The sequence below is a fragment of the Bifidobacterium pseudolongum subsp. globosum genome, from assembly GCF_004155535.1.
Taxonomy (GTDB): domain Bacteria; phylum Actinomycetota; class Actinomycetes; order Actinomycetales; family Bifidobacteriaceae; genus Bifidobacterium; species Bifidobacterium pseudolongum_C.
Map to the genome: position 1 here is coordinate 1 of NZ_RYUH01000015.1, position 115,343 is coordinate 115,343.

General features: G+C 63.0%; 75 protein-coding genes, 2 tRNA genes and 2 pseudogenes (1 of these 79 running past the window's edge). 24 read left to right on the forward strand and 55 right to left on the reverse strand.

Features of this window, described 5'->3' with window-relative positions; genetic code table 11:
- Positions 1-340 precede the first annotated feature (340 nt).
- Positions 341-1,450, reverse strand: coding sequence for an acyltransferase family protein (locus tag PG2093B_RS08045; protein WP_129898053.1), 1,110 nt, complete (start codon positions 1,448-1,450; stop codon positions 341-343).
- Positions 1,451-1,539: 89 nt separating this feature from the next.
- Positions 1,540-2,724, reverse strand: coding sequence for a UDP-galactopyranose mutase (gene glf, locus PG2093B_RS08050; RefSeq protein ID WP_129898054.1), 1,185 nt, complete (start codon positions 2,722-2,724; stop codon positions 1,540-1,542).
- Positions 2,725-2,890: 166 nt separating this feature from the next.
- Here glf and PG2093B_RS08055 point away from each other — a divergent pair, with 166 nt between their 5' ends.
- Positions 2,891-4,501 (forward strand): sialate O-acetylesterase, encoded by a 1,611-nt coding sequence (locus PG2093B_RS08055; RefSeq protein WP_242502889.1) that lies wholly within the window; start codon positions 2,891-2,893, stop codon positions 4,499-4,501.
- Positions 4,502-4,639: 138 nt separating this feature from the next.
- Positions 4,640-5,614 (forward strand): glycosyltransferase, encoded by a 975-nt coding sequence (locus PG2093B_RS08060; protein ID WP_129898119.1) that lies wholly within the window; start codon positions 4,640-4,642, stop codon positions 5,612-5,614.
- Here PG2093B_RS08060 and PG2093B_RS08065 read toward each other — a convergent pair.
- Positions 5,611-6,663: a glycosyltransferase gene (locus PG2093B_RS08065; protein WP_129898055.1), complete on the reverse strand. Its 1,053-nt coding sequence runs from the start codon at positions 6,661-6,663 to the stop codon at positions 5,611-5,613. The genes PG2093B_RS08060 and PG2093B_RS08065 overlap by 4 nt on opposite strands.
- A gap of 489 nt (positions 6,664-7,152) precedes the next feature.
- On the opposite strand from PG2093B_RS08065, the gene PG2093B_RS08070 reads away from it, so the two are divergent.
- Together PG2093B_RS08070 and PG2093B_RS08075 are read left to right on the forward strand one after the other, a co-directional pair.
- Complete coding sequence (locus tag PG2093B_RS08070; protein WP_242502890.1) at positions 7,153-9,354, forward strand: LTA synthase family protein; 2,202 nt, start codon at positions 7,153-7,155, stop codon at positions 9,352-9,354.
- 24 nt (positions 9,355-9,378) lie between these two features.
- Positions 9,379-11,424 (forward strand): glycosyltransferase, encoded by a 2,046-nt coding sequence (locus PG2093B_RS08075; protein ID WP_129898056.1) that lies wholly within the window; start codon positions 9,379-9,381, stop codon positions 11,422-11,424.
- Between the two features lie 38 nt (positions 11,425-11,462).
- Here the strand turns inward: PG2093B_RS08075 and PG2093B_RS08080 are convergent, their stop codons facing one another.
- Positions 11,463-13,004: a glycoside hydrolase family 25 protein gene (locus tag PG2093B_RS08080; RefSeq protein WP_129898057.1), complete on the reverse strand. Its 1,542-nt coding sequence runs from the start codon at positions 13,002-13,004 to the stop codon at positions 11,463-11,465.
- Positions 13,005-13,140: 136 nt separating this feature from the next.
- The gene (locus PG2093B_RS08085) at positions 13,141-15,231 is read right to left on the reverse strand and encodes an InlB B-repeat-containing protein (RefSeq protein ID WP_129898058.1); all 2,091 of its coding nucleotides are present in this window, start codon (positions 15,229-15,231) and stop codon (positions 13,141-13,143) included.
- Positions 15,232-15,595: 364 nt separating this feature from the next.
- Between PG2093B_RS08085 and PG2093B_RS08090 the strand changes: the two genes are divergently transcribed.
- Positions 15,596-17,899, forward strand: coding sequence for a glycosyltransferase (locus tag PG2093B_RS08090; protein WP_242502891.1), 2,304 nt, complete (start codon positions 15,596-15,598; stop codon positions 17,897-17,899).
- Positions 17,900-18,044: 145 nt separating this feature from the next.
- Entirely contained in the window at positions 18,045-19,073 is a 1,029-nt protein-coding gene (locus tag PG2093B_RS08095) for a glycosyltransferase family 2 protein (RefSeq protein ID WP_129851881.1), read from the forward strand.
- Between the two features lie 89 nt (positions 19,074-19,162).
- Here PG2093B_RS08095 and PG2093B_RS08100 read toward each other — a convergent pair whose 3' ends face one another.
- The 8 genes from PG2093B_RS08100 to PG2093B_RS08135 all read right to left on the reverse strand — a co-directional run bounded on the left by PG2093B_RS08100 (position 19,163) and on the right by PG2093B_RS08135 (position 32,237).
- Positions 19,163-22,321, reverse strand: a complete 3,159-nt coding sequence (locus PG2093B_RS08100; protein WP_165369753.1) for a hypothetical protein — start codon at positions 22,319-22,321, stop codon at positions 19,163-19,165.
- A 329-nt stretch (positions 22,322-22,650) separates the two neighbouring features.
- Positions 22,651-22,738 (reverse strand) — tRNA-Ser (locus PG2093B_RS08105).
- Positions 22,739-22,822: 84 nt separating this feature from the next.
- Entirely contained in the window at positions 22,823-24,718 is a 1,896-nt protein-coding gene (locus PG2093B_RS08110; protein WP_129898060.1) for a glycosyltransferase, read from the reverse strand.
- A 105-nt stretch (positions 24,719-24,823) separates the two neighbouring features.
- Positions 24,824-26,155 (reverse strand): polysaccharide pyruvyl transferase family protein, encoded by a 1,332-nt coding sequence (locus PG2093B_RS08115; RefSeq protein WP_242502892.1) that lies wholly within the window; start codon positions 26,153-26,155, stop codon positions 24,824-24,826.
- Positions 26,156-26,246: 91 nt separating this feature from the next.
- Positions 26,247-27,638 carry an ABC transporter ATP-binding protein gene (locus tag PG2093B_RS08120; protein ID WP_129898061.1) on the reverse strand — a complete coding sequence of 464 codons (1,392 nt, stop codon included), beginning with the start codon at positions 27,636-27,638 and terminating at the stop codon, positions 26,247-26,249.
- The gene (locus PG2093B_RS08125) at positions 27,638-28,474 is read right to left on the reverse strand and encodes an ABC transporter permease (protein ID WP_277985278.1); all 837 of its coding nucleotides are present in this window, start codon (positions 28,472-28,474) and stop codon (positions 27,638-27,640) included. The genes PG2093B_RS08120 and PG2093B_RS08125 overlap by 1 nt, the downstream gene beginning before the upstream one ends.
- A 55-nt stretch (positions 28,475-28,529) precedes the next feature.
- The gene (locus PG2093B_RS08130; RefSeq protein ID WP_129898062.1) at positions 28,530-30,404 is read right to left on the reverse strand and encodes a glycosyltransferase; all 1,875 of its coding nucleotides are present in this window, start codon (positions 30,402-30,404) and stop codon (positions 28,530-28,532) included.
- Between the two features lie 198 nt (positions 30,405-30,602).
- A complete protein-coding gene (locus tag PG2093B_RS08135; RefSeq protein ID WP_129898063.1) occupies positions 30,603-32,237 on the reverse strand; it encodes a hypothetical protein in 1,635 nt (544 codons plus the stop codon).
- Positions 32,238-32,512: 275 nt separating this feature from the next.
- On the opposite strand from PG2093B_RS08135, the gene PG2093B_RS08140 reads away from it, so the two are divergent.
- Entirely contained in the window at positions 32,513-33,859 is a 1,347-nt protein-coding gene (locus PG2093B_RS08140) for an ABC transporter permease (RefSeq protein WP_129898064.1), read from the forward strand.
- Positions 33,859-34,788 (forward strand): ATP-binding cassette domain-containing protein, encoded by a 930-nt coding sequence (locus PG2093B_RS08145; RefSeq protein ID WP_129898065.1) that lies wholly within the window; start codon positions 33,859-33,861, stop codon positions 34,786-34,788. The genes PG2093B_RS08140 and PG2093B_RS08145 overlap by 1 nt, the downstream gene beginning before the upstream one ends.
- A gap of 27 nt (positions 34,789-34,815) precedes the next feature.
- Here PG2093B_RS08145 and PG2093B_RS08150 read toward each other — a convergent pair whose 3' ends face one another.
- From PG2093B_RS08150 to PG2093B_RS08170, 5 genes are all read right to left on the reverse strand, one after another.
- Positions 34,816-35,559: an HD domain-containing protein gene (locus PG2093B_RS08150; protein ID WP_101429979.1), complete on the reverse strand. Its 744-nt coding sequence runs from the start codon at positions 35,557-35,559 to the stop codon at positions 34,816-34,818.
- A gap of 56 nt (positions 35,560-35,615) precedes the next feature.
- Complete coding sequence (locus tag PG2093B_RS08155; protein WP_129898066.1) at positions 35,616-36,485, reverse strand: class II glutamine amidotransferase; 870 nt, start codon at positions 36,483-36,485, stop codon at positions 35,616-35,618.
- A gap of 112 nt (positions 36,486-36,597) precedes the next feature.
- Positions 36,598-38,784: a KUP/HAK/KT family potassium transporter gene (locus PG2093B_RS08160; protein ID WP_129898067.1), complete on the reverse strand. Its 2,187-nt coding sequence runs from the start codon at positions 38,782-38,784 to the stop codon at positions 36,598-36,600.
- Between the two features lie 212 nt (positions 38,785-38,996).
- Complete coding sequence (locus tag PG2093B_RS08165) at positions 38,997-39,953, reverse strand: TatD family hydrolase (protein WP_129898068.1); 957 nt, start codon at positions 39,951-39,953, stop codon at positions 38,997-38,999.
- Positions 39,954-39,974: 21 nt separating this feature from the next.
- Positions 39,975-42,284, reverse strand: a complete 2,310-nt coding sequence (locus tag PG2093B_RS08170; RefSeq protein ID WP_431520225.1) for a glycoside hydrolase family 36 protein — start codon at positions 42,282-42,284, stop codon at positions 39,975-39,977.
- A 308-nt stretch (positions 42,285-42,592) separates the two neighbouring features.
- Here PG2093B_RS08170 and PG2093B_RS08175 point away from each other — a divergent pair, with 308 nt between their 5' ends.
- Both PG2093B_RS08175 and PG2093B_RS08180 read left to right on the forward strand, forming a co-directional pair.
- The gene (locus tag PG2093B_RS08175) at positions 42,593-44,434 is read left to right on the forward strand and encodes an ABC transporter ATP-binding protein (protein ID WP_129898070.1); all 1,842 of its coding nucleotides are present in this window, start codon (positions 42,593-42,595) and stop codon (positions 44,432-44,434) included.
- Between the two features lie 12 nt (positions 44,435-44,446).
- Positions 44,447-46,243 carry an ABC transporter ATP-binding protein gene (locus tag PG2093B_RS08180; protein ID WP_129898071.1) on the forward strand — a complete coding sequence of 599 codons (1,797 nt, stop codon included), beginning with the start codon at positions 44,447-44,449 and terminating at the stop codon, positions 46,241-46,243.
- A gap of 271 nt (positions 46,244-46,514) precedes the next feature.
- Here the strand turns inward: PG2093B_RS08180 and metG are convergent, their stop codons facing one another.
- The gene (metG, locus tag PG2093B_RS08185; RefSeq protein ID WP_129898072.1) at positions 46,515-48,383 is read right to left on the reverse strand and encodes a methionine--tRNA ligase; all 1,869 of its coding nucleotides are present in this window, start codon (positions 48,381-48,383) and stop codon (positions 46,515-46,517) included.
- Between the two features lie 168 nt (positions 48,384-48,551).
- On the opposite strand from metG, the gene PG2093B_RS08190 reads away from it, so the two are divergent.
- Positions 48,552-49,205 carry a hypothetical protein gene (locus PG2093B_RS08190; protein WP_129898073.1) on the forward strand — a complete coding sequence of 218 codons (654 nt, stop codon included), beginning with the start codon at positions 48,552-48,554 and terminating at the stop codon, positions 49,203-49,205.
- A 34-nt stretch (positions 49,206-49,239) separates the two neighbouring features.
- Positions 49,240-49,560, forward strand: a complete 321-nt coding sequence (locus PG2093B_RS08195; protein WP_242502893.1) for a hypothetical protein — start codon at positions 49,240-49,242, stop codon at positions 49,558-49,560.
- Positions 49,561-49,562: 2 nt separating this feature from the next.
- Here PG2093B_RS08195 and rsmI read toward each other — a convergent pair whose 3' ends face one another.
- On the reverse strand, positions 49,563-50,489 hold the full coding sequence (gene rsmI / locus PG2093B_RS08200; RefSeq protein WP_129898074.1) for a 16S rRNA (cytidine(1402)-2'-O)-methyltransferase: 927 nt from the start codon (positions 50,487-50,489) through the stop codon (positions 49,563-49,565).
- A 108-nt stretch (positions 50,490-50,597) separates the two neighbouring features.
- On the opposite strand from rsmI, the gene PG2093B_RS08205 reads away from it, so the two are divergent.
- The 3 genes from PG2093B_RS08205 (at position 50,598) to PG2093B_RS08215 (ending at position 54,002) form a co-directional block, all read left to right on the forward strand.
- Positions 50,598-52,199, forward strand: coding sequence for a dolichyl-phosphate-mannose--protein mannosyltransferase (locus tag PG2093B_RS08205; RefSeq protein WP_129898075.1), 1,602 nt, complete (start codon positions 50,598-50,600; stop codon positions 52,197-52,199).
- 95 nt (positions 52,200-52,294) lie between these two features.
- A complete protein-coding gene (locus PG2093B_RS08210; protein WP_129898076.1) occupies positions 52,295-53,116 on the forward strand; it encodes an alpha/beta hydrolase in 822 nt (273 codons plus the stop codon).
- A gap of 79 nt (positions 53,117-53,195) precedes the next feature.
- On the forward strand, positions 53,196-54,002 hold the full coding sequence (locus PG2093B_RS08215; RefSeq protein WP_129898077.1) for a TetR/AcrR family transcriptional regulator: 807 nt from the start codon (positions 53,196-53,198) through the stop codon (positions 54,000-54,002).
- On the opposite strand, the gene PG2093B_RS08220 is transcribed toward PG2093B_RS08215, so the two are convergent.
- From PG2093B_RS08220 to PG2093B_RS08255, 8 genes are all read right to left on the reverse strand, one after another.
- A complete protein-coding gene (locus tag PG2093B_RS08220) occupies positions 53,999-54,901 on the reverse strand; it encodes an ROK family protein (protein ID WP_129898078.1) in 903 nt (300 codons plus the stop codon). The genes PG2093B_RS08215 and PG2093B_RS08220 overlap by 4 nt on opposite strands.
- A 111-nt stretch (positions 54,902-55,012) precedes the next feature.
- Entirely contained in the window at positions 55,013-56,992 is a 1,980-nt protein-coding gene (locus tag PG2093B_RS08225) for a beta-galactosidase (protein WP_129898079.1), read from the reverse strand.
- Between the two features lie 26 nt (positions 56,993-57,018).
- A complete protein-coding gene (gene yicI, locus PG2093B_RS08230; protein ID WP_129898080.1) occupies positions 57,019-59,049 on the reverse strand; it encodes an alpha-xylosidase in 2,031 nt (676 codons plus the stop codon).
- Positions 59,050-59,096: 47 nt separating this feature from the next.
- The gene (locus tag PG2093B_RS08235) at positions 59,097-61,226 is read right to left on the reverse strand and encodes a beta-glucosidase (protein ID WP_129898081.1); all 2,130 of its coding nucleotides are present in this window, start codon (positions 61,224-61,226) and stop codon (positions 59,097-59,099) included.
- 48 nt (positions 61,227-61,274) lie between these two features.
- Positions 61,275-62,744 carry an alpha-L-fucosidase gene (locus PG2093B_RS08240; RefSeq protein WP_129898082.1) on the reverse strand — a complete coding sequence of 490 codons (1,470 nt, stop codon included), beginning with the start codon at positions 62,742-62,744 and terminating at the stop codon, positions 61,275-61,277.
- Positions 62,745-62,863: 119 nt separating this feature from the next.
- Positions 62,864-64,636 carry an extracellular solute-binding protein gene (locus PG2093B_RS08245; RefSeq protein WP_129898083.1) on the reverse strand — a complete coding sequence of 591 codons (1,773 nt, stop codon included), beginning with the start codon at positions 64,634-64,636 and terminating at the stop codon, positions 62,864-62,866.
- Positions 64,637-64,727: 91 nt separating this feature from the next.
- Entirely contained in the window at positions 64,728-65,648 is a 921-nt protein-coding gene (locus tag PG2093B_RS08250; protein WP_240864728.1) for a carbohydrate ABC transporter permease, read from the reverse strand.
- Between the two features lie 38 nt (positions 65,649-65,686).
- On the reverse strand, positions 65,687-66,760 hold the full coding sequence (locus tag PG2093B_RS08255) for an ABC transporter permease (RefSeq protein WP_242502894.1): 1,074 nt from the start codon (positions 66,758-66,760) through the stop codon (positions 65,687-65,689).
- Positions 66,761-67,095: 335 nt separating this feature from the next.
- Between PG2093B_RS08255 and PG2093B_RS08260 the strand changes: the two genes are divergently transcribed.
- The 3 genes from PG2093B_RS08260 to PG2093B_RS08270 all read left to right on the forward strand — a co-directional run bounded on the left by PG2093B_RS08260 (position 67,096) and on the right by PG2093B_RS08270 (position 69,157).
- A complete protein-coding gene (locus PG2093B_RS08260) occupies positions 67,096-67,749 on the forward strand; it encodes a YesL family protein (RefSeq protein WP_165369754.1) in 654 nt (217 codons plus the stop codon).
- A gap of 76 nt (positions 67,750-67,825) precedes the next feature.
- Entirely contained in the window at positions 67,826-68,551 is a 726-nt protein-coding gene (locus tag PG2093B_RS08265; protein ID WP_129898085.1) for a DedA family protein, read from the forward strand.
- A gap of 54 nt (positions 68,552-68,605) precedes the next feature.
- Entirely contained in the window at positions 68,606-69,157 is a 552-nt protein-coding gene (locus tag PG2093B_RS08270; RefSeq protein ID WP_129898086.1) for a GtrA family protein, read from the forward strand.
- 124 nt (positions 69,158-69,281) lie between these two features.
- On the opposite strand, the gene yicI (PG2093B_RS08275) is transcribed toward PG2093B_RS08270, so the two are convergent.
- The 5 genes from yicI (PG2093B_RS08275) to PG2093B_RS08295 form a co-directional block, all read right to left on the reverse strand.
- Complete coding sequence (gene yicI / locus PG2093B_RS08275; protein ID WP_129898087.1) at positions 69,282-71,624, reverse strand: alpha-xylosidase; 2,343 nt, start codon at positions 71,622-71,624, stop codon at positions 69,282-69,284.
- A 146-nt stretch (positions 71,625-71,770) separates the two neighbouring features.
- Positions 71,771-72,697: a carbohydrate ABC transporter permease gene (locus PG2093B_RS08280; RefSeq protein WP_129898088.1), complete on the reverse strand. Its 927-nt coding sequence runs from the start codon at positions 72,695-72,697 to the stop codon at positions 71,771-71,773.
- Between the two features lie 3 nt (positions 72,698-72,700).
- Positions 72,701-73,666, reverse strand: a complete 966-nt coding sequence (locus PG2093B_RS08285) for a carbohydrate ABC transporter permease (RefSeq protein WP_129898089.1) — start codon at positions 73,664-73,666, stop codon at positions 72,701-72,703.
- A gap of 102 nt (positions 73,667-73,768) precedes the next feature.
- The gene (locus PG2093B_RS08290; RefSeq protein WP_207215012.1) at positions 73,769-75,079 is read right to left on the reverse strand and encodes an ABC transporter substrate-binding protein; all 1,311 of its coding nucleotides are present in this window, start codon (positions 75,077-75,079) and stop codon (positions 73,769-73,771) included.
- 163 nt (positions 75,080-75,242) lie between these two features.
- Positions 75,243-76,262, reverse strand: coding sequence for a LacI family DNA-binding transcriptional regulator (locus PG2093B_RS08295; RefSeq protein WP_129898091.1), 1,020 nt, complete (start codon positions 76,260-76,262; stop codon positions 75,243-75,245).
- A gap of 305 nt (positions 76,263-76,567) precedes the next feature.
- Here PG2093B_RS08295 and PG2093B_RS08300 point away from each other — a divergent pair.
- The 3 genes and pseudogenes from PG2093B_RS08300 to PG2093B_RS08310 all read left to right on the forward strand — a co-directional run.
- Positions 76,568-76,640: transfer RNA gene (locus tag PG2093B_RS08300), tRNA-Ala, on the forward strand.
- A 792-nt stretch (positions 76,641-77,432) separates the two neighbouring features.
- Positions 77,433-78,062 (forward strand): flavodoxin, encoded by a 630-nt coding sequence (locus PG2093B_RS08305; protein WP_129898092.1) that lies wholly within the window; start codon positions 77,433-77,435, stop codon positions 78,060-78,062.
- 46 nt (positions 78,063-78,108) lie between these two features.
- A pseudogene (locus PG2093B_RS08310) lies at positions 78,109-78,639 on the forward strand (glucosamine-6-phosphate deaminase); the annotation flags it as partial.
- A gap of 435 nt (positions 78,640-79,074) precedes the next feature.
- Here the strand turns inward: PG2093B_RS08310 and PG2093B_RS08315 are convergent.
- The 19 genes and pseudogenes from PG2093B_RS08315 to PG2093B_RS08405 all read right to left on the reverse strand — a co-directional run.
- Positions 79,075-79,359, reverse strand: a pseudogene (locus PG2093B_RS08315) (glycoside hydrolase family 3 C-terminal domain-containing protein); the annotation flags it as partial.
- On the reverse strand, positions 79,326-79,883 hold the full coding sequence (locus PG2093B_RS08320) for a carbohydrate ABC transporter permease (RefSeq protein WP_129898093.1): 558 nt from the start codon (positions 79,881-79,883) through the stop codon (positions 79,326-79,328). The gene PG2093B_RS08320 and the pseudogene PG2093B_RS08315, both read right to left, overlap by 34 nt.
- Positions 79,880-80,989: an ABC transporter substrate-binding protein gene (locus PG2093B_RS08325; RefSeq protein ID WP_242502895.1), complete on the reverse strand. Its 1,110-nt coding sequence runs from the start codon at positions 80,987-80,989 to the stop codon at positions 79,880-79,882. Before PG2093B_RS08325 ends, PG2093B_RS08320 begins: the two co-directional genes overlap by 4 nt.
- A gap of 463 nt (positions 80,990-81,452) precedes the next feature.
- Positions 81,453-82,175: an HAD family hydrolase gene (locus PG2093B_RS08330; protein ID WP_129898095.1), complete on the reverse strand. Its 723-nt coding sequence runs from the start codon at positions 82,173-82,175 to the stop codon at positions 81,453-81,455.
- Between the two features lie 75 nt (positions 82,176-82,250).
- The gene (locus PG2093B_RS08335; protein ID WP_165369755.1) at positions 82,251-85,196 is read right to left on the reverse strand and encodes a Spy0128 family protein; all 2,946 of its coding nucleotides are present in this window, start codon (positions 85,194-85,196) and stop codon (positions 82,251-82,253) included.
- Entirely contained in the window at positions 85,193-90,751 is a 5,559-nt protein-coding gene (locus PG2093B_RS08340) for a Cna B-type domain-containing protein (RefSeq protein WP_165369756.1), read from the reverse strand. The genes PG2093B_RS08335 and PG2093B_RS08340 overlap by 4 nt, the downstream gene beginning before the upstream one ends.
- Positions 90,752-90,824: 73 nt before the next feature.
- The gene (locus PG2093B_RS08345; RefSeq protein WP_165369757.1) at positions 90,825-91,763 is read right to left on the reverse strand and encodes a class C sortase; all 939 of its coding nucleotides are present in this window, start codon (positions 91,761-91,763) and stop codon (positions 90,825-90,827) included.
- Between the two features lie 94 nt (positions 91,764-91,857).
- A complete protein-coding gene (locus PG2093B_RS08350) occupies positions 91,858-93,471 on the reverse strand; it encodes an isopeptide-forming domain-containing fimbrial protein (protein ID WP_165369758.1) in 1,614 nt (537 codons plus the stop codon).
- A gap of 457 nt (positions 93,472-93,928) precedes the next feature.
- Complete coding sequence (locus tag PG2093B_RS08355) at positions 93,929-94,492, reverse strand: heat shock protein transcriptional repressor HspR (protein ID WP_242502896.1); 564 nt, start codon at positions 94,490-94,492, stop codon at positions 93,929-93,931.
- Between the two features lie 5 nt (positions 94,493-94,497).
- The gene (locus PG2093B_RS08360) at positions 94,498-95,535 is read right to left on the reverse strand and encodes a DnaJ C-terminal domain-containing protein (RefSeq protein ID WP_129898100.1); all 1,038 of its coding nucleotides are present in this window, start codon (positions 95,533-95,535) and stop codon (positions 94,498-94,500) included.
- A gap of 130 nt (positions 95,536-95,665) precedes the next feature.
- Positions 95,666-96,325 (reverse strand): nucleotide exchange factor GrpE, encoded by a 660-nt coding sequence (gene grpE, locus PG2093B_RS08365; protein WP_129898101.1) that lies wholly within the window; start codon positions 96,323-96,325, stop codon positions 95,666-95,668.
- Complete coding sequence (gene dnaK / locus PG2093B_RS08370) at positions 96,325-98,187, reverse strand: molecular chaperone DnaK (protein WP_129898102.1); 1,863 nt, start codon at positions 98,185-98,187, stop codon at positions 96,325-96,327. The genes grpE and dnaK overlap by 1 nt, the downstream gene beginning before the upstream one ends.
- A gap of 404 nt (positions 98,188-98,591) precedes the next feature.
- Entirely contained in the window at positions 98,592-99,632 is a 1,041-nt protein-coding gene (locus PG2093B_RS08375) for a LacI family DNA-binding transcriptional regulator (protein WP_129898103.1), read from the reverse strand.
- 61 nt (positions 99,633-99,693) lie between these two features.
- Positions 99,694-100,461 (reverse strand): TraX family protein, encoded by a 768-nt coding sequence (locus PG2093B_RS08380; protein WP_129898104.1) that lies wholly within the window; start codon positions 100,459-100,461, stop codon positions 99,694-99,696.
- A 41-nt stretch (positions 100,462-100,502) separates the two neighbouring features.
- Positions 100,503-101,267, reverse strand: a complete 765-nt coding sequence (locus PG2093B_RS08385; RefSeq protein WP_129898105.1) for an HAD family hydrolase — start codon at positions 101,265-101,267, stop codon at positions 100,503-100,505.
- Positions 101,268-101,295: 28 nt separating this feature from the next.
- Positions 101,296-103,347: a type I pullulanase gene (pulA, locus tag PG2093B_RS08390; protein WP_129898106.1), complete on the reverse strand. Its 2,052-nt coding sequence runs from the start codon at positions 103,345-103,347 to the stop codon at positions 101,296-101,298.
- A 2-nt stretch (positions 103,348-103,349) separates the two neighbouring features.
- A complete protein-coding gene (locus tag PG2093B_RS08395) occupies positions 103,350-104,246 on the reverse strand; it encodes a sugar ABC transporter permease (RefSeq protein ID WP_129898107.1) in 897 nt (298 codons plus the stop codon).
- Positions 104,243-105,646 carry a carbohydrate ABC transporter permease gene (locus PG2093B_RS08400; protein WP_129898108.1) on the reverse strand — a complete coding sequence of 468 codons (1,404 nt, stop codon included), beginning with the start codon at positions 105,644-105,646 and terminating at the stop codon, positions 104,243-104,245. Before PG2093B_RS08400 ends, PG2093B_RS08395 begins: the two co-directional genes overlap by 4 nt.
- A 219-nt stretch (positions 105,647-105,865) precedes the next feature.
- Positions 105,866-107,131 (reverse strand): extracellular solute-binding protein, encoded by a 1,266-nt coding sequence (locus PG2093B_RS08405; RefSeq protein WP_129898109.1) that lies wholly within the window; start codon positions 107,129-107,131, stop codon positions 105,866-105,868.
- Positions 107,132-107,387: 256 nt separating this feature from the next.
- Between PG2093B_RS08405 and PG2093B_RS08410 the strand changes: the two genes are divergently transcribed.
- Positions 107,388-108,995, forward strand: coding sequence for an alpha-amylase family glycosyl hydrolase (locus tag PG2093B_RS08410; RefSeq protein WP_129898110.1), 1,608 nt, complete (start codon positions 107,388-107,390; stop codon positions 108,993-108,995).
- A 375-nt stretch (positions 108,996-109,370) separates the two neighbouring features.
- Positions 109,371-111,581, forward strand: coding sequence for a 4-alpha-glucanotransferase (gene malQ / locus PG2093B_RS08415; protein ID WP_242502897.1), 2,211 nt, complete (start codon positions 109,371-109,373; stop codon positions 111,579-111,581).
- 302 nt (positions 111,582-111,883) lie between these two features.
- Here malQ and PG2093B_RS08420 read toward each other — a convergent pair whose 3' ends face one another.
- The 3 genes from PG2093B_RS08420 to PG2093B_RS08430 all read right to left on the reverse strand — a co-directional run bounded on the left by PG2093B_RS08420 (position 111,884) and on the right by PG2093B_RS08430 (position 114,387).
- A complete protein-coding gene (locus PG2093B_RS08420) occupies positions 111,884-112,549 on the reverse strand; it encodes a YesL family protein (protein ID WP_129898112.1) in 666 nt (221 codons plus the stop codon).
- Between the two features lie 147 nt (positions 112,550-112,696).
- A complete protein-coding gene (locus PG2093B_RS08425) occupies positions 112,697-113,536 on the reverse strand; it encodes a carbohydrate ABC transporter permease (protein ID WP_022858412.1) in 840 nt (279 codons plus the stop codon).
- The gene (locus tag PG2093B_RS08430) at positions 113,533-114,387 is read right to left on the reverse strand and encodes a carbohydrate ABC transporter permease (protein WP_129898113.1); all 855 of its coding nucleotides are present in this window, start codon (positions 114,385-114,387) and stop codon (positions 113,533-113,535) included. Before PG2093B_RS08430 ends, PG2093B_RS08425 begins: the two co-directional genes overlap by 4 nt.
- A gap of 327 nt (positions 114,388-114,714) precedes the next feature.
- On the opposite strand from PG2093B_RS08430, the gene PG2093B_RS08435 reads away from it, so the two are divergent.
- Positions 114,715-115,343, forward strand: partial view of a LacI family DNA-binding transcriptional regulator gene (locus PG2093B_RS08435; RefSeq protein WP_129898114.1) — the 5' portion only. Its footprint extends 391 nt past the window's final position; only the first 629 of its 1,020 coding nucleotides appear in the window; its start codon is at positions 114,715-114,717; its stop codon lies off the right edge, out of view.

A 115,343-nucleotide genomic window follows, 5' to 3' on the forward strand; every position in this document is an offset into this window, starting at 1 on the left:
CAAACCCCCTCGGGTACCACACGGGCGGGCATCGGACTGGCAATCAAAAACCACAACCACACCAAAACAGCGCGATCATGGCAAGTAGTACAGTACACACTATTGAGTTCTCAAACCACCAAACACACCCACAACCCAACCCCGGGAACCCCGGCAAGCCATGAGCGGCAGCAAGAGAAAAACCTACACCAACCCCCACCACAACACAACCCACCGGCGTGTCGCAACCCCCACAACCCAACAACCACAACACATCCACCGGCGTGTCGCAAACACCCACAACACCAGAGGGGCGACTGCAACGCAGCCGCCCCTCAGACAGACATTTCACCAGCACGCATCACTGCGCGGCGGAAGCCCCGCCGCCGGCCGGCGCGGTCAGCGGCCGCCCGCCTTCCACCTTGGCCTGCTCCTTCGCCTTGGCGAGCGTCGGGTAGAACCACGTGTTCACCACCGGCACGTAATACAACGCCCATGCACCCAGCAGGTCGATCACCAGATGAGCGCAGAACGCCACCGCCACGAGCGGTATGCCAATCGTCTTCGCGTGCAGTGTCACGAGCCACTCACCCCATGGCAGCACATCGTCTTCAATCAGATGCACGCACAGGATGGCGAGCGTGGCCTGGCCCGCGCGGCTGAGCACGGCGCCGATCCACTGCACATGGTCGAGCAGTTGGCACAGGCCGATGACGCACAAGGTGCCGGCGATGCTGCCGACCGCCGCCATCACCGGATGCACCCCATAGTTGTTCATGGCCATGCTGAACCCGGTGAATTTCCAGATCGAGAGCGCCCACAACGCCACCGCCACAACCCAAATCCACGGGTACCTGCGCACGCGTCCCAGCACGTCGTACCGTTTGGCGAGCACACCCAAGTACACGAACGCCACCGCGCACATGCCCGACTGGAAGCTCCATGGCAGCCATACACTGCGGCTCGAGACCCAGCCCATCACAAAGCTGCCGGCCACCCAGCAGCCGGTATAGGGCATGCGTGCGAAGATGTGCATGAGCAGGCGCGCCCAGAACATGGCGAGCAGGAACCAGATGGCGCCGATGCGCCCCTGCACCTCCCACATCGTGTTGGCGGAGACGTCACCGGAGCCGTACCACGCGGCATCGGCCCAGAAGCGCATCATGTCACGCACGTTGAGGTGCCGCAGTTTGGCCATCACGCCGGCGCCCACGACCACGAGGCACGCCGTGATGGCATAGGTGAGCACAAGCTGTTTGCCTTCTTTGCGCCACTGGAAATCACGCTCGGGGTGCATGAAGTACCCGGCGATCAGAAAGAACAGCGGCATATGGAACGAAAAGCACGTTGCCATGGCCCATTGCGCCGTGTTCGACGGCTCCACGAATATCGATTCGATGGCGGCATGACCGAGCACCACGCATAGGATGCCGATGCCCTTGGCCATATCGAAAAAACGGATCCGCTGCACAGCCGGCATCCTTGGTTCCCTTCTCTCCCACGCACAACACGCGGGCCGGGAACAGTGCCCGGCCCGCGTGCGCTTCAGCCTGTTGCGGATCAGTCCTTCTTGAGCATCGGTTCGATCTGCTCCCCATACGCGGTGAGCGCCTGATCGATCACATTGTGCATGTCGTAGTACGCGTATGTGCCCAAGCGCCCGCCGAACACGACGTCCGGCTCTTCGGCGGCCTTCTGCTTGTACTGCGCGTACAGCGCCTTGTCCGCCTCGGTGTTGATCGGGTAATACGGCTCGTCGTCGCGGTCCGCGAAACGCGAGTACTCCTCCCAGACCACGGTCTTGTCGGGGTTCTGCTGGTCCGCGCGCTCCGGGTTGAAGTTCTTGAACTCGATGGCGCGCGTGTACGGCACGTCGGCGTCGGAGAAATTCATGACCGGGCAGCCGAAATGGTCGCCTTCGTCGTAGCGCACCTCCTTGAAGTCCACGGTGCGCCACTTGAGCTCGCCCAGGTCGTAGTCGAAGTAACGGTCCACCGGGCCGGTGTAGACGACCGGCACGCCCGCTTCGAGCAGCGCCTTCTTGTTGTACGGCTGCGATTCGTCGAAGAAGTCGGTGTTGAGCGAGACCTCGATGCGCGGGTCGTCGATCATCTTTTCGAACCATGCGGTGTAGCCGTCGACGGGCAGGCCCTCCCACGTGTCTTTGAAGTAGCGATTGTTGTAGTTGAAGCGCACAGGCAGGCGCTTGATGATACTCGCTGGCAGTTCGCTCGGGTCGGTCTGCCATTGCTTGGCGGTGTAGTTCTTGATGAACGCTTCGTACAGCGGGCGTCCGATGAGCGAAATGCCTTGGTCGTTGAGATTCGCCGGATCGGTGCCCGCGAGCTCGCCGGCCTGCTCCTCGATGAGCGCCTTGGCTTCGGCGGGCGTGTAGTGCGCGCGGAAGAACTGGTTCACCGTGCCCAGATTGATCGGCAGCGGATAGACCTCGCCGTCATGCGTGGCGTAGACGCGGTGCACGTAATCGGTGAACGAGGTGAAGCGGTTGACGTAGTCCCACACGCGCTTGTTGGATGTGTGGAACAGGTGCGCGCCGTACTTGTGGATCTCGGCGCCGGTCTCCGGATCCATGTACGAGTATGCGTTGCCGCCGATGTGGTCGCGCACGTCGATGATGCGCACGTTCACGCCCAGCTTCTCCACCGCCTGCTGTGCCACGGTGAGGCCAAACAGACCGGCCCCCACAATGACCAGATCCGGGTATTCGTTGTTTTCGGATGCCATATCCGCTTTCCTTTCGCTGTTGCTCCTCTGCTGCGCAGCACAGTTCCCACGCGCCTGCGCGAACACATGAACTCGTGATTATGAATGGTAGAGCTACCCTAGGAAACAATGCAGCGGCCTTCTGGACCCATACGATGCCTACTTGTCACGAACCGAGGAATCCACCATGCAGCTTTCGACGCAGTCCCCGCACAGCACGCGCGCACAGCAACACAAGACACGTGAATCGCACGGCTTCCGACGTGCGTTTGTCCTGCTGCTCGCCCTGTGCATGTCCGTCTGCGCGGGCGCTTGCGGCGCGCGCCCCGATGCGGGCGGCGCATCCGCCACCGCCACAGGCGCACCTGCATCCAGCACTGTGGCGGTGACCCTGCAGCCGTATTTCGCGGAGCACATGGTGCTGCAACGCGAGGCGCCCATCACGATCAGCGGGCTCATCGCACGCCAAGACGGCGATGTGGACGCGTCAAAGCTCGAAGTCTCACTCACCGGCGACGGCGCCAAACACACCGGCACCGCCACCGTGGCGAAGGGCCGGTTCACCGCCACGATCGATCCCCTGCCGGCGAGCGAGACCCCGTATGCACTCACGATCGCGTACGACGGCCGCTCGGTGTTTCATCTTGACGAGGTGTACATGGGCGACGTGTTCGTGGCGAGCGGACAGTCCAACATGGAGCTCAACTACCAGCAGTACTACGGCACCGAGCAGCAGGCGCGCGAGAACCTGAGGTCCGCGTTCACGCTCGACGACTTGCCCGAGTTGGTGAACGACCCGGGCATCCACTTCGTCCGTGCGGCACATGACACCACCAGCGTGGATTTTCCGATGGACAGCGTCATGGACGGCCAATGGAAGCCATGCACGGGTTCGAACGCGCAGTATCTGGGGTATCTGCCGCAGTTCTTTGCGCAACAGCTACGCGCCCGCGAGCCGCATGTGCCGGTGGGCATCATACAGACTTCGTGGGGCGGCACGCCGATCAGCAGCCATGTGCCGGGAGGGAGAATCTACAAGAACCACATCGAGCCATTGCGCGGCATGCGCATCGCCGGCGTGCTGTGGTACCAGGGGTGCAATGACGCGTGGCAGCTGCAGAACGCGCTCGAATACGAGGCGCGGTTCAGCACGCTCATCAACGATTACCGCGCCGTGTTCGCAGACCCGGACCTGCCGTTTTTGTATGTGCAGCTCGCACGATGGGGCGGCGCGCAGTACACGCAGTATGTGCGCCAAGCGCAGCTTGACACGCTTACCGATTCCAATCTCAAGAGCACATCCAATCTGGGGATGACCGTCGCCATCGACACCGACAAAGGCACATCCTCGGTGATTCACCCGCTCGGCAAAGACATCATCGCCGCTCGCATGGCCGACCAGTGGCATGCGATCCGCGCGCACAAGGCGATTCCCTCCGGCCCGATCGCCGCAGCCGCACGCCGCGCCGGCGACGGCACGGTGCAACTGACATTCCAGAGCGGCACCGCGCAGGGATTGCGCGCGATGAAACCGGATTATTCGCTCTCGGCGAGCGCCGACGCGGTGGCGACCGCCACGTCGCAACCGGTGGAAGGGTTCGAAGTGGCCGATTCCAGTGGCGAGTTCCGCAAGGCCACGGCCTCGATCGACGGCAGCACCGTCACATTGCGCTGCCCGCAGGTGCGCACGATCAGCCAGGTGCGGTACCTGTGGGCCGGCGAGCCGCACAGCGATAGTTTGCTGTACAACGCGAGCGCCCTGCCGGCGAGTCCGTTCATCCTTGCGGTTTCGCGGTGAACGGGCCGGCGGCGTTCGCTCAAGGCGTGGAAATGCACGCGCCTGCACATCGCTTCGTCATTGTGTGTGGTTTACGATGGAACCGTGAAGAAGTCGGACCAGCAACCCACACGCGAACTGCCTCCATTCACACTGCTTATGTCGGTGTATGGTGGCAACACGCTTCGCGAGCTCGAGCGCGCCGTGCAGTCGGGCACGATCGAGCAGACGCTGCCGCCTGCGCAACTCGTGATCGTGCGCGACGGCCCGGTGCCCGACGACATCCAGCGGTACCTCGATTCGCTGCCCTCCACGATGGCAGTGTGGTTCGCCGTCGAGCACCCGGACATGCCCGCCCCCACCGTCACGGTGGTGCCGCTCGAGGAGAACCATGGGCTCGCCCACGCGCTCAACGTGGGGCTTGAGCATTGCCTGTACGAATACATCGCACGTGCGGATTGCGACGACGTCTCGCTGCCGAACCGTTTCGCCACTATCATCCCGCAATTCGTCGCGTCGTCACGCGCGGCGTCGCATGCGCGGGCGGACGGCTCGGGCAATGTGGATGTGCTGGGCAGTGCGATCCGCGAATTCAGCGACGACGAGCGCGAACCCGGGCAGGTGCGCCTGCTGCCGGCGGAAGGCGCCGAACTCGCGAAATACGCGCGACTGCAGTCACCGATCCACCACCCGAGCGTCGTGTTCCGCAAATCCGCGGTGATCGCGGCGGGTGGCTACCCCGAAGACGCCGGCCGGTTCGAGGATTACATGCTGTGGGAGCGCATGATGCTCAACCATGCGCAGTTCCTCAACGTGCCCGAGCCGCTTGTGCTCTACCGCACGAACAAAGAGGCGTATGAGCGGCGCGGCGGATTCTCGATGTTCGTCGAGGAATGCCGCCTGCAGTGGCGGTTCATGCGCGACGGATTCACCACACCATGGCAGTTCCTGCGCAATGTGGCCGTGCGCGCGGCGTACCGGCTCACGCCGATGGCGATCCGCCGCCGCGCCTACCATGCAATCGTCGACAAGCGCAATGGTGAGCTTGCGGCTGCGCCCGAGCAGCCGGAGCCACCGAAGCGCGGCCGGCACAGCGCGCCGGGCAACCCTGAAGACGCGTCGAACGCGTCCTAATCGCGGGCGGGTACGCTTTCGCACGCGCGCACGGCGCGGTTCACTGCGGCGTCGCCGAAATCGATGCGCGTATTGCGTTCGGGCGTGGTATGCCAACCGTCATGCCAACCGCGGCGCAGGCAGTCGGCGATGACCGTGCGGTCCGGCGAGCGCAGCCATGTCAGCGCCCAGCGGCGTACGGTCTTCAGCAGGAACAGCACACGTTCGGCGCGCGTGAAATTGCCGCGCGACTCGCGCCACAGCCAGATCTTGTTGCGCACCTCGTTGTAGAAGCGTGCGCCCGGGTCGGCGTCGCTCGAACCGAAGACCTTCGTCTTGTGCACCACTTCGCTCGCGGGCACATAGTAGCTGATGTGCCGTTTGAGCAGCGCGGTGGTGTATTCGTAGTCGTCGTTCCACAGAAAATACGCGGTTTTGGGCAGCCGGCGCATGGCGGCGACCGTGTCCGCGTTAAGCAGGCACGAGACGAACGAAAGCGAGCGCGTCTGGTAGGCGGAAGGGAAACCGCGCAGTTTCGCGCCGCCCTTCGCAGGGTGCGTGCGGGGGCGCGGCTTGTTCATCAGGTGTTCGCGGCCGTCGGTCCACACGGCCTTCGACCCCAAGGCCACCGGCACGCGGCCGTTCTGCGCGACGCACGCGTCGGAGGCACGCAGCAGCTCCTCGAGCGCGTTGGGCAGCGGCACGGTGTCGTCGTCCATGAGCCACACGTCGTGCACGAGGCCCGGTTGCGGCTCATAGCCGCCCATGCGGTAACCGGCGCCGGATTCGTGCGGGCCGAGCGGCTGCATGAGCGGCTCGACGGCGAGCGCGATTCCCGCAGTGAAGCCGCCCGCGCCGCCCACATTGCGCGGCAGCGCCACCACGCGCGTGGGGATGGCGGTGCGCGCGGCGAAACGGCGGCCCACGGCGAGCGCGCCGTCGGTGCTGGCGTTGTCGATGATGATCAGGCGGTCGGGTTGGCGCGTCTGCCGGTCGATGCCGGCGAGGCATTCGGCAAGCAGGTCTTCGCGATTGTACGAGACCACGACGGCGGTGACGGAATAACGCATGGCTCCAGCATACCCGGGGCGCGTGTGCTGGCGCTATCGGCCACGCTGACTACAATGCTGATGCACGGCTGCGCGCCATTGAGAGAATGACCAAGGCGATTGGCGCAGCTGTGTGCAGTGTTTGTGGAAAGGCAATACCGTATGAGTAGTTCGATCAGGCGCCATCACCACCGCCACACCGGCACCCGTCTGCGCAGGCTGCACGACGCGAAAATCGAACGCATCAGACGGCGGCACCGTGCCGACCGCACACCCACGCCCATGGCCGGGGGCCGCATTGCTACGGCTGGCACCACTATCACCACCGTACTGGGCACTTCCCAAATCGCTACGGGTAGTGTCTCTTCTGCTACGGGTAGTGCTTTAGCCTCGACGGGCCCTGCAGAAACGGCCATTTTCAGCGGAAAATCTCCGAAGGAGAGCGGGAAAAACACTACCCGTAGCAAAGAAGGCACTGCCCGTAGCAAGCATACCAAGACAGAGGGCACTGTGGATGCGGCGAATGGCACGAACGGCAACGCCGAGAACGGTGAGGGCAAGCCTGTCGATGCTGTGGATTGGCGCAAGCACCCGATCCGCGCCTGGCGCGCACGATATGACCAGTACAAGCAGACCAGGTTCTACCAGACCTGGGCCAAGCGCCCGAAGTTCTCGTATGGCGCGTACGTGGTGATCATGTTCGTGCTCATCGAGATGGCGAACATGTTCCTGCTGTGGAGCGTGGTGCCGCAACTCACCTATGACCCGACAGCGGAAGACGGCCTGGTGATGCAGGTCATGGATGGCACATACCATTGGCTGGCCAACACCTCCGGCATCCTCAACTTCTTCGCGCTTGGCATCCTGTATCTGATCTGCGTCACCGTGACCAACCGCTTCTGGATCGGCACGGCGGTGTTCGGCGCGATCGCCGGCATCACCGCATTCGCGGGCAAAGTCAAGGTCGCCATGCGCGGCGAACCGATCATCCCTTCCGATCTGGGGTTCCTGACCGGCAATGGTGGCGGCGGTGAGCATGTCACCTCATTCGTGACCGACGACCTGCGCACCACCATCAACGCCGGCGTTTCGCTCGTTGTCTGGTTTGTGGTGCTCTGCCTGCTGTTGCAGCTCATCGACCGGCGCTCCGCTTTCATCCATTGCTCGTGGCGCCACCCGATCGCGAACGCCAAGAACACCTTCGGGCTCGTCTGCCGCATCCTCGCGCCGGTGTTGAGCGTCTGGCTCATGGTCTCGTATGCCACCGGCCTTGCGATCCCCGGCTCGCGCACGCGCGAACTCGCTGATGACGTCGGCTATATTCCACGCCTGTGGAACGTCATGGACGATGCCCAGCAAGCTGGTGCCACAACCACATTCCTCAGCCTGACGAATGTGAAGGCGATGGATGATGAGCCCGGCTACAACGAACAGGCGATGAAGGCCATCGCACAGCGCTACAGGCAGGCCGCCGCACGCATCAACGCGGAACGGTCGAGCACACTCACGGACAACACCGTGATCATGGTGCTCTCCGAATCGTTCTCCGACCCCAACCGCGTGCCGGGCGTGCATTTCAACACCGACCCCATGCCGTTCATCCGCTCGCTTGGCGACGTGACGACGTCGGGGCTCATGCTTTCACCAGGATATGGCGGTGGTACCGCGAACATCGAGTTCCAACAGATGACCGGCCTGAGCATGGCGAATTTCAGTGACACCATGCTCTCGCCGTACCAGCAGCTTGTGCCGACACGCCCCGAGATGTATTCGTTCAACCAGATGTGGAACCAGGCATGCGGCTCCACAAGCTGCTCGGTCGGCTTCCATCCCTTCCTCCAAAGCTTCTATCTGCGTGGCGCGAACTATAAGAAGTTCGGTTTCTCTCACCTGTACACGCTCGACAGCGACCCGAAGATCACGCACGCGGGCACCTACCACGGTGCGGTGGCCAATTCAGACAATGTAACCGACGAAGAGGCCTACAAGAACGTGGTCGAAGAGGTACGTTCCAACACCTCCGGCGACAAACCGGCCCAGTACATCGAGCTCGTGACGATGCAGAACCATTCGCCCTACCCGGACCTGTACGGCGGTGAGAACGAATTCCACGCCGCGAACGATTCGCAGGGCGTGCCGGGCAACGAGATGGGCGTGCACTCCGAATACGCCAAGGGCGTGCAGCGCACCGACGAGGCCACCGAGCGGTTCCTCAACGACCTCGACGCCATCGACAGCCCGATCACCGTGGTGTTCTACGGCGACCATCTGCCCGGCATCTACACGACCGCCTCGCAAAACACGAAGAACAATCTCGCGCTCCACGAGACGAACTACTTCATCTGGTCGAACGCCGCCTCGAAATCGCACGACACCAAGCTGCCCGAAGCAGATGCCGCCTACACGTCGTCGAACTTCTTCATGGCGCAGACGGCGCAACAGCTCGATTCGAAGATCTCGCCGTACCTGGCGCTGCTCGACGAGCTGCATGCCGCAGTCCCCGCGATCTCACGCGCGTCCACGAACATGGGCGAATGGGAGACCGAGGACGCGCCGACGTACCTGAACAGCGAAGGCGAGCCGATCGACCCAAAGTCGCTCTCCGCAGAAGCCAAACAGCTGCTCGACGACTACCGCATGGTGCAGTACGACATGACGGTGGGCGAGAATTACCTGCAGCAGATGGGATTCATGGATCTGCCGAAGCAGTGAGCCGCTGTCGTTATACTGGGGCGTATGCCGAGAACGAACCCTTTGCAATCCCAGTCATCCACCCCGCAATGGCAGGCGGTGAGCCGTGTCGTCTACCCCGTGCTCGATCAGGACCTGACGATGCCGCTGTACGCGATCGAGTGGACGCGCCCGCACATGGGCGAAGGCACGCTCGACCCGCACAAGGACTTCGTCTCGCTCGACTTCGCGCAGATGACGAAAACCGAGTTCCGCTCGCTGCTTGAAGACACGGCCCACGCGCAGCCGGCCGACGGCGCACACAGCGTGTTCCGAGTGAACGGCCGCGCGTCGCTCACCGTGCTCGCCGGGCGCCACGCCTCGCTGTGCACGTTCTTCAACGCCTTCCCCGCCGGCTATTGGCGGCGCTGGACGAGCGTGGACACCGTGCGCTTCAGCGCGCGCGTGCGCGGCCGCGGCACGATCATGCTGTTCCGCTCGAGCGGCCGTGGTCTGTTCGAACCCGCCGGCACCATCGACGTGCACGCCCCGACCCGCGCGACGACCGTGCACATGGACTTGGCCATGACCGGCCTCATGGACGGCGGCTTCTTCTGGTTCGACGCCAAGGCCGGCGACGACGACGACCTGACGATCGAAGACGCCGCATGGGGCGTGCCCGTTGAGGCGCGCCGCGGCAGTGACGGCACGCTGTCGATCGCCATCACCACGTTCAACCGCGCGCCGTACTGCCTCGACCAACTCAAGGCGATCGCCGGCGACGCGAATGTGCGCGGGCGGCTCGACACGATCTACTGCACCGACCAAGGCACCGACCTGGTGCGTGACCAGCCGGGTTTTGCCGCAGTGGCAAAGGATCTGGGCGGTCAACTCACCTACGTGCGCCAACGCAACATGGGCGGCTCCGGCGGCTTCGCGCGCGGCATGTACGAGACGCTCAAAGCAGGAAACAGCGACTACACGCTGCTGCTCGACGACGACGCGATCAGCGAGCCCGAGTCGATCATGCGCGCGGTGCAATTCGCCGATTATTGCACACGCCCCACAATCGTGGGCGGCGGCATGTTCCACCTCGACAACCGCACGATGTTGTACACGCTCGGCGAACGCTACAACCGCGCGTCGTACTGGACACAGCCGGCGGCCGGGCTCGAATACAACCATGACTTCGCCACGCAGCCGCTGCGTGATTCGCCGAAGCTGCACCGGCGCGCGGATTCCGATTTCAACGGCTGGTGGATGTGCCTGATCCCCACGCAGATCATGCGCGAGATCGGCTTGGCGCAACCGCTGTTCATCAAATTCGACGACATCGACTACGGCCTGCGCGCTGAGGAGCACGGCTACCACACCGTGTGTCTGCCGGGCGTGGCCGTATGGCACCAGGCGTGGCATGCAAAGGACCCCTCGCGCACGTGGGAGGGGTATTACCTGTACCGCAACCATTGGATCTGCAGCCTGCTGCACTGCACCAAGCCCTCATGGCACTTCCTGTACGGCATGCTGTTCGACGATGCGAAGGCCGGTGTGGAACTCGTCTATTCCGCCATGCACCTGCACCATCTGGCGCTGCGCGACATCATGCGCGGCCCCGATTACATCGCGGACACACTGGCCACGAAACTCGGCGATGTGCGCAAGGCGCGCGAAGGATTCCCGGATTCCGAGACCACGCGCAACCGCGATGACTTCCCCACCCCGAAGGCCGAATACATCGCGAACATGAAGCCGCGCCCGAGCATGATCGACGTGCGGCTGCAGGCGATGAAGACGATTGCGAAGGCATTTGTTTCACGTGGAAACGGCATGCGAGACACGCAGCCGGATCTGCTCATCCCCTCGCGCGACGCATCCTGGCCCGCCTACGCAGGTGTGAATTCCGCGGTCGTGACATCTCCGGACGGAGATTCGGTGGCGTGGCTGCGCCGCGACAGCAAGCTCTACCGCCAGCAGACGATGCGCGGGCTGTTCCTGGCCAAGGAGCTGCTCAAACGTTGGGAAGCCTTGGCCAAGGAATACCAGAACTCCAATATGGCCAGTTTCGAGGCGTGGGCCAAGGTCTTCGAATCCCCGGAGAACCAGCTGCAGTAGCGACGCATGTCCCCGAATCCACCAACAGCGGATTGCGATCAGGCGAGACGCGCGTCCAGACGATGGAGGAACGCGGCCATGTCCTGACGGTAGACGGTCGTCATGCCCTCATAACGCCAGGAACCGTTGGCGTTCTGGTAGCCATCGGAGATGCGAGCGCCGCCGAGCCATTGGATTTCCGCGGCATGAGGCGTATCCGAAGTGACATCGGTGAAATCGGTGCGCGGGGTCACACCGCCCGATTTGCCCGCGAGGTCGGCCAGACGCTTGAGGAACGCGGCCATGTCCTGACGGTAGACGGTCGTCATGCCCTCATAGCGCTGTGTGCCATCCTCATTGTCATAGCCGTCGGCGATGCCGGCATGCGCCAACCACAGGATATCCTCCGCATGGGGCGTTCTGTCATTCACATCGGAGAACGTCGCCCAATCGGCGGCGGTCGGCTTCCACGTCCTGGCATCACCGATATCCCGGTTCGCGGCCACACGGCGCAGGAACGCCGCCATGTCCTGACGTACGACGGCGCTCATGCCACGGAATGTGCCGTCGGGGAAACCGGTGGTCACGCCGTATTGCGACAGCCATACGACATCGTCATAATGCGGGGTGCGGAACGTCAGGTCGCGGTATAGGCTCTTGTCGAAGACGTTCATGTCCACGTCGCCGCTGATTCCGGGCACCGCCGCGGAGGACGTGTACTGCCATCCGCGCGAGCCGTTGTAGCTCGGGAACGTGTAGTCGAGCTTCGTGTTGTATTGCGCGATCCACTTTGTGCGCGCGTGCAACCACGTGGTGTTGAGCCGCGTGTTCATGTTGTTGAGATAGCTGTAGATGTACACGTCGTTATAGCCGGCGGAGGAGAGCGCGCTGAAATACGTGCGCGCGATCCGCTCGTATTGCGAAGCTGCGGTTGGCATCGTATGACCGCCCCAGTCCTCCTGTTCGAGATCGTAGAAGATTGGGAACGCATTGTCGGTGATCTTGTACTTACGCAGCAGCCGCACCGTCCAATTGCCCTCATTGCGGGCAAAGTCCGTGTCGTACGCGTAGCTGTAATGGTAGATGCCGAAGGGAATCTTCAGCGCGCGCACCTGGGCAAGATATCGGGCAAAGTATTTGTCTTCGTAGCCATACCCGTAGCCGATGCGCAGAATCACGCCGTCGACTCCCGAATTCTTCACTTGGTTCCAATCGATGTTTTTTTGGTGCTCAGACACATCGATGACCTTGAGCACCGGGTTCATGAGAGTGCCGTCCGACTGACGGAAGGTCTTGTAGGCATTGCCGGGGCCGGTGGAGCCCCAGCCCCACTGCGTGCGTGGCGCCATGGATCGCAGCATGGAGCGGGGCGTCGTGGACTGCTCGCCGGAGCCCGGATCGGTGGAGGCGTCCGCGCCGGCCCACATATGCGTCGGGTTCGGTGGCACGTCTTCCGCCGCCACCTCCATTTGGGTGGCGGCGGTGTCTTCCTGCGCATACGCTGGTGCCACTGCGGTCACACCACCTCCCCATGCCAGTGCCGCTGCAAGCACGGCCACGATGAGCGAGACGCGAATCCTCGGGTGGGAATGCTGGCCCATATGCCCCCTACCTTCCGTTCCAGTACCGGTGAATGTGGTGTTACGTTGTGATTATGCGTGCGAAAAAGCCGATCCACCGCTTCCGACCATGAACCAGCGGACACCACCAGTGTAGAAGAACGTGCAGATGCCCGAATCAGGCGAGGCGGTTGTCAAGGCGGTGAATGAACGCGGCCATATCCTGACGGTACACCGGGGTCATGCCGCCGAAACGCCATGAGCCATCCGGGTTCTTGTAGCCCTGGCTGACTCCCGAACCGCCGAGCCACTGGATCTCGGCCCAATGCGGCGTCTCGCCGGGCGTCACGTCGGTGAAATCGGTCTTCAGCGTGACTCCACCCGCTTTGCCGGCCTTGTCTGCCAAACGCTTCAAAAACGCAGCCATGTCCTGACGCACGACCGGGCTCATGCCACGGTACGTCCACCTTCCGTCCCGCTCCCGCCAACCGGTGGAGATGCCCGCGTGGGCGAGCCACAGGATGTCCTCGGCATGCGACGTCTCGCTGTTCACATCCTGGAACCGCTTCCAATCCGCGGCCGAAGGCTTCCACGTGGCCGCATCACCGATGCCGTGCCTTACCGCCTCACGACGCAAAAACGCCGCCATATCCTGTCTCTTGACGGTATCCATGCCACGGAACGTATAGGTGCCATTTGCCTCGAGCCAACCGCCGGAGATGCCGTTGTCGGCGAGCCACTGGATGTCGGACGCATGTGGTGTGGGATTCTTGCCCTGCTGGCGCACATCCGCGAAGACCATACGGTTCCAACGCGCATACAACGTCATGTCGTCAGTGACCGGCGTCTTGAAATCGAACCGCGATCCACCGGTGCGCGCCGTGTACCAGCCGGCGAAGGCACGGCCGATGTTAGTTGGTGTCTGCGGCTGTGCGACGGTCTTCCCATGCTGCACCAGCACTGGAGCGACGCTTGTGGATGCGCCGTTTGCGTCAAACCGGACCGTGTATGTGTTGAGTTTCCACTGCGCATACAATGTCGCGTCCGAAGAGCCGAGCGTGTATTGCGCGCCCGGCTTGTACGCAGTGCCGGTGCCATTGGCATTGGTGTTCCAGCCGGTGAAGGTGTAGCCCGTGCGGCTGAACGCGTTCGCCGGCACGGTGACTTTGGCGCCGACGGCACCTTTCACGGCCTGTGCGGAGCCGCTGCCGCCGTTCGCGTTGAGTGCAAGGCTCACCGCCGAGACCTGCACGCTTGCAGAGAACGACTGGCCTTGGGCGCTGATGGTGATGCGGGCGGTGCCCTCGTTGTGCGCGGTCACTGTGCCGTTCGCGTCAACCGAGAGCACCGCCGGATTCGACGATGTCCAGCCGCCCCGGAGCTCGTACCGGCCGCCCATATAGGCGAGCTTGGCCTTGGCTTGCGCCTGCTGCCCCATCTTCAACTGGCTGGGCAGTTCGACGGTGACGCCCTGCGCAAGCTTGTCCGCGCTCACATTGACCGAGAACTCGTACGTTCCCTTGAGGTTCGTCGCGGTCTGCGAGCCCTGCAGCGTCGACGCCATTTCTCCCGACCATGCGGTGCCATATCTCATGCCGGAGGCTCCAGCGAACCCGTAATACCGGTTCTGCGGATTGATCAGTGCTACGTAATGGCCGGTGGGACCGTGCAGCTCGTTGTTGAGTTCCTTGAGATAGTCCGCTTTTTCGGAAGCCCACAGATCGATGGCGCCGCGTATGGTAGGTGGCCCCCATGCCAGAATCTCGCCCCACGATCCAATGTCGCGATATTGCGCCGTCCAGCAACTGTCGCCGTTGGGGCGCGTGTGTCCCAGATCGTAGTCATATGCTTCAATCGCGCGCTGTAGCGCGATCAGTTCAAGCGCATTCGACCACTGCGGGCTCAGATACTCGCTTTCGGTCATGCCGATTTCCTGTAGGTACTCCGGCATGGTCAGATAGGTGTCGTTGTATGGCAGTTTGATGTTCGCGTCGGCGAGCGCGTCTTTGCGCCATGCGATCACGCCGTTGAGCGCCTGCGCATACACCGCCCGCTGGTCGACTGTGTCCCGAGTGAACACGGTCGCGCCGCCCTCCCCGAGCGAAACGCTGGTCGTGCCTCCCACGGCAGTCGCCCGCTCCGGAGCCGACAGCACGGTCGTGGATTGCGCTTCCAGCGCTGGCGCCTCCTGCGCATTCGCTGCAGGAATACCGGTGCACAGCACCGCCAATGCGGTGATGACCGCCATATTGCGTTGGATTCTTCTCATGATGTCCCCCTTGGCTTTTTATGGATTATGCCGTGAACATAATTCACTCACCATAGTAGCAAAATCACATATTGACTCAACCGTACAGCAGTGAAGGCCGGCAAAACATCTCTACCGATGAGAGCGAATCTTTTCACATAGGGAATTCTTTCGAAAAAGAGTAGTTCCAAATATGATATCCAAAAAAGAATCATTAATTCATAATTACTATTTATATAGAGCATATTGTCTCAGACACCGCCCTTCAGTCGCACCGTATTGCAACAATCAGGACAGATTGCCTCTGATACAACAGGTCTTATGCGCAGCGCCATCTACCCCAACTAACGACGCAAGCATCAACCACTGCAAACAAGGAGAATCCGTGGGCGCCATCTCATCATCAAGCGAAATACCCGTCACCGCGCAACCATTACATAGCGAAACGAACTTCACTGCACCTCCTGACCCTACTTCATCTGCTCAACCCCATCACAAAAAGCACGACTACGACAACAGCAACACCGCCGAAAAAGCAGCATGTCGCTCTCGACAGAAAAAGGCTTGGCTTCCATGGGTGCTGGCCCTCATAGTGGTCGCCTTTGTCGAAATCGGGTTCTTTAACCTAGGCTATTGGCGAACTCATCAACTTCCAGCGGTTACCCAAGGCACGCCAGAGGTCAGTGCGGGCTTACGCAGTCTGGGCAACGACGAATATGAAATCGTAAAACCTGCGGAAGCGACTATCACGGTTCCCATTGCATCCGCCTCCAATGGCGGCCCTGTATACGTCGGCAGCGTGCGTGTTATGGAAGACACCTCATCCACCCCACAACAAGTTGCTTTCGCCATCAAAACGCCAGGAAAAGACGGACGATGGGTCGACGCGCGCGAAAGCGACGGCGCATGGGAAGCTCCACGCCACACACTATGGTATTCCAATCTTCCTTCCAGCCAAACACTCCTTTTCGGCGCAAAACGCTCAGTATATGAAGCAGTCAGCGCCCGGATCACTTTCTTAGGCGAGAAAGGCCTCAAAGTCGCATTCTCCGGCATGCAGGTCAATGCGACGATACCTTTCTCCATCAACCCAATTCGCCTATGCATGGAATTGACGGCCGCCGCCTTCTTCGTCATCTTCCGACCTTCATCACGTATGTACCGTATGCGTGTAAACACAAAGAGCGTGCGCCAGAATGTTGCATTAGCCATATATGTACTTGCATGCACAGCTATTCTCACTTACATAGCTCGCCTTACCAATACCCACGTATTTGGATCAGTGGGCAACTTCTGGATGGACACCGAACAGTATCAAAGACTTGGCGATGCACTCATACGCGGCCATACCTGGCTTGATCTTCCAGTCGACCCTCAGTTAGCGAATATGTCCAACCCCTATTCTTTCTACGATCGAACAGAGTTAGTGCAACAACACGGGATGCAATACTTCTGGGATCACGCGTACTATGACGGACACTACTACTGCTACTTTGGCGTAGTGCCAGTCGCACTTCTCTTTGTGCCTTTCCAATTGCTTACCGGCGAATGGATGCCTACGTGGTTGGCTCTTGGTGTGTTCTTTGCTCTTGCCTCGCTGTTTGGCACTCTGCTGGTGCGAACCCTGGCCCGAAAGTACTTCCCGAATATGTCTTTAGGTATTATGTGGCTTTCCATCATTGGCCTAGGACTTGGAACCAATCTGTTCGCCTATGCTCGGCGCTCGGATTTTTATGGCATCCCCATCACTGCAGCAATCGCTTTTGTGTTTGCGGGTCTTTGGCTCTGGCTGAAATCCAAGCGTGAGAATGGCACCGTTTCCATCCCCTTAGTTGCAGCCGGATCTTTCTGCATGGCGCTATTGCTTGGAACACGGCCCCAATTCCTAGCTGCATGGGTGCTGGCATTCCCGATATTCTGGGATGAGATTTTCCACCATCGCACGCTGTTCTCGCGCAAAGGCCTTGGAGCCACCATCGGCGCCATCGTTCCATTCGCAGTCATCGCAGTTCCTACACTTGCATACAATTATGCGCGTTTCCATAGCTTGCTCAATTTTGGACAATCCTATAACCTTACCGGCTACGATATGACAGCTCGCCACGCTTCACCCTATCTCATGCCAAAAGTGCTTTTTAACGCGTTATTCCAGCCTATTTCAACCCATAGCGAGTTCCCGTTCATCACAATGGTCGACACCTATGTAGAAGCTCCCAATGAACCATCCATGGGAGGTTATTTCGCCGTTGCGCCTATTGCTATTTTTGCGCTGTTCGTATGGATAGTGCGACGTCGACTAGCCGTTCATAAAGCATGGGGAATCGCAGTTACCGCAGTAGCCCTCGCTTGCATTGTCGTGTTCGTGGACAGTTATATCTGCGGTACCACTATGCGGTATTACGGCGACTCCGGCTATCTATTCATGCTCGCAGCCATCCTGACCATCTTTGCATACGCCGCCGGCGACTCACCACGTGGCACGGATTCAGACCAAGAGATGCTTCCTATCGACGCGGTCTCTTCAATCGGAATGCGGACCCTCATTGTAGTTGCAGAAATCGCGGTAAGCCTTACCGCCATTATCACTGTTCTGGGAATGTTCACTCAAGGGTTGTTGGGATCGTGGGACAGTCAGATTCCCGACCTCTTCAATGAAGTGAAAAGCTGGTTTATCGGATTGACTGCGTGAGCCGACACGGTACGGCAACGTTGGGGCGCTCATACACCCCTACACTATGCATGTGGGCGCCTCAGCAGTTTAGAATACGTACCGCAGAGGTACTACATTGAAGCTATCCAAAACCACAGGATCGAATCATGAACGGAAAGACGCGATGACAACTCACCAGACAACCGCAGTTCTCATACCATGCCTGAATGAGGAGCAAACGATTGGGAAAGTTGTCTCAGACTTCCGTAAAGAATTACCCGATGCGCAAATATACGTATATGACAACGCCAGTGATGACCATACCTCCCAAATCGCCGCCGCAGCGGGAGCAATCGTACGCTTGGCGCCTGAACGCGGCAAAGGAAACGTATTGCGCCGGATGCTACGCGACATCGACGCGGACCGCTATGTGTTAGTGGACGGTGATGACACCTATCCGGCTGAAGATGTGCACGTCTTACTGTCGACACTTGACGAGGGTTGGGATATGGTCGTCGGCGACCGGCTTTCCTCGACCTATTTCACCGAGAATAAACGTCCTTTTCATAACGTCGGGAATCGTCTCGTACGCTCGGCAATCAATCGTACGTTCCATACGCATATTCATGATGTAATGAGCGGATATCGCGTATTCAACAATCTGTTTGCAAAATCATATGCCGTCATGTCCAATGGTTTTGAAATTGAGACCGAAATGACGATCTTTGCCATGGACCGCAAACTCCGCGTCACGGAGTCCCCTGTTCAATATCGAGACCGACCCGAAGGAAGCACCAGCAAACTCAGCACATTCTCGGACGGCCTACGCGTACTGAATCTCATTTTCCGTTTGGTGTACGAAAATCGCCCGTTGCCGTTCTTTGGTACTTTGGGTGCCGCCATTGGCGGAGTGGGATTGGGATTGGCGATTTGGGTATGCGTGGAATTCGCACAAACGGGGGTAGTGAGGCGGTTCCCGCTCCTGATCGGTTCCACGATGTTGATGATTATCGGGGTTATCGCCTTTTTCACTGGCCTAGTGCTTACCGTGTTCGCCAACAAGGATCGAACACAATTCGCTTTTGAAACACAAGTTTATATCGCAGCGTCACAATATCACCCTAGCGTTAGTCGAACCTACACCATGAATACGCAACTCGACGCCCAGGGATATTCCGGATCTCACAATGCAACATCGACCAGTAATGCCTAAGAACTAATAGAGGAAACATACGGCATGCAAACAATAATGCGCGCGACGCACACAGGCGTCGCGCGCATACGCGGCAGGAGGGAACAGGCCTAGGCCATGCGGTCGTCGAGACGGTGCATGAAGGCGGCCATGTCCTGACGGAAGACAAACGTCATGCCACCGAAGCTCCATGTGCCGTCATTGTTGCTGTAGCCCTGGGCGATGCCGGAGCCGCCAAGCCACTGCACTTCCTTGACATGCGGCGTATTGGCGTCCACATCCGTGAAGTCGGTCTTCGGCTTCACGCCATCGGCCTTGCCGGCTTTGGCGGCGAGACGCTGGATGAACGCGGCCGCATCCTGACGGACGATCGGATTCATGCCACGGAACGTGGTCGTGCCGTCAGCCTCAAGCCAACCGGTGGCCAGACCGGCGTGCGCCATCCACAGGATGTCTTCGGCATGCGGCGTCTGGGCATCCACGTCAGTGAACCGAGCATAGTCCGCAGCGGTAGGCACCCATGTATCGGCATCGAGTACATGGCGGCGCTGGGCTTCACGGCGGATGAAGGCGGCCATGTCCTGGCGCACGACCGGGCTCATGCCACGGAACGTGTACGTGCCGTCAGCCTCAAGCCAACCGGTGGCCAGATCCTCGTCCGCCATCCACTGGATGTCGATGTTGTGCGGCGTATGGTTGTCCACATCCTTGAACAACAGGCGCTCCGGATCCGCACCGGACTGCATCGGCACCACGGTGCGCGTGAACGGCGCGGCCAGTTGCTGCATGGGCTTGCGCTGGATCGGCGTCATCACGTAGTTCGCCTTGGTCGTATCCACATCGGCTGTGCGGGCCCTGAGCGGATTCCAATCGTCGGCCAACAGCATGACCGCAGGCTTGCCATTGCCGTCGGTGTACTGCAGCACATATGTGGGCTGGCCGATGTACGTCCTGGTGTTCGGATCCTGGTTGCCCCAGTTTGTGCGCGCCTCGGAGCGGCTCTGCAGTTCCGTGAGCTTGGACCAGCCGTTCGGGTTGTTGAGGTTCGTGGTGGTGGCAAACTCGGTCTGCGTGGGATCCCAGTAATCCTGCGCCGAAGTGATCATGTAATAGTGGCCGCGCTCCTTGAACAGCGAAGGCGCCTCACGCGAGCTGATGCCGGGCAGCTCGTACGAGCCGTTCGGATCGATGCCGGTGAAGGTGCTGTTGAGCCTGTACAGGCGCACCTTGTTGGTGCTCGAGATGATGTAGCCGGCGCCCGTGTCCGGATCCATCCATGCCGAAAGGTCGCGTGAGGCTGTCGGCGTGAGCTTGCCGTCCACCATGACCTTCGGCTGGGCGTGCGTCTGGCCGTCCTGCCACTCGACCGGCTCATACTTGCCGTCCACGGTGCTGGACTGGAACGCCACAAGCTGCGACGACGTATACCCGACCGTGCCTTCCCAATGCGCCCAGATCAGGTACTTGCCTGTCTTCGGGTTCTTCAGGATATGCGGACGTTCGATCTTGCAGCCGAGTGTCTTGTTCTGCAGGTACTGCGGATGCTCCTTGACGAGCTTCTGGAACGCGGGGTCGGTGCTCGTATAGTCAAGCACCTTGCTCGTGAGGCCTTCGGCGTTGCCGTCGCAATATGTGGCGGCATTGTCGTCGTCGATGCTCAACACCTCGTTGGCGAAGTCCCAGTTCACCAGGTCTTTCGACTTGTACATGTTGATGGTGGTGTAGAGCCACTGGTTCTTGAACACGCCGCCCGAGCCTTCGTATCCGGTCGGCACATTGTCAGGGGCGCCCTGACCAACCCAGTAGAAGGTGTCGCCGTCCTTGAGCACCGAACCGCCATGCGCCTGGATCACGTTGCCGTCGGTGTCCCTCCATGCGGTCAGGTTGGTGAGTGCCTGCTTGGGGGCGTCCTTGTCGTATTCGTGAATCTGAGGAGCGGCGGTGGCCGTCAGGTCGGCGGACTGCCCGTCGAATTCCAGATGGACCTTCTTCGTGGCGCCCATGTTGTCCAGCGTGGGCTTGTCGTCGGTCCAATACACGATCTTGCGCGTCTTGCCGCCATTGTCGTAGATGGCCCGGTAGACGCCGTCCGCGTCTTGGTACGATCCATCGACATAGCGGTAGCCCTTGAGCGCGAGCGTGGTCTTCTTGATCAGGTCGTATGCGGCGGTTGTCTTGACATTGCCCGGGTCATTGGCATCGTTGTCGCTGTTGATGTTGAACGAGTCATATCCGACCATGCGGTATGGCGAAGCGAGGCTCACGCCCTTGATGTCCTTCACGAGCAGCTCGCGGATCAGCCAGATGCCCTGCAGTTCGGAGTTCTTCGGCACGCCGGAGAATCCGCACGACCACGACGTCTCATTGCCGCTGCTGCAGCCGAATTCGCTGTCCATGTAGTCGTACCCGTCCACGACCGGGCCTCCCACGCCTTCCGGATTGTCGACCCAGTAGCCATGGCCGGATGTTGCGGTCGCATGTGCGGCCTTCATCTGCTCGGTGTAGTTGTTGAGCTTGCCGGCGTTCGAGAAATTGCCCCAAACATAGGGAGCCTGCGGATCATACTGCTGGATGGAGTCGCCGATGAACTGGTCCAGCTCGATCCACTGCGTCTTCGCCTGCGCAAGGTCGTTGCCACCCGGCCAGTGCTCTTCGGACTCGGGCTCGTTGAACGACTCCCAGATCACACCCTTGTTGGCGAACTTCTGGATGGCATGCGAGATGGTGTCTTTCACCTGCTGTTTGGTGAACGACGGCACGGTCTTGTAGACCTCGTTCGGGTCCGGGTTCGCCACAGCCTTCGGGTCCGGATTGCCTTGGCTGAAGTAGATGACCGGCTTGAGGCCGGCGTCAAGGATGTGCTGGACCACTTGATCAGGCAGGTCGGTGCTGGGCGTGCAATTGCCCGGCTTTGACTGGTCACACGGGTAGTTCGCCACGTTCAGCGGGCTGATGAAATACGAGGTCTTCACATACTCCATGCCGGATTCCTTGACCAGGCGAATCTGGTTGTCAAGCGACTTCAGATTCGGCTCGGTCGGACGGACACCAGGGCCCGTCCATCCATATTCGCCTGCCTCCAGCGGCCCCAGTTGCCCGTCGACGGTCTGCCGGCCCCACTGGTATGGCCACAGGAAATACGCGACCGTCTGGTCGAACGGCGCCGTGCGCGAAGGAAGGCCCGAAGGGGCCACGTCCAACGCGGTCGTTGATGCTTCGACTGGATCCGCCAAGGCCTGGCTCGTGGTGAGCCCGACCGTTCCCAACATGGCTACCGCGCATGTCATTGCGCAGATAGTCGAGTGATGAAAGAGTCGTTTCCCCCTCATTGCACCCTTCTTTCCTATACGTTTTTGTAATCAGTGGCGTGGATTCGCCTTCGATCCACTCAATTAGCAGTATACAACCCATTTTCCCCATCATTGCCATCGGCTATCTTGGCGCAGATTGGTAGCAAAAATATATTGCAATATGTTCAATTCCCTGCGAAGCGTATACTTCATTAATATTCAACACAGCTGAATTGCCTGTCGAATATAAGGCCTCAGGAGCCGCAGCGAAACGCAAAAGCCCCGGAACCTACAGTTCCGGGGCTTGGTGGCGGAGGATGCGAGATTCGAACTCGCGAGGCTGTTACACCAACACGCTTTCCAAGCGTGCGCCATAGGCCACTAGGCGAATCCTCCACGTGCACGCATACTACGTATGCAACGCAACTTGAATAAGATAACTCACCTCACATGGAATGGCAAGTCATGGCGTGTCGTAGGTCACGCCATGCCAAGGTACTGCTTCCAGAAGTCCACGGACTCGAGCGTCGGGGCGGCTTCCTGGTATTCGCGCTCCAAACGGCTGCGGTGCTTCTTGAAATACGCCACGTCACGCTTGTACCGCTTGACGATCTCGCGGTAGCGTTTCACGTCTTTGTGGCGGATCACACCCTTGCGGCTCGCCCAGTCAATCGAGACGATGGTGTTCTTGCCATGGATCGATCCGGACGGATACGCCCAGCCGTCATGCGTGATGATCGCATAATCGGCGCCGCCGTCCTGGCCCTCCTGCCCGTCACGCACAAACCGCTGGCCGTTGTGCGTCACGAAGTCGAACGCGCGTTCCTGCAGCGAGCGTGGCCGGTCCGTTTCGACCGTCTGGCGCGTGAGCCGATCGGGGTCGAAACCAACGAGCCCCTGCTCGGCGGCCTGCTGTTTGAGCTCGTCGAATGGCACAACCTGCTCCTTGAGGCGGTTGGCGCGCATGAACCGTTCCTGCGCCACCGGCTGTTCGATGAACTTCGGGCCCTTGAGGAAGTCCTCGAAGCCGTCGAGCGCGAGCTCGGCGTCGGTGTAGTTGAATTTGCGCATCTCCAGGTCAATCTGGCGGTGCAGTCCCTTGAGGAAGGTGTCGAAATCGGGGGCGAGGCCGGTCGTCATCTGCGCGATCATGCCGTTGCGCGTGCTCTGGTAACGCTCCACGCCGGCGTTGTAGCGGATTTCGAACTTGGCGTGCCACACGCAGATGCCGTTCATCGTCATGAACTTCGGGTGGCTGCGGATGCCGTACTCCACGTCGTCGTAGCGCACAAAGACCGGCAACGGCAGGCCGACGCGGCGGATCACGCTCATCGGGATGCAGCAGTACCACCACGCCGCGTACCGGTGGGCGTCGGCGGGAATCGACTCCTCTTCGTTGAACGCCTCGTTGTCGACCACATCGAGGTACTGCGAGACGAGCATCTGGCGTTTCGCCGGCACGCACACACCGAGTTCGGGGCTGATGTACCCGGTGTCCTCGCGCATGAGCTGCGTGTCTTCGATGTTGAGCATGGCGCCCGAGACGAACGCCTCCTCATACTCGCTGTTCACCATGCGCAGCAGTTCGTAGGTGCGGCGGATGCTTTCGGGCGAGACCTCCACGTCGTCGTCCATGATCAGCACATGCGTGGCGGGCGTGGACTGCTCCATCGCCTCGATCATGCCGCGTGCGAAGCCGCCGGCACCGCCCACGTTCTCGTTCGGACTGATCGTGATGCGCGGATCGCCCGACTCATTCGGATCGAGTGTCTTGCCGTTGTCCACGACGTGCATCGTCAGATGCTCGCTGATGTCCGTATGCGAATCGAGCAGTGCGTTCTTGACGAGCTGCATGTTCTTGCGGATGAACGACTCCTTGCGGAACGTCGTTGTGGCGATCGCCAGGTCAACCGTGCGTGGGTCGCCGTCGATGTCGACTTCGTAGTACGCGTCGCGCATCGAGACGGCGCCTTGTGCGCTGAGTTGGAATCCGGCGAGCACGGTCTGTTCATCGTCCGTCAGGTCGAGCACGACGTCGGTCCATGTGGCGGTCTGCGGCAGTGCCACGGCGGTCTCGTCGAGCGTTTCCGGTTCCAGACCCAAACGCGTGGCGCGCGTCTGCGTGATGGTGCACGGCGCGCCTTTCACCTGCAAGCGCAACCGATAGGCCGTCGCGCGCGTGTAGCGGCGCAGTTTGATGACCGACAACGCGTTGAAGTAAGTGGTGAAATCGACCACTCCCCCTTCGCTGAGCGTCCACGCGCCGTCGTCGCCCGTGGGGCGGAACGGCGTGTCCGTTCGGTAATACAGGGTTGGGAAATGCAATGCGCGCGGGGTGGATTCCAGCAGCACATTCGCGAAACGAATCGACGCCATGGTTCCTCACTTACTGTGTCTCGACGCCACGTCTTTCGGCGTAGGAAGCTCCGTACTGGGTATACGGTGTTCGAGTGTAGTCCGCGCGGCGAACGCGGGCGCACGCTACCGCGTAGGCGCCGGCGGCTCGCCGTAGATCGGCGCGACCTGCGCGCGGATGCGGTCGCGGTACTGGTAGCGCACCTCCGGGTCCGCGAATCCCGCGCCCGGCTCGGGAATCGGCTGGCCGATGGCCGTTTGCGTCCAGCGTGACCCCATGCGCAGCACCGCCTGGTGCTTCACATCGTAATACCCGGGCTTCACCACGATATACGAGCCGGAGCACCCGCGCGCGGCCGCGAGCAGATGCGGGTGGTAGCGCGTGGACAGCCAGCGCTGGCCCGGGCGTGCGGGGAACCCGAAGTCGATGAGGTGCTGCAGCGGGAACAGGACCGGCTTGTAACCGTGCGCACGCAACGCCTCCATCGTGTCGATGCTGTCGCGCGGAATGCATTCGACGACGCCGACCGGCGCGCCCTGCGGCACGTGCCAGTGATCGAACGCGGCCATGACATGCCGCAACACCGCCTGCTTGTCGTCGGTCAGGTCGGATTGGATGCACAGCATCGTATCGGGCAGGTCGGCGGTGTCGTCACGGTAGACGCCGTTGAGCGCGTTGACGAAGCAGTCGTCGGGCGCGATGTCCACAAGGTCGCGCTTGGGGTCCACCGCAGTCATGCTCTGCTGGTCGCGGCATGAGAACGCGGTGATGGCAAGCGCCACATCGTGCACATATGCGGCGTCCCCGGCGGTCAATGGTTCCAGCCCCACACCGCTGACGACGGCGGGGATGCCCTGCTGCTGCGCCCATTGGGCGGCGGCGAGCCGTGAGAGGCCCGCCGACCATTCGCTGTGCATGTAGCCGCCACCGATCACGTGGCAATCCTTGATGTGGTTGGCGAAGAGCTCGATGCCGGCGGCGTAGCGCGGCGCCTGGCCAGCGTCGGCGAGTTGTGCGCGCAGGCGTTCGGCGAGCAGTGCCACAGGCACGCCACCTTCGCTTTGGCCGGTTTCACGCAGCAGGTCAAGATAATTGTTCTGGGCGAGCTGGGCCACCGTGTCCACGCTCATCACACGCGGGTGCAGCCCATACAGGTACGCCGCGGCCGGTCCGGAGCACATGCAGTCGAGCACAACAGGCGTCTCCGGATCGATCTGTGCCAGATATTTGACCCATTCGCGGGCGATGAGCTCGTCACCGTAATTGGGGAACCCGGCCTCGCCGATCAGGTAGTGGGCGGCGGGTACAGCCGGTGCATCGGCCTCTGCCGGCGCGGGTTGTGCAGGTTCCCGACCGATGCCGTAATGCCGGTCGTGGAGCGCGGTGATGACGTTCCAGAACCGTTGTTTGGCGGCGTTCACCACGGCATTGCCATGCGAGGCGCGGTCAGTGCGCATAATCGGCTCCCAACACTAACGGGCAAGTCGTCTTAATGTACCTCACCGCGGGCGGGTCGTGCAAACGGCTTGTGCGCGGCCGGCGCAACGTTCAGCGCGCCGCCTCGGCGCTGTGTTCCGCACGCGGCGAACCGTCGGCGGTACGGGCGTCGAGCTCGGCACGCTGCGCTTCGGCCGCGGCCTGCGCCTCCTGCTCGCTCACCTGCGTGATTGAAAGCGAACGGTTGTTGATGAGCGCGTAGTTCGTGTTGCGCGGGTCGCGGATCACGAACGTGCAGGCGTTGTCGTCGAGCGCCACGGCCACTGCGTCGGTCATCTTGTCGTCGCCCGGAGTCGGGGTGCGCAGCGAGGTGATCAGACGGAACTCGCCATTATTAAATAGTGCGAGCGGCAGCTCGAAGTAGACGGTCTGGTGCCCGTGCTTCGTCATCTTGATCTTGCGCGCACCGGTGTCGAACGTGATGCCGCCACGGCGGATGTCGTGCAGGGCGATCGCGAGGTAGAAGTCACCGGGCTCGTCGTACTGGTATTCGACGGCGAAACGGAAGGTCTCCGCGCTCGTGAGCATCAGCGGCGAGACGCCATAGGTGCGCAGGAGCGGGCAGCGCGCGTTGAGGCCGTTCGGGTATTCGTCAGGGTTGCGCTCGAGCGCCTTGCGCTTTTCGGATTCCTCCTGCTTCTGCGCTTCGAGGTTGGCGAGCGTATAGCGTTCGGCCACGGTCTCGCGGTCGCCTATCACCGCCACCTCGCCGTCCTGGATGAACATGGCGCGCGTGCAGTAGCGCTTGATCGCGCTCATGTCGTGCGTCACCAGGATCACGGTCTTGGTGGGGTCCTTGCGGATCTCGGTGAAGTAGTCATCGCATTTGCGCTGGAACGCCTCGTCGCCCACGGCGAGCACCTCGTCGAGCACGAGGATGTCGCCCTGCGCCTTGATCGCCACCGAGAACGCGAGGCGCACCTGCATGCCGCTCGAATAGTTCTTGAGCTTCTGGTCCATGAAGTCTTGAAGCTCGGCGAATTCGACGATGTCGTCGTACATCGCATCCACTTCGTCGCGCGAGAACCCGAGCAGCGCGCCGTTGAGATAGACGTTCTCGCGGCCGGTCAGCTCGGGGTTGAACCCCACTCCCAGCTCGATGAACGGCACGAGTTTGCCATGCACCGTGACCGAACCCTGGTTCGGGTAGTAGATCTGCGCGATGAGCTTGAGCAGGGTCGACTTGCCACCGCCGTTGCGGCCCACGATGCCGAAGAACTCGCCTTGGTGCACCTGGAACGTGACGTCTTTGAGCACCTGCTGCAGTTCGTAGCCCTTGATGCCCTTCGTCCAGTTGATGAAGGCCTGCTTGAGGCCGGTCGCCTGTTCGGTGGGCAGTTTGAACGACTTGCTCACGTGGTCCACGTCGAGCACCACGGGCTGCTCCTGGTAGTTGGCGATGCCCACTGCCTCCACGGTGCCGTCTTGGTTGAGCCCGGTCATCACATCACCTCCGCGAACTTGCGGCTGTTGCGGCGGAAGATATACACACCGAACCACAGCAGCACGAGTGTCACCACGAACGGGAACGCCTTGGCCCACGGCGAATGGAAGGTGTTCCAGATCGTGGGTTGCGTCGCCGGCGCGATGAAGTTGTGCCGGATGTCCTGGATCGTCTGCGCGATCGGGTTGAGCAACTCAAGGTTCGCCACCGCGCTGTATTCCGGGTGCTTTTCTGTGATGAAGCTCAACGGGTAGATGATCGGCATGGCGTAGAAGATGATCTGCTGCAGCACTTCCCAGATATGCAGCACATCGCGGTAGTACACGTAGAACGTGGCCAGGATCAGCGCGAGCGCAAGCGCGATCACATACAGTTCAAGCACGTTGAGCGGCAGCCACAGCACGCGCCATGTGAACTGGACGCGCGCGAACAGCGCGAAGACGAGCACCACGAGGTAGTTGATGCCCAACGAGATCAGTGAGCCGACCGAGGCCGAGACCACCACGATGTAGTTGGGGAAATGCACTTTGCGCAGCAGGTCGCCGCGGTCGACGATCGACCGCAGGCCGATGCCGACCGTTTCGGTGACGAACTGCCACGAGCTGATGCCGAGCAGCAGCACGACCGGGTAGGTGGGCGTGCCGTCGGTCATGCGCATGAACTTCGCGAACACCACATACATGACGCAGAACAGCATCAATGGCTTGAGCACCGACCATGCCACGCCCAGGAACGAACCCTGGTAGCGCATCTTGAAGTCCGTTTTCACCAGACCCCGCAACACGGTCATCGCGTACCCATACCGGTCACGCAGTCGTTGAGTCAAATCGTGCACTCGTCTTGTCCTTTACTTCCAGTCTTCCCACGGTCCTATGCGCGCAAGGCCGCGGTCAGTCGAGGTCCAGGTAGTGCTCCCAGAACTGCAGCGACGTGAGCTTCGGGAAGGCCTGGGCATATTCCTCACGCAGGCGGTTGATGTTCGCCTTATAGTACTTCAGGTCACGCTGGTAGCGCTTCATGATGCGCGCGTAGCGGTCCGGGTCCTTGGTGCGGATCGCGCCCTTGCGGTTGTACCAGTCGATGACGATGAGCTTCTTCTTGCCGCGGATCACGCCGGCTGGATAGACCCAGCCCAGCAGCGGGATGACCGCGTAGCCTTCGCCTTCGTTCTTGAGGATGCGCTGACCGTTGTCGGTCACGAAGTCCTGGATGCGCTCGCTGCGCGAACGCGGCTTGTCGGCATCGATCAGCTGGCGTGTGATCGTATAGACGTCGAATCCGGCGAGGTCCGGGTCCTCGGCGGCCAGACGCTGCAGTTCGTCGAGATCGTGCAGGGTCTCCTTGTTGCGGTTCGCCGCCATGAAGCTCTTTTCGGCCTGGCCCTTGGTGCCGATGAACTTGGGCCCCTTGAGGAAGTCCTCGAAGGCGTCGAGGCACAACTCGGCGTTGTCGTAGCCGAACTTCTTGAGTTCGAGCTGCATGTTGCGGTGCAGTTCGTGCATGAAGTCGGCGTGGGGCGCCATGCCGGCCGCGGCCTGTGCGATCATCGTGTTGCGCGTGGTCTGGTAGCGTTCCACCGCCGGGTTGTACCGCTTGTGGAACGACATGTGCCATACGCACAGGCCGTTCATCGTGATGAAGTCGGTCTTGCAGCGGATGCCGTATTCGGCGTCGTCGCAACGGACGAACAACGGCAGTGGCAGGCCGTTGTGTTCGATCACGGAGATCGGGATGCAGCAGTACCACCACGCCGCGTAATGGTTGTCGGGCGTGATCTCCTTGGTCATCTGGTGGATCTCGTTGAAGATGATGTCTTCGAACTGGGTCAGGCGCAGCGGCGGCTTGCACGGTGCGAAGATGCCGTCCTTCGTCATGAAGCCGGTGTCTTCCCACTGGTCCTCGCCCACCTCGTAGTTGAGCATGGCGCCGCTGATCATCGCCTCGCGGTACTGCGGCTTGAGGATGCGCAGCAGGTTGTAGGTGCGCTTGATGCTTTCGGGCGAGACGGCCACGTCGTCGTCCATCAACAGCACATTGGTGGCCTTCGGCTTCTGGCGCATCGCGGCGATCATGCCGCGCGTGAAGCCGCCGGCGCCGCCGACGTTCTCGTTCGGGATCACCTCGACGCGGTCGCCGCTGAGCGCTGTGGCGTCGAGCGTGCGCCCATTGTCGATCACATACATGTGGAAGTGCTTGGCGATGTCGTCACCGGACTCGATGATGTGCGACCGCACCAAGTCGATGTTGTCGATGATGAAGCTTTCCTTCTTGAACGTGGTGGTGGCCACGGCCAGCTCCACCTCGTTGAAGTCGTCCGCCACATCGAGCACATAGTGGCTGTTGCGGATCGCCACCTGGCCTTCGGTCACGATCTTGAAGCCCACAAGCACCATCGCGTCGGTGATGACGAGCGGGATGTCGACGACCTGCCATTCATCGGCCGCGGGCACAGCCACCTCGGTGCCCTCCACGAGCAGCGATTCGTGCGCGAGCGCATCGCCCATCGTCTGCTGCACCGTGCATGCGGCGCCTTTGAGTTCGAGATGGAGCATCGCGGAGCGCATGCTCGTGTAGGTGCGCAGCTTGCTCACCGACAGGGCGTTGAAATACGTGGTGAAGTCATACACGCCCTGCCCGTACATCACCCAATCGCCGAGTTGCGCGTCGAACACCACCGGCTGGTCGGACTCGCAGTACAGGCTCGGAAAGCTGACGGAACGCGGATTCGTCTCCAACAGAACGTTCGCAAATTGTATCGATGGCATACACCAACCCCAAACATCTCGACGATTCAACAGATACTGGTACTCACGTTCAGCATAATCACCGTCGTAGAATTTCCGTGGCCGCCGGCCGGTGTTCGCCCAAAGGCGCACACCGGCCGGCGGTCACGTCACTCGTCGCACAGCGCGACCGGCGCGGGCGCGCACGCGCACCAGTCGGGCGCGGGCACATAACAGTCGTCAGGCAGCCATATCAACATGCACCGCACCGCCTTCCCGCTCATGCCCGCGCACGCCGGCGCTTGCATCCGCACCACCCTGCTCGCGCGCCGCAAGCCGCTCGATCTCCTGTTCGAACAGCGGCAGCGCGAGCTCGCAGTACTCGGGCAGCGACTGCTTGAGCAGGCTCGCCGCGGCGCGCACATGGAGCCCCTCGCCCTGCCCCTGCAGTTGGGCCAGCACCACGGTGGCCAGGTCGTCGCAGCGGTCGCAGAACGCGCGCCATTGCGTCGTGCGCGCCTTGTACCCGCGCGCGGCGACGGCGTTCCAGTCGGGTTCGCATTCGTCGATCGCCATGATCGGCAGCATCAGCACGTTCATCGCGCGCACCTGATCGCCCATGTGCTCGAGCGTGCGCACCCCGCGGTCGAAGCGTTCGCGGTCGCGCTGCTGGAACCCCACGGTCAGGTCTTCGGCGAGCACCGAGCCCATCAGCGAGTCGGCGAGGTCGCGCAGATACACCGGGTTCTCCCACAGCGGCTCCCCGGGCAGTGTGCGCGTCTCCTCGACCGCCATCAGCAGTTGCGCGGGGTCGGCGGTGGCGCGGTCCCACAGGGCACGGTAGGCGTGCACGAGCCGGTTCGCGTCGTAGAGGTACCGCCTGTCCGCGGCGATCGTGACGGTCGCGTGCCCGTCCGGCGAAAGCCACGGCACGTCGCCGATCTTCAGCGCGCGGGCGTAGTCGAGGTCGGCCTGCGCATGCAGCGAGCGCAGGTAGTCGGCCACGCGGCGGTAGCGCGTATCGGTGCAGGCGCCCTGTGCGCGCACGTTCGGGTCTTCGCGCAGCATGCACATGCCTATCCCCGGGTTGGTGAGCAGCATCGTGGCGATCTGCGCGCTCGACGCGGCTGGAGCGCCCCAGCGCAGCATGCAGTAGGCGGCGAGCCGGTGCGCTTGGTTGCCGTATTCCGCGCGGTCCGCGGCGCGCTGCTGCTGTGAGCCGAAGCGTTTCACACCGCTGCCGTGCAGCCAGCGCGAGATCTGCACTTGGCTCATCGGGCGGATCGTCACGGGCATGCGTGGGCTTGTCTGGCCGAGCAGCATGGCCATCGTGGCGTCGTTGATCAAGTCGTAGAGCCAGACGGCGAGCCCTTTCTGCCGCACGATGATCGACGTGTGCGTGAGGAACTGCCGCGCGCATTCCACGAGCGCGGCGTCGAGGCCCAACGACGCGACGCACATGAGCGAGGCCCAGCATGTGGAGCCGAACGCGCTGGACGCGAGTTCGACGAGCTGCGGGTCGAACACCTCGTCGTGGAACGCGCCGGTGCGCCCGTGGAAATCGCATGAGAGCGGTGTGGAGGCGGGGCTGCGCAGCTCGCTGTCGCAACGCGCGCCGGGGCACGGCGTAGTGCCGGCCGCGGGCTCAGGCTGCGCGCTGTCCGCCGCGCCTGCGTTGTCTGTGCGATCCGCTCCGTCTGCCGTGTCCGCGGATTCGCCACGGTCCGCGCGGACTGGCTGGACCACGGGGTGCAGGTCGCCGTCGATGCCGGCGAACGAGAGCGATGAGGCGGCCGTGACGTCGTTGAACCTGCGCTCGAGCGCGTCGAGCAGTGCGAGGAACCCGGCCGAATCCATCGTGAATGGTGTGCGCATGGTGTGCTCCTTTGTCTGTGTCCTGTTGCGTGTCTGCGCGCGCCGGCACCTCAAGCGGCGGCCGTCGCGCATGGATGCCACATTCCCATGCGCCGCGCGCCCGCACCACGGCCAGAGTGAAGAATGTGGATAAGTGGACGACACTCCGGCCATCCACAACCGCCATGCCGACTGTGGATAGAGGCGCGCGTGCAGGCTTTTTTCAGCCGGTCTGAGTAGAACCAGACAACAGACGGAACAATTTCCACACTGAACGGACACAGGAGAGACACCGGATGTTTGTTGCCAAGAACGCATGGGTCGAACTGCGCCGCCACCCGTGGCGCACGGCGCTCATGGTGATTGTGAGCCTGCTCGTGACCATGTGGTCGGTCTTCGGCGCCGCGGTGATGCACGAATACCACGCCGCGCACGGCGAAGGGTACGAGGCGCTCAAACCGCAGGCCGTGGTGCGCATGACGGACACGGCGCTCAGCGACCGCAACGGCGATGACGCCGACTGGACGAAGCGCTACATCACGTGGGACGAGTACAACGTGCTCGGCGCGGCCGCCCAGGCCAAGCAGGTGCAGTTCGAATACTCGGTGGTGGCGTCGGTGCCGGTGCGCTCGACCGATTCCTTCAAGGCGATCACCGCAAGCGCCACGTCCGGCGCCAGCCAGAACGAGACCGGCGGCGACTTCACGCTCACCTCGTTCTACAACGAGGCCGCCGTGGACGCCAACGAATACGGCACGTTCAAGGTCGTGGAAGGCAACAAGCTCGACTACCAGGACGTGACGGCGCGCGACGTGCTGATCTCGCAGGAACTCGCGAAGAAGAACAACCTCAAGGTGGGCAGCACAATCACCATCGGCAACCCGGCGGACGCCAAGGCCACCTACACGTTCACCGTCGGCGGCATCTACACCTATACAAGCACGCCGCAGGGCGTGCAGGGCGATGACGCGCAATTCGCCAAGGACAACCGCAACAACGTGATCTACACGAGCTACTACGACTTCGCGGCAAGCGGGCTCGACACCACGGAAGGCACCGGCTGGGCCGTGCCCGACATCAACATCGTGTTCACGCTGGCCAACCCGCAGGCGTATGAGCAGTTCAAGAGCGCGCTGAAGCCCGACCTGCCGGAGGGCTTCGCCGTGAGCTCCCCCACGATCGACGCCTACAACCGCTCGCTCGAACCGCTCGACAAGCTGGCGAACACCACGAAGGTCATGCTCATCTGCCTGTGGGGCATCGGTGGGGCGCTCGCGCTGCTGCTGACCTTGCTCGAGGCATGCCCGCGCCGCGAAGAAATCGGTTACGGTCTGGCCGTCGGCGTCACGAAGTCGCGCATGGCATGGCAGTTCATGGTGGAGATCCTGCTGCAGACCGTGCTGGGTGTGGCGCTCGGCCTGCTGATCGGCGGCTGGACGGCGAATCCGCTCGCCACGCAGCTCGCGCAAGGCCACACGATCGCGATGCACGGCGGCGTGCTGTGGAACGTCACGTGGATCGCGCTGCTGGCGTGCCTGCTGCTCGCGATCATCGCGGGCGTGCGCGTGGCGCTGTTCCGCACCGCGCAGCTGACGCATTCGCCATACCTCGATTCCGCCGACCCGACCACGAAGGAGCAGTGATGAGCAACCAGAAGCCGCAGGAGCGCACCGACGCCGTCGAGGAGCTCGATGAGCTGATGACCGACGAGTCGACCGAGCCGGGTATGGGCTACACGATCGAATACGACGACACTGACAGCGCAGACGCCGGTGCAGATGACACAGACACCGCAGACAGCACAGACGCCGAGCCCGAGGCCACTGCGGAGCCCAGCGCGGACGGCGCAGGCACGGACGACGTGGACGATTCGGTGTTCCGCGCCTACCCGATGTTCTCGATGCGAGGCGTGACGGTGACTGGCACGAAGACCGGCGAGCACATCTGGAACGACCTCACGATGCGGTGCGAGGCCGGCACTTCGTACGGCGTGCTCGTCGATGCGCACGACACCCGCCAGCACGACACGCTTGTGGCGTTGATGGCCGGCTTCGCGCACCCCGCCGAAGGCAGTGTGATGACCAAATCGACACCGCTGCACGACCTGACGCCGCTCGAACTGCGCGGGCACCGCATCGGCGTGCTGCTGCAGCAGTTCGCGCTGCGCGGCGACCTGAGCGCCGCAGCGAATCTCGAATACGCGATGGACGCGTCGAACCGCAACTACCTCAAGCCGATCGCCGTGCTCGCACAGGAGCTGCTGACGCACGTCGGCTTCGCGCCAAGCGGCGACGACAACGCGACGCAGACCGAGCGTTCACGCGCGCTTGTGCGCACGCTCGGCGCCGTGGACCGCGCGCGGGTCATGGTCGCGCGCGCGATCGCCACCGACCCCGACATCGTGCTCGCCGACGAGCCGACGGCCACACTCGACGAGGCCGACGCCGCCACGATCCTTGACCTGCTGCGCGCGCAGGTGCACGGTGAATCCAAGCAGCGCACCGTCATCGTCGTCACAACCGACCCGCACGTGGCCGGCGCGATGGACGAGACGATCGACCTGACGCACTGACCCCGCACCGGGCTGGCCGCGGCCGGCTCAGTCCACGAGACGCATGTGGTATTCCTCGGCGAGCGCCGGCACGTCCGGCTCGCCATAGGTGCGCACCAGGTCGAGCCACTGCTCCTTGTTGTCTTCGCCGAACCGCGCGGCCTTGCGCGCGTAGGCGTCGGCGGTCAGGAACTTGGGCGGCACCGACTTGCTGTGGTATTTGTCGGCCACCATGACCACTTCCTGCTCGAGGTTCATCGGCACGTAATCGTCCGGAGGCAGCGGCAGGCCTTGGCGCACGACGGCCTCGCGCGTCAACCCCACGCCGGTGTGGTTGCGCGCGTACTGCGCGATCGACTCGTCGTAGCCTTCGTTGAGCAGCAGGTCGTAGCCGATGAGTCCGTGCTGCACGTAGTGCGGGCCGTCGAACGTGAGCGGCTCGCCGTTCGAACCGTCGTTCTTCAGCACGCGGTATGTGCCGATGTCGTGCAGCAGCGCGCCGAGCACGGCCTGCCCGGCGTCGAGGTAGCGCGGCGGCACGGTGCCGCCCGTCACGCCGTCGGTCGCCGGCACGGCGAACGCGCCGGGCGCCGGCTCGCCGGTGCGTTCGGGTGCGTCCGCCGGCAGGGTGCAGCGGCGCATGAACAGCGCGTTGCGGCGGTGGATGAGCTGGCGGGTGATCTGCGCGATGATCACGCAGTGGGTGTGGATGAGGTCGTAGGCGGCGTCGGACGGCGCGAGCTTGCGGTGCAGCGCCTCGATCTGGTCGACGGTGGGGATGATTCCTGTCATGCTGCCCATCGTAGTCGCGCGCGGGCGCATGCGGCTCCACCGAGTGCGAACGGCGTTCAGATGCCGCGTACGCGGAACGCGCCGGTGCGGTTCGACGCCACGATCATGTGGTTGTTCTCCAGTTCGCGCCACCCCTCTTCGGCGGGCTGGTCGAATCCGGTGCTCGCCACCACAACACCCTTTGGCTCGTCTGGCTTGGCGCCGAGTTCGCGGTAGTGCAGCACGCTGTAGTCGCGCGCCTCGTCGGCGCGGCCATGGCGCGCGTAGATGTCGACGACGCCCTGCGCGGTGGGGCGCCCGCTTTCCGCGCGCAGGGCGATGAACTGGTCCTGGCTTTGGATCATGCAGTTGTAGCTCGCGTCGGGGTAGGTGGCGCGCAGTTCGCGCACCGCCTGTGCGAGCGCCTCTTCGAGCGCGAAGCCGAAGCCCAGGTATTGCAGCACGATCGCGAAGTACATGGCCGAATCGGACCGGCCGCCGGTGGACTGCACCAGGTTCTGGTCGATCGGGTACGCGCGGTTCGTGGTGATGTTGCGGCCCTGCGCGTCCGAGATGTCGCCGTTGTGCGCGAAGCCGAGGCCGCTGGCGAAGAACGGCTGCTGGTTCTCCAGGATCAGCGGCAGGTTCGAGCTCGCGAGACGCAGGTGCCAGATGGCGCCGCGCGCCGGTGCATGCGCGAGCTCGTTGAAGATCGGGTCGTATTGCGCGGCGATCGTGTTGCGGTAGAGCGCCGACCCGGTCTCGGGCGAGGGCGCGCCGCCGTCGTTGACGTGCGCCGCGTGCCCTGGCTCGTTGATCAGCACGGCTCCCCAGCCGTCGTTGTGGATCTCGCTCAGATCACGGAACGCGGCGCACTCGCGCATGCCAAGCACCTCGTCGAGGCTCACATTGACATTCGCGGTGGCGTATCCCAGTAATCTGCACATAATCGTTTACTGTAACGATTCCGCGCGGCGCCCGCCACCGATTCTCAGGATTTCGCTATCGGTTTTGCTTCTAACCCCTGCAAGACCCGCGCCATGGCGCCGAAACGGCCGGTCAGCCCACGCGCTTGAGGCGCGGCGGGCGCACGGTGGACAAGAAGAGCGGCTGCACTTCGGTGACCGGGTTGTAGGGCGCCAGACCGAACCATTTGACCGGCGAGCCGGCCACATGCCGGATCGCATACTTGATGCGCAACGCCCACGCCCCCTTGGCCGAGACCTTGGATTCGGGCATGAGGGCCTTGTGGATGAGCACGTACTTGATCGGGCCGATCTCGGGGTCGGCATCCACCTTCGGGTAGCGCGTCGTCTGTTGCGGCAGGTCGCCAGTGCGCAGCAGGTCGTGCATGATCTGGTGCAGGTAGGCGGGGATCGACTGCGAGACCTTGAATCCAAGGCGGATGCGCACACGGAACAGGTAGTCCGTGCCGTAGTCCTCCACCGTGTATTCGCGCGTGAACGGGTCGTCGGTCGTCTCGACCGACACGATCCACCAGGCGTGTGCGCGCTTGGGGTGGTTGGCGAAGATCGAGAAGAACACGTCGGTGTCCATGCGCTTCATGTCCTGATCGGACGTCAGGTACACGATGTTGTCGGAATAGTACGGGATCGTCGCGTCGTCATGCAGCCGCTGCAGCACCGGCAGACAGTCGTCGAGCTGCATGTGGCGCCGCTGCGCGCGTTCGAGCTTTGTACCTTCGTTCCACGTGACCATCACTGTCAGGATTGCGATTGTGAGCAGCGCAGTGAACCAACCTCCATGCATGAACTTCGCCATCGAGGCCACGAAGAACAAGAGCATGATCGTGGGGAACACCACGGCGAACACCACGGCCGCCACATGCATGCGCTTGTGCCACAGGTACACGGTCACGAGGATCGACGTCATGATCATCGTCACCGTGAGCGCCAGGCCGTAGGCGGCCGCGATGTGCTCGGAATCGCGGAAGATGAGCAGCACCGCCACCGTGGCCGCGCATAGCACGCAGTTGACGGTGGGAATGTATAGCTGCCCGCGCGTGCGCGCCGGGTAGCGCACCTGCAGATGAGGCATCCAGTTGAGGCGCGTGGCCTCGGAGACGATCGTGAACGCGCCGGAGATCAGGGCCTGCGAGGCGATGACGCCAGCCACGACCGAAAGCACCACTGCTACATAGCGCAGTTCGGGCGTCATCATGGCGAAGAACGGGTTCGGCGCTCCCCCTTCGCGCACGAAGGCCGGATTGTCGAGCGTGCGGATGATCCATGCGCCTTGCCCGAAGTACGACAGCACGAGGGCGAGGTTGATCAGCGGCCACGTGGCGTAGATGTTGCCGCGGCCCACATGGCCCATGTCGGAATACAGCGCCTCGGCGCCGGTGATCGACAGGAACACGGTGCCCATCAACGCAAGCCCCGCGCGGTTGTCTCCGCTGACGAGGAACTCCACGCCGTAGACGGGGTTCAGCGCGCGCAGCACCTCGAGGTTGTGCGCCATGCTGATGCCGCCGGTGACGGCGATGAACACGAACCACACGAGCACGGTGGTGCCGAACACCTTGCCGATGCGCTCGGTGCCACGCGACTGCACGGCGAACACGGCCACGATGATCACGAGGGTGATGACGAGCGTGAGGTTCGGGTTGGCGGAGAACACGCTTTGCAACGCGGGCAGCGTCTGCAGGCCTTCGACGGCCGAGCTGATCGACATGGCCGGCGTCAGCACCGAATCGGCCAGGAACGCGGCGCCGCCGATCATCGCCGGCACGATGAGCCAGCCGCCGTAGCGGCGCAGCAGCGAATACAGCGCGAAGATGCCGCCTTCGCCCTTGTTGTCCACGCGCATGCAGATGAGCACGTATTCGATTGTGGTGATCAGCGTCATCGTCCAGAACACGAGCGAGAGCATACCGATCACGGCCGTTTCGTCGGCGTGCGCCACGCCGCCCTGGCCGGCGAGGAAGGTCTGCATCGTGTAGAGCGGCGACGTGCCGATGTCGCCATACACCACACCGAGCGCCACGATCGACATGGCGAGCGTGACCTTGTCGGGCCCCGACTGCAGCTTGCGCCACCACCGGCCCACCGGGCCGCCCGCGCACGGCTGGTTGAGCCGTTGCGCCGCCTGCTGCTTGACGGCGCGCTCCTTGAGCAGCTCCTCGCGCTCCTCTTTGGTGAGCACCTCGTGCGAGACCTTGGGCGCACGCGTGTATTGGCCCGTCTGCGTAAGCAACGGGTCTTCGTCATCAGGCCGTTGAGCCATCACGATGTCCTTTCAACAGCGGGACTAACCCCGCCCTCAAAATACGCATTAGGGAACGGTAATGCCTCATGGGTTCCGGCATGGCCGCACTTTTCGTACAGCGCACTCGCCGCGCAATGGTCGAGGCCTTGCCCTTCACGCCCGTTCAGTGCGTGCGATCGCGATGGCGCGCGCAACACGCACTGGCGGATTCTCCAGTCAACAGGCCGTGTTCAGACCCCGTACACCTCGCGCGTCGTCGCGCGGGTCGTGCGCGCCACCTCGTCGATCGGCAATGCCAGATATTGGGCAAGCGCATCCAAAGTGTATGGAATCATATACGGCGCGTTCGTGCGCCCACGGTACGGCATCGGCGTCAGATACGGCGCATCGGTCTCCACCATCACATGGTCGAGGCCCACGATGCGCGCGGATTCACGGATGCCGTCGTTGCCTTTGTAGCTCGACGTGCCCGAAAGCGAGAGGTACCAGCCGTGCTCGCACGCGATCCGCCCCATCTCGGCGTCACCCGAATAGCTGTGGAACACGGTGCGCCGCGGGGCGCCGTCGGCGAGCAATGTCTCGATGACCTCGCGGTGCGCGTCGCGGTCGTGGATCTGCAGCGGCAGGTCGAGCTCCTTGGCGAGCGCGATATGCGCGCGGAACGCCTCGCGCTGCAGTTCCTTGGCCCCTTCGCCGGTGCGGAACAGGTCCATGCCCGTCTCGCCGATCGCCACGACCTGCCGCGGGTAGGCGCGCGCGATGCGGTCCACTTCGGCAATCGCGTCGTCGAAGCTCACATCGTGCCACGGCTTGTAGCGCAGCGGCAGGCCGTCGGGCCCGGGCACGCCGCGGTGGCCGTGCAACACGGATTCGTTGGGGTGGATCGCGATCGCCGCGTGCACCACGCCCGGGTGTTCGCGCGCCATGTCCACCGCGGTCATGAGGTTCGGCAGTTCGCAGCCGCAGTCGATCACGCCTTCGACGCCCACCGCCTGCGCCTGCGCCAACAGTTCGCTCACGCTGTACACGGGCACTTCGGGCTGGCCCTTGGCCTGCGCCTCGTAGCTCATGGCGCGCGAGAACGGCACAACGGAGGCCACGTGCGTGTGATTGTCGATGACGTGCGCGTCGGCGCCCAGTGCGGGCGGCGCGGGGGCCCAATTGCGATCGCGGTGCTTTTTGCTCATGGGCCCCAGTCTACGCGCGGCTCACTGCGCGCGGTAGCTCACTTCGAAGATGCGCGCGCTCGGCCGTTCGCGGTCGGCCACCGTGAGGCGCACGGTGTCAGGGTCGACATGCTCGATCGTCCATGGATGCGCGCCCGGCGCATGCTCCGGATGGTCGGGGTCGGGGAACACCTGCCGCACATGCGCGCCATGCCCGAGCTGCAGGTACATCGTGTCGATGCCGCTGCGGCGCCACACGGCCAGGTACTCCACGTGCTCGTTGCCGTCCATGAGCTTCGCCACATCCGGATAGACCGCTTCGGCGATCGCGCGGTTGTGCCGCAGGCCGTACGCGAGCCACGGGCCGTTGAAATCCGGCAGGTCGTCGGGCCACCATGGCATGAGATGACCTTGCTCGTTGAGCACACGGCGGTGGAGCGCCACGGCGTCGCGCACCAGACCGAGCCGCTGGTCGCCCATGCGGTTGATGAACCCGGAAAGGTAAAGGCGCCCCAGAACGCCGGCGGTCAGCGTGAACACGGCCGTCTCGTCGTCCATCTCCTCTTGCGCGTAGCCCCAGTTGCCCTGCTGTTCGGGCAGGATCGTCATGCCGGCGCCGGCGGCGATCGCCGCGTAGATCGAGGGGTCGGCCTGGTCGGATGTGGATTGCATGTCGAGCCGGCTGAGCATCGCGTAGTCGGCGCGCATGGCGCCCGACGAGCAGTTCTCGATCATCACGTCGGGGTGCGCGCGGCGGATGCCGTCGACCCAGTCCTGCACCGCGCGGCAATGCTCAAGCAGGCCGGCGCCCACCGAATCGGTGTCGACGTCGGTGCCCACGCCGGGCGTCGTGTTGTAGTCGAACTTGAAATACCCCACGCCGTATTCGCTGATCAGCCGCTCCACCGTGCGCGTCGCGTGTGCGCGCGCGATCGGCGAGCGGAAGTCCAGATGATAACGCCCCTGGTCGGCCACGCGCGCGCCGTGCCGGCAGAAGAACGCGCTGTCGGGCATATCCTGCGCGAGCTGGCAGCGCACGCCCATGACCTCGGGTTCGAGCCACAGGCCGGCGACCATGCCGTGCGATTGGATATCGTGGATCAGCCCGGCGAGGCGCACGGTGCCGAAGCGGTCGACGGACGGCTCCCAATCGCCGACCATGTCCCACCAGCCGCCGTCGGCGTCGTCATACCAGCCGGCGTCGATGCAGAAGACATCGGCGCCCACCTTGTAGGCGCCTTCGACGAGCGGCAGTTCCTGCTCGATGTGCGGGTCGCCCCACAGCGTGTTCATGTAGTCGTTGTAGACGACGCGCAGCTCCATGCTGTCGAACTCGGCGGCGCGGCCGAGTTCGCGCGCGTGCCGCATGCGTGTTTCGCGGCGCTGCAGCGTCATCTCGGCCACGGCCTGCTGCCAGTCGTCCGCGCACACCGCGAACGAGACCGGCACCGATGTGAACTCGTTGCCTTCGCCGAGCATGGTGAACCACTGGTGGTCGGCGTATTCCGGGCCGTACGCGCTGATGCGCACGCCGGGGTCGTCCTCGCCGATCTCCCATTCCCATGCGCCATTGTGCTCGATCTGCCAGATGAACGCGAACGGGCGCGATTCGGGGGCCTCGCTGAAGCCTTCGACGATGCCGGTCGGCGAGAACTCGCCGGTCGACCATGTGGACGACGAACGGAACGCGAACCGCGCCGACGACGCGCCCGGGTTGACCTTCTGGTCGCGGTCGCGCAGCGAGGTGGAGCGCAGCGGCTGGCAATGCCACGCGTTCTCGAGGTCCCACGAGTTCTCGCCCCAGTAGATCATCGTCTGACTGTCATCGAGCCGCGCCACGGCAAGCGGCATCGTCGCGTTCATCGACGAGACCGCCTCGACCGGGTATGGCTTGTCGCAGCACAGCTGCGTGTACGTACGCACGGCGCTCAACTGCGGGTACGCCTCGAACACCGAGACGACCGTGGGGCCGCCCTGCGGGTCGCGCTGCACGATCGACAGGCGGTACAACGCGTCGGGCGCCGTGGGGTCGGCCGGCGTATGCCGGTACGCCTCCACGAACCGCAGTTTCCTGCCCGCGGCCGATTTGGCCAGTTGGAGGCGGTTGTCCCCACCGCTGTCGATCGACGAGCGCAGTTCCACGATCGGCTGCGCGTCCGGTTCGCCGGCGATGTTGGCGTCCACGGCGCGCATGCCGCGCCCGGACATGCCGACGAGCCGCACCGGCGCGTCATCGCGCACGTCGAAGACGAGCGTGACGACGCCATTGCCCCATACGATCCTGCCGTTTTCCCCTGCACCGATCCTGTCTGCCCCGGCGCACAGAACCTCGAATGTTGTGTTGCACTGCATCATTCGCCCGTTCCTTCCACCACCTCATGCACCGGGTGCCGCCATGCCGCGCGCGCCGCGATGCGCGCAACCGCCCATGGCTCGACCCCGTACTCTGTTCTTCACTCTGGTTCAGTTCCATTATGCACGACCGCACACAACGAATGTTCCCCGCAAGCGGATTCGTCGAAACTCCATCCGGTGACGCGAATGATGCGATATACTTAAGCGGTTCATACCCGACGCGCGCCGGCGTCCCCGCACAGCCGCGGGCCGCCGCCGGACGATCCACCTGGACAGACAAACAGCAACCACTAAGGACGCCAACGATGTACGTCAATCCGAACCGCAACCGCAACGCCGGCAACCTGCGCTGGCTCATGGCGTATTGCAAACCCGACCTGCCGCGTGCGATAGGCGCGATTGTGCTGTACGCGGTGAGCGCGGCGATGGCGCTCATCACACCGCTGATCTCCGCGCGCATCGTCGACCAGGTGATCGAGGCCGGGCGCATCAGCCAACTGACCGGCCTGTGCATCCTCATGATCGTCGTGACCGTGGTGCGCGACGCCGCGTACTACGGCAACGCCATGTGGATGGAACGCTTCGGGCAGAACACCGTGTTCCGCTTGGTGAGCGACGAATACGAGAAACTGCACGAGCTCGACTTCAACTACTTCAACCACACGCGCACCGGCGACATCATGAGCCGCATGACGTCGGACACCGACGCGATCCGCCACCTGCTCAGCTGGGTCACGTACCAGGCGCTCAACTGCGTGGTCATGTTCGTCGGCGCGCTCGCGATGATGAGCTCGATCGACTGGCGCCTCGCGCTCGCGCTCGCGTGCGTGACGCCACCGCTGTTCCTGCTCACGCGCGCGCTGTCGCAGCGCGCCAAGCCGCTGTTCCTCGGCATCCGCAATTCGCTCGCCGCCATGAACTCGATGGTCGAAGAGAACATCGAAGGCAACCGCGTGGTCAAGGCGTTTGTGCGCGAGGAGCATGAGACGGGCAAATTCGACGAACGCAACGCCGACTACATGGACCGCAACATGGCGATGGCCGAAAACACGCGCCGCTTCATGCCATGGCTCGACGGCCTCGGCTTCTCGCTGCAGCTCATCACGATCGGCTTGGGCGGCCTGCTCGTGTTGCAGGGCAACATGACGCTCGGCGGGCTCGTGGCCTTCAGCTCGTACCTGTGGATGATCGATTCGCCGGTGCGACAATCCGGCTGGCTCGTCAACGACTGGCAGCGTTTCAACGCGTCGTGCGTCAAGATCCGCCGCCTGCTCACGTCACAGCCGCGCATCCGCGAAGAGGCGCCCGGGCGCGCCGCCGAACCGCGGCATGTGCGCGGGGCGATCCACTTCGACCATGTGAGCTTCGCGTTCCCCGACGACCCGGGCACGCCGGTGCTTGACGACATCGACTTCGCCGTGCCCGCCGGCGCGCGCCTCGGCATCCTCGGCGAGACCGGCGCCGGCAAATCGACGCTCGTCAACATGATCGCGCGCTTCTACGACCCCACAAGCGGGCGCGTGCTGATCGACGGCGTCGACGCGCGCGCATGGCCGCTCAAGACGCTGCGCGAAGAGGTGAGCGTCGTGGCGCAGGACACGTTCCTGTTCTCCGACACGATCGGCGGCAACATCGGCTTCGGCCTCGGCGGCCGGCAGACGCCCGACCCCGAATACATCCGCCGCATCGCGTTCATCGCCGGCGCCGACGACTTCATCGAGCGCATGCCCGAAGGCTACGACACCGTGGTCGGCGAGCGCGGCGTCGGGCTTTCGGGCGGCCAGAAGCAGCGTTTGAGCCTGGCGCGCGCGATCGCCGACGACCCGTCGATCCTGATCATGGACGACACGACGAGCGCGGTGGACATGGAGACCGAGGCGAAGATCCAGCAGCATCTGGCCGAGCTGGAAGGCACGAAGACGATTGTGACGATCGCGCACCGCATCTCGTCGGTCAAGGACTGCGACCTGATCCTCATGCTCGAGCACGGGCGCATCGTGGAGCGCGGCACGCACGAGGAGCTGATCGCCGCGCACGGTCGCTACTGGCAGATCTACCGCAAACAGCTCGGCCTGCAATCGGGCCAGTCGCAGGGCTACACACAGGCCGGCGAGACGGCCGGCGGCGCAACGGACACGACGAACTGAGGGAGGTGCACCATGGCACAACGCAATACCTACCGCGAAGACGAGGAACTCGAGGAGCAGATCAACCTGCGTGACCTGCGCCGTGTGGCCGTGTATCTCAAACCGTACCGTAAGCGCATCGCCGCGATTGTGGCGGTCGTGGTCTCGATGAGCTGCATCGCCGTGAGCGTGCCGTACCTGACGAAGATCATGATCGACGACGTGCTGCCGCACAAGGACTACGCGCTGCTCGGCTGGATCGCGCTCATCATGCTCGTGCTGATCATGCTGTACGAAGTGGCGCTGCGCTACCGCACGTACGAGATCACGCGCGTCGGCCAGCTTGTGCTCAAGGACATGCGGCGCGACCTGTTCACGCACATCCAGACACTGCCGTTCAGCTATTTCGATTCGCGCCCGCACGGCAAGATCCTGATCCGCGTCGTCAACTACGTCAACACGCTGTCCGATACGCTCAGCTCGGGGCTGATCAACGTGATCTCCGACGTGTTCACGTTCGTGATCACGCTCGTCATCATGTTCGCGATCGACTGGCGGCTCGCCCTGTGGAGCCTCGCGCTGTTCCCGCTGCTCATCGTGGTGGTGCGCGTGCTGCAGCATTTCCAGCGCAAGGCGTACCAGCGGCTGAGCAACAAGCAGAGCAACCTCAACGCCTACATCCATGAGTCGATCGCCGGCGTGAAGACGACGCAGACCTTCGCGCGCGAGCATGAGCAGCTCGCCACGTTCCAGGAGCAGCAGGGGCAGGTGCGCAGCGCGTGGATGCGCGCGGTGCACCTGCAGTTCCTGCTGTGGCCGAGCATGGAGATCATCTCGGTGAGCACGATGGCGCTGCTGTATTACGTGGGCATCATGAACATCGGCGGTGTGGCCGCCACAACGGGCACGCTGATCGCGTTCATCGGCTACGCCAACAACTTCTGGAACCCGGTCATCAACATCGGCAATTTCTACAACCAGCTCATCACGTGTTCGGCGTATCTGGAGCGCATCTTCGAGACGCTCGACGTGCGGCCCGAGATCACCGACGCGCCTGATGCGGTGGAACTGCCGCCGGTGCGCGGGCAGGTCGATTTCAACGATGTCGTGTTCCGGTATGAGCCCGACGGCCGCAACATCCTCAACCTCGTGGACCTGCATGTGCGCCCGGGGCAGACGGTCGCGCTCGTGGGCCCGACCGGCGCAGGCAAGACGACGATCATCAACCTGCTGTCGCGTTTCTACGATGTGGCGGAGGGGTCGGTCACGATCGACGGGCACGATGTGCGCGGTGTGACGCTCGAGTCGCTGCGCCGGCAGATGGGCGTGATGCTGCAAGACACGTTCATCTTCTCCGGCACGATCCGCGACAACATCCGCTACGGCAAGCTCGACGCGACCGATGAGCAGATCGAGCGCGCGGCGAAGGCCGTGCACGCGCACGAGTTCATCATGCAGCTGTCCAACGGCTACGACACCGTGGTCGAGGAGCGCGGTTCGACGCTGTCGATGGGCCAGCGCCAGCTCATCGCGTTCGCGCGCGTGCTGCTCGCCGACCCGCGCATCCTGATCCTCGACGAGGCGACGAGCAACATCGACACGCAGACCGAGGAGGCGCTGCAGGCGGGGCTCGCGCACCTGCTCGTGGGGCGCACGAGCTTCATCATCGCGCACCGGCTGAGCACGATCGAGGACGCCGACATGATCTGCTACGTGGACCACGGGCAGATCGTGGAGCAGGGCACGCACAGCGAGCTGATGGCCAAGCGCGGCGCCTACTGGCGCCTCGTCGAGTCGCAGTACGCGATGATCGCCGACTCGCTCGGCTGAGTGCGGGCCGCGGCGCGCAGGAAAAGAGAAAGCCGGCGGAGAGAAGGCCGCCGGCTCAGAGAGAAGAGAGAGAAGAAGGGTTCAGTTATGGGGTTCTAGAGAAGGAACCTCGTCAACGACGTCACAGGCATCGCTGATAGGTATCAATATACGCCATCGGCCTGTAACACGTTCGACTTTTTTGCTCACAGCTAGCTTGGGTGTGAGCGCGCACACATCCAAGCTGGACGTTCGTTGGCGGCGGGTGTGCGCACACCGCCGCCAACGCGCATCACTCGTTGGCGGCGAGCTTCGCCTTCTCCGCTTCCAGACGCTCGGATTCCGCCTGTTTGCGGGCGTTGAGCGCCTCTTCGAAGCGCGCGAGCTCCTCGTCGACCGCCTCGGCGGGGATCTTGGCGAAGATCGGCGTCGGCTTGGCCACCGGGGCGCCCACCTCGATCGGCTCGCTCTTCCACGGGCGCACCGTTTCGCCGAGCACATAGTCGCCGGTGATCACCGGGTAGTGGAACGCCGGGTTGTCGAGGTCCTCCACCTCTTCGATGCGCGGCAGCGGCGAGAACACGCCGGCGCCACCGAGCGCCTCGAAGACCTTCTGCGCCGAATGCGGCAGGAACGGCGCGAGCAGGTGGTTCGCGTCCATCACGGCCTGGGCCGCCACATGCAGCACGGTACCGAGGCGTTCCGGGTCGTCCTTGATCTTCCACGGTTCGGTGGCCGAGATGTACTTGTTGATGTCGCCGACCACGCGCATCGCCTCGTTCAGCGCGTTCTTCTGGCGGTGGTGTTCGATCAGGTCGCCCACCGTGGCGAAGGCGCCGGCCGATTCGGCGAGCAGCGCGCGGTCGTCGTCGGTCAGCTTCGATTCCACCACCGGCGGCACCTCGCCGAAGTTCTTGGCGATCAGGTTGGCCACGCGGTTGACGAGGTTGCCCCACGACGCGGCGAGCTCCTCGTTGTTGTGGCGCACGAACTCGGACCATGTGAAGTCGGAGTCGGAGGTCTCCGGGCCGGCCATCGAGATGTAGTAGCGCACGGCGTCCACCGGGTAGCGTTCGAGGATGTCCTTGACGTAGATGACGATGCCGCGCGACGAGCTGAACTTCTTGCCTTCCATCGTCATGAACTCGGACGCCACGACCTGCTCGGGCAGGTTGAGCGGGCCGAGCTGTCCGGTTTCGCCGCCGCGCGAGCCCTGGCCGTTGTAGGCGAGCATCTCGGAGGGCCAGATCTGCGAATGGAACGTGATGTTGTCTTTGCCCATGAAGTAGTAGCCCGGCGCCTCGGGGTCGTTCCACCACTTGCGCCACGCCTCCGGGTCGCCCGAACGGCGCGCCCACTCGATCGAGGCGGAAAGGTAGCCGATCACCGCGTCGAACCACACGTACAGGCGCTTGTTCGGGTTGTCGATCCAGCCGGGCACGGGGATCGGGATGCCCCAGTCGATGTCGCGCGTGATCGCGCGCGGCTTGACTTCGCGGAACAGGCCGATCGAGAAGTTCAGCACGTTCGTGCGCCAGCCCTGGCGCGTCTTGAGCCATGCCAGGTTCGCGTCGGCGAGCGCCGGCAGGTCGAGGAAGTAGTGTTCGCTCTCCTGGAAGATCGGCGTTTCGCCGTTGATCTTGGAAACCGGGTCGATCAGCTCGTCGGGGTCGAGCTCGTTGCCGCAGTTGTCGCACTGGTCGCCGCGCGCGCCCGGCGCATGGCAGATCGGGCATTCGCCCTCGATGTAGCGGTCGGGCAGTGTGCGCCCGGTGGACGGCGAGATCGCGACCTTCTGCACGCCCTTGTAGATGTAGCCGTTGGCAAGGCACTGGCGGAACAGTTCCTGCACCACGAGTTCGTGGTTCTTGGTGGTGGTGCGGGTGAAGAGGTCGTAGCTCAGGCCGAGCTTGCACAGGTCGCTGGCGATGACGCGGTTGTAGCGGTCGGCGAGCTCCTGCGGGGTCACGCCTTCCTTGTCCGCTTCCACGAGGATCGGGGTGCCGTGCTCGTCGGTGCCGGAGACCATGAGCACATCATTGCCCTTCATGCGCTGGTAGCGCGCATAGACGTCGGAGGGCACGCCGAATCCGGCGACGTGGCCGATATGACGGGGGCCGTTGGCATACGGCCAAGCAACATTCACCATAATATGAGTCATGCGCCGATTATCCGGCCGAGCTAGGACACTGCGGGCCCGCCCGGCCGCCGCCGAATCCACCGCTGCGTCCACATGCGCGCGGGCGCACAGTGCGGGTTGTCCACATATCCACAATGCACCGGGCCACGGTTTGCGTCATGCCGCATATGTGGCTTACGCTGTGCGCCCATGACGACCGACATGTACCAGCCCATGCTGCCGTTGTGGGACGAGCCGCCCACCGAGCGCAGCGCCCCGCCGCCAGCGCCGCTTTCGCTGCCCGGACCTCCGCCGATCATCACGGCCGAGCATGTGACCGGCCCGCTCGGCATGCACATGCTCATCGATCTGGGCATCCTGATCCCGCTCGACGACGCGCACGCCTACCGCCGCGACGACGGCGATTCGCTGTACGGGCGCGCGGCGATCACCGCGGCGGCGCTGCCGAAGCGCATCACCTCGATGACCGTGTGCGGGGCGACCGCGGCGTGGGTGTGGCACGGCGGCGACTTCCCCGCCACGGTGGACATCCTCTCGTCGAGCCACCACCGCACGCGCGTGTTCGGCAGGCCGATCCGCACGCGCGCACGGCGTGTGCCGGCCGACCAGATCACGTCGATCGGCACGCTCAGCCTCACCACACCGGAACGCACCGCGTGCGACCTCGCACTGAGCCCGATCGAGGAGATCCGCGCGCACAGCTGGCAGCCGGTCATCGCCGCACTGATGAAGCAATACGACTTCGGGCTGCAGCCGTGCCTGAACATCCTCGACGGCTGCAGTTACCTGCACACCGCCAAGCAGGCGCGCGACGTGCTCACCGACTTCGCATGCATCGCCTGACCTCCCCACAGATCCACCACAGAAAGGACCCACCATGCCTTCCACCCGCAGGGGAAACGCGAGCACCCGCCGCCGGCTCGCCGCCGCCGCGCGCACGGGCCGACACGACGGGCCGGCGCGCCCGCTCGACCCGCCGGCGCCGCCGATCGCACTGAACGCCGTGGTGGCGAGCGATCCGGACACGCCGATTGATGTGCTGTGGCACATCGCACGCCACGCCCCGCATTTGCGCAAATGGGTCGTTGTCAACCGCGCCGCCGACGCGAATCTGCTCGAGTTCATCTCGCAGCAGGGCGGCCCCGGTGTGCGCGAGACGCTCGAGCTGCTGCTTGACGCGCTCGAACGGCGCGCCTGAACTCACTCCCTGAGCGCGAGTGCGGCCGCGTACACCTGTTTTTTGTTCGCGAGCGATCCGTCGGGCGCCGGATGCTGCGCCACGACGTGCGCGATCGCGTCTTTGATGCGCATGTGCCCATCGCTCGCCATCCGCTGCGCGAGCCGCGCGAGCTCCTGTACATCGAGCGCGCGCTCCTGCTGCGGCTCGGTGCCGGTCGCGCCGCCGATGACGAGCACCATCTCGCCGCGCGGCGGGTCGGATTCGACCGATGCGCGCACTTCGCCGATCGTGCCGCGGCGGATCTGCTCGTAGTCCTTCGTCAGTTCGCGGCACAGCGCCATCGGGCGGTCGGCGCCGAAGGCCGTTTCGAGGTCGGCCATCGCCTCGTCGATGCGGTGCACCGTCTCGTAGAAGACCATCGTGCGGCGTTCTGACTGGAGCATGCGCAGATGCTGCATGCGGTCGGCGTGCTTGCGCGGCAGGAACCCCTCGTAGCAGAAACGGTCGGTCGGCAGGCCCGACAGCGCCAATGCGTCGAGCACGGCGGACGGCCCGGGCGCGCACGTGACCGGCAGGCCGCGTTCGATCGCCCGGCGCACGATCGCGAGCCCGGGGTCGTTGATCGTGGGCATGCCGGCGTCGGAGACGACGAGCACCGTGGCGCCCGCCTCCACTTGGTCGAGCAGTCCGTCGGCCTTGCCGCGCTCGTTGTGGTCGTGGTTCGCCACCACATGGCCGCCGACGCGCACACCGAGCCTGTTGGCGAGCGCGTACAGCCGCCGCGTGTCTTCGGCCGCCACGATATCGGCGCGCTCGAGCAGCGCCACGAGCCGCGCCGAGGCGTCGGCCGTGTTGCCGATCGGCGTGGCCGCGAGTACGACCGTTCCACGTGGAACAGTGACATCCGGCACCTGCACCACCTGCTCCTGCGCTCCCACCTGAGTCATGTGCCCTGCCTCCAATCATGCCCGCCGCCGCGCGGCCCTATGCGAATGCCTTCCCTCAAATATAAGAGCACGACCATAATGGAACGCAGCAGCCCCAAGGAGGACCCCATGTCGCAACCGCCGCAACCACGCGCATCCGCCGCCCGCACCGGCGCACGGCACGCCGCGCACGCCGCACGCGTGCACGCCGGCCTGTTCACCCACCCCACGCGCGCCGTGGAGTGGGCGTGCACATTGATCGTCGCGCTGTTCGGCGCGCTGCTGCGCTTTGTGCGCCTCGGCGAGCCGCGCGCGGTCGTGTTCGACGAGACGTACTACGTCAAGGACGCGTGGACGATGCTCCAGACGGGCGAGCCGCGCAACTGGCCGCAGACGGTGCCGTACCTGGGGCAGGACGTCAACCCGAACATCCCGTTCGCGAGCGGCGAGACCGACCTGTGGCTCGATTCGGCCGAATACGTGGTGCACCCGCCGATGGGCAAATGGTTCATCGCGTGGGGTCTCAAGCTCTTCGGCGGAGCGGCGAACCCCTTCGCATGGCGCGCCGCGACGGCGATCGCCGGCACGATCGCGATCATCGTGCTGATCCGCGTGATCCTGCGCCTGTTCCACAACCTGCCGATCGCGCTGTTCGGCGGTGCACTGATGGCGATCGACGGCGTGGGGATCACGATGAGCCGCACCGGCCTGCTCGACATCTTCATCATGGTGCTCGCGCTCGGCGCGTTCAGCCTGCTGCTCATGCACCGCGACTGGGCCAAGGCACGGCTCGGGCGCGCCGCCGCCCCGGGCGCGCGTCCGCCGCAGATCGCGGTCTCGTGGTACCGCATCGGCGCGGCCGTGCTGCTTGGGCTCGCGACGGGCGTCAAATGGTCGGGCACGTATTTCATGGCCGTCTTCTGCGTGATCAGCGTGCTGTGGGACGCGTGGATGCGCCACCAGGCCGGCTACCGTCGCTGGTTCGTCACGGGCGTGCTGCGCGACGGCGCGCTCGCCGCGTGCACGATGCTGCCGGTCTACGCACTGACGTATCTGGCCACATGGACCGGCTGGTTCCTGCACCCCGACTCCTACATGCACGACTGGGCGCGGCTGCACCCGGGCGAAGGCATCCAGTGGCTGTCCGAGTCGTGGCGCTCGTTCGTGCAGTACCACGCGCAGATGTGGCAGTTCCACACCACGCTCGACGCGCCACACGATTACAAGGCGAACCCGCTCACATGGCCGCTGCAGATCCGCCCCACGAGCTTCTACTGGGAGAAGCTGCCCGACCACCCCGGCCTGTGTTCGCTCGCGCCGCACGCGCAATGCGTGGCGGCGGTGACCTCGCTCGGCAACCCGCTCATCTGGTGGCTCGGCTCGCTGTGCGCGATCGGCGCGATCGCGATCGCGATCTGGCGCCGCGGCGACTGGCGCATCTGGGCCGTGCTCGCCGGGTTCCTCGGCGGCTGGCTGCCGTGGGCGCAGTATCTGAACCGCACCACGTTCACGTTCTATTCGATCGTGCTGCTGCCGTGGATGATCATGGCGATCTGCTACGTGTTCGACTGGCTGCGCACAGCCGTCGCGCGCGCCACATGGCAGGCCGCGCTCGGCTCCACGCTGGGGCTGTGCCTGCTCGTCTCGGCGTTCTTCTACCCGATCTGGACGGCCATGCCCGTGCCGTACGGGTTCTGGCTGAGCCACATGTGGCTCGAGTCGTGGATCTGACCCGCCCGCCCATCGGCCGGGCTATAATAGTCATATCATTGAACTATATGGATGGGGCACCATCCACAATCCACTGACCCCAGCAAGAAGGCAGCATGCAATACATCGAACAGACGATCACCGGCACTGACGGCACCACCGCGCGCTTCATTGGCTACGTACCCGACAATTCCCCCGAAATCGTGCCCGACCGCACACGCCCCACCGTGCTGATCGTGCCCGGCGGAGGCTACGAGATGACGTCGGACCGCGAGGGAGAACCCATCGCCCTGCAGTTCCTGGCGGCCGACTGCAACGCCTTCGTGTTGCGCTATTCGTGCGCGCCTTCGGTCTACCCCACCGCGCTGCTCGAAGTGGCCGAGGCGATGCGCCTCATCCTGGACAATGCCGAAGCGTGGCACATCGACCCGGCGCGCATCGCCGTGCTCGGATTCTCCGCGGGCGGCCATCTGGCCGCCGACTTCGCCACATCCGCCTCCGACGGCGTGCTGCGCGCGCACGGCTACGACCCCGCGCTGCTCGCGCCGACCGCGCTCATGCTCTCCTACCCGGTCGTCACCTCAGGCGCATACCGCCACGACGGCAGTTTCCGCGCGCTGCTCGGCAGCCGCTACGGCGACGAAGACGCGATGCACGAAGTGAGCATCGAAGAGCACATCGACGCGCGCACGCCGCCGGTCTTCGTCTGGCACACGATGCCCGACGACTGCGTGCCCGTGCAGAACACGCTCATGCTCATCGAGGCGTGCCGCGCCGCGCACGTGCCGGTCGAGGCGCACCTGTTCCCCGAAGGCGGCCATGGCCTTGCGCTCGCCACCGCGCAGACCGCATGGCAAGGCGTCAACGGCATCGAACCCGGCGTGCAGGCGTGGATCGGGCTGGCACTCGACTGGCTCGCGCGCACATTCGCCGACTGACGCACACCGCCATCGTGCGTGAGGTACGATGGCAGTGCCGATTCCACCCCTCCGACCACCGACAAGGACGCCAATCCACATGACCCTCGCAGCATGGCAGCAGATCCTCGACCAGCACGGCGTCGCCGCTTCGGGCAGGCCCAAGCCGATCCTCGCCTCACATGAGGTGACCGTACGCGACACCACATCGGCAAAGCGCTTCGAAAAGCGCAAGCGCATGACGCAGGAGGAACGCCATCTGCAGATCCTGCGCGCCGCGTCGAAGATCCTTGCCGTCAAAGGGTATTGGGGCATGTCGCTGCAGGACATCTCCGACGAGATCGGCATCAGCGAGGCCGCGCTCTACCATTACATCGCCTCGAAAGAGGACCTGCTGGCCATGGTGCTCACCGAGGGGTACGACACGACGGAGTCGAACGAGTTCGCGGCGTTCAGCGCGTCGGCGGTGGACGCCGACGGCCACCGCATCTACTATTACCCGCGCTATTGCCTCAACACCGTGCTGTACAACATGCAGCGGCCCGAGATGATCCAGCTGCTGTGCGTCTTGAGCGGCGAGGCGCTCAATCCCGACCACCCCGCACACCAGTTCTTCACCGGCCGGCACATCCGCCGCTGGGAGATGATCGGCTCGATGAACTGGCTGCTGCCGAACGGCATGAACGAAGAGCGGTTCTTCGACCTGTACACGCTCGTCGCCTCGGCGATCGACGGCCTGCAGGCGCGTTGGCTCGCCGACGACTCGCTCGACCTGCTCGAGGAATGGATGCATTTCAGCGACGTGATCTTCCCCGCAAACGTGTGGGAAGGCATCAGCGACCCGTCCGAGCAGGATCCGGATGACCCACGCTGCCTCATGCCATACACGCTGCAGGAGCGTGGCTAGGCGTTGACGCCCACTTCCTCCATGAACGCGTAGTACGCGCCGATGAGTCCGGCGTTGCCGCTGTGGCGGCAGCGTTTGATCGCCGTTTTGAACGGTTTCCAATCGCGGATTGAGTCGAGCGCGTCCTCGAGCATCGGCAACAGCAGCGGTTCGCGGCTGATGCTGCCGCCGATGAGCACGACCTCGGGGTCCACGGTGGCCACGGTGTTGAAGATGCCGACGGCGATGTAATGCACCCAGCGCTCCACGATCGCGCGCACGCGCGGGTCGTCGAGCCGCTGGAACAGCGTGCTCGGCAGCACCTCGCCCGCCTCGCCGCCGAACTCCTCGGCGTACCACTCCGTGAGGCACAGTGTCGAGACGAAATCGTGCAGCGGCAGGGCGCCGGCCGAATCGTAATTGACGATCATCTGGCCGATCTCCGCGGCACGCCAGTCCTTGCCACGGCGCAGTTTGCCGTCGAGGAACAATGCGCCGCCCATGCCGGTGTCAAGCGTCACCAGGACGAAATCGTCGAGTTTCTGCGCGTTTCCAGACATCTTTTCGGCCATCGCGGCGCAGTTCGCGTCGTTTTCGAGCCATGTGGGAATATCCTGCCCGAGCCGCGCGGCCAGTTCCACGCCGATCTGCTGTTTGGCGAGGAACTTGAGCGCACCGGCGGTGCGCGCGGTCTGCGTCTTCGTGTCGATGAACCCGGGCATGCTGATCGCAATGCCGTCGAGGGGCGCCTGCTGTTTGCGCACCACCTGCACAAGCGCCTCGTAGAACGCGTCCACGTCGGTGTTCGGCGTGGCGAAGGTGCCGGGGATGCCCATGCGCCCGTCCGCGAACAACGCATACCGGGTGAAGCTGGTGTTGATTTCGAACGCCAGGACGTGATGCTGCGCTTTGCCCGCCATGTCAACCTCGCTTTTCCAGGGGCGCCGGCGGCTCCTGCGCCCCGTGGGTCCCTTGTGCTCAGTGTGCTGCGGGGCATGGATAAAACACGCCCCACAGCGCACGTTGTCTCATCACATGATGCGCGTTTCGAACGGAGCTAGGTCGAGGTCCTCCCCGCCGAGCGCGTGCGGCCAGTGCACAGGCCGGCCTGCGGTGTTGATGACCGTCGTGAACACGGTGCCGTCATCGGCCGTGCGGCGCATCACCTCCACACCTTCCGGCGAATCGACCGTCTCGGCGCCGCATGCGTCGATGACCGGATCGATGACCGCGCTCATGCCTTCGGCGTCGAGCGCCGTGCCGATGAAGACCACGCGCCCCTCGCCCACCGTGTGCACGGTGGCAGCCGGAGTGCCCGCGTAGAAATCGCCGCCGTAGGTGGCGATCGTCTGCGCGCCTTCGGGCTCGATGATGCTCGCCACGATCGATCCGCGCACGGTGCGTCCGCCGACCTCCACGTCGATGTGCGCGTCCGGTGCGATCGCGTCGATCTCCTCGACCCACACCCCGCACAGCTCACGCAGCGGACCCGGATAGCCGCCCTCGATCACGAGGTCGAACTCGTTGTGGATGCCCGACATGTAGCCGGTGATCAGTGTGCCGCCCTCGCGCACATACTGCGCGAGGGTCTGCGCCACACCCGGCTTGACCATGATCAACGTAGGCGCCACGACCGCACGGTACCGCTTGAGCACGGCTAGGTCCACGGTGCTTTCCACCATATCGACCGGCACGTTGCGCCTCCAGAACGGGCGGTAGAAACGGTGCACCTCATCCGGATAATGCAGGCCCTGCGTGGGGCCGACGCATCCTTCGAGCGACCAGTAGCTCTCCCAGTCGAACATCACGGCCACCTGGCCGTGCACGCGCGACCCCATCAATGCAGGCGCACGCCGCTCCAGGTCGGCGCCGAGCTCGCGCACCTCACGGTAGGTGCGCGATCGCTCGGAATTGTCATGGCCGATCACCGCGCCATGGAAACGCTCGCAGCCGCCTATCGACTGCTTGAGCTGGAAGAACTGCACGGTGTCGGCGCCGTGCGCCACCGCCTGCCATGAGAGTTTGGCGACTTCGCCCGGCTGCTTGACCTTGCAGTATGGGAACCAGTTCTGCTGGTTCGGCGTCTGCTCCATGAGCATGAACGGCTTGCCTCCGCCCACACCGCGCATCAGGTCGTGGCACATGGCGGTGAAGCTCGGCTCGGTGTCCATGCCCGGGTAGTTGTCCCAGCTCACCACGTCCATCTCGCGGCCCCAGCTGTAGTAGTCGAGGTCCTTGAACACGCCCATCAGGTTCGTCGTGACCGGCGTGTGCGCGTCGTGCTCGCGGATCGCGTCGCGTTCGAGGCGGAAGCAGTCGAGCATCTGCTCGTTCTGGAAGCGCCGGTAGTCGACCTGCAGGCCCGAGATCACGCATTTGTCGGTGCCGATCGCGTCGCCGTAGGTGACAGGCGGCACGATCTCGCTCCAATCGTGGATCGTGTGGCTCCAGAAATTCATGCACCACGCGCGGTTGAGCTCCTCGACCGACCCGTATTTGCGTTCGAGCCAGCCGCGGAACGCCTGCGCGCACAGGTCGCAGTAGCAGTAGCCGCCGCCGTTGCCGTACTCGTTGTTCACATGCCACGCCTCGAGGCCCGGCGTGCCGGCGTAACGCTCGGCCACGCGCGAGGCGAGCGCGCGGGCGAAGTGCCGGAAGTCGGGCGAGGTGGGGCAGAAATTGTGCCTCCCGCCGAACACCTGGTGCGTGCCGTCGACGCCCGTGCGCATGACCTGCGGGTAGTCGCGCGCCATCCACGCGGGGATCGCGGCGGTGCCGGTGGCCAGCACGATCGTGAACCCGTGGCGCACGAGCAGGTCGACGATCCGGTCGAGCATGGAAAAATCGTACGTTTGCTCGTCCGGCTGGAGCAGCGCCCACGAGAACACGTTGATCGTCGCCTCGTTGATGTGCGCGCGCTCGAGGAGCCGGATGTCGTGCTCCCAGGTGTCTTCGGGCCACTGTTCGGGGTTCCAGTCACCGCCGAACATGAATCGGTTGAACATCGTCATGGCAGGTCCTTACGGGTCCGGACCGGTCAGGCCGCGAAGGGGTCGGTGCCGGGGCGGGCGAGCACGGGCAGCGCATGGTAGTCATAGCGCTCCGTGTACCAACGGCCGGGCTCGTATTCGGTGCCGGTGATCAGGTTGCGCCACGGCCGGCCGTCGCCGGCGTCGGGCACATAGAAGCGCGCCAGCCCCTCGTCGTTGAAGATCGGGGCCACAAGGATGTCGGAGCCGAGCATGTACTGCGTGTCGATGTCCTCACACGTCGGGTCGTCCTGGAACTCGAGCACCATCGCGCGCATCATCGGCACGCCGGTCTCGTGCGTCTGCACGGCCATGCGCTTGAGGTACGGCACGAGCCTGAGCTTGAGGTCGACGAATTCGCGGCACACGTCCACCGCTTCGTCGCCGTACAACCACGGCACTTTATAGGCGGTCGACCCATGGTAGCGCGAATGCGAGCTCAACAGGCCGAACTGCGTCCAGCGCTTGTACAGGTCGGGCGTGGCCTGGTCCTCGAACCCGGCGATGTCGTGGCTCCAATAGCCGAAGCCGCTCATGCCGAACGAGAGCCCCGCGCGCAGCGATTCGGCCATCGACGGGTAGTTCGACGAACAGTCACCGCCCCAGTGCACGGGGTAGCATTGGCCGCCCACCGTGGCCGAGCGTGCGAACAGGATCGCCTCGTCCTCGCCCTTCGTCTCGGCGAGCACGTCGTAGACGGCCTTGTTGTAGAGCAGCGTGTAGTAGTTGTGCATCATCTGCGGGTCGGAGCCGTCGAAATATCGCACGCCTTCGGTGGGGATGCGCTCGCCGAAGTCGGTCTTGAAGCAGTCGACGCCCATCGCCACGAGCTTCTTGAGATAGCCCTGATACCAAGCAGTGGCGTCTGGGTTCGTGAAGTCGACGATCGCCATGCCGGCCTGCCACTTGTCCCATTGCCACACCGAGCCGTCGGTGTTCCTGATGAAGTAGCCCAACTTCGCGCCCTCTTCGAACAGCGGCGACTTCTGGCCGATGTACGGGTTGATCCACACGCACACCTTGAGCCCGCGGTCATGCAGTTTCGCGAGCAGGCCTTCGGGGTCGGGGAACTTCGTCTCGTCCCATGCGAAGTTGCACCATTCGAGTTCCTTCATCCACCGGCAGTCGAAGTGGAACACCGAAAGCGGGATGTCGCGCTCGGCCATGTCGTCGACGAAGTCGAGCACGGTCTTCTCGTCGTAGTCGGTGGTGAAGCTCGTGCTCAGCCACAGGCCGTAGCTCCAGTCCGGCACGAGCGGGGCACGGCCGGTCAGGGCCGTGTAGTCCGCCAGGATCTGCTTCATGCTGGCACCGCCGATCACCGAATAGGTCATCTGCTCGCCGGGCACGCTGAACTGCACGCGTGAGACCTTTTCGGAACCGACCTCGAACTCCACTTTGCCCGGCTCGTCCACGAACAGGCCGTAATTGTTGTTGGACAGGTAGAACGGCACGTTCTTGTACGCCTGCTCGGTGCCGGTGCCGCCGTCCTCGTTCCAGATCTCGACGCTCTGGCCGTTCTTGACGAAGTTCGTGAAGCGCTCGCCCAGGCCGTAGATCTTCTCGCCGACGCCCAGGTCGAGCTGATCGGTCACATGCAGCCGGCCGTCCGGGCTCGTCACAAGGCCCTTGGCGCGCCAGCCGGAGTGCGCGATGCGCTTGCCGTCATACAGGTATGCGAAGTCGATCGTCTCGCCTTTGGCGATGCGCAGCGTCAGGCGCCCCGAGGTAAAGGTCCACGCGTCGTCGGTCTCGTCGATCTCGACGTGCGGGGCCGTCTCGTTGAGGTGGAACTGCGGGCAGTGCTCGCGGTTCGTGCGGAAGTTGATCAGACGCGTGGTGATGATGTCTTCGCGCGGGCTCGTCACCTCGATCGTGAGGATGCCGCCGTCGAGCGTCATACCCGGATTGTAAATCGGCGAGCCGAACGGGCAGAACAGCGTGAGCTTGCCCGGCTCGATGTTCGCGGTGTAGATGTTGGCCGCGTACTTCACGGTGTAGCCGTCCTTGACGAGCCAGCCGCCATTGAGGAACTTCATCGGTCTCTTCTCCTTGGTGTGTTGTGGGTGATGTGTATTGATGGCGCTCAGCCGATGTGCGTGTGCAGGCGCAGGTCACCGACCGATTCGCCGACCGAGACGGCGGCGGCAGGGGCCACGCAGAAGCCGTGCATGCGTTCGGACCAGTAGCGCAGCGCGTCGGCGCGCGGCATGCGCACCGTCACCTGCCGGCGCTCCCCCGGCTCGAGCGCGACCTTGGTGAATCCCTTGAGCTCGTAGCGCGGGCGGTCCTCGCCGGTGCCATCGAGCCCCAGATACACCTGTGGCACGGCCTTGCCCGGGCGCGCGCCGGTGTTGCGCACATGGAACTCGACGAGCAGGTCGCCGTCGGCCTCGCGCACGCGCAGGTCGGTGTAGTCGAAGGTCGTGTAGGTCAGCCCGTGGCCGAAGCAGAAGCGCACCGGCACATCGTCCGTGCTGTAGTGGCGGTAGCCCACATAGATGCCCTCGGTGTAGTCCACATGGCCTTCGAGGCCGAACGTGCCAATCGCGTGGGCCGGGCAGTCGTCGAGCGTCATGGGGAAGGTCTCGGGCAGGTGCCCGCTCGGCTCCACGCGGCCGAAGAGCGTCTCGGCGAGCGCCGTGCCGCTTTCCATGCCGTTGTACCAGTTCCAGACGATCGTCGACGCCTTCGGCTCCCAGGGCATCGCCACCGGCGAGCCGCCCACGAACATGAGCACCGCGTTCGGGTCGATGTCGAGCAGCGCGTCGATCAACGCGTCCTGCTCGTACGGCAGGTCCATCGTGGTGCGGTCGCGCGCTTCCAGATCATAGTCGTGGTTGAGGCCGCCGATATAGACAATCGGGTCGCCGCTCGCCGCGAACTCGCGGGCGAGCGCGAGCGCCTCGTCGCGCAGCCGGCGCGTGCGCTCGGCCTCCGCGGTGGCGTCCTGCGCCGAGTTCTCCAGGCTGTCTTCCTGCCATGTGTCGTCCTGTTTGATCTGCGGCGCCCAATAGCCTTCGGCATACGTGATGCCCACATTGCCGCCGAGCATGCCGTTGATGCCGAGCAGTGGGGAGATCTCGTGCACGGCCTTGATGACGGCCGAGCCGCCGCCGGACGAGTGGACGCGGTCGGCGTTCGCGCCGATGATGAGCAGGCGCTTCGTCCCGCGCTCGTCCAGGGGCAGCACGCCTGCCGAGTTCTTGAGCAGCACGATCGATTCGCGCGCCACGCTGAGCGCGGCCTGCGCGTGCGCGAGCGTCGCGTACGAGCCGGCCTTGCGCTCGGCGCGTGCTTCGCCGAGCATGTTGAGCGCGTCCATGACGGCGAGCACATGCTCGACCTTGCGGTCGACGTCCGCTTCGCTCACGCGGCCGTCGCGCACCGCCTCGAGCAACGGGCGCGCGAAGTAATAGTCGTCGAAGTTCGGCGTGACGCCCATGTCCACGTCGAGGCCGACTTTCGCGCTCGCCTCGGTGTCTTTGAGCGCGCTCCAGTCGGAGACGACAAGCCCGTCGAAGCCCCACTCGTCGCGCAGGATGTCGTCGAGCAGCAGCTTCGACTCGCAGCACTGCGTGCCGTCGATGAGGTTGTAGGCGCCCATGATCGTCAGCGTGCCGCCCTGCTGCACGGCCGCGCGGAACGCCGGCAGGTAGATCTCGCGCAGCGCGCGTTCGCCGATCGATTCGTCCACGTCCAGGCGGTCGGTCTCCTGGCTGTTCGCGGCGAAATGCTTGGGGCATGCGGCCACGTCGGATTCCTGTACGCCGTTGATGTACGCGGAGCCCTGCACGGCGGTCAGCAGCGGGTCTTCGCTCATGTATTCGAAGTTGCGGCCACACAGCGGGCTGCGCTTGATGTTGAGCGAGGGGCCGAGGATCACGTCTTTGCCGCGGCCGCGGGCCTCCTGGCCCAGAGCCTCGCCGGTGAGCCGTGCGAGCGCGGGGTTCCATGTGGAGGCCACGGCGGAGCCGCTCGGCAGATAGGACACGTAGTCGCGTGTGTTGTGCAGGGGAGCCCAGTCGTCGTCATGGGTGTCCGCGCGCACGCCCATCGGGCCGTCGTCGAACGTCATCGCGGGAATGCCGAGGCGTTCCACAGGCGCGGTATGGAACAGGGCGGCACCGTGGATCATGCCGATCTTCTCTTCAAGTGTGAGTCGGGCGGTGAGTGCACGCGCCTTGGCCTTGTTGGCCTCACTGATCATGGTCATCGTGGAGCTCCCTTTCAGGTGGTGGGTGTTGGCGTCTGCGCCAACAGGTCAGCCAACCGTGATCTTGAATCCGATTGGCAGGTTCTGGAGTGGTTCATGGCGGTCAGCTGGTTGGATGTGCAGGCCATCGGGCTCCCTGCGGAACGGCACGGGGCCTGCGCCGAGTTGTTCGACGGCGCTGACGATGCCGTTGAACACGGGTTGATGGGTGCCGTCGAACGCGGCGAGCGATGCGCACACAAGCTCGCGCGTGCCCGCCGGCGCCAGGCAGAAGCAGTAGAGCGCGCCGTCTTTGGTGGTGAACCGCCAGTCCGCGGCGGTCCACGCAGAAGGCGCCTGGTCGGCGAACATGCCGGAGGCCTGCTGTGTGGGGCCTTCGTGCGCGATGCGCCATGGCCTGCTGCCGTAGATGCCGGCGCCGTTGGCGGCGAGCCAGTCGCCGATGCCTTCGAGCAGCGCGCGGTCGTGGTCGGCGATCGACCCGTCGGCGCGCGGGCCCACGTTGAGCAGCAGGTTGCCGTTGTTGCTCACGGCGTCGATCAGCGCCACCACGAGCTCGGGCAGTGTCTTGTAGTCAAGCGAATCGGTGTAGCACCAGGAATTGCGCGCGATCGCGGTGTCGGTCTGCCACACGAACGGCGTGGGTTCGGCGAATCCGCCGCGCTCCACGTCCACGATGCCGGCGCCCCAGGCGAGCGCGTCGTACTTGTAGCAGATCGCGGCTTGTGCGCCGCGTTCGGCGGCGCGGTTGTAGTAGTAGGCGGCGAGCGTCTTGAGGTACGGGGCGAACGCGCGGTGCTGGATCCACCAATCGAAGTAGAGCAGTTCGGGCTCGTAGTTGTCGATGACCTCAGCCACGCGCAGCAGCCAGTCCTCGAGGTATTCGGCGGTCGGCGCCGGCTCGCTTACCGTGTCGAACTCGTTCGGTTCGGGCATGGCGGGCCAGTAGAAATCGCCGCGGCTCATCGGCTCGCGCACGTCGGAGTCGAATTCGCGGCCGTGGCCCATGAACCACCAGTGCTCCGCGCGGTGGTTCGATGTGCAGAAGTGCAGTCCGGCGCGCGTGGCGGCGGCGCGCAGCTCGCCGAGCACGTCGCGGCGCGGTCCCATCTCCACGCTGTTCCAGTGCGAGAGCGCGCTGCGGTACATCTGGAACCCGTCGTGGTGTTCGCTCACCGGCATGATGTAGCGTGCGCCGGCGCGGGCGAACAGGCCGGCCCACTCGTCGGCGTCGAACGCCTGGGCGCGGAACATGGGGATGAAGTCCTTGTAGCCGAATTCGCTCTGCGGGCCGTAGGTGGCGCGGTGGTGGCCGAATTCGGGGTAGCCCTGGATGTACATGTTGCGCGAATACCATTCGTTGCGGTATTCGGGCACGGTGTACAGGCCCCAGTGGGTGAAGATGCCGAACTTGGCGTCGGCGAACCAGCTGGGCGCCTGGTTGTGGGCCAGGGATTCCCACGTGGGGGCGAAGGGTCCGGCGTTGGCCACGGCCTCGATTGTCGTGATGCCCGCCATGGCTGCCTCCTCTTCGGTATTTGATGTGTCGGGTCGGTTTGTGTGGGGGCCGGGGCACGGTATGGCGCGCGCCCCGGCCGGTCAGTGGGGGGCTTTTCAGCCTCGCTGGGGGTTCGGGCTCACTCGGAGTCCTTGTCGGCGAACTGCTTGACGATCTCTTCGCGGGCCTTGATGAGCGACTTCGCGTTGTCCTCGTCCACCTTGAGCACCTGCTCGTAGCCGAGGTCGTTGATCTGCTTGCTGATGCCCTTGAAGATGGACTGGCTTTCCGCCTGGCTCTTGGCCACGACCGCCTGCCACGAGGCGTTGATGACCTCGGTCTTGACCGACGAGCGCAGCGTGGAGATCTGCGAATCCTCCTCCGGAGGCGTGTAGGTGGCGCCCGGGGCGACGGCGAGCTTGCCGGCCTTCTCGAGGTATTCGATGTCGGTCTTCGCGCCGTCCATGTGCTTGGACCAGTCCTCGCTCAGCTTGGTGGTCTTGGCGAGCTGCGTGGCCCACAGCTGCGGGTTGTACGCGGCCTTCGTGTCGGGGTCGGTGCTGTTGGCGTTCACGGTCTTGAAGTTGAGGGTCGAGATGCCGTCGTTGTAGGAGCCGCCGCCGTATTCGGCCGGCACCTGCAGGCCGTCGGAGTCGAACATGGCCTTCTCGCCGAACTCGTTGAGCTGCGGTTCGTTCTTGTCGTTGAGCGTCCAGCACATGTCCTTCGGGCAGGCGGCGCCGCCGGAGTTGGAGGCGGAGGCGTAGATGCCCTCAGGCGAATACAGCCAGTCGATGAACTTGGCGAGGCGTTCCTTGTTCTTGGCCTTCGAACCGATGGCGATGAAGGTGTTGCCGTCGCCCTCCGGCTGGAAGCCCGGGGTGTAGACGTCCATGTCCTGCAGCGGGGCGAGCATGAAGCCGATGCCCTTGTTCTGGTTGTCGGTGCTGTTCATGCGCGGCTTGCCCAGCCAGGACCAGATGGACATGAGTACCTTGCCGTTGGTCACCTTCGTCGAGAGCGTGTCCCAGTTCTGGGTGGTCGACTCCGGGTCCACAAGGCCCATCGTGTCGCACTTGTTGAAGAACTCGATCATCTTGTCGTACGCGCTGCCCACCTGGGTGGCCGGCACGACCTGGGAGTCCTTGTCGTCGGACGGCACGAGCACCGAGTTCTGCGCGTAGTAGCCGTACCACTGCGCGGCGGCCTGCGCGTTCTGCATCATCTCGCCGTCCCAGTCCTTGAACAGCGAGACGGCGTAGATGTCGTCCTTGCCGGTCTCCTGGCGCGCCTTGTCCTGCATCTGCTTGAGCACGTTCGCGAAGTCGTCGAGGTTCTTGATCTCCGGGTAGCCGATCTTCGCGTAGTAATCCCAGCGGATGTACGGGGCGGCGGTCGGTTCGACGCCGTCGGCGCTCTTGGTGGGCGATTCGTCGGAGACGTTGCCCGGGACGCCCCAGATGCCGTCCTGCCCGGCCTGCTTCGTCACGTAGTCCACGCCGGCCTGGTAGTTCTTCACATGCGGCATGTCTTTGTAGTACGGGGTCATGTCGGTGATGAGCTTCGACTTGACGAGCTTCTGCAGACGGCCGTTCTGCATACCGACGATCACGATGTCGCCGAGGTTTCCTGCGGTCGAACGGGTGTCAAACAAGGTGTCGCCGCCACCGGCCACGTTCGGCGCGATGATGTTGAGTTCCATGTTGAACTTGTCTTTGACGATCTTGGCGAACCAGCCCTTTTGCACACCTTGGTAGTTCGCGGTCGACGAAAAGACATCCACCTTCATGAGGCTGCCGTCGTCCGGGGCGTCGCTTGCGCCGGAATCGCCGCCACAGGCCGCGACCGAGAACAGCATCGCCGCGGACAGCGTGGCCGCCAGGCCGGCAACGACTTTCTTCTTGATTTCCATGGGGAAACCTCCTTGTTCCTTCTATCTATGCGTGCTCAGCAGTGAGCAACAGATTTGTGTATTTTGGTTGTTGTTTTTTGGTTGGTACAGGTCAGCCCTTGACCGCGCCGAGCATCATGCCCTTGACGAAGAAGCGCTGGAAGAACGGGTAGACGAACATGATCGGCAGCACCACGATCACCGAGACCGTCATGCGGATCGCGGTCGGCGTGGCCGCCGTGGCCAGCAGCGCCGCGTTCGCCGCGTTCGCCTTGACCGAGTTCGCGATCGAGCTCGCCTGGTTGATGTAGGTGTAGAGCAGGTACTGCAGGCTCCACAGCTTCGAGTCGGTCATGTAGATCAGCGTGTCCTGGAACGAGTTCCACTGGTTCACAGCCGAGAAGATCGCCACCGTGGCCAGGATCGGCGTGCACATCGGCAGCACGATCTTCCAGAACACGGTCATCGTGCCGGCGCCGTCCACTTCGGCGGCCTCCTGCAGCGAGGCCGGGATCGATTCGATGTAGGTCTTCACGAGGATGATGTTGAATGGCTGCACGATGGCGGGCAGGATGTAGACCCAGAAGTTGTTGGTCAGCCCGTAGTTCTTCATCGTGATGAACATGGGGATCAGGCCTGCGTTGAAGTACATCGTGATGACGACGAAGCGGTACCAGAACGAACGCTTCCACATCTTCTGCTGTGTGAACATGAAGCCGAGGTAGGCGCTCGCGAGCACGGTGAGCACGGTGCCGATCACGGTGCGGGCCACCGAGATCCACGCCGCCTGCCCCAGGCCGTCAAGCCCAAGCACGGTCTTGTAGTTGTCCCAGTGCCAGCCGACCACGCGCCACGTGACTTCGCCCGCGGCGGCGGCCTGGTTGCTGGACAGCGAGTTGATGATGAGGAAGTAGAACGGGTAGGCGCAGATCAACGCGAAGAGCGACAGGATGATCACGTTGACGACGTTGTAGATCTTTTCCCCTGTGGTGCGGCGCATCGCCGGGGAGATGCTAACTTTGGCAGTTGCCATGATTTCTTCTCCTTAAGTCCTGGAAACGATACGCTGGATCAGACGATGCCCACGCCGCGTGTGCGCTTGGACAGCCAGTTGACGAGCAGCAGCAAGCCAACCGAGACGAGCGACTTGAGCATCGAGATCGCGGTGCCGAGCGAGAGGCTGTTCTGGCCCATGCCCACGTTGTAGACGTAGAGGTCGAGCACCTGGATCCACTTCTGGTTGAACGCGTTCTGGAACACGTAGTACTGGTCCATGCCGTTGTTCAGGAAGTTCGAGATCGAAAGCATGAGCAGCACGAAGTAGGTGGGCATCAGCTGCGGGATCGTCACGTGGATGATCTGCTGGAAGCGGTTGGCGCCGTCCACCTGCGCGGCCTCATAGAGCTCCGGGTCGATGCCGGCGATGCCGGCGAGGTACATGATCGAGCCCCAGCCGAGGCCCTTCCACAGGTTCCACAGCAGCATCTTGAGCCACACCTGGTCGGGCGAATCGAGGAACTTGATCGGCTCGCTGATCAAGTGCATGTTCATGAGCAGCTCGTTGACCATGCCGGACGACGAGAACATCGCGAAGGCGATCGAGTAGACGAGCACCCACGAGATGAAGTTCGGCAGCGTGGTGAGCGTCTGGATGAGGTTCTTGAACCACTTGGCGCGAATCTCGTTGAGGGCGATCGCGAAGATCACCGGAAGGAACGAGGTGAGGATGTTGAGACCGCTCATCGCGAAGGTGTTGAGCAGCACCTGCCCGATCGTGCGCAGCTGTGCGGGGTTCTGCACCATCATCTCGAACCACTGCAGCCCCACGAACTTGCTTTCGGACAGCGGGATCGGCGGCTGGTAATCGTAGAACGCGTAGATCCAGCCGAACAACGGCACGTAGCTGAACAGGAACACGAGCACGAGCAGCGGCGCCACGTAGAGCCACAGTTTGAACGCGTGCTTCTTGTCGATCGGCTGTTCGCCGATCATCTTCGCGGTCTTCTTCGCCTCGCGGCGCTCCTTGCGCGTCAGCTTCTTGCCCGCGGCGTCTTCGGCGGCCTCGACCTCACGGCCCACAACCGCTTCGGCGCCACCGTCCATGCCGACGGTCTCGTCGACTTCGGTGCTTGAGGACGTCTGCATCTTCTCCTCCTTTGGAATCTGGATGGTCAGCGATCCTCGTCTCGCATCATCGCGAGGCTTCGTTCACTTCTTGTTGAATAGGTTATAAACAAGAAACATATTTGTCAAACCGACACACAAAGTGGATTGATTGCGCCGGATTGTCCATTTGGCGCCACTCAGGACCCCAACGCGCGGAATATCGCCGATTCCCCGCATTCCCATATGGCAGTAGCGCAAGCGACACGCTGGCAAAGTTTTTCTCTCGACATAACTACGCGCTGTTTATATACTTATCAATAACAGTGCGCACACTGCTGTGCGTCATATAAAGAGGAATGATTGAGGAGTCCGGCATGAAATTCAACACCGAAGCGCCGTTCCGGCAGTTCATGGGCACACTCGCCCGTTTCACAGGGCTCAACGTGGTGGCGCTCGCCACCATGCTCCCAGTCGTCACAATCGGCCCGGCCCAAGCCGCGCTCTACAGCACGCTCTTCGCCTACGACAAGAACGACGACATCAACCTGGTGCGCGAATACCTGCGCCGCTTCAAGCGGGAGTTCAAGCAGGGCTTCATCTCGGGTTTGCTGCTGCTCGCGCTGATCGCGGCCGTCCTTTTCGGACTGGGCTTCTGGGCCGCGTGGGACACCAACATGGCATACGCGCCGCTGATCGTCATGGTAGCGGCCGCCGTCGTCACGCTCGTGATCGCCGAATACATCTTCGCGCTGCAGGCGCGCTTCGCCAACCCGCTGCCCCGCCAGTGGAAGCTCGCCGCGCTGTTCCCGTGGCGCGCATTCGGCTGCACGCTCGCCCTCATCGGCGTCGACATCATGGCGCTCGGCCTGGCGTTGTTCGTGCCGTTCATCCGCGTGCTCATGCTCATCTTCGGCCTGAGCTGGGTCTTCTACGCGAAGTCGCTCATCCTGCTGTGGGGCTTTCGCAAGTACGGCGGCTACGGCCAGGTCGAGCGCACCACGTACGTCAACGCCAACAGCGGCATGTGAGGCCCGTCGCTCAGTCTTGCTATGAATGAATGCGGTAACAGCTGTACTGTCACACCGCATAAGGAACGTTTGCCCCATGGGATTCTTTCATTTCATCGCCGGACTGCTCAAGGACCCGCGCGCCGCGATCGCCAGCTGGATCGCGATGGGCGTGGCGCCGACGCTCGGATTCATCTTCCTGATCATCTTCATTGAGACCGGCGTGGTGTTCTTCCCGTTCCTGCCCGGCGACTCGCTGCTGTTCGCCGCCGGATTCTTCGCCGCGCCGGATGCGGCCACCGGCCAGTCCGCGCTGCCGATCGCCGCGCTGCTGCCGGTCGTGTGGCTCGCCCCGATCATCGGCGACCAGTGCAACTATTTCATCGGGCATTTCTTCGGCCGCCGCATCATCGAATCGGGCAAGGTCAAGGCCATGACGCCCGAGCGCATCGCCAAAACCGAGACGATGATCGACCGCTGGGGCCCGCTCGCCGTGTTCCTGGGCCGTTTCTTCCCGTTCATCCGTACTTTCATGCCGTTCATCTCAGGCATTTCGGGCATGCAGTGGCGCCGCTTCACGCCATTCTCCGTATTGGGTGGCCTCGTGTGGTCGTCGCTGTTCACCCTGCTCGGCTATTTCTTCGGCGGCATCCCCGTGGTGCAGGAGAACTTCGAACTCGTGATCGTGGCGATCCTGCTCATCTCGCTGATCCCCACCGTGGTCGGCCTGATCAAGGCGAAGTTCGGCAAGAAGAAGCCGCAGTCCGCCTCGGCGATCGCCAAAGAGGAGACCACTCCCCTCACCGAGGACGACGAGCGCTGACAAGATTTCACACCTTGTGGAGTTTTGCGCACACCATTGCGTACAGTGGTTGGCGTGAAAAAACTGATTGAGCAGATTCTGAAATTCGGCGTGGTGGGCATCATCGCGTTCCTCATCGACTGGGGCATCCTCAACCTGCTGGTGGGTGTGTTCCACATGCACAACGTGATCGCGGCCACCATATCGTTCACCATCGCGCTCATCTTCAACTACTTCGCCAGCATGAAGTACGTCTTCCGCCACCGCCCCGACATGGCACGGTGGATGGAAATGGCGATCTTCGCCTTTTCCTCGGTGATCGGCCTGCTCATCAACGGCCTGATCATCTGGCTGTCCACCTACGGCATGAACAAAGACGCGTTCATCACGCAGCACGCCGAATACCTATTGCGCACCAACGTGGGCAAGCTCATCGCCACGGTGGTGGTGGCCATCTGGAACTTCATCATCCGCAAGTGGCTGCTCGACGACACGCATACCAACGCCATGAACCGGCTGCGAGGCCATGTGCTGAGCGAGGAGGAGCTCGAAGCCAAATGGGAGCGCAGCTTCTCGCACCGTTTGGGCATGTGGTCGATCGAACACACGCCCAAGGGCTGGAAGTAGTCTCCCACTTTTTTCCTCACCACCCAAAAAGTGTAAGAATGCCGGAAGCGGTTTCGTTGGAATTCCAACGAAACCGCTTCCGGCATTCTTGCACTTTTCTGCAGCACCCGAAAAAAGTGCGCGCTCAGCTTTGGGTAATCTTTACTTCATCACCCTCACGGCGGGCGGTGAAGACCACACTGCCGCCGTCGATGCGCGTCACCGTGGCGCTTGCCTCGTCCCTGTCGCCCAGGAACACGCGCACATCCGGATCGGCCGTGTAGTCATAATCCGGTGTCGTGGCGCCGGGGTGCGTCACAATGACCGACCCGTCACGCACCCACAGCGGCACCGAGTCAAACCCATGGTGCTCGGTGCGCCACACGCCATGCTCGCTGTGCACACGCTCGCCGGTGAACCAGTTCGTCCAGCCGCCGGCCGGCAGATAGTACGTCACTTCGCCATTGTACGTGAACACGGGGGCCACGAGCAGCGACGGGCCGAGCATGTACTGGCGGTCGAGCATGCGGCAGGCCGGGTCGTCGGGGAACTCGACGAACATCGACCGCATGACCGGCGTGCCGTGCCGATGCGCCTCAAGTCCCGTCTGATACAGATATGGCATGAGGCTGAGCTTGAGCAGCGTGAACGTGCGGCACACGTCCACCGCGCTCTGGCCGGGCTCAATCGTGCGGCCCTGGCGCTCGTCCTCCTCGTCGAAGAGCCACGGCACACGGTAGACGGTGGACCCGTGCAGGCGCGAATGCGAGCTCAGCAGGCCGAATGCAAGCCAACGCTTGTAGACGGCCGAGTCGGGGAACGCGCCCTCAAAGCCGCCGATGTCGTGGCTCCAGAAGCCGAAGCCGGACGACGTGAGCGACAGGCCGCCGCGCAGCGTCTGCGCCATGCCATTGAACGTGGATTCGCAGTCGCCGCCCCAATGCACGGGGAACTGCTGGCCGCCGGCGGTGGCCGAACGCGCGAACAGGCACGCCTTGCCGGTGCCGTACGTCTCCTCGATCGCCTCGAACACCGTCTGGTTGTACAGTTCGGTGTACCAGTTGTGCATCGAGAGCTTCGGCGCGCCGTCGAACCACACCACGTCGCGCGGGATGCGCTCGCCGAAGTCGGTCTTGATCGCGTCGATGCCCTGCTTGAGCAGCGAGACGACCTTGCCCTTGAACCATGCGCGCGCGTCCGGGTTCGTGAAGTCCACGAGGCCCATGCCCGCCTGCCAGTTGTCGGTCTGCCACACCGTACCGTCGGGGTTGCGCACCAGATAGCCGTTGCGCATGCCCTCGTCGAACATCGCGCCGCTTTGGCCGATGTACGGGTTGATCCACGCGCACAGGTGCAGCCCCTTGTCTTCGTGCAGTCGCTTGAGCGTGGCCTCGATGTCGGGGAAGAACCGCGAATCCCATTCGAAATCGGTCCAGTGGAACTCACGCATCCAGTAGCAGTCGTAATGGAACGCGCTGAGCGGGATGCCACGGCTCGCCATGCCATCCACGAACGAGGTGATCGTCGCCTCGTCGTATTTGGTGGTGAACGACGTGGTGAGCCACAGGCCGTAGCTCCACGCCGGCACCTGCGCCGGGCGGCCGGTCAGGCGCGTGTAGCGGTCCAGGATCTGCTTCGGCGTGGGGCCGTAGATCACGCAGAAGTCGATCGTCTCGCCCGGCACCGAACACTGCACGGCCTCGGTGTTGACCGTGCCCACCTCGAACGAGACGTGCCCGCGGTCATTGACGAACACGCCGTAGCCGCCGCTCGTCATGTAGAACGGGATGTCTTTGTAGCCCTGTTCGGAGGCGGTGCCGCCGTCCTCGTTCCAGATGTCGACGCTCTGGCCGTTCTTCACGAACGCGGCGAAACGCTCGCCGAGCCCGTAGACCGTCTCGCCCACACCCAGTGAGAGCTGGATCGACGTGAACGTGCGCGATTCGTCGTTCGCGAGGCCTGTGCGCGTCACACCGAACTCGCCGACCGGCTCCGCGCTGACATTGGCGAGCTCGTTGAGCGCGAAGTGCGCGAGCGACTTGGCCTGCGAGCGCGTGAGCGTGTTGCCGCGCTCATCGGTGAACGTGAGGTTCCACTCGGGGCCCTTGACCACGGTGGCGGTCAGGCCGCCCGAGCTCAGTGCCGCTGTGGCGCCGCGCTCGCCGGTTTCGCCGTCGCCGTCGCCGTGCGTGGTGATGCTCACGTAGTCGCGGCCGCCGGGTTCGTCCTGCGCGATCGGGAAGCCGATGCCCTGCGGGCCGCCGCGCCAATGCGTGGCGCGCACACGGATCACGCCTTCGATCGGCGTACTGAGTTCCACGTGAAACGCGGGCTGGTTGAGCGTGTTCGCGCGTTCGGCGATCGGGCGGGTCGGCGCGAGCACCGAGATCGCCTCGCGCTCCGGGTCTGGGTGCAGTTCGTAGGTGTCGCGTGCGAACAGGGCGTCGACGCCGTCGCGCATGAGCCAATAGCCATTGGTGAATTTCATGGGGTCTCCTTAGGGCAGTGCGCACTTTTTTGGGGACTGACGAAAAAGTGCGTGTTGAAAATGGGCACTTGTTGTGCGGAAAGTACAATATTGCCGGCGTGTTGGAGCGCACTTTTCTCGAAGGTTCGAGAAAAGTGCGCGGGGTCCTACTTCACCGCCCCTGCCGTGATGCCACGCGAGAGCGTGCGCTGGAAGAGCAGGAAGAAGATGAGCGTGGGCACGATGCTGATGAGCGATGCCGCGGCGGTCGTCGTCACGTCCATGAGGCGGTCGCCGGTGAGCGAGCTGATCGCGATCGGCACGGTCTGCGACGAGTTGTCGACCAGGAACGCGAGCGGGATCATGTATTCGTTCCACGTCCAGATGAAGAAGAACACCAGGAGCACGCTCAGTGTGGGCTTCGAGATCGGGAACACCACGTCCTTGAAGATGCGCCAGCGGCTTGCGCCGTCGATCGTGGCGGCCTCGAGGATCGACTTGGGGAACGTGCCGAACACGGACGAGAGCAGGTAGGTGCCGAACGCGCTTTGGATCACAGTGAAGATGATCACAATGGCCCACGGGTTGTTGTACAGGCCCATGCCCTTGAACATCGTGTACAGCGGGTACAGCATGGCTTCCTGCGGCAGCATGTTGGCGAGCATGATCAGCAGCGTGATCCACTTGCGGCCCTTGACGCGGCCGATGCCCAGCGCGTACGCGTTGAACATGGAGAGCACCACGGCCAGCAGCGCCACAAGGCCGGAGGTCCAGACGCTGTTCCACACCTTTTCGGGGAAGTTCACGCGGTCCCAGAAGGTGGACAGTCCGGTGAAGCTCAGTTCCTTCGGCCACGACAGCGGACCGGAGGTGTTGTAGTCGCCGGGCGTCTTGAAGGCGTTGAGCAACAGCACGATGAACGGGAACATCATGATCAGCGCGCCCACAATGAGCAGCGCGAGGATCACCCAGTCGCCCGCTGTGCGGTTCTTCTTGACGTGCGCGATCTCCTTGAGCTCCTTGGGGGTGAGCTTGTGCTGGTCGGGTGAGTTGTATTCAAAATCCTGCTCTGCGGAAACGAGTGCGGAAGTCATGGCCTACTCCTCATCCTCTTTGGCGACCTTCTCCTGAAGGTTCGTGAACGCAATGGAAACGATCACAATCACAATGGTGAGCGCCGTGGCGATGGCTGCGCCGTAGCCCACCTGCTGCGACTGGAAGAACTGCTTGTACGAGTAGTACGACGGCACGGTCGTGCTTGTGCCGGGGCCGCCGCGGGTGAGCATCTGCACCGGGCCGAACACCTTGAGCGCGGCGATCGTGCAGGTGAGCGCCACCACGAAGATCTCCGGCTTGATCGACGGCAGGGTGATCGCACGGAAGCGCTGCCACCAGTTCGCGCCGTCGAGGCTTGCCGCCTCGTACAGCTCCGGGTCCACGCGCTGCAGGCCCGACATGAAGATGACGAGCGGGTAGCCGATCTGGATCCAGATCATGATGAGCATGAGGCAGATGAGCGCGGTGTCGGGCTTGCCGAGCCAGTCATGCTGCAGGTCGCCCAGGCCGATCGCCTTGAGCAGCGCGTTGAGTGCGCCGTTCTCGGGGCGCAGGATCCAGCCCATGACGAGCGAGGCGACGGCAATCGGCAGCAGCTGCGGGAAGTAGTAGAGCGCGCGCATCGTGGATGCGGTGCGCGGGCCGAACTTCTTCTGCACCACGTCGAACAGCAGCGACGAGAGCACGAGGCCCACGAGGATCGGGATGATCACCATCGCGAGGATCATCCAGATCGAGTTCATGAACGAAATCCAGAAGGTGTGGTCCTTGACGAGGCGCGCCCAGTTGGTCAGGCCCGCCCAGACCGGCGGCTTGATGCCGCGGTAGTTGGTGAAGCTCAGGTAGATATTCCACACCGCGGGGATCACGATGATCCACAGCAGCATGAGCAGGCCCGGGATCAGATAGATCCAGAACCGCCGCGACGGGCTTCCGGGAATGCGGGACATCTCCCGTTCGCGCTTGGACGCCTTGCGGCCGCGCTTTTGGTTGGTTGTTGAAGACATGATGGCACTTCTCTTCGCGATTCGTATGGTTCAGGCGGCCGGACGGGCGGATCTGCTCCGCCCGTCCGGCCGCCGCAAGCGAACAATCGGGCTGGCGGCGCGTCAGTCCTTGACGCCGGCGTCCTGCACGCCCTTGTCGTAGTCGGACTCCATCTGCGCGATGGCGCCCTTGACGTCGGTCGAGCCGTTGACCAGCTCCTGCAGCGAGGCGTTGAGCTCGTCGTAGAACGTGGCGGTGGGCCAGTCGGGGTAGAAGCCGAGCGCATTGTCCTTGAGCACCTTGTTGAAGGATTCGATGAGCTCCTTCGTGGATTCGTCGGTGATCTTGGCCGGGTCGGCGGCGATCGGCAGGCCGCCGGAGTTGCCCATGAGGTCCTGCACTTCATCGCTCAGTGTGATGTTGATGAACTTCGCGGCCAGGTCCTTGCGCTTCGAGTTCTCGGGGATGACCCACAGGTTGCCGGAGGAGCCGACGACCTTCTTGCTCTGCGGGAAGGTGGAGAACGTGACGTTCGTGCCCTTCATGTCGTTCTGGAAGCGGCCGTACCACCAGGTGCCCGAGAAGAACATCGGGTAGGTGCCGTTCATGAAGCCCTGGCCAACGTCCTCGGCCTTGAGGCCGGTGCAGTCCTTGGAGATGTAGCCCTTGTCGGTCCAGTCCTTGATCGTCTGCGTGGCGTAGGTGATCGGCTCGGAATCCCAGTCCACATCACCGTCGTACATCTCGTACGCCTTGACGAACTGGTCGTCGGCCTTGCTCAGCACGAGCTGCCACCACAGGTGCTGCAACGGGTATTCGGCGGCGCCTTCGGCGAGCGGCGTGATGCCCTTGTCCACGAACTTCTGCATCGCGCCGGTCAGCTCGTCCATCGTCGTCGGGATCTCGATGCCGTTCTTGTCGAACATGTCCTTGTTGTAGTACATGATCACGTCTTCGCCGTAGTTCGTGATGCCGTACCAGTTGCCGGATCCCATCACGCCCTTTTCGTTGTACTTGCCGGTGTCGGCGAGCGAGCCGGTGACCTTTTCGTCCCACTTGTATTCCTTGACGTAGTCGTCGAGGTTCGTCAGCAGGCCCTGGCTGGCGAGCAGGCCGGCGGTGGCGTTGCCCTTGTTGTATTCCATGACGTCGGGCGCCTCGTCGGAGTTGAGGATCTGCGAGGCGTTCTGGCGGATCTGCTCGAACGACTTCTTTTCGAATTCGACCTTGACGCCGGTCTCCTTTTCGAAGATCTCCATGGCCTTCTTCCAAGCCACGCCCATCGCGCCGTTGTCTTCCTCGTAGTGCCAGACCTTGATCGAGGTCGGGTTTTCCTCCTGTGCGGTGCCACCGCCGCCGCAGCCGGCGAGAGTGAGCATGCTGGCCGCGGTGACTGCGGCCAGACCGGCCGCGATTGCCTTACGAACGTTCATGATTCTTCCTTCTTCAGCGCCATTACTGACTGTGGATAATGCAGATGATGGAGATTCAGCCGTTGAATCTCATGAGTTAATTAAATCATCGAAGTAACTTGGCGCCAACTTGTTTCGACTATTGTCGAAACATCCGTCGAACCCGGGCCGAACCACGGCGAAATCACTCGCGGGCCTGACGCGCGCGCATGGTGCCCCGCGCGCAGTATTCACTCGGCAGCAGCTCCACATACCCCACGTCATGCCGCTCGCCACGCAGCACCTCCATCATGATGTCCACCGCGCGCTCGCACACCGCGCCCGGATTCATGGGCATCTCGTCGGCAAGGCGCGCGGACGAGCCGTTCGCGCACGCCGCCATGATCGAGACGTCCTGTGGCACGTTGAGTCCCTTGCGCGCGAGCGCCGCCCGCACAAGCCCCATCTGCGCGGCGTTCTCCTCGCAGATGATCGCGGTGATCTGCGGGTCCTCGCCGAAGGCCTCCTCAATGGCGAGGTTCACATCGTCGGCCGTGCGCCCGAACGCGAACTTGCGCACGACGGTCATGCCGAGCTCCTCGCCGCGCTGCATGGCGGCGTCGAGGAAGCGCACCAGGAAATTGGAGCCGTCGATGAACGCGCGGCGGTCCGGGCAGTACAGCATCACATGCCGGTGGCCGAGCACGTGCGCCTTCTCCATCGCCTCACGGCCCATGCGCGCGAAATCCATGTCGACCGTGTACACATTCCCGGTGTCGTTCGTGTAGCCGATGCTCACCACAGGGATGTCAATCGCGGCGGCCATGTCCGCGCGCGAATCGCTGAGCAGCACGTCGAGCAGGAAAATGCCGTCCGCCATGCCGCGGTCGGCCACGCGGCGCATCTCCTGGTCGCCCGCCTCGTGCATGAGTAGCAGAATGTCGTAGCCGTGGCGTTTGGCGGCGGTGGCGAGCGCGAAGAAGAACGCCGCGTAATTCGCCACGTCGGTGTACGGGCGCAGCGGCGAGCTCACGGCGAGCACATGCGTGCCGCGCGCGGAGGCGGGTTCGGTCGCGTCGATCACCGGGCGGTACCCGAGCTCGAGCGCGGCGGCGCGCACGCGCGCCTGCGTTTCGGCGCCGATCCTGCGTTTGCCGCTGACCACATACGACACAGTGCTTATCGAAACGCCCGCGCGCGCCGCCACGTCTTTGATGCCTGCCATGCCAACCCCGTTCGACGGTGGGTGCGCCCCGCGCCGCGTTGCGCTTGGCGCACCCGAGTGCAAGTGAACTATGCGCGCCATCTTAGCGGTTTTCGACGATGCGCTCCATCGAGCGGGCGCCGTTGTCGAAATATATCGAAATATGTGCACGGAATGCACACATATCGCCCTGCACCTATGGTGCTTTTGCTGTCTGGTGTTGTGCGCGACACGCGGAACGGGGTTGTTCGGGCGGTCGATTTGCGTTTGTTCACGGATGTGAGTAAGCTGTGTCGAGTTGCTATGCAGAGCACAGCAACATCCACGGGGCTGTAGCTCAGTTGGTAGAGCGCTTCGTTCGCATCGAAGAGGTCGTGGTTTCGATTACCATCAGCTCCACGAAGACCGCTGCATTCATTCCACCGCAGCGGTCTTTTTCTTTCCCCCAGCTGTCGCAATGGGACTACAACCGGCGTCGCGTGGATGGTCGGCAGCCGTCGGTTCTGAGCGATTCAGACGGCCACCACGCCTAGGAATCTCAAATACCACCAATACCTCGGGATTCCGGTACTGGTCGGAGCGCGAGCACGGCAATGCGTCGCAAGTATCACCGGAATCCAGGGATCCGGACGATCACAGGCGGTTGTCATGCTCCGCGGCCCCGAATATGACTTCTGTCTGCAAGCTCCGGAGATCTGTCGTATATAACCGCCCATGCCATGACGTTCGTCTACAGACTCCAGAGATTCGTCATGCACAACCACCTCAATCACGACTTCCGTCTGCAGACCGGCGAGATTCGTCATTCCTCACCGCCCAAACCATGACTGTCGTCTGGAATACGTGCCCGGGATCAAACCTTCCTCGCTACGGGTAGTGCCTTCCTTGCTACGGGTAGTGCTTGCACGGATAGCATCCCCCTATAGTCGTTGAAAAATGGCGGATCATAGGGTGGGGTAAGCCAGAAAAGCACTACCCGTAGCGTAGGGAACACTACCCGTAGCGGCAACGCACAATCCGCAGCAGGAATAGATTGCGATTGCGCATATATTCTGCGCACACATGCACATTAGTTTGCACCATGCGCGCATGAGACACTGGTCGTACGCATTGCGCATGCGGCAGATGCACTGGCGCAGAGACAAGAGACAGAGATACACAAAAACACATAGGGACACCAGGGAGGAAACCATGCAGTGGGGCAAGCGTCTTCTCACATGCGTCGCGGGCGCGGTGGCCATCATCTCGATGGCGGGGTGCGGCGGATCGGGCAATACCGGAAACGGCGCATCGCCGGCACCCGAAGCCACGCAGACGATCACACCGAGCACAGGCGGTGAATCGGCGACGCTCGTGGCCTATTTCTCCGCGACCGGCAGCACGAAGCGCGTCGCGGAAGACATCGCAAAGACCACCGGCGGCACGCTGTTCGAGATTGAGCCGGCCGAGCCGTACACGAGCGACGACCTCAACTACAGCGACCCCGATAGCCGCGTGAGCACGGAGCACGACAACGAATCGCTGCGGGATGTGAAGTTGAAAACGACCGACGTGCCTGATTGGAGCAGCTACACGACGGTGTACATCGGCTACCCGATCTGGTGGGGTGAAGCGGCATGGCCGATGAACACCTTTGTACGCGCCAACGATTTCAGCGGCAAAACCGTGATTCCGTTCTGCACGTCCGCGAGCTCCCCGCTCGGCTCAAGCGCGAGCAACCTGGCGAAGCTCACCACAACGGGCGACTGGAAGGAAGGCCAGCGGTTCAGTTCGTCGGCGAACACGCAGACCGTGGAGGACTGGGTCAAGCAGCAGTCCTGAGCGCTTTCGCGCACAACGAAGATGCGGACTGTATCGTGTTCGCATACGCACCGTCGTCGAACCGCTCGGACTCGACCCGGCGCTCGTGCACGTGCCGGACGGCAACCTCGACACGATCGAGCACGCCGGCGCGCAGTACGACGCGGCGATCGAGGCGGCGGGCGGCGTCGACGTGCAGATCCTCGGCATCGGCACCGACGGGCACATCGGATTCAACGAACCAGGCTCATCGCTCGCGTCGGGCACACGCATCAAAACACTCACCCAGCAGACACGCGAAGACAACGCCCGCTTCTTCGACAACGACACCGACCAAGTGCCCACACACTGCATCACGCAGGGCATCGGCACGATCATGAAAGCACGGCACCTGGTACTGCTCGCGTTCGGCAGCGGCAAGGCCGAGGCGATCGCCGAAACCGTGGAAGGCGGCGTCTCGGCGTTCTGCCCGGCGAGCGCATTGCAGTTGCATCCGCACGCGACCGTGATCGTCGACGAGAAGGCCGCGTCGAAACTGCGCAACAAGGACTACTACCGCTACGCCTACGAACACAAGCCCGAGTGGCAGGGCATCTGACCCACCCCGCCCGCGCACGCCGCGGCGCGCACCACACCCATACGTACGGACCCAGAAACCAGAAGTGGCACCATGCAGCACGAACAATCATCAGAACCAGATGGCATCTCACGCAGCCCGCAGGCGCGGCAAGCCGAGGCCGAACGCATCGCACAGTCATTTGAGCGCCCGCCACAGGCCTTCGGCATCGTCAACGCTACGCGCATCGACGCACGCGGCATCGCCCCCGACAGTTGGGCGATCAGCGAAGACGGCGTGATCAGCGAGACCGGAACGTCGGCGCAGGCGTTCGAGGCAGCCGCCGAACGGCACGGCATCGTCGAAGAAAGCCGTTTCGACGCGCACGGCATGCTGCTGGTGCCCGGCTATGTGGACATCCATGCGCACGGAGCGTGGGGCAAATCGTTCGACGACGGCGCAGACGGCATCCGCACCGCGCACGCCGGTGTTCGTCAGGTCGATTTCGACATGCACCACGTCTTGCGCGGTGAACTCGGCGCCGTTCGTGATGCGCGGCTCGCCATATGCGAAGGTCGTGTACGAGAGCCCCTCGCCGAACGCGAACGCCGGGTCCTGTGTCAGGTCCGCGTAGCGGTCGCCATGCTACCCGCGTATCTCGTTGTAGAAGACCGGCAGCTGCCCTGCATGGCGCGGGAACGTGATCGGCAGACGCCCGCTCGGCTCGGTCATGCCGAAGATGATCTCGGCGATCGCGCGGCCGCGCGCCCCAGATTCGGCTGCCCTATGCTCACTTGGTTGAAACCGAGTTTGTAGAGGTACAGCGAGACGGTCAGGTACTGGTTGTTCGGACCGCCGGCCGCGCCGGTGCCGTTGTTGAACATCTGCACTTCGTCGAAGATCTGCAGGCCGCCGATCGTGGAGTTGATGATCACGAAGATGAGCGTCGGCTTGAGCATCGGCAGCACGACCGAGAAGAACGTGCGCGCCTTGCCCGCGCCATCCACGATCGCCGCCTCGATGACGTCGTTGGGCACCGCCTGCATGGCGGCGAGCGTGTTGGTGCGCCACGCGACCGGGTTCATGCCGAGCGTCTGCAGCAGCATGTTCGCGGCATCCATGCGGTCGGAGAAGATCTGCGAGAAGATGATGCCCGCGGTGGACGCGGCCACGATGTACGGCAGCAAGAAGAACGGCGCGATGTACAGGTACGGGGTTGCCTTGTACGCCAAGCCGGACAGGCGGCCGGAGCGGGCCTGTGGCTGCGCGGAGGATACGGTGGTCATGATGCGCCTTCTTTCGAATGGATTACGACATCGCCGCGGCTGATCGCAGTGCCGAACTTGGCGTCGATGTCGTAGTACTGGCCATTGATGTACGGGATGTGCTTGATTGCCGCGGCGCGGTTCGCGAAGATCTTGCCGACCGGCGCGTTGTTGAAATACTCGTCCTTTTTGTTGGCGGCTTCCTCCTTGACCGGCGAGGATTCCGGCACGACGAGCCATGAGCCACCCTGGTCGGCTCCAGTGCCGCCAGGCGTGATGTCCGCGATGTCCCAGCCACGGAAGTCCGGGCCGGCGTTGCCCTTGATGTTGTTGAGCAGCCATGCCGGGGACATGATTGTCGCAAAGCCGTCTTCGGAGCCAAAGGCGGAGTTCCAGTCATCGGTCCACGAGTCGAGGTGCGCGGAGATGTCCGAGTTCTCGGCCACTTCGTCAAAAATGCCGTGCACGGTCTTGTCGGTCGCGATGATCTTGTCGTCGGTGCTGACGAACACCTCTTTCTGCTGCATCTTCATCATGGCGGCCGCATCGCCCATGTTGTCGATGAACGGCTTGCCGGTCTTCTTGGTGTACTCCTGGCCGATCTCGAAGTAACGGTCCCAGCTGGCGCTGTCGCCGCCGAAGTATTCCTTCACCTTGTCGCGGTCGGATGGCAGCCCGGCCTTTTCGAACAGGTCCTTGCGGTAGCACATCGCCGTGGGGCCGATGTCGGTGCCCACACCGATCATGCGGCCGTCCGCGGTGCCGCCTTCCTTGACCCAGTCCGGCCAGCTGTTGTCGTTGGCGTACGGGGCCAGGTCGACGAACTTGCTGCCCATCGCGCGAATCGACGGCATCCATGCGATGTCCACCGCGGAGATGTCGTAAGTGTTGGCGCCCGAGGAGATGGCCGTGTTGAACGCCGTGCGCGCCTCGTCGGAGCTGGACGCCACGGTCTCCTCGACCTTGACGTTCGGGTTCTCTTTTTCGTACTGCGCCCACAGGTCGGCGCCCGGCTTCTGATCCGTGCTCTTGCCATACCCGAAGTTGTTGAATGTCTGAATCTTGACGATGGTCTTGCCATCGGCCGTCTTCGACTGCGCGTCGCTGCCGCCGCCACATGCCGCCATGGATGCCACCATTGCAGCGGAGGCAGCAATCACGATTGGTGTACACATCGTCTTCCATAGACGAGAACGGAATCCTACCATGATTCAATTCGAACCTTGTGGATTCGTGTTGAATGTGTGTAATGTTACTGACTGTTCAGTAAGTTTTCGAGCGAGATGCCTATCGGCGTGTTGTTTTCTTGCACACAATGCCCTCATTTGCCCATCCCACACGGTGCCTCTGGGCATGCGAAGAGGCTGGCGGGATCGTTGCCGCCCTCTTCGTTCCAACACCAGATGGTGTGCAGACTACGGGTAGTCTTTTTTCGCTGTTTCCGTCACGCATTTCGCCGTTTTGGTCATTTTTTCGATGATTTTGTGACCAAAACGGCGAAATGCGTGACGGAAACGGCGAAAATGGCGCCCAAAACAGCGAAAAGGCGCACCTAGGATCCAAGGGGCGTGAGACAGAGCCGCTTCCCGCTCACGCCAACGGCGCGAGGCGGTCGTACATGCGCTGCACCATGCGGTTGAGGGATTCCGGCGTGATGCCGTCGTAGTTCTCGGTCGTGGTGTACCCCGGCCCAGGCACATAACCGCCGGCCAGATACCCTGTCACCACAACCGTCGTCATGCCGGAGGCGGCGGCGGACGTGCGCCCGCTCATCGAATCCTCGAACGCCACGCAGCACGGCAGCAGCACGTCGGGAATGCCGAGTTTCGCCGCCGCGAGCCTGTACGGCGCCGGATCGGGCTTCTTCGCCACATCGTCATCGCCGCACACATACCCGGCGAACGCGCCCTCCGGTGCCTGCGCGATGAGGTTTTCGGCAAGGTCGCGCGGCGAGGTCGTCACGAGCATCGACGGGATGCCCGCGTCGCGCAGCTGCTCGAGCAGACGGCGCACGCCGGGGATCCACGGCAGTTGCTTCTTTTCTTCGTCGGTCACGTATTGGATCATGCGGCGGCCGATCTCCTCAGGCGGCAGCGGGCATCCAAGATCGGCCATCTCTTGCGCGATCTGCGGCACTGGGCGCCCAGAGCCGCCTTCGGCCAGCTGCTTCGTCCAGTGGCCTCCGTATTCGCGCACAAGCCTCAGCTCGCCCTCATGCCACAGCGGCTCGGAATCGATGAGCGTGCCGTCCATGTCCCAGAACACACCCTGCAATGCCTTGAGCTTGGCAGCCCCGTTTTTCTGAACACTCATGCGCACCTCATTTCGCCATCGTCATGCTGCGAGTATCGTCCGTGCCCACGATACTCGCAGCGATGGCGCGGCATGTCACGCGCTGTGCCTGCCCGCGTGACGGCGATTCACCATGCACAGCATGACGAACGTCGCGACGAACGCGGCCACCAGCAAGGCGACCCACGGAGCCGAGCCGGTCTGCGGCATCGCCGACATCTGGCGCGACTGGTTGACGAAGACGGCCGCATGTGCACCGTCCGCGCCGTCCACCTGCGCGCCTCCGCTGTATGCGACGGCGACCTGCAGCTGGCCTGTGCCGTCATCTGTCACGTCCACGGTGGCCGTCACCGCGCGCCCGTCGTACGTGACGCCGTCCTGATGGGTGTTCTGCTCACGGATGTGGTACACGTACTTCCCCACGGCGTCGTACGTCAGCTGTGGGAACACGACCGAGCCGTCTTCCGCGTTCGGCGCCTCGGACACGTCGTTGCACACGTCACCCGACACCTCGCACAGCGAGAACCGGAACGCGCCGGCCGTCATCTGGCGCAGCGGCGAGCCAGTGCCGTATTGCACATACTTCGCCGCATTGAGCGTGGCCACCGCCGGCTTGGCTTGGTAGGTGTTGGCGGCGGTCACAGAGACATGCCCTGCCGCCTGCAGCGTGCCGGTCGCGTGGTCGATCGACGCGAGCGCGTACCCGGCGGGCAGATCCGTCTCTTCCACACGGTAGTTCGTGTAGGCCGGGATACCGCTGATCGTGGCGTTCCCGCCGGCGCGCAGATGCACGGTGCCCACGCCGTTGCGGAACTCCACGCCCGAATACGTGCCACTGACCGCCTGCTTGTCGTGCCCGGTGAGGGTGACCTTGAATGTGAAGTCCTTCGACGTGTCTGTTGTGCCGGTGACTGTCTTGTGCAGTTCGATCGACGCCGGCTTCGTCGTGTTGCGGAATGTCGTGTCCCCGGTCAGCTGCACGACGGCCTTGAGGTTGCCTTTGTTCTGCTCGTCGTCGGTCACGGTGATCTTCACTTCGACCGGGTGCGTGTCCATGTCGACCGTGTCGCTCACGCCCGTCTCGTTGACGAAGTAGGTGTATTCACCGGCTTTGTTGAGCCACAGCGGATCGAATTGGACTATTGCCCCGACGTTGCGTGCGGTCTGGAGCTGCTTCCCGGATGAATCGAGGAGCTGGAAGTCGAACTGCGTGCCGGGAACATTGCCGTCGAGCAGCTTGGTGAATTTCAATGTGACCGTCACGGCACCAGGCGCATAGTGATTGGTGAACTGCGCGTTGGCCACTGCGTTCGGCGGAATTGTGCCCTGCGTGCCTTGGTGGCCGTACTGCACCCAGCCGGGCAGCATGCCGGAATCACCACTGATTGGGCCGGTCTCACTGGAACCGAGCTTCTTCCACTGCGCATAGAGTGTGTAACGGGCGCTTTCCTTCGGATCCGCTGGACGCCATGAATCACCTGTCTGATAGAGCGTTATGGTGTCGGTGGGCTGCGTGGACCAACCGATGAATTCGTAGCCAAAGCGCAGGAATGTGCACCGCGGAAGAGTGGCCGCGTCCTTGAGTTTGGTCGTCGACGACGGCATCGAGCCCATACCACCGTTGGAGTTGTAGTCGATGATCCATGACGGGGTATGGACCCACACAGTGCCGTGGGCGAGCATGGCTTCGCCGTCATCATCCTCTTGAGCCAGCCGATTGGAAAGCTGCTCCCATGTCCACGGGCCATATGCGCCATCCTCACGCATGATCTGCGGCATGTCCACATTCAGCCCGATGTCACTTGACGACGATGTATCGCCATAGGGGACGTTGCTGTTGATAAACGCGTACCCGCCATTCTTATACGACGGAATACCGATGCGCTCCAGATTCGGGCAGTTGTAGAACATGCCCATGGGGTCTTGGACGTTGTATATGTACCAGTTGGCTACGGCTGATGCATCCGTCAGTCCAGTGCAATCGCGGAACATCGAATTGAGCGACATCACAGAACGCAACTCCCAATGGGACAACGCATTCAGGGTTGTCAGGTGGACGCAACCTTGGAACATGCCCCCCAATGTATTGGGGCCTAATCCCTCATCACTGGTCAGCTTCCAATCTGCAAGCGCTGAGATATCGGTCAGATTGGAGCAGCCGGAGAACAGCCCAGCGTTTACTGTGCTTGTGTCGTCCTGTCCGGGATACCACGTTGCATTGGACAGATATTCCAGATTCCCCACATTCCAGTGTTCCAACCCATGCAGATTCGTCAAACCTGTGCAATCTTGGAACATACCGCTGATGTCGCCATTGCCCGCGTGGGGGAACCGCCAATTCGACAGCGCGGAAAGATCGGTCAGCCCGGAACACCCCTGGAACATGCCCTCACCTTTGTTGCGGGAATCATAATACCCATCCCCATACGAGGAGGGATAACTGCTCCCCAGATGCACGCCATTTTCCGAAGCGAATTGCCAGTGCTCCAATCCATGCAGATTCTTCAGACTCGTGCAGTCTTGGAACATCGCCCGGCCATATACGAGCTTGCTCGCGTCCCAGTCCGACAGGCCCTCAAGCGATTCGAGGTTCTCGCACCCATAGAACAGCAGATCGCTGTTGGCGTTGAGGTGGATTGTGCCTGTCGATTCGATGTTCTTGATGTCCTTGCGGCGTGTGTACCACGGCAGGTCCGACAGCGGGCTGTCCACCGACGCGGAACCGGTCGTCCCCTCATCGCCCGTCCATGGACGTATGTGCAAGGTGCCTTGCTCGTCGATCTTCCAGCCGATGCCTTCATCGGTCGTGACACTGCTGTCCTTCCACTGTTGGTAGCCGTCCGCATCCACAACGGGCGTTGTTGCGGGCTCGGCATCCCGCGGCTGCGCCGTGTTGTCCGGCTGATTCGTGACTTGCGCCGTCTCCGGTGCCCGCTCAGTGGATTGGTCCTGCTGTGCGAATGCCGGCTGCACCCATGGGCAGAGCATCGCGAATGCCGCCACAGACGCCGCGAGCGCGCGTCCAATCGCCTTCCCGCTCATCGCGTTTCTCCTTCCTGTGCCGCCTGCGGCATGGTGACCGAGTCGACCTCGGTCACCAGATAGCTGGTGCCGCCCGGTATGTTGTTGATGACCACCCATCCTTCGGCAGGCACCGCAATACGGAATCTGCCGTTCTTGACGATGACGGTCACATCGGACTCAGTGGTCGCCGTCGCTTTGCCGTTCGCATCGAATGCGGTGGGGGTATACACCTTGGCGGTGCGCCGCCCGTCGAATGAATCCGCGCCCTTCGGCACGGCGAGCGTCACTTCCATGGGGAACTTCGTGTCGCGCTTCGCCTGCGTCGCGCTGTCGGCGGTCAGGTGCTTCGTCAGCTTCAGGCCACCCGTCTGCGCGCGGTTCGTCCAGACGAGCGGCACACTGCCGGTCTGCCCAGTGAAGCTCTGCTTCACCTGCAACGTGCCATCGCCGTTGTCAGTGATTTGTGCGCTCACGGTTTCACTGTGTGTGTCCCAGATGATGTTCGCGGAGTCGGCGCCGTCCTTCTCCTCGCTCACCGTGTATTCGTAGGTCTTGCCTGCGTCCGCCTCGGTGTAGTGAATCGTGGGGAACACCGCCTCGCCGCTCTTGTTGGTTGTGGCGGCGGCGACCTGCTTGCCGTCCTTGGTGATGACGAACCGGAACGCGCGCTTCGTCAGGTCGCCGCCCACGAACACCTTGTTCGCCGTGAGGTTGAGCTCGCCGCTCGCCGTGTACGTGTTGGTGAATGTCGGCGGTGCGCCGAGTTCGTGGCCCTGCACATCGTAGTAATGGGGCACGGCGCTGATTGTTCCATCGGCGTTGTCCACAACATGGACCTGGGCCGTATACTGCGTGGCGTCATACGTGTACCCGGGCCGGCCATAGTCGATCTCGCTGATGCGGTAGACGTAGGTCTTGCCCACATCCTTGTTCGTATACCCGATGCGGCCGAACTCCACATTGCCGTCCTGGTCGTTGTAGGCGACGCGCAGTGTCTGCGGCGTGCCGTCATCGCCAGTGAGCGGGTTCCCATTGCCATCGAGCTGTTGCACGATGAACCCGAACTGCATGTTGCCGAGCTTGCGGCCCTTGAGCACCTTCTTTGCGCTGAGCTGCACGCCGCCATGGGTGTGGTACACGTTGAGCACGTTGGCTTGTGTGGTGCCTCCGGTCGTGACGGTACCGTTGAGCCGTTCGCTGCCGTCTATGGTGAATCCGCTCAGGTCCTGCTCGCTCCACACGTATGTGTCTTGGGACGGCACCTCATGGACCACCACCGTCTGGCCTGCGCGCAGGCGCACGGAACCACCGGTCCCAACGGTGCCCTCGCCGGAATCGCCATCAAGCGCCGCAGTGCTTCCGTCGGCGTTCTGCCGTGTCCAGCGGTAGGTGCCCGAATCGGGGTCGCCATTCGGCTTGCGCAAGACAAGCTGGAAGGTGAACACCGCGTCGCGGGTCTCGTCGGTCACGTCCGAAGCGCTCTTGGAGATGCTGATGTTGCCGAAGGGATGGTAGGTGTTGGTGATGGCGAAGCCATGGTCGAGCGTGGCGCCCGCCACATCCTCACCGTACCCGGTGCCTCCGCCGGCGTATGTGGGGATGTATCCTTCCACATACGCTTCCTTGACCGTGTACGCGTACGGCACACTGCCATTGGCGGTCTTATGGTTCTTGGGCAGTGTGCCGAAGTCGTAATCCCACTTGCCGTCGACACCCGGAGTGACGGTCTTCTTGTCCACGGCCGTGCCGTCGCGGTACAGGGTCACCTCGATGCTCTTCGGCCGCGTGGAAGCGCTCTGCTCCCCCGCCCACGTCTTTTCGCCGCGCACCGGCACGGTGTCGATTGCGTGTGTGTTCGTCAGGGTGGCCGTAGCCCCGGTACCCGTGAGTTGCACATCCGCCGACACCGTGTACCCTTGCGGCACGTCCGTCTCCGCGGCGTTCCATGTGTATGCATTGCCGGATTCGTCCGTCTGCGCGAGGTTCTCGAACTCATGCTTCCACGAATTCGACGCGTCCAGTGTGACTGGCTCACCGTATGGCTTGCCATTGCGCGTCAATTGCACCGAAATGGACTGTGCACGTTTGCCGTCGCGGTCGTTGTCGTCGTTCCACTGCTTGAGTACCACGACCTTGAACGGGACAAGCGCGATCTTTGTGTAATCTTGGTGCACGAACTCGTCGGACTGTTGCGGCTTGAGCGAGTTCGACGCCGACATGTACACGTTGTTGTACGCGCATGCCTGTTGGGTGGCATATTCGTTCGAGGCGTCGCCGCTCGGCGCGCGCATGCGCAGCTGCACTTGCAGTTGCTGCCCTTCGTCGAGCGTGAACTCGCCGCCGTTCGTGGTTTTCGAACAATCGACCGCGATCGCCTTCACGCTGCTCAAATCCGCAGGTGCCGTTCTCGTCCATATCGGAGACGTCAGGTCGGGCTTCGTGGTGCTGCCTTGCAAGCCCGGCGACTGTGTGGCGTAGTAGACGACGGGTGCGATGCCCTTGGCCTGCAGGTCCGAGGTGTCGACGCCCAACAAGGTGCCATGCCACTGTGGCTTGCCATGGTCGGGCTTTCCGCGGTCGGGCACGTACTGCTCAAGGTCGTCGTACAGCACCAGATTGCGCATGCGGTCGCCCTTGGCTGTCTCGTAAGTGAGGCGGTACCTGTACACGCCTCCCTGCGCCACGCTCGCCCCATCCGCGCTGTTGCCGTCGCTGACTTCGGAAATCCACGATCCGTCCACGTCATGCGAGACCGCCTTGTGCAGCCCCACGAACGCATACGTGAGGGCGCTGATGGGCAGCACGCTGCTCGCATACACCACGCTCGGGTTCTTGGCACCGGTGAGGTTCGTCATGTATTGTTCCACGCCCTTGGTGGCCTGCGCGGAATCGGTGTTGTTGCCGGCGGTAGGGTCGTCGGCCTCGCCTTCGCGCCCCGGCACGGTCCCCAGATACGGTGCGCGGGAGGCGTACGCGATGTTGTTCGTCAGCGTCGTCTCCAGACCGCCATCGCTGGTAAGGCCGCCATCCTCCTTGAGGTCGAACCACGAATACGTGGCGTTGAAGTCCAACGTGAGCCGTTCGCCGTAGATGTCTTCGTTGCCCACCTCGTACTCCTGCGCCTGCATGGTGTGCCGCACGTCGACGATGAGCATCGTCCTGCCGCTGCCACGCCAATTGTCCACTGTGCGCACCGACTGCAGGCCGTCCGCCTTGATGCTGCCAAGGTCCACACGCACGTTGCGCGGCAGCAGATCGTAGTACGTGCCGCCTGGGTCGGATGGCAGCACTCCCGCAGCCACAAGGCTGTTGTACGCCGACTGTGTGGTCTGGTTCGAGGCTTCGAACACATTCGCCGTGTAATGCATGGAAACCTGCTGGTTCGTCTTGTCCACGCCGGTCTGCTTGCCGCTCTTGGTCATCCACACCGACTGCGATGCCGCGCCCAGCCTGTCGGCGCCAGTGAACTGGTTCCCTGAGATCTGGATCGTCTCGCCGTCGAGTTTCTGGCTGACCGTCATCTTCGCGGTGTTGGTCGTATCGGTCTGCGGTGTCTGCGTTTCTCCCATGAGCTTTGTGGCCAACGCCTTGATGCGGTCGTTGGCATTGAGCGTGATGGTGGGCACCACGCTGGTGTAGATGCTCGCCGCCGTTGTCGAGTAGCTCATCTTCCACTGGGTGACGCCTTGCGGCAGGTTGAGCACGTCGCCGCTGGCGCTCGCCCCGTTCATGGCTTGCAGATTGATTGTGCCCACGCCGCCGTTCGACCATGATGCCGTTCCATACTGCACCCAGTCGCCCTGTGCGGACTTGCCGAACAGGGCGATGTCCGGCCGCGCGACGGACGGATCGCGGCGGAACTGCCACCGTTCCCACGACGACCCTGTATATGAATACATCGCCGGGTCGAACACGCGCAACGAGGTGACGGCGTAGTCCGCGGCCGTCAAAGGAGCGGTGCCGAGCGAGGGCAAGCGGACTTCGTCATCCACGATCTGCACATCGACCGGCGTCTTGCCGTAGCTCGCCGGGTCCTTGGGATTGCCGGAACGGTCGTAGGTGTCCCTGTACGTGTAATTCGTGGAGGCGACGTCGTAGCTCAGCCGAACCGCCTTGCCCTGCGCCAGGTCATTGAGGGCATGGGGATAGCGGCCCAGGTACTTGGTGACCGGATCGTATTCCTCGCCATTCCACAGCCACTCCGAGGGGTTGTTGCCTATGGCCTCGCCATTGGGCCCCACACCCCACTTGTATACGTAGTACTCGCCGCCAGGCGCCACAAACAGGTATTCACTGTAGGTCACCGTGCTTGACGCGTCCTGTGTCGTCGTCTTATGCGTGTCTTCCGTGGTCAGTGTGTACCGCACTGTGTTCTGCATGGATTTGATGTCCACGCGGTCGGCCGTCTGCGGCACATTCTGCGGCACCGTGAATTGATCACGCGGGTACGCCATGTAGGTGTGGTAATAGAACCCGACGCCATCCTCCGTGTAGCTGGCACCATCACCGAACACATTGGCGGACGTCACGCTATGGCGGTCGTCGGATATGGTGGCGTGCGGAATGGTGGAGCCGATGATGATGCCGTGCGCGTAGGGGTCATTCTGGTTCGGCGTGTCGGTCACCCCCAAGGTGAACCGCTGGTTGCCCGCCACCTGCGCGTAGGTGTACCAGTCCACGTAGATGTAATCCTGGGCTTTGAACCCACTGGGAAGGGAAAGGTCGTCAGACCAGTCGTCGGGCATCTGTTCGCTGATCTCCCCCGTCTTCCAATCATTGATGACTTCTTCGTGTGTATTGACCACCGCATCGACGCTGTTCGAGGTCTTGCGCAGCACATTCCCCTGTGGCGTCGTCACCGTGAGCACGGTGCGCAGCGGGTCGCTCTTCGCGCCGGAGACGACCTCGGAAGGCACGACCTTCGTGAACTGCAGATCGAAGTACCCCTGGTACCCGGCGGGCAGTTTCTGCACATTCGTCACCACAACGCGGTCGTCGAGCCGCTTGTAGTTGAACACGGTCGCTTTCTGGGGGTCTTCGGGAAGCGACATGACAAGCGCGCCTTCGTCCGCGCCCGAATGGTCCTTGAAGATGTTGAGCGGGAGCGTGAACTGGATCGTACCCGCCTCGTACGGGTTCTGCCCGGAAAGCGCGAAGTTGACGCGCGCGATGAACGAAAGGGGGTCGTTCGTGGACGGATTGACGGTGTATGTGGTGTCGTGCGTTGCGCGCCACTGCACGGAGAGGTCTTCGATGGTGGTGCCATCGCCGTGCGTGACATCGGCGTCACTGTTGTCGGCCAATGGTTGCGTGGTGTTCGAGGCCGTGGCGTCGGACAGCCACTTGCCTATCACCGGCCAGCCATCATACCGCTCGTTGCGCATCGGCTGCGCCTGCACGGGCGTATAGGCGTGTGTGTGCGCGGCCGCGGGAGCCTCGGCTTCGGCCCGCTGTCTGCGGAGTGTGTCCGCGGTGATGGCTTCAGGGGCGCCGTTGGAATCCGAAGTCTGCGTTTTCGCGATGGTACGCACCGACGTCATTGGCTGTGCGCTTGAGGAGGGTTCTTCAGCCACTGCCGACATGACCGGCAGCGCTGGCACGATGCAGGCGCAAGCCGCCACACACGCTATAGCGCGCCTTGCTATCTTATTGATCGTGCCTTTCATGGTTGTCCTCCTCGGATGACGGGCCTTGGGCCCGTTGCGGCGTCCGCGCTTGCGCGCGCCGGCGCCTGGTAGTGTTGTTGTGGCTGCGGAACGCGGCCACCCATGCGGCCGCCACGACGAGTGCCAGACCGGCACCGATCGCAAGCAGACGCCACATCAACGTATGGTCCTTCGGGGCCTCGCTTTCGTAAGGGGCCTGCGAAGGTATCTCCGCCCGCACGCCAGTGACAAGCAGGCGTTGTGTATTCACGCCGTACGGTGTGCAGGTGAGCAACGTCAACTCGTCCTGCCCAGGGCGGATGCGCAACGCGTCAAAATCATCGGGGTCGATGACCGAGATGTGATCCACTTTGTAGGCAAGCGTGCGGTCGAGCACGTGGATGTAGAACACATCCCCGATTTTGGCCCCGCGCCCCACTTGCAGCGCATCGAAGAGCTGTCTGTTGGCAAGCCCCGTGTGGGCGCTGATCACGGCGTGCGTGTTCGCACCGCCTACGGGCAGGCTCGTGCCCGCCACATGCCCGGCGCCCTGTTCCAGCACCTCGGCGGAGGTGCCGTGGTAGACCGGCAACTTGATGCCGAGCTTTGGGTATGAGATGGTGGCCATGATCCTGTCGGCGGGCTTGTTGAGCTGCGCCAGATAATCCTTCGTCTCGTTCTGCCCCAAGGCCGCGGATGACGACGCGGCGAAGGGGTCGAACCCGAGCTGCGGCTGCCCCGACTGCGCAAGGCGTTCGTTGTAGGCCACGGCGGAACGGTAGAGACGGTCGTTTTCCTGTTTGGCCTGCTGCGCCACGGCGCGGTCGTGCGCATCCGCGAGCGTCGCGTCATGGCGTGCGTTGCTGACGTTCATGGTGATGAGTACGCATACGGCGAGGCACGCGAGCAGGATGCACATGAATCCCACCAAGGCACTCATGGCTTTTCCCTTGGCCCGGCGCCTCGCCGTATGGTTCGTCATTGTTCGGATGCGCCTTTCACGTATGTCGGCTCACTCACACCAACCGGTGGGGTCAGTCCTTCATGCGCGAGCGCACGATGAGCAGCGAGCCGACCGCGAGCAACGCGACGATGCCCACGATGAAGATCGTCATCCATGTGGCGCCGGTCTTCGGCATCTCCACGAGGTTACGCGCGTTCTGCACGATGACCTGGTTTGTGCCGTTCTTCACCATGTGGTTCCTGTCCGTCGTCACCGTGGTGGTCACTGTGCCGTCGTCCGGATTGACTTCGGCATTGACGGTGGCCTGCGGAAGATAGGCGCCTTCGAATGGCGACTTCGTTTCCTTGAGCGTGAAGCTCTTCGCGATGCCATCGATGTGCAGTGTGCCGTCGTCACTGGCCACATCCAGCGTCTGGGTCGTGCCGGTGTCCTTGTCGGTCGCCACACGGTACTTGCCGTCGCTCACCTTGACGAAGTTGATTGCACCGGTGCTGGATCCGGTGGCGTCAATTGCCTGGAACTCGGCTCCGGAGAGGGCCTTGCCGTCCATGTCCTGCTTTGCGATGTCCACGAAACCGGTGTATACCTTGTCGGTTGTGTTCGGCGTGGTCTTGTGGTTGGTCCAATCGTTCGGGTTCTGCGAATACTGCACCGTCGCCTCGTTGGTCTCAGGGTTGGTGGAGACCGCCTTGGCGTTGAGCTTGGCGGTGTAGGTGACGACGACGGATGCTCCCACCGGGAATGCAGTCTTCGATGGCACAATGTCCCCATTGTTGCCGAAGACAATCGCCAAGGTGCCATTTGCGGAGTCCGTCGCCGAAGTATTCGTCGCCGTATAATACTGCTTGTCAAGCGTCGTGTCACCCACGGTGATCTGCACGGTGCTGGCATCGATATCCAGACCCTTGGTATAGGAATCGTTGATGCCGTAGTAGTACTTGGTGTAGCCGGTCCAGTTCGGCACGGTCGACGTGATCTTGAAGGGGATCGCCTTGCCGATCATCGAGGATACGGCGTGTTTTCCGTTGGCAACCGAATCATGTGGGTCGAGTGCCGTGCTGGTACTGTCAATCGTCTTGTCGACGGTCGTCTTGTGCACCTTGTACTCGACGGTGCCGAGCGTGTATGCTTGTGCATCGGCTGCAGTACCTTGCAGTTTCGTCAATCCATCGATGCCGGTGCCGTTCATCGCGATGATGGCGGCCGGCGTGTTTGCAGTGTTCGTCGTGTCGACGATCGCATAGATGCCTGGGGCGACATTTGCCGTGGCCTTTGCGCCGTCCACGGCAAGCGGGGTGCCCGAAGCGCCGGTGAATGCAGCCTGCGTGTTCAACTGGTCAAGGAAGTCACGCAACTTGCCGGCCCACGGCGAGCTTTGTGAATCCATGAGGTTCTTGACGACCCACGCCATCGGGTTGGCGGTGTCGTGTTCGGCCGTGATGGACGCGTTGATGGCGTCTTTGAGGTCTGGGTTGGTGGAGACGTCGAACGATGTCACACGGCCATCAGTGCCCTTGAAACCAAACGCCTTGGAATAGGTGGCGAGCTGCACGGCCTTGAACGTGTGGCCCGCGAGGCTCTCCTCCCCTTCGGCTTTGACGGTTATGGGCTGCCGCGTCGCCACATCCAATTCCACGGAGGTCGAGGCAGGAGCAGGGTCATCAGCGAACGCAACGCCTGTCACAGCACCTCCTGCGGCCATGAAGGCGAGCGCCGCGATGGACGCGCCAATACGAGAAAACTTGTTTATTGCTTATTCTGCCTTTCTCCCCATGACTCATCTGAGGCGATTTCCATGGTAGTCACAGAAAATTGGCAATTTTTATCCTCTGGCAGCGATAACAAACGGCTTCCGCAAATCCGAGTAAAATTGTTTACCGAGCGAAAGGGCCTTCTTTTCTCCGCCCGTTTATATGCACACTTCCACCGTTGGGGCCCATCTCAATTCACCGCCAGACAAACACGTGAAGACACCTTGGCGTCATGTGTCGCAATATACCTGACCCATGCCCGGGAGCCCCTGCGTGATCATCACATATTCGTGCTACACGCCATGTGATCGAACGCATGCGGCCTATGTACAACAATGCCGGGCAAAGCTCAAAAACCTGAGCTTTGCCCGGCATGGGCCGATTTTCATGTCAACGATGGTTGGTGTGCCACAGCACCACCGACTTGGAACGCACCCCCACGGGGTCAGAACTCACACCCGCGGTCAGTTCCCGGGTCTGCGTCTGGAACTGGTGCCTCCAATGACGCGCACGCGGGCAGCGGCGCATTTCGGTGATGCGGCCGCTCATGTCCGCCGTGAAAACGCTCACACGGCCATCCGCACGCGCGGCGCGCAACTGCCGGCGCAGCTGGCGGTTCTCTTCTTCCAAATCGAGGATGCGCGCAATGCCCGTCAGATTGATGCCGTCCCGCTGGCTCATGTGCTGCGCCTGGATCAGCCTGTCGACGTCGCGCAGCGAGTACCGGCGCGCGCCGCCGCCGGTGCGCTGAGGCACGACGAGTCCGCTGCGGTCGTACTGCCGGAGCGTCTGCGGGTGGATGTCGGCCAGCTGGGCCGCGCGACCGACGCTGAAGATCGGCAGGTCGATGTCGAATCCGACGCGCGAGGCGCCGTCGAGATCGGCCCTGCCGGCCACGATCGCCATCGCGCACATCTCGTACAGCCTACGTCTCTGCTGTTCCATGCGCGCCATCGGCATCAGGCCTCCCGCTCGCTCGCGACCTCGTTCACAAAGTCGCCGCACATCTTGTCGAATTCCTTCGCCGCATGCTTCTCATGCATGCTCGGCTTCTTCGGCACGCGGATCTGCACACGGCCCACAAGGTCGCCCGTCTTGCGCGGCGTCTGCACGCCCTTGCCCGAGATGCGCACTTCGTCGCCGCTCGAGGCGCCGGCATGCACCTTGAACGTGACCTGTTCGCCGTCCATGTCTTTCGCGGTGACCTTCGCGCCGTCGACCGCCTCGCCCACAGTGATCGGCAGGTCCACGACCAGGTCGACGCCGTCCATCGTGAACTTGGGATCTTCCGTCACGGTGACCTGCAGATACATGTCGCCGGTCTTGCCGCCGTGCTTGCCGGGCTTGCCCTTGCCGGCGAGGCGGATCTTCTGGCCGTTCTTCACGCCGGCCGGGATGCGGGTCTTGAACTTCTTGCCATTGGCCTTGAGCGAGACCGTTGCGCCCTTGACCGCCTGGCGGAACGTCAGCGTGATCTTCGAGTTCAGGTCACCACCGTCTTCCGGCACCGGCGTGGGGCGGTAGCCTTGGTACGCGCCCTCGCCGTAATCGTCGTATCCATAGCCGCGGCCGAAACCTTCGCCGCCGCCGGCGCCGAACATCGAGAAGATGTCGTTGAGGTTCGAGGCGCCGCCGCCGTTCGTCGAGAAGCGGATGTGCGAGCCGTTGCCGCCGGCGCCGCCACCGAACATCGAACCGAAGATGTCGGAGAAGTCCGCACCGTCGAAGCCGCCACCGGCGCCACCCGCAAAACGGGCGCCGCCCATGCCGAATTGGCGAATCGCGTCGTACCGTTCGCGCGATTCCTTGTCTTTGAGCACGTCGTACGCTTCGGAGATGTCCTTGAACTTCTCCTCGCCCTCTTTTGTCTTGTTGATGTCGGGGTGGTACTTACGCGCGAGCTTGCGGTACGCCTTGGTGATATCGCTTTCCGAGGCGTCTTTGGAGACACCGAGGGTCTTGTAGAAGTCTTTGTTCAGCCATTCATTCTCAGCCATATTGTGCCTCCTTTCGAGGTCTTATGTTTCACTGTTGGTCGTCTGTACAAATCTGTGCATATGCGAACGTGGCCGTGGACCGGAATCGAATGCGGTCCACGGCCACGCTTGCCTGCATATGCGGCGGTCGTCACTCCTGCGGCGAGGCGACCACCACACGCGCCGCGCGAATCACCCGGTCGCCGATGCGGTACCCCGCCTCGACCACGGTGTCCACGGTCGCCTTCTCGGCCTGCGGGTCCGGCTTGTGCAGAATGGCGTCATGGCGGGTCGGGTCGAAATCCTCGCCTTTCACGCCGAACTTCTCCACGCCGAACTTTTCGAAGGCCTTGTCGATCTTCGCGGCGACGGCCTGGAACGATTCGTCCATCTCGCCGCCGTGTTCGCGGATGCGGTCAATGTCGTCAAGCGCGGGGAGCTCCGCCGCAAGCACATCGATGATGCCTTGCTGGCGGGCGCGATCCATGTCTTTCTTGGTGCGGTTGCGGTAGTTGATGAACTCCGCACGCTCGCGCTGCAGGGCCTCGAGGTATTCGGCGGCCTCTTTCTTGGCCTGGCCGAGCGGGGTCAGTTCGCCTTCCGCGGAGTCCGCCGCCGTGCCCTCTTCGGGCGTGGCGGCCTCGTCGGCCGGCTGCTCCTGCCGCGCGCCTTGAGCGTCTTCGGACTGCGCATCGTTGTTCGTTTCGGGCTGTGCCTCGGCGGCACCGCCCTCAGGGGCGACCTGCCCGGCCGCCAGCTCGTCGGCATCGGGCAGGTCGTTGAGGTAATCGTCCTTGTTGAATTCGGACATTACTTGTTGTCCTTGTCGTCGTCCACGACCTCGGCGTCCACCACGTCATCGTCGCCACTGTTGTCGGCGGTGCCCTGGTCACCCGCGGCGGCCGCGCCTTCGGCGCCCTGCTGCGCGTACAGCGCCTGACCGATCTTCTGGGCCGCGGTCATGAGCTTCTCCTGGTCGGCCTTGATCTTCTCAATGTCGTCGCCCTTGAGCGCGTCCTTGAGTTCGTTGACCGCGTCGGTGACTTCCTTGGCCACGTCGTCGGCAAGCTTGTCCTTGTTGTCGTTGACGAGCTTTTCGGTCTGGTAGGCGAAGGCCTCGGCCTGGTTGCGGGTCTCGGCCTCTTCCTTGCGCTTCTTGTCGTCGGCTTCATGGGCCTCGGCGTCGCGCACCATGCGGTCGATCTCGTCCTTCGGCAGCGCGGAGCCGCCGGTGATCGTCATCGACTGTTCCTTGCCGGTGCCCTTGTCCTTCGCGGAGACGTGCACAATGCCGTTGGCGTCGATATCGAAGGTGACCTCGATCTGCGGGACGCCACGCGGCGCCGGAGCGATGCCGGTCAGCTCGAAGGTGCCCAGCGGCTTGTTGTCACGGGCGAATTCGCGCTCGCCCTGATAGACCTGGATGAGCACGGACGGCTGGTTGTCCTCGGCGGTCGAGAAGATCTCGGAACGCTTCGCCGGGATGGCGGTGTTGCGCTCGATGAGCTTCGTCATGATGCCACCCTTGGTCTCGATGCCCAGCGAAAGCGGGGTCACGTCGATCAGCAGCACGTCCTTGCGGTCGCCCTTGATGACGCCCGACTGCACGGCTGCGCCAATGGCCACAACCTCATCCGGGTTCACGGACTGGTTCGGCTCCTTGCCGCCGTCGAGCTCCTTGACGAGCTCCTTCACGGCAGGCATACGGGTCGAGCCGCCGACCAGGATCACGTGGTCGATCTGCGAGACGGAGATGCCGGCGTCGGCCAGCACGTTGTTGAACGGCGTGCGGCAGCGGTCGAGCAGGTCCTTCGTCATTTCCTCGAAGTGCGCACGGGTGAGCGTCTCGTCGAGGTGCACCGGCGTGCCGTCAGGGGTCATGGCCAGGTACTGCATGTTGATCGTGGTGGACATGGACGAAGACAATTCCTTCTTCGCCTGCTCCGCGGCTTCCTTGAGGCGCTGCAGGGCGATCTTGTCCTTGCTCAGGTCAACGCCGTACTTGTTCTTGACTTCGCCGACGAGCCAGTCGATGATGCGCTGGTCCCAATCGTCGCCACCCAGGTGGTTGTCGCCACTCGTGGCCTGCACCTGGATCGTCGAGAAACCGTCGTCGTCCTTGCCGATCTCCAGCAGCGAGACATCGAAGGTGCCGCCGCCGAGGTCGAAGACCAGGATGCGTTCGTCTTCCTTGCCCTTCTCCAGACCATAGGCCAGAGCCGCGGCGGTCGGTTCGTTGATGATGCGCAGCACGTTCAGGCCCGCGATGGTGCCAGCGTCCTTGGTCGCCTGACGCTGGGCGTCGTTGAAGTACGCAGGGCAGGTGATGACGGCGTCGGTGACCGGTTCACCCAAGTACGCTTCGGCGTCGCGCTTGAGCTTCATCAGGATCTGCGCGGAGATCTCCTGCGGCGTCCATTCCTTGCCGTCGATGTCCACGGTCCAGTCAGTGCCCATATGGCGCTTGACCGAGCTGATGGTGCGGTCGACGTTCGTCACGGCCTGGCGCTTGGCCACTTCGCCGACGAGAATCTCGCCGGACTTGCTGAAGGCCACCACCGACGGGGTGGTGCGCGATCCTTCGGCGTTCACGATAACGGTGGGTTCGCCACCTTCCAGCGTTGCGATGCAGGAATTGGTGGTACCCAAATCAATACCGACTGCGCGTCCCATACTTGTTCTCCTTTGTTAGGTTCGCTTATTCATTAACAATGCTTGCTCAAGTCCTGTCAGGCGCGCTGCCCTCACTCTCGCGCGGGCGGCCTTCTTGGACCTTCCAAAACTTGAGCCTACATCACTCAACATTTGCTGTCAAACTTTATTCCCGCTGCGGAAAAGATTTTCCAGACGACTCCGAAAACCGCAACATACCAACGAAAACGCCGCTTCAGCAGTCGGTATGAAGCGGCGTTTTCAGTGAATTCTCAGGGCGTATTGATAGCGGCGAACGCCGGCATCACCCCCATCTCGGCGGCACGGCGTATGTCCCGGAACACTGGTGCGACCTGTGATCGCGGACATCAGCGTCTTCCTCACGACCGGACACACGTGACGCCCCCTGCTCGATATGCCCCGGCTCAGCGCTGCAACGGGGTACCGGGTTCGAGGCGCGCATCGGTGCCACGGAGCACAAGGCGCGGTTCCACAATCGAATGCGGCTCATCGAGCGACTCGCCGCGCAACAGCTTGAGGCCCTTCTTCGCGGCGGTCGACCCCATCGCGAACGGGTCCTGCCGGATGGTGGTCAAATCGACCGTATCCGCATATGAGCTGTCGTCGAAACCGATGATCGAATAATCACGGGGCGAATAATACCCGTGCCGTTGCAATTTGATGATCAGCGGGATCGCCATCATGTCCATCTGGCAGCAGATCGCGTCGGGGAACGTCTCCTCGGACAGCACGGCGGCGAGCGCGGCATCCGCGAAATCGCGGCCGCGCGGCACCGACAGCACCTTCCAGTCGATGTCGTGCGTGCTTTCAGCTGCCTCGCACGCGCGCACGAACCCGCGCCCGCGCGCGTCGATCGACGCCTCGAGCGTCTCCTCGGCGGCGGAGCACGTGTAGACGATCTTGCGGTGGCCCAGATTGATCATGTGCTGGGCCGCGCGGAACATGCCCGCTTCGTCGTCGATGCTGATCGAGGCGTCGAACGCGCTGCTCGACGGCGTGTTGATGCCGATGATCGGCACACGCGTGCGGCGCAGCTGCTCGACCTCGTTCGGTTCGATGGCGAACGACGCGACGAACACGGCGTCCACGTTGCGCAGCACCGGAAGGTTCACGAAGAACGATTCACGGTTCTTCGCGTCGTCGATGTGCTGGAAGAGCGAGATGTCGTACCCTGCGTCGTGCAACACCGAATTGAGGCCGGCGAAGACCTGCGCGTTGAACCAGCTCGTCACCTCCTCGTTCATCAGCAGCGCCACGCGGAACGTCTGCCCCGATTTGAGTGCGGTCGCGGAACGGGAGATGTTGAAGTCGAGCATCGATGCCGCTTCCATGACCCGTTCACGTGTTTTTTCGGAGACGAGCTCCGGGCGTGTGAATGCCCGTGAAACCGTGGAAATCGACACGCCGGCGATGTTCGCCACTTCACGAATGCCCTTCTTGTGCACAATGCCCCCCTTGGGTGGTTGTATTGGTCTGTGGATTGTTCGGTTGCATAGGGGTGTCCGGTCAGAGTGCCAACAGCGCACAGACCAGGAGGATGATCGGGTAGGCCGCATAGAACACCCACGGTGTCCAGAAATGGCGGTAGCCGAGCTCGCCGTTGCGGTAGTGGAGGAACGCGACGCCGATGCCGGGGGCGATGAACGAGACGGCGCCGAGCAGCGCCGCGGTGAGCATCATCGTGTTCTCACGGTGGTGCAGGAAGTAGTAGACCACGCAGAAGCCCAAGGTGAGCGAACCGATGTTGAGCATCGCCTGGCTTTGCCCCACACGCAGCAGCACGTCCCACAGCAGGCCGATGATCACAAGGAAGGTCGAAAGCGTGGCGCGCACCCAGGTCTTCAGGTCTTCCACGGCGTCGAGCAGCACCATCACCACAAGCGCCACCACAAGGCCGAACACCGGGTTCTGCGAGCGCATGTCGAAGGGATGGCTCGGCCCAAAGGTGACCATGTCGTACGGCACCTCGCACACGAGCGCGAGGATGAACAGGCGCAGCCCGTATTTGAACCAGCTGCGGGTCTTGTCGAAGCCCATGTACAGCAGCCATGCGTAGATCGGGATGGCCACCCACGAGATCGCCTCACAGAGCACGACCACGGTTAGCACGCCCATGTCGTCGGTCGACGGGGCGCCGAAGATCTTCGGCACGAGCGTCATGCTCGCTGCGGACAGGAACATGAGCATGTCGCCGATCACCTTCAGTTTGAACGTCGACAGGCCTTTCGGCTTCGCTTTCTTCTCTTCGAGGTACTTCGCGTATTCGTCCATCATTCACTTCCTGTAGATACGCCGGTGCGTCGCGCCCGGCGCGCTCACGCCTGCTCCGCCGGGGCCGCCTCGGCCTCGGCCGTATGGATGTAGTCGAGCACACCTTGGTAGTCGGCGCCTTCGAACGATGCGGCGGCCTGGTCGGCGGTCTTGCCGCCCGTGTTATCGTCGGTGTGCAGGTAGACCGCGTCGATGCCGGTCACCGCGGCGCCGAAGATGTCGCTCGCCTCGTCATTGCCCACCATCAGCGCGTGCCGGGGTTCGATGTTCTCGCGGATGAGCGCTCGACGGAAGATCTCGACCGACGGCTTGCGCACGCCTTCGTCGCTCGAGATGATCACGTCGTCGAACATCTCGTCAAGTCCGAGCAGTGTGAGTTCGGGCCGCGTGTAGCTCGCCTGCGCGTTGCTGACAAGCACGACGCGCCGCCCTTCGCTTTTGAGCGTGCGCAACAGTTCCTTCGCTCCGGGGAACAGCCGCAGTTTCGACGTCGAAGCGCGCCGGAACGTCCATGCGGCGCGGCGCGCCTGGTCGAGCGTGCCGTCCACCCAGCACGCGCGGAACAACGCGCGGTAGGCGGGCAGCAGATCCGGCTCGAACCAGTCACCGCGGTCGCGGCGGGCGTTCGCACGCACCACCTCGCGCGCGAACTGCTCGCGCAACCGCCCGTTCGTCGGGTATTCCGCGCCTTCCCGGTACAGTGCGGCGCGCAATGCGGTCCAGGCGTCTTCGGATTGTTCATCCGTGTGGATGTCCACCAAAGTGCCGTACAGATCGAACAGCACCACAGGGTAACGGTTCGCGGTCATCGCTATCAACTCCAGTCAGTGTCGCGGCTCATGCGCCGGTGTTCGGCGTGCGCTTCCAGATGGTCAGTGCGCGCGCGGGCATCGGGAACACGCCGTCCGTCCGCACGGCGGCGAATGCCGAGCGCGCGGGTTCGGCGCTCGTCGAATCGAGCACGCACGTCCAGACCGGCGGCTGCGCGGACTGCGCATCGCCGGGCGTTGCCGGCAGGTCGTCGTGCGCGTCGTCGGCGTACGCCTGCTCGATCGCGCGGGCGCTGAGCGCGGCGTCGTCATTGCCGGGATTGACCAGTACGGCGGTGTCGTGCACGCGGTACGCCACGGCGTCGCCCGGCGCGTCGACCGCGATGTGCTCGGCGCTGAACCAGTCCGGGTTCGCGCGGCGCAGTGCGATCAGCGTGCGGTAGAAGTCGAGCAGACCGCCCATGCGTGCGGCGCGCACCCAGTCGATCTGGTTGACCTCTTTGCCCGAGTCGAACGAATTGTCGTTGCCGTGTTTCGTCTTTCCGTATTCCTCGCCCGAGAGCATGAACGGGATGCCCGCGGCGGTGTAGATGATGCCCGCGGCGAGTTTGTTCGCCTCGAGCACGCGCTCCGTCTGCTCACCCGGCTCGGCTTCGTACAGCGCCTGCAGATCGACGGCGCCGTCTGCGCCGAACATGCTCACGGCCAGCTTGTCCCACAACGTCAAGTCGTCGTGCGCCGAAACATACTGCACGATCTGGCCGGCGTTGCCTTCGTTCGTCTCCGGCGCACGCCATGCGTCGGCCGCCAGTTCGATGAGCGGCTTGTTCGTGCGCGCGTCGCCGTTCACATAGCCTTTGAGCTCGCTGTAGAACACATGGCCTTTGATCGCGTCGCGCGTGCGGTCGCAGAAATGGCCGATGCGCGGGTCGAGCAGGCGCAGGCCCTGCTTGTCGGCCAGATCCGTGCCGGCGAGCGTCGTGGTCGAGGCGGCGGCCCATGGCTCGCCATACATGATGATGTCGCGGCCGCCCGGCAGCGCGTCGAGCGATGCACGGATCGCGTTCATCGTCGTCACGTCGATCAGGCCCATGAGGTCGAAGCGGAAGCCGTCGATATGGTATTCGCGGGCCCAGTACGTGACCGACTCCACGATGAAGCGGTGGAACATCTCGCGCTCGGTGGCCATGTCGTCGCCGCAGCCGGAGCCGTTCGACAGCGTGCCGTCCTCGTTGCGCCGCATGAAGTAGCCGGGCACGGTGCGTTCGAACCAGTTGTCGGCCGAATACATGTGGTTGTAGACCACGTCCATGATCACCTTGAATCCGGCCGCGTGCAGCGACTGGATCATGCGCTTGCATTCGGTGATGCGCACGGCGCCGTCGTATGGGTCGGTCGAGAACGAGCCTTCCGGCACGTTGTAGTTGAGCGGGTCATAGCCCCAGTTGAACTGGCGTTCGTCGGATTCGTCCACCGAACCATAGTCGTAGAACGGCAGCAGCTGCACCGCGGTCACGCCGAGCCGCTTGAGGTAGGCGATGCCCGTCGGGAACTCGCCATCACCGTCGAGCGAGGTCTGCATGTCGGTGAACGCGAGGTACTTGCCCTGGTGCTCCTTGGGGAAGCCGCCGTGCGGGTTGTTGCTGAAGGAGCCCACGTGGGCCTCCCACACCATCGTCTCGCCCAGCGGGGTGCTTGGGCGCTTGTCGTCGGCCCAGCCTTCCGGATCGGTGCGCGGCAGATCCACGACCATGCTGCGCCTGCCGTTGATGCCGGCGGCACGGGCCCATGGGTCGGCCGAGCGGAATGATGTGCCATTGGCGAAGTCGACGATGAAGTCGTAGTACACGCCGTCCAAGTCGCGGTCGAACATGGCGGTCCATGCGCCGTCGGCCTGCAGCTCCATGGCGGTGGCTTCGATGAGCCGGTCGCCGGTCTGCTGCTGCGAACCGCATGTGAACAGCCTCAGCGTCACAGCCTTCGCCGAAGGTGCCCAGAGAGCGAACTGGGTGCCGGATTCAGTGACCACGGCACCCAGTTGGCGTTCCAGACACAGCGGGAACGGTTCTGCGACACCCGGCTCCAGTCCTTCGGACAGAGGCTCGAATGCCTGGATCATGATTAGCCCTTCACCGCGCCCGACATGGATTCCTGGTAGAAGCGCTGCATCACGATGAACAGGATCGCGATCGGGATCGAGATGAGCACCGCGGCCGCCGCGAAGCGGCCGAACCAGCTGTTGATGTATTCCTTGTCAAGCATGAGCCACAGGCCCAGCGAGGCGGTGTAGTTCTCCTGCGTGCGGGCGATGACCTTCGCCATCACGAAGTCGAGCCACGGGGTCAGGAAGCCCACGATCGCCTGGTACACGATCATCGGGCGGCACATCGGGATGATGATCTTGGTGAACACCTGCCAACGGGTGCAGCCGTCGAGCATCGCCGCTTCGTCGAGCGAGGTGGGGATCGTGTCCATGTAGCCCTTCATCACGTAGAAGCCCGCGCCGGTGCCGGCGGAGTACACGAGGATCAGTGCCAGGATCGTCATGCCATCGCTCGTCAGGCCCATGGCCTTGAGGATGAAGTAGATGGCGACCACGGACATGATGCCCGGGAACATGCCGAGGATCAGCACGAAGTTCATGAACGAACGGCGGCCGCGGAAGCGCATGCGGCTCATGCAGTACGCCACGGAGAGCACGAAGAACACCGAGATGACGCACACGAAGACCGCGATGATGAACGTGTTCATGAACATGCGCGGGAAGTTGAGCACCTTCGTTTCGGTGAACAGGCTGATGTAGCTGTCGAGCGAGAACTCCGTGGGGAAGAACGTGTCCTGGTACGGGGCCGTGTTCTTGTTGAAGCTCTCGAGGAAGATCCACACAATGGGCAGCAGCCAGATGATGCCCAGCACCGTCAGCAACACATAGGTCGCCACGTCGGCCGCAATGCGGCGCTTGCGCTGGTCATGCAGGAATCCTTGGCTCTGCGGCTTGACTTGAGTGTGTTTACTCACCGGAATGCCTCCTCGTTCTTGTAGGAACCGCTGCTGCGGTAGGTGATCAGCGACACGATGGCCAGAACGATGAACGTCATGATGCCGATGACGGCGCCGAGGTTGTAATCGCTGCGATCAACCGTGAGCTTGTACAGCCATGTGATCAACAGATCGGTCTTTCCGGCCGAGTCGCCGACCTGGATCGGGTCGCCGCGTGTCAGCAGGTAGATGACGTTGAAGTTGTTCACATTGCCGGTGAAAGTGGTGATCAGGTACGGGGTGAGCACGAAGATGATGTACGGCATCGTGATCTTCGTGAAGATCTGCCACCAGTTCGCGCCGTCGATCTTGGCCGCCTCATAAAGCTCGGCCGGGATGTTCTGCAGGATGCCGGTCACCTGCATGATCGTGTAGGGGATGCCGACCCACAGGTTGATCACGATGACCGTGACACGCGCCCATGTGGCGTCGGTGAAGAACGGCATCGGGCCGTTGATCCAGCCCCACTGCTCGAGGATGCGGTTCACCGCGCCCTGCGGCTGCAGCATCTGGTGCATGACGAGCAGCGAGACGAACTGCGGCACGGCGATCGACATCGAGAAGACCGCACGCCAGAAGCCCTTGCCACGGGTCGTGTTGCGCTGGATGACCATGGCCAGGAACAGGCCGAAGAAGAAGTTCAGGAACGTCGCGAAGAACGCCCAGACCAGGGTCCATGTGAGCACCGAGAGGAACAGGCGCCCCGAGACGATGCTGCCGGAGTTCGAGAACACGGCCTTGAAGTTCTGCAGGCCGACCCAGTCGAAGAGGACCAGGTGGTTGTGGTCGTAGCTCGTGAATGCCATCGAGATCATGAAGATCAGCGGCAGCACGGTGAAGATCACGATGCCGGCCACAGGCAGGGCGAGCAGCAGGATGTTCGCCTTCGCGTCGAACAGCGTGTGAATGTCATCCATGAACGACGGCGCGCGGCCGTTCTTGCCGCCGAGGCACTGCGCCTTGTAGGCGGAGCGGATCGCGAGCGACCACCACAGCAGGAACAGCAGGCAGATCACGAGCGTGCAGACGCCGTAGAGCAGGATGGTGACCGAGTTGTCACCGGGGGTGTGCACAAGCTTGGCACCCACCCATTCGGTGGATTCCTTGCGCCAGCCGAGCGACGGCAGCATGGACAGGTTGTGTGCACCCGAGAAAATCATGAATAGGATAAAGCCGACTTCGCCCGCAAGGAACAGCAGACCCTTGACGTACTGCTTATGGACGATGTTGCCCAGACCGAAAACCAGGGCCGACAACTTGGTGAAGATGTCGCCTTTTTCGAGCGCTGCCTTGAGTGTATATGGCGAGGGGGCCACATACTCCGCGCCCAGTTTCCGGCGGCGTTTGAGTTCTCGTTGTGAAAGGGTGACTGTACTCATCCCCTACCGCCTCTCTTCTTGTACTAACAGATGATTGTGCCTGCGGTTCCGGCGGCATTGCACTGGAATGGGGCGTTTGCGCGGCTGTGCGGCAAGCGCCCGGGGGCACGTTGTGGTGACTCCGAACATGATGTGTGCGGAAGGCTCAGAGTCTCAAACCTTCCGCACACTTGAGTTATCGCTGACTAGTATTCACCGGGGTGAATGCCAGGCTCAGAATCATTCAGCGCTCTGAGCGGCAACGTCCTTGTCGACGCTGTCGATGAAGGCCTGGGTCTTCTCCTTGTAGTTGTCAGCGTTGGTTTCCTTGCTGACGAGCGACTTGCCGAAGGTCTCGGCCGGGGTCCACCAAGCGTTCATGGCGGCGATCGTCGGCTGGACAACGGAGGTCTCGGCCAGGGTCTTCTGCTGGGCGGCGACGGCCGGATCTTCCTTCATGCCTTCAAGATCGGTGAGGGTCTTGTCTGTCGGGATGATCTGACGCATCTCCCAGTGCTTCTTCTGGGCCTCGGTGGAGCCGAGGAACGCAGCGAACGCGGAAGCGGCCTCAGGGCTCTTGGCGTTCGGGTTGAAGGCAACGGCCTTGGAGCCGGCGAGGGACTTCATCTGGTAGTCCTTGCCATCGGCCTTGAAGGTAGGCATTGCGGCTGCGCCGTAGTTGTCGCCCAGGCCTTCCTTGACCTTGGCGGCATCCCAGGAGCCGGAGAAGTAAGCGTCCACGGCGCCCGAGGTCAGGTTCGACAGGCCGGCGGTGCCGTCGTCGTTGGTGAAGTTCGGGTTGGCCACGAGGTCAACGAGGTACTTCGAGACGGCATCGGCGTTCTCGAACTTGATGCCGGCCTTGGCATCGTTGCCGTTTGCACCGAACATGGTCATGCCGGCGCCCAGGTAGAAGGCCGGGATGTACCAGGAGTTCTGCAGCTGGTAGCTGACCTTGCCCTTGGAGAGCATGGTGTCGAGCGACTTGATGTCGTCCTCGGTGAACTTGGACTTGTTGTAGAACATGAAGTAGGTGTTGCCGGTGTACGGAACGCCGTAGATCTTGCCGTCGGTGCCGGTCACGGAGTCGATGATCGTCTGATCGTTCTGCTCCTTGACCTGGGCGGCCACGGTGTCGTTCACCGGGGCGATCGCGTTGGCTTCCTGCAGGGTGCCAAGCTGGTCGTTCGCGAACATGAAGACGTCGGCGGCGGCAGACGGGTCGGTCTGCACGGTCTTGGCCGCGTCGCCTTCGGAGACCACGGAGTTCTTCCAGGTCACCTTGTACTCAGGGTGAGCCTTCTCGAAGGCCGCTTCCATATCCTTGAGCCAGTCGGCGTCCTCCTGCGGGGACCACACGGTCAGGTTCACGGACTGGGTCTCAGCAGGGGCGCTCGAGGAAGCGCCGCCGTTGCTGTTGTTGTCATTGCCACCGCAAGCCGCCATCGGAATGAGCATAGCTGCAGCAGCGGTGATCCCAACCGCCTTCTTCCAATTGATCATCATTGACCTTTCCTTTCCATCAATGCAATCGCATTTTGTCAATCCTCAACGCCACGCGGACATGCCTCGAACGGCGGCTTTCATGAAAAAGCCCCCGCAGTGAAACACGCCAGGCGATGATGTTGTTCATCACCAATCCGCGCAACGCTTCAGTGGTCTATACTGTATACCACACCTGCAAACGTTGTCAAAATTGTCCACCATGTGAGTGTCACTTTTGCGACAAATGAAACACGCTTGCACCGTTAAGGAGCGACTCATGAATCAACCGCAACACACCCCCGCGTCCTGGCTTGCCCACGCGGCATTCTATCAGGTGTTCCCCGCGAGTTTCGCCGATTCCGACAATGACGGCATCGGCGACATCCAAGGCATCACCGAACACCTCGACTATATACAAGAACTGGGTTGCAACGCGCTGTGGATCAATCCCTGCTTCGCCTCGCCGTTCCGCGACGCCGGCTATGACATCAGCGATTACACGCGTGTCGCCGAACGCTACGGCACCAATGAAGACCTCGAGAACCTGTTCGCCGCGGCGCACGCGCGTGGCATGCATGTGCTGCTCGACCTGGTGCCGGGCCACACGAGCAACGAGCACCCTTGGTTCATTGCGAGCGGCCAGGACAAACCAAACCTCTACACCGACCGCTACATCTGGACCGACACGTGGATCTCCGGCGGCGACGGCCTGCCGTTCATCGGCGGCGAAATGCCACGCAATGGCGCGTACATCGTCAATTTCTTCGCGTTCCAGCCCGCGCTCAACTACGGCTTCGCACATCCTTCACGCCCATGGCAGAACGCCGCGCTCTCCGACCCCGCGATCAATACATGCGACGCCATGCTCGACGTGATGCGCTTCTGGCTGTCGCGCGGCGCGGACGGCTTCCGTGTGGATATGGCGGACAGTCTGGTCAAAGGGGACGACGCGGGCAAACCCGCCACAATCGCCACATGGCAGTACATGTTCGGCCAGATCCGCGGGGAGTTCCCGCAGGCCGCGTTCGTGGCGGAGTGGGGGCGCCCCGAAGAATCGCTGCAGGCCGGATTCGACATGGACTTCTACCTCGACTGGCGCTGGGACGGCGTGCCGAACGGCTACAACCTGCTGCTGCGCAACACCGACACGCCGCTTGTGCACGACGGCGACAAGAGCTACTTCAACGCAGACAGCGGCGCGAGCATCCGCCCGTTCCTCGCCGAATACGAGCCGCGCCTGCGCGAAGCCGAGCGCGCGCACGGCTATTTCAACCTGATCACCTGCAACCACGACACCGCGCGCGTGGCGCCGCGCCTGAGCCCGCGCGAAATCAAGCTCGCCTACGCGACGATGCTGCTGATGCCGGGCGTGCCGTTCATCTATTACGGCGACGAGATCGGCATGCGCTACCGCGACCTGCCCACGCACGAAGGCGCCTACACGCGCACCGGCAGCCGCACGCCGATGCAGTGGGACGCCTCGGCGAACGCCGGCTTCTCCAGCGCCTCGGCCAACGCGCTCTACCTGCCGGTCGACGGCGTGGAGGATGCGCCGACCGTGGCGGGCCAGATGGACGACGGCGATTCGCTGTGGCACACCGTGCACGCGGCACTCCAGACGCGCCACGCCACGCCGGCCTTCCACCCGGACGCCGCGTTCGAGACGCTGTTCGCGGCGGACGACAAGCGGTCCTTCGTCTTCAAGCGCAGCGCCGAAGGCGTCAGCGCGATCGTCGCCGTCAATCCGGGCCGCGAGACGGAGATCATCGAGCTGCCGGCCGGCGACGGTTCCGACGCGCGCACGATCACGCTGAAGGTGGGTGAACCCGCCCTCGACGGCACCACGCTCACACTGCCCCCGCAGTCCTTCGCCGTGCTGCAGTAGATCCAGCCAACCGCACGAACCCATCCCAGCCCGCGTGCGCCACCCACGCACGCGGGCTTTTGCATGCGCCGGCATGGGGCCCCGGCACCTGCAATTGGCCGCCGGGGCCCCATGCAGTGCGTCCACCCCACACCTCCACACATCGCTTTGCCTCTTGCAAACGTGGGAGAACGCAACGCGCCCAGAACACAGTCAGATTTCACTATTTCCTTGCTTTTCCAGCTTATTTGCCCGTATCAACTATTTTGCAAACGCTTTCACAATGCGGTATACTGAAGCACAATCAGACGCGCGCGGAGCCAACGATGGCCCACCGCGCACGCCAACCACCCTCTATGTTGACTACTTGCGTATTGCAGGGGAAAGAGAGCAATGATGGCCGAAGCCAACGCCGCACAGCAGGGGAACGCGCTCAAGGCGTCCGACAATCCCAGGGAAAGCGCCGAGCGTCTCGCCCGCCCGCTCATCCGCCTCGCCAATGCATGGGGCATCTCCACCTCGTACATCGACCAGCTGGGCACCTATGTGGAGATCCGCGACGAAGTGCTCGTCACCGTGCTGCAGGCGCTCGGCGTGGACGCCTCCACCGACGAGGCGATCGCGACGGCGCTCGAAGACCGCCGGAAGTACGAGCACGAACTGCTGGCTCCCCCCACCATCGTCAAGTTCCTGGGCACCCCCAAGTCGGTGCAGCTGCACGTCTTCGGCACCGACCCGCGCGTCACGCTCACGCTCGAAGACGGCTCCGAGTTCACCGATGAGTTCGGCGAGCTGGCGTTCCAGGCGGAGAGCGACGACGTGAACGTCTACACGCTCAGCCTCAACGACGACATCCCGGCCGGCTACCACACGCTCACGTTCACCGACAGCAAGCGCACCATCTCGTGCGCGCTGCTGTGCGCCCCCGCGCGCATCCCCGTGCCGCAGGCGGTGCAGGACCAGCAGCGCTGGGGCTGGATGGCGCAGATGTACTCGGTGCGCTCCGCCGGATCGTGGGGCGTCGGCGACTACGGCGACCTGCGCATGCTCGCCTCCGACGCGGCCGCCAAATCCGGCGCCGATTTCATGCTCATCAACCCGATCCACGCGAGCGCCCCGATCACCCCGCTCGAGCCCTCCCCGTACCTGCCGGAGTCGCGCCGGTTCCTGAACGTCACCTACATCCGCCCGCAGGACATCCCGGAATTCGAGGAGCTGGATGACGCCGACCGGGCCACCGTGCGTGACCTGCACGACCGCGTGGCGGCGAACAACACCAATCCCGAGCCGATGGACATCAACGCGGCATGGGACGCCAAGCGTGCGGCGCTCGAGATCATCTTCCGCCAGAAGCGCTCCGCCGAGCGCGAGGCGGCGTTCGCGGAGTTCCGCCGTGCAGCAGGCGACGACCTGCGCGCGTTCGCCTTGTGGTGCGTCGCGTTCGAGGTGTGGGGCGCACCGTGGGAGGAAGGCGTCGATTGGTTCACGTCGACGAACCGCGACAGCCCCGAGATCGCACAGCTCGAGCACGACCACGCGGACCTCTACGAGTTCGCATGCTGGCTGCAGTGGATTGCCGCCGAGCAGGTGTCGGCCGCGCAGCAGGCCGCGAAAGACAGCGGCATGGCGCTCGGCCTCATGCAGGACATGGCCGTGGGCGTGCACACCTACGGTTCGGACGTGTGGTGGAGCCCCGAACGTTTCGCCGTCGGCACGGTGACCGTGGGCTGCCCGCCGGACTTCTACAACCAGCAGGGCCAGGACTGGGGACAGCCGCCGTTCGACCCGAACTACATGGAGTCGACCGGCTACACCGTCTACCGCGACATGGTGCACAACATGTTCGCGCACGCCGGTGCGATCCGCATCGACCATGTGCTCGGCCTGTTCCGCCTGTGGTGGATTCCCGCCGGCGAAGGCCCGCGCGGCGGCGCGTATGTGCGCTACAACTATGAGGCGATGCTCGCCGTGCTGACGCTCGAGGCCTCGCGCGTCAACGGCATGGTCATCGGCGAAGACCTTGGCACGGTGCCGAAGTACGTGTCGAAGGTGCTCGCCGACCACGGCGTGCTCGGCACCGTCGTCGAATGGTTCGCGCGCATCGACGACTCCCCCACCGCCGGCGACCCATACGCCATGCCGAGCACCTACCGCGAATATGCGCTGGCCTCGGTCACGACGCACGACCTGCCGCCGACCGCCGGCTACCTGCAGTACGAGCACGTCAAGCTGCGCGAGCGGCTGCATCTGCTCAGCGAACCAGTCGACGCGTTCATGGCCTCGGCGCAGGCCGAACAGCGCGCCATGCTCGACGTGCTCGTCGAAGGCGGCTGGCTCAACGCCGAGGCCGCGCAGGATGTGCCGGGGCATATCGAAGAGATTGTCGAGGCGATGCACGCGATGCTCAAGGATGCCCCTTCGCTGCTGCTGCAGGCCGCGCTTGTGGACGGTGTGGGCGAAACCCGCACGCAGAACCAGCCGGGCACATCCGATCAGTACCCGAACTGGCGCATCCCGCTGTGCGACGAGCACGGCAAGGTCGTGCCGACCGACGAGGTGTTTGATTCGCCGCGTGTGATGGCGCTGTCGAAGATCATGAACCGCTGATTCGCCGGTACGTGATGGCGCCGGCGACGATCACAAACCACTGATTCGCCGGTACCCCATATGCGGATGGCCTCCCCCTCAAAGGGAGGCCATTTGCATTGCTGCGCCATCTTCGTCGCCCAACGACTACCACCCCTTCACCCCCTGTTTTCGCTGTTTTGGTCACAAAACCATTGAAAAAATGACGAAAACAGCGAAAAGCCTGACAAAAACCGCGAAAACAGTGACGGAAACGGCGAAAAGCGCCAGATACGGCTGGATGCGAGTGGCTGGCGACTAGCGACTGGCTTTTGGCTAGCCGCTCACTCGCCGTCGTGGCGGTGGTCCTTGATGTTCCACTCGTCTTCCTGTACATGCGTCGAGAACGCCTGCCCCGTGTATTTGCGCAGTACGTACTCCTGGATCGGCACATGCAGCGAAAGCATCGAGCCGTAGCCAAGCACGACGAGCAGGAACAGCAGCTGCGGCAGTTTGAACCACAGGTAGACGAAGAGGCCGAAGTAGACGGCGTCGATTGCGGCGAGCGCAAGCGTCGCGGGAAAATAGCTGACGCCGAAGATGTATGCGTTCGCCATCGTGCGCGTGGGCGGGTTGTCGAACCGCGCCTGCAGTGCGAACACCCATTCGAATCCGATGACCCACAGGATCGTGACCGCGATCTTCGGGATGAGCAGCGGCGTGATCTGCAGCACGACCCAGCTGTAGGCCAATCCGGCGCCCACAAGCAGGTAGACGACCCACAGGATCGTCGCACGCGCGAAGTTCTCCTTGAACGCGGCGAAGTAGTTGCGCGCCACATGACCTTGCCCGATGAGCATCTTGCGCGTCGCCGTCTGCCCTGCGGAGAGCGCGGCGCCGATCGTGACGACCGGGATGCTCGTCACCAGCATGAGGATGTTGATGACGATCGCGTCGGTGAGGTTGTTCCATGCCTGCATGAATTTGGAATCCGGGGAAAGCCAGTTCATTTTGCTCCTGCTTGTCTCGCGTGCTCGGTTCGAGCTTACTCCACGCCCATGCCTCCGCGCGGGCAAAACGAAGGCCGGGCGCCCGGAGCCCCCAGGAAAGGGACCCCATGGCTCCCGGCCATGGATTGTTGATTGATGGTGGAAAGATCAGCCCTTGACCGCGCCGGCCATGACACCCTTGACGATGTACTTCTGGCACAGGATGTAGAAGAGGATGATCGGAATGATCGCCAGCACGAGGCAGCCCATCATGGCGCCCATGTCGACGGAACCGTAGCCGCCCTTGAGGTACTGGATCGCAACCGAGATCGTCTTGTACTTGTTGAGGTCCAGCGTCAGGTACGGCAGCAGGTAGTCGTTCCACACCCACATGGCCTCAAGGATGGCCACCGAGATGATCGAAGGCTTCATGATCGGCACCACGACCTGGAAGAAGATGCGCGGCACGGAGGCGCCGTCGATCATCGCCGATTCCTCGAGCGACTCGGGGATGCCCTTGACCACGCCGGTGAAGATGAACACGGCCAGACCGGCGCCGAAGCCCAGGTACACGAGGCACAGGCCCCACGGGGTGTTCAGGCCTAGACGGTCGGCGAGCCACGACAGCGTGAACATGAGCATCTGGAACGGCACGATCATGTTGAACAGGAACAGCGTGTAGAGTGCCTTGGCGGCCCAGTTGTTCACGCGCACGATCCACCATGCGCACATCGAGGTGCACAGCAGGATCAGCACGACGGAGCCGACGGTGATGAGCACCGTCCAGCCGAAGCTCGCGAAGAAGTTCGTGGTCTCGATGCCGCGCACATAGTTGTCGAACCCGACGAAGGCGTCACCGGTCGGGAACGAGAACGCGTTGGCGCTGATGTAGGTCTTCGACTTGAAGGAGTTCATGACCACCAGGAAGATCGGGAAGACCCACGCGATGGAGATCATGGAGAAGAATACGGTCCACAATGCACCGTGCTTTACTTTTTCGCCGTTCACGCTGCGACCTCCTTGGACGTCGTGAGCTTGTTCTGCAGCAGGGACACCACTGCCACCAGGATGAAGAACAGCACTGCCTTCGCCTGGCCGACGCCCTCGAATCCGGTGCGGGCGTAGAACGTGTTGGTGATGTTGAGCGCAAGACCTTCAGACAGTCGCGACGGCGCGCCGTTGGTCAGTGCGAGGTTCTGGTCGAAGAGCTTGAAACCGTTGGTCACGGTGAGGAACGAGCACACGGTGATACTCGGCATCATCAGCGGGATGATGATCTTGAACATGGTCTGCGTGCCGCTTGCGCCATCCACGGAAGCCGCTTCGAGCACGTCGGTGGGCAGCGACTGCATGCCGGCGATGTAGATGATCATCATGTAGCCGATCTGCTGCCAACAGACCAGGATGACCAAGCCCCAGAAGCCGTACTTCTGGTCATAGGTGAGCGAACGCTGCCAGTGGGCGAGCACGCCGTTGAGCAGCAGCATCCAGATATAGCCCAGGATGATGCCGCCGATGAGGTTCGGCATGAAGAACACGGAGCGGAACAGGTTGGATCCGCGAATCGACTTGGTCAGCAAATACGCAATGGCGAATGCGACCACATTGATGACGATCGTGGTCACGATCGTCAACAGCGTCGAAAACAGCAGCGAGTGCAGGAACGTCTTGTCCTGCAGCGCCTTCTCATAGTTCCTGAAGCCCACAAATTGCGCATCGGTGACGGTGCTGAACTTGCAGAAGCTCAGGTAGATGCCGTAGATGAATGGCACCACGAAACCGATGATGAATGCGGCGAATGTCGGAAGCACAAATAACGCCCACCAACGGCGTATCGCCTTACCGGCCATACTGATCATAGTACGCCCACTTTCCTCGTTCTTTCCGTGCATACTTCCGTGTATGCGATCATGGCGTGCCGGCGCATGACGTCTGAGTCATAGGCATACAAGCCCGCCGGTGCAAATGACAGTACAACCATAACAACTCATGGCCATACTGTCAAACGTTTACATTTACGGTGTTTTGAATGCGGCATTGCTTGGCTTGTCTATGTAGACACAAATCGCATAAACGCTGAAAGTTCGCCATTTCAACTAAAACATGCTACGATGAAAACGTTTGTGAAAGTGAGCATTGCACAAACGTTTTCATTGCATTCACTTCAACGATGAAGAGGAACGGGTATGAGCACGAGCATTCAGGATGTGGCGCGCGCGGCCAACGTCTCCATCTCCACGGTATCGCGTTCCTTCACGCGGCCCGAGCTGGTGTCCAAAGCCACGCGAGAAAAGGTCCTACGCATTGCCGAGGAACTCAATTTCTCCACGTCACGTTCGGCTGTGGCGCTCAAGACGGGGCGCGCGTTGCGCGTGGCCCTGCTGGTGAGCGACCACATACGCCTATGGTTCAGCGCCTCGGTGATCGAGGGGCTCAACCAGGTGCTGCATGAAGAAGGCTACGACATCTCGATCTTCCAGATCTCGAGCATCGAGGAGCGCAAGGAGTTCTTCGAGATGCTGCCGGTACGGCGCAACGCCGATGCGGTCATCGTCGTGTCGTTCGACATCGACAACACCGAGATCGCCCAGCTCAACTCCGCCGCCGTGCCGATTGTCGGCATCAATTCGGTGCTGCCGCAGGAACGCGGCTTTTCGGCGTCGATCAACATCGACGACGTGCAGGGGTCGATCCTCGCGGCGCGCCACCTCATCTCGCTCGGGCACCGCGACATCGCCTATGTGCGCACCGACCGCGACATCTCGCTGCACTTCAGCGTGCAGCAGCGCTTTGACGCGTTCATGGAGTGCTGCGC

Coding starts and splice junctions, on each gene's coding strand:
- glf (WP_129898054.1), bottom strand. CDS start 2,724: ATGGCATCCGAAAACAACGAATACCCGGATCTGGTCATTGTGGGGGCC.
- PG2093B_RS08055 (WP_242502889.1), top strand. CDS start 2,891: ATGCAGCTTTCGACGCAGTCCCCGCACAGCACGCGCGCACAGCAACAC.
- PG2093B_RS08060 (WP_129898119.1), top strand. CDS start 4,640: ATGTCGGTGTATGGTGGCAACACGCTTCGCGAGCTCGAGCGCGCCGTG.
- PG2093B_RS08065 (WP_129898055.1), bottom strand. CDS start 6,663: ATGCGTTATTCCGTCACCGCCGTCGTGGTCTCGTACAATCGCGAAGAC.
- PG2093B_RS08075 (WP_129898056.1), top strand. CDS start 9,379: ATGCCGAGAACGAACCCTTTGCAATCCCAGTCATCCACCCCGCAATGG.
- PG2093B_RS08080 (WP_129898057.1), bottom strand. CDS start 13,004: ATGGGCCAGCATTCCCACCCGAGGATTCGCGTCTCGCTCATCGTGGCC.
- PG2093B_RS08085 (WP_129898058.1), bottom strand. CDS start 15,231: ATGAGAAGAATCCAACGCAATATGGCGGTCATCACCGCATTGGCGGTG.
- PG2093B_RS08095 (WP_129851881.1), top strand. CDS start 18,045: ATGACAACTCACCAGACAACCGCAGTTCTCATACCATGCCTGAATGAG.
- PG2093B_RS08100 (WP_165369753.1), bottom strand. CDS start 22,321: ATGTTGGGAACGGTCGGGCTCACCACGAGCCAGGCCTTGGCGGATCCA.
- PG2093B_RS08110 (WP_129898060.1), bottom strand. CDS start 24,718: ATGGCGTCGATTCGTTTCGCGAATGTGCTGCTGGAATCCACCCCGCGC.
- PG2093B_RS08115 (WP_242502892.1), bottom strand. CDS start 26,155: ATGCGCACTGACCGCGCCTCGCATGGCAATGCCGTGGTGAACGCCGCC.
- PG2093B_RS08120 (WP_129898061.1), bottom strand. CDS start 27,638: ATGACCGGGCTCAACCAAGACGGCACCGTGGAGGCAGTGGGCATCGCC.
- PG2093B_RS08130 (WP_129898062.1), bottom strand. CDS start 30,404: ATGCCATCGATACAATTTGCGAACGTTCTGTTGGAGACGAATCCGCGT.
- PG2093B_RS08135 (WP_129898063.1), bottom strand. CDS start 32,237: ATGCGCACACCATTCACGATGGATTCGGCCGGGTTCCTCGCACTGCTC.
- PG2093B_RS08140 (WP_129898064.1), top strand. CDS start 32,513: ATGTTTGTTGCCAAGAACGCATGGGTCGAACTGCGCCGCCACCCGTGG.
- PG2093B_RS08145 (WP_129898065.1), top strand. CDS start 33,859: ATGAGCAACCAGAAGCCGCAGGAGCGCACCGACGCCGTCGAGGAGCTC.
- PG2093B_RS08150 (WP_101429979.1), bottom strand. CDS start 35,559: ATGACAGGAATCATCCCCACCGTCGACCAGATCGAGGCGCTGCACCGC.
- PG2093B_RS08155 (WP_129898066.1), bottom strand. CDS start 36,485: ATGTGCAGATTACTGGGATACGCCACCGCGAATGTCAATGTGAGCCTC.
- PG2093B_RS08160 (WP_129898067.1), bottom strand. CDS start 38,784: ATGGCTCAACGGCCTGATGACGAAGACCCGTTGCTTACGCAGACGGGC.
- PG2093B_RS08165 (WP_129898068.1), bottom strand. CDS start 39,953: ATGAGCAAAAAGCACCGCGATCGCAATTGGGCCCCCGCGCCGCCCGCA.
- PG2093B_RS08170 (WP_431520225.1), bottom strand. CDS start 42,284: ATGCAGTGCAACACAACATTCGAGGTTCTGTGCGCCGGGGCAGACAGG.
- PG2093B_RS08175 (WP_129898070.1), top strand. CDS start 42,593: ATGTACGTCAATCCGAACCGCAACCGCAACGCCGGCAACCTGCGCTGG.
- PG2093B_RS08180 (WP_129898071.1), top strand. CDS start 44,447: ATGGCACAACGCAATACCTACCGCGAAGACGAGGAACTCGAGGAGCAG.
- metG (WP_129898072.1), bottom strand. CDS start 48,383: ATGACTCATATTATGGTGAATGTTGCTTGGCCGTATGCCAACGGCCCC.
- PG2093B_RS08190 (WP_129898073.1), top strand. CDS start 48,552: ATGACGACCGACATGTACCAGCCCATGCTGCCGTTGTGGGACGAGCCG.
- PG2093B_RS08195 (WP_242502893.1), top strand. CDS start 49,240: ATGCCTTCCACCCGCAGGGGAAACGCGAGCACCCGCCGCCGGCTCGCC.
- rsmI (WP_129898074.1), bottom strand. CDS start 50,489: ATGACTCAGGTGGGAGCGCAGGAGCAGGTGGTGCAGGTGCCGGATGTC.
- PG2093B_RS08205 (WP_129898075.1), top strand. CDS start 50,598: ATGTCGCAACCGCCGCAACCACGCGCATCCGCCGCCCGCACCGGCGCA.
- PG2093B_RS08210 (WP_129898076.1), top strand. CDS start 52,295: ATGCAATACATCGAACAGACGATCACCGGCACTGACGGCACCACCGCG.
- PG2093B_RS08215 (WP_129898077.1), top strand. CDS start 53,196: ATGACCCTCGCAGCATGGCAGCAGATCCTCGACCAGCACGGCGTCGCC.
- PG2093B_RS08220 (WP_129898078.1), bottom strand. CDS start 54,901: ATGGCGGGCAAAGCGCAGCATCACGTCCTGGCGTTCGAAATCAACACC.
- PG2093B_RS08225 (WP_129898079.1), bottom strand. CDS start 56,992: ATGACGATGTTCAACCGATTCATGTTCGGCGGTGACTGGAACCCCGAA.
- yicI (WP_129898080.1), bottom strand. CDS start 59,049: ATGAAGTTCCTCAATGGCGGCTGGCTCGTCAAGGACGGCTACACCGTG.
- PG2093B_RS08235 (WP_129898081.1), bottom strand. CDS start 61,226: ATGACCATGATCAGTGAGGCCAACAAGGCCAAGGCGCGTGCACTCACC.
- PG2093B_RS08240 (WP_129898082.1), bottom strand. CDS start 62,744: ATGGCGGGCATCACGACAATCGAGGCCGTGGCCAACGCCGGACCCTTC.
- PG2093B_RS08245 (WP_129898083.1), bottom strand. CDS start 64,636: ATGGAAATCAAGAAGAAAGTCGTTGCCGGCCTGGCGGCCACGCTGTCC.
- PG2093B_RS08250 (WP_240864728.1), bottom strand. CDS start 65,648: ATGGCAACTGCCAAAGTTAGCATCTCCCCGGCGATGCGCCGCACCACA.
- PG2093B_RS08255 (WP_242502894.1), bottom strand. CDS start 66,760: ATGCAGACGTCCTCAAGCACCGAAGTCGACGAGACCGTCGGCATGGAC.
- PG2093B_RS08260 (WP_165369754.1), top strand. CDS start 67,096: ATGAAATTCAACACCGAAGCGCCGTTCCGGCAGTTCATGGGCACACTC.
- PG2093B_RS08265 (WP_129898085.1), top strand. CDS start 67,826: ATGGGATTCTTTCATTTCATCGCCGGACTGCTCAAGGACCCGCGCGCC.
- yicI (WP_129898087.1), bottom strand. CDS start 71,624: ATGAAATTCACCAATGGCTATTGGCTCATGCGCGACGGCGTCGACGCC.
- PG2093B_RS08280 (WP_129898088.1), bottom strand. CDS start 72,697: ATGACTTCCGCACTCGTTTCCGCAGAGCAGGATTTTGAATACAACTCA.
- PG2093B_RS08285 (WP_129898089.1), bottom strand. CDS start 73,666: ATGTCTTCAACAACCAACCAAAAGCGCGGCCGCAAGGCGTCCAAGCGC.
- PG2093B_RS08290 (WP_207215012.1), bottom strand. CDS start 75,079: ATGAACGTTCGTAAGGCAATCGCGGCCGGTCTGGCCGCAGTCACCGCG.
- PG2093B_RS08295 (WP_129898091.1), bottom strand. CDS start 76,262: ATGGCAGGCATCAAAGACGTGGCGGCGCGCGCGGGCGTTTCGATAAGC.
- PG2093B_RS08305 (WP_129898092.1), top strand. CDS start 77,433: ATGCAGTGGGGCAAGCGTCTTCTCACATGCGTCGCGGGCGCGGTGGCC.
- PG2093B_RS08320 (WP_129898093.1), bottom strand. CDS start 79,883: ATGACCACCGTATCCTCCGCGCAGCCACAGGCCCGCTCCGGCCGCCTG.
- PG2093B_RS08325 (WP_242502895.1), bottom strand. CDS start 80,989: ATGGCGGCATGTGGCGGCGGCAGCGACGCGCAGTCGAAGACGGCCGAT.
- PG2093B_RS08330 (WP_129898095.1), bottom strand. CDS start 82,175: ATGAGTGTTCAGAAAAACGGGGCTGCCAAGCTCAAGGCATTGCAGGGT.
- PG2093B_RS08335 (WP_165369755.1), bottom strand. CDS start 85,196: ATGAGCGGGAAGGCGATTGGACGCGCGCTCGCGGCGTCTGTGGCGGCA.
- PG2093B_RS08345 (WP_165369757.1), bottom strand. CDS start 91,763: ATGAGTGCCTTGGTGGGATTCATGTGCATCCTGCTCGCGTGCCTCGCC.
- PG2093B_RS08355 (WP_242502896.1), bottom strand. CDS start 94,492: ATGGCGCGCATGGAACAGCAGAGACGTAGGCTGTACGAGATGTGCGCG.
- PG2093B_RS08360 (WP_129898100.1), bottom strand. CDS start 95,535: ATGGCTGAGAATGAATGGCTGAACAAAGACTTCTACAAGACCCTCGGT.
- grpE (WP_129898101.1), bottom strand. CDS start 96,325: ATGTCCGAATTCAACAAGGACGATTACCTCAACGACCTGCCCGATGCC.
- dnaK (WP_129898102.1), bottom strand. CDS start 98,187: ATGGGACGCGCAGTCGGTATTGATTTGGGTACCACCAATTCCTGCATC.
- PG2093B_RS08380 (WP_129898104.1), bottom strand. CDS start 100,461: ATGATGGACGAATACGCGAAGTACCTCGAAGAGAAGAAAGCGAAGCCG.
- PG2093B_RS08385 (WP_129898105.1), bottom strand. CDS start 101,267: ATGACCGCGAACCGTTACCCTGTGGTGCTGTTCGATCTGTACGGCACT.
- pulA (WP_129898106.1), bottom strand. CDS start 103,347: ATGATCCAGGCATTCGAGCCTCTGTCCGAAGGACTGGAGCCGGGTGTC.
- PG2093B_RS08400 (WP_129898108.1), bottom strand. CDS start 105,646: ATGAGTACAGTCACCCTTTCACAACGAGAACTCAAACGCCGCCGGAAA.
- PG2093B_RS08405 (WP_129898109.1), bottom strand. CDS start 107,131: ATGATGATCAATTGGAAGAAGGCGGTTGGGATCACCGCTGCTGCAGCT.
- PG2093B_RS08410 (WP_129898110.1), top strand. CDS start 107,388: ATGAATCAACCGCAACACACCCCCGCGTCCTGGCTTGCCCACGCGGCA.
- malQ (WP_242502897.1), top strand. CDS start 109,371: ATGGCCGAAGCCAACGCCGCACAGCAGGGGAACGCGCTCAAGGCGTCC.
- PG2093B_RS08420 (WP_129898112.1), bottom strand. CDS start 112,549: ATGAACTGGCTTTCCCCGGATTCCAAATTCATGCAGGCATGGAACAAC.
- PG2093B_RS08430 (WP_129898113.1), bottom strand. CDS start 114,387: ATGATCAGTATGGCCGGTAAGGCGATACGCCGTTGGTGGGCGTTATTT.